This is a genomic window from Brachybacterium equifaecis (assembly GCF_023509525.1).
GTDB lineage: Bacteria > Actinomycetota > Actinomycetes > Actinomycetales > Dermabacteraceae > Brachybacterium > Brachybacterium equifaecis.
Genome location: NZ_JAKNCJ010000001.1, coordinates 226,258 through 340,497 on the forward strand (window position 1 = coordinate 226,258; position 114,240 = coordinate 340,497).

At 71.8% G+C, this 114,240-nt stretch carries 95 protein-coding genes (2 of these 95 cut by a window edge); 24 read left to right on the top strand and 71 right to left on the bottom strand.

Annotated elements, in window-relative coordinates; translation table 11 throughout:
- Window positions 1–109, top strand: partial view of a phosphotransferase gene (locus tag Bequi_RS01060; RefSeq protein ID WP_249736151.1) — the final stretch only. Its footprint begins 956 nt before the window's first position; only the last 109 of its 1,065 coding nucleotides appear in the window; its start codon lies beyond the left edge, outside the window; the stop codon is at window positions 107–109.
- 10 nt (window positions 110–119) lie between these two features.
- Here Bequi_RS01060 and Bequi_RS01065 read toward each other — a convergent pair whose 3' ends face one another.
- Both Bequi_RS01065 and Bequi_RS01070 read right to left on the bottom strand, forming a co-directional pair.
- Window positions 120–3,524, bottom strand: a complete 3,405-nt coding sequence (locus Bequi_RS01065; protein ID WP_249736152.1) for an ATP-dependent helicase — start codon at window positions 3,522–3,524, stop codon at window positions 120–122.
- Window positions 3,521–6,958, bottom strand: a complete 3,438-nt coding sequence (locus tag Bequi_RS01070; protein WP_249736153.1) for a UrvD/REP family ATP-dependent DNA helicase — start codon at window positions 6,956–6,958, stop codon at window positions 3,521–3,523. The genes Bequi_RS01065 and Bequi_RS01070 overlap by 4 nt, the downstream gene beginning before the upstream one ends.
- A gap of 165 nt (window positions 6,959–7,123) precedes the next feature.
- Between Bequi_RS01070 and Bequi_RS01075 the strand changes: the two genes are divergently transcribed.
- The 4 genes from Bequi_RS01075 to Bequi_RS01090 all read left to right on the top strand — a co-directional run bounded on the left by Bequi_RS01075 (window position 7,124) and on the right by Bequi_RS01090 (window position 11,869).
- Window positions 7,124–7,969: a TetR/AcrR family transcriptional regulator gene (locus tag Bequi_RS01075; protein ID WP_249736154.1), complete on the top strand. Its 846-nt coding sequence runs from the start codon at window positions 7,124–7,126 to the stop codon at window positions 7,967–7,969.
- A 77-nt stretch (window positions 7,970–8,046) separates the two neighbouring features.
- Window positions 8,047–8,268, top strand: a complete 222-nt coding sequence (locus Bequi_RS01080; protein ID WP_249736155.1) for a DUF3107 domain-containing protein — start codon at window positions 8,047–8,049, stop codon at window positions 8,266–8,268.
- Window positions 8,269–8,291: 23 nt separating this feature from the next.
- A complete protein-coding gene (locus Bequi_RS01085) occupies window positions 8,292–9,893 on the top strand; it encodes a metallophosphoesterase family protein (protein ID WP_249736156.1) in 1,602 nt (533 codons plus the stop codon).
- Window positions 9,894–10,021: 128 nt separating this feature from the next.
- The gene (locus Bequi_RS01090) at window positions 10,022–11,869 is read left to right on the top strand and encodes a DEAD/DEAH box helicase (RefSeq protein WP_430623081.1); all 1,848 of its coding nucleotides are present in this window, start codon (window positions 10,022–10,024) and stop codon (window positions 11,867–11,869) included.
- A gap of 136 nt (window positions 11,870–12,005) precedes the next feature.
- On the opposite strand, the gene Bequi_RS01095 is transcribed toward Bequi_RS01090, so the two are convergent.
- Both Bequi_RS01095 and Bequi_RS01100 read right to left on the bottom strand, forming a co-directional pair.
- Complete coding sequence (locus Bequi_RS01095; RefSeq protein ID WP_249736157.1) at window positions 12,006–12,635, bottom strand: MarC family protein; 630 nt, start codon at window positions 12,633–12,635, stop codon at window positions 12,006–12,008.
- On the bottom strand, window positions 12,632–13,519 hold the full coding sequence (locus Bequi_RS01100; RefSeq protein ID WP_249736158.1) for a PHP domain-containing protein: 888 nt from the start codon (window positions 13,517–13,519) through the stop codon (window positions 12,632–12,634). The genes Bequi_RS01095 and Bequi_RS01100 overlap by 4 nt, the downstream gene beginning before the upstream one ends.
- Window positions 13,520–13,644: 125 nt before the next feature.
- Between Bequi_RS01100 and Bequi_RS01105 the strand changes: the two genes are divergently transcribed.
- The 4 genes from Bequi_RS01105 (at window position 13,645) to Bequi_RS01120 (ending at window position 18,342) form a co-directional block, all read left to right on the top strand.
- Window positions 13,645–15,195: an aminopeptidase P family protein gene (locus Bequi_RS01105; RefSeq protein WP_249736159.1), complete on the top strand. Its 1,551-nt coding sequence runs from the start codon at window positions 13,645–13,647 to the stop codon at window positions 15,193–15,195.
- A gap of 32 nt (window positions 15,196–15,227) precedes the next feature.
- Complete coding sequence (locus Bequi_RS01110; protein WP_249736160.1) at window positions 15,228–16,550, top strand: magnesium transporter MgtE N-terminal domain-containing protein; 1,323 nt, start codon at window positions 15,228–15,230, stop codon at window positions 16,548–16,550.
- Complete coding sequence (locus tag Bequi_RS01115; protein WP_249736161.1) at window positions 16,550–17,203, top strand: DUF1003 domain-containing protein; 654 nt, start codon at window positions 16,550–16,552, stop codon at window positions 17,201–17,203. The genes Bequi_RS01110 and Bequi_RS01115 overlap by 1 nt, the downstream gene beginning before the upstream one ends.
- 65 nt (window positions 17,204–17,268) lie before the next feature.
- Window positions 17,269–18,342 (top strand): Mrp/NBP35 family ATP-binding protein, encoded by a 1,074-nt coding sequence (locus Bequi_RS01120; RefSeq protein WP_430623088.1) that lies wholly within the window; start codon window positions 17,269–17,271, stop codon window positions 18,340–18,342.
- A gap of 44 nt (window positions 18,343–18,386) precedes the next feature.
- On the opposite strand, the gene Bequi_RS01125 is transcribed toward Bequi_RS01120, so the two are convergent.
- Window positions 18,387–18,812, bottom strand: a complete 426-nt coding sequence (locus Bequi_RS01125) for a twin-arginine translocase TatA/TatE family subunit (protein ID WP_249736163.1) — start codon at window positions 18,810–18,812, stop codon at window positions 18,387–18,389.
- A gap of 192 nt (window positions 18,813–19,004) precedes the next feature.
- Here Bequi_RS01125 and Bequi_RS01130 point away from each other — a divergent pair, with 192 nt between their 5' ends.
- Window positions 19,005–19,658, top strand: a complete 654-nt coding sequence (locus Bequi_RS01130; protein WP_249736164.1) for an O-methyltransferase — start codon at window positions 19,005–19,007, stop codon at window positions 19,656–19,658.
- 128 nt (window positions 19,659–19,786) lie between these two features.
- Here Bequi_RS01130 and Bequi_RS01135 read toward each other — a convergent pair whose 3' ends face one another.
- The 4 genes from Bequi_RS01135 to dapE all read right to left on the bottom strand — a co-directional run bounded on the left by Bequi_RS01135 (window position 19,787) and on the right by dapE (window position 22,273).
- Window positions 19,787–19,957 (bottom strand): DUF3117 domain-containing protein, encoded by a 171-nt coding sequence (locus tag Bequi_RS01135; RefSeq protein WP_249736165.1) that lies wholly within the window; start codon window positions 19,955–19,957, stop codon window positions 19,787–19,789.
- A 72-nt stretch (window positions 19,958–20,029) separates the two neighbouring features.
- Complete coding sequence (locus Bequi_RS01140; protein WP_249736166.1) at window positions 20,030–20,275, bottom strand: hypothetical protein; 246 nt, start codon at window positions 20,273–20,275, stop codon at window positions 20,030–20,032.
- Window positions 20,272–21,120, bottom strand: coding sequence for an LOG family protein (locus tag Bequi_RS01145; protein ID WP_249736167.1), 849 nt, complete (start codon window positions 21,118–21,120; stop codon window positions 20,272–20,274). Before Bequi_RS01145 ends, Bequi_RS01140 begins: the two co-directional genes overlap by 4 nt.
- Before the next feature lie 46 nt (window positions 21,121–21,166).
- A complete protein-coding gene (gene dapE / locus Bequi_RS01150) occupies window positions 21,167–22,273 on the bottom strand; it encodes a succinyl-diaminopimelate desuccinylase (protein WP_249736168.1) in 1,107 nt (368 codons plus the stop codon).
- A 108-nt stretch (window positions 22,274–22,381) separates the two neighbouring features.
- On the opposite strand from dapE, the gene Bequi_RS01155 reads away from it, so the two are divergent.
- On the top strand, window positions 22,382–22,783 hold the full coding sequence (locus Bequi_RS01155) for a GntR family transcriptional regulator (RefSeq protein WP_249736169.1): 402 nt from the start codon (window positions 22,382–22,384) through the stop codon (window positions 22,781–22,783).
- Window positions 22,783–23,910 carry a DUF5808 domain-containing protein gene (locus Bequi_RS01160; RefSeq protein ID WP_249736170.1) on the top strand — a complete coding sequence of 376 codons (1,128 nt, stop codon included), beginning with the start codon at window positions 22,783–22,785 and terminating at the stop codon, window positions 23,908–23,910. The genes Bequi_RS01155 and Bequi_RS01160 overlap by 1 nt, the downstream gene beginning before the upstream one ends.
- Window positions 23,911–25,189: 1,279 nt before the next feature.
- On the opposite strand, the gene Bequi_RS01165 is transcribed toward Bequi_RS01160, so the two are convergent.
- From Bequi_RS01165 to Bequi_RS01180, 4 genes are all read right to left on the bottom strand, one after another.
- The gene (locus Bequi_RS01165) at window positions 25,190–25,672 is read right to left on the bottom strand and encodes an HXXEE domain-containing protein (protein WP_249736171.1); all 483 of its coding nucleotides are present in this window, start codon (window positions 25,670–25,672) and stop codon (window positions 25,190–25,192) included.
- 6 nt (window positions 25,673–25,678) lie between these two features.
- Entirely contained in the window at window positions 25,679–27,433 is a 1,755-nt protein-coding gene (locus tag Bequi_RS01170) for an FAD/NAD(P)-binding protein (RefSeq protein ID WP_249736172.1), read from the bottom strand.
- Window positions 27,430–28,842, bottom strand: a complete 1,413-nt coding sequence (locus Bequi_RS01175) for an APC family permease (RefSeq protein ID WP_249736173.1) — start codon at window positions 28,840–28,842, stop codon at window positions 27,430–27,432. The genes Bequi_RS01170 and Bequi_RS01175 overlap by 4 nt, the downstream gene beginning before the upstream one ends.
- 129 nt (window positions 28,843–28,971) lie before the next feature.
- Window positions 28,972–30,249 (bottom strand): MFS transporter, encoded by a 1,278-nt coding sequence (locus Bequi_RS01180; protein WP_249736174.1) that lies wholly within the window; start codon window positions 30,247–30,249, stop codon window positions 28,972–28,974.
- 121 nt (window positions 30,250–30,370) lie between these two features.
- Here Bequi_RS01180 and Bequi_RS01185 point away from each other — a divergent pair, with 121 nt between their 5' ends.
- From Bequi_RS01185 to Bequi_RS01195, 3 genes are read left to right on the top strand one after another with little or no spacing between them, the layout of a single operon-like run.
- Entirely contained in the window at window positions 30,371–31,120 is a 750-nt protein-coding gene (locus Bequi_RS01185) for an ArsR/SmtB family transcription factor (protein ID WP_249736175.1), read from the top strand.
- A gap of 10 nt (window positions 31,121–31,130) precedes the next feature.
- Complete coding sequence (gene dapD / locus Bequi_RS01190; protein ID WP_249736176.1) at window positions 31,131–32,123, top strand: 2,3,4,5-tetrahydropyridine-2,6-dicarboxylate N-succinyltransferase; 993 nt, start codon at window positions 31,131–31,133, stop codon at window positions 32,121–32,123.
- Between the two features lie 17 nt (window positions 32,124–32,140).
- A complete protein-coding gene (locus tag Bequi_RS01195) occupies window positions 32,141–33,070 on the top strand; it encodes a hypothetical protein (protein ID WP_249736177.1) in 930 nt (309 codons plus the stop codon).
- Between the two features lie 40 nt (window positions 33,071–33,110).
- Here Bequi_RS01195 and pflA read toward each other — a convergent pair whose 3' ends face one another.
- The 7 genes from pflA to Bequi_RS01230 all read right to left on the bottom strand — a co-directional run bounded on the left by pflA (window position 33,111) and on the right by Bequi_RS01230 (window position 41,116).
- Window positions 33,111–33,974, bottom strand: a complete 864-nt coding sequence (gene pflA / locus Bequi_RS01200) for a pyruvate formate-lyase-activating protein (RefSeq protein WP_249736178.1) — start codon at window positions 33,972–33,974, stop codon at window positions 33,111–33,113.
- A gap of 143 nt (window positions 33,975–34,117) precedes the next feature.
- On the bottom strand, window positions 34,118–34,369 hold the full coding sequence (grcA2, locus tag Bequi_RS01205; protein WP_249736179.1) for an autonomous glycyl radical cofactor GrcA2: 252 nt from the start codon (window positions 34,367–34,369) through the stop codon (window positions 34,118–34,120).
- Window positions 34,370–34,449: 80 nt separating this feature from the next.
- The gene (locus Bequi_RS01210) at window positions 34,450–36,582 is read right to left on the bottom strand and encodes a pyruvate formate lyase family protein (RefSeq protein ID WP_249736180.1); all 2,133 of its coding nucleotides are present in this window, start codon (window positions 36,580–36,582) and stop codon (window positions 34,450–34,452) included.
- Window positions 36,583–36,782: 200 nt separating this feature from the next.
- Window positions 36,783–38,180, bottom strand: coding sequence for a citrate synthase (locus Bequi_RS01215; protein ID WP_249736181.1), 1,398 nt, complete (start codon window positions 38,178–38,180; stop codon window positions 36,783–36,785).
- 81 nt (window positions 38,181–38,261) lie between these two features.
- A complete protein-coding gene (dapC, locus tag Bequi_RS01220; RefSeq protein WP_249736182.1) occupies window positions 38,262–39,458 on the bottom strand; it encodes a succinyldiaminopimelate transaminase in 1,197 nt (398 codons plus the stop codon).
- 3 nt (window positions 39,459–39,461) lie between these two features.
- Window positions 39,462–39,791 carry a ferredoxin gene (gene fdxA, locus Bequi_RS01225; protein ID WP_249736183.1) on the bottom strand — a complete coding sequence of 110 codons (330 nt, stop codon included), beginning with the start codon at window positions 39,789–39,791 and terminating at the stop codon, window positions 39,462–39,464.
- A 395-nt stretch (window positions 39,792–40,186) separates the two neighbouring features.
- Window positions 40,187–41,116, bottom strand: coding sequence for a hypothetical protein (locus tag Bequi_RS01230; RefSeq protein ID WP_249736184.1), 930 nt, complete (start codon window positions 41,114–41,116; stop codon window positions 40,187–40,189).
- Between the two features lie 366 nt (window positions 41,117–41,482).
- Between Bequi_RS01230 and Bequi_RS01235 the strand changes: the two genes are divergently transcribed.
- A complete protein-coding gene (locus Bequi_RS01235) occupies window positions 41,483–41,746 on the top strand; it encodes a putative acetyltransferase (protein ID WP_249736185.1) in 264 nt (87 codons plus the stop codon).
- A gap of 97 nt (window positions 41,747–41,843) precedes the next feature.
- On the opposite strand, the gene Bequi_RS01240 is transcribed toward Bequi_RS01235, so the two are convergent.
- From Bequi_RS01240 to Bequi_RS01270, 7 genes are all read right to left on the bottom strand, one after another.
- Window positions 41,844–42,221 (bottom strand): hypothetical protein, encoded by a 378-nt coding sequence (locus Bequi_RS01240; RefSeq protein ID WP_249736186.1) that lies wholly within the window; start codon window positions 42,219–42,221, stop codon window positions 41,844–41,846.
- Between the two features lie 239 nt (window positions 42,222–42,460).
- The gene (gene typA / locus Bequi_RS01245) at window positions 42,461–44,377 is read right to left on the bottom strand and encodes a translational GTPase TypA (protein WP_249736187.1); all 1,917 of its coding nucleotides are present in this window, start codon (window positions 44,375–44,377) and stop codon (window positions 42,461–42,463) included.
- A 145-nt stretch (window positions 44,378–44,522) separates the two neighbouring features.
- Window positions 44,523–46,502 carry a dipeptide ABC transporter ATP-binding protein gene (locus tag Bequi_RS01250; protein WP_249736188.1) on the bottom strand — a complete coding sequence of 660 codons (1,980 nt, stop codon included), beginning with the start codon at window positions 46,500–46,502 and terminating at the stop codon, window positions 44,523–44,525.
- Entirely contained in the window at window positions 46,499–47,461 is a 963-nt protein-coding gene (locus tag Bequi_RS01255) for an ABC transporter permease (RefSeq protein ID WP_249736189.1), read from the bottom strand. The genes Bequi_RS01250 and Bequi_RS01255 overlap by 4 nt, the downstream gene beginning before the upstream one ends.
- Window positions 47,451–48,380, bottom strand: a complete 930-nt coding sequence (locus tag Bequi_RS01260) for an ABC transporter permease (protein ID WP_249736747.1) — start codon at window positions 48,378–48,380, stop codon at window positions 47,451–47,453. Before Bequi_RS01260 ends, Bequi_RS01255 begins: the two co-directional genes overlap by 11 nt.
- A 184-nt stretch (window positions 48,381–48,564) precedes the next feature.
- Window positions 48,565–50,220 carry a peptide ABC transporter substrate-binding protein gene (locus Bequi_RS01265; protein ID WP_249736190.1) on the bottom strand — a complete coding sequence of 552 codons (1,656 nt, stop codon included), beginning with the start codon at window positions 50,218–50,220 and terminating at the stop codon, window positions 48,565–48,567.
- A 64-nt stretch (window positions 50,221–50,284) separates the two neighbouring features.
- Window positions 50,285–51,928, bottom strand: coding sequence for a peptide ABC transporter substrate-binding protein (locus Bequi_RS01270; protein WP_249736191.1), 1,644 nt, complete (start codon window positions 51,926–51,928; stop codon window positions 50,285–50,287).
- A gap of 187 nt (window positions 51,929–52,115) precedes the next feature.
- On the opposite strand from Bequi_RS01270, the gene pgi reads away from it, so the two are divergent.
- Entirely contained in the window at window positions 52,116–53,810 is a 1,695-nt protein-coding gene (pgi, locus tag Bequi_RS01275) for a glucose-6-phosphate isomerase (RefSeq protein ID WP_249736192.1), read from the top strand.
- A 244-nt stretch (window positions 53,811–54,054) separates the two neighbouring features.
- On the opposite strand, the gene Bequi_RS01280 is transcribed toward pgi, so the two are convergent.
- Window positions 54,055–55,611, bottom strand: coding sequence for an amino acid permease (locus tag Bequi_RS01280; RefSeq protein WP_249736193.1), 1,557 nt, complete (start codon window positions 55,609–55,611; stop codon window positions 54,055–54,057).
- 234 nt (window positions 55,612–55,845) lie between these two features.
- The gene (locus tag Bequi_RS01285) at window positions 55,846–57,402 is read right to left on the bottom strand and encodes an amino acid permease (RefSeq protein ID WP_249736194.1); all 1,557 of its coding nucleotides are present in this window, start codon (window positions 57,400–57,402) and stop codon (window positions 55,846–55,848) included.
- 607 nt (window positions 57,403–58,009) lie between these two features.
- Between Bequi_RS01285 and Bequi_RS01290 the strand changes: the two genes are divergently transcribed.
- The gene (locus Bequi_RS01290) at window positions 58,010–59,605 is read left to right on the top strand and encodes a flotillin family protein (RefSeq protein WP_249736195.1); all 1,596 of its coding nucleotides are present in this window, start codon (window positions 58,010–58,012) and stop codon (window positions 59,603–59,605) included.
- A gap of 130 nt (window positions 59,606–59,735) precedes the next feature.
- On the top strand, window positions 59,736–60,764 hold the full coding sequence (locus tag Bequi_RS01295; protein WP_249736196.1) for a 6-phosphofructokinase: 1,029 nt from the start codon (window positions 59,736–59,738) through the stop codon (window positions 60,762–60,764).
- 63 nt (window positions 60,765–60,827) lie between these two features.
- Here the strand turns inward: Bequi_RS01295 and dnaE are convergent, their stop codons facing one another.
- The 24 genes from dnaE to Bequi_RS01415 form a co-directional block, all read right to left on the bottom strand.
- A complete protein-coding gene (dnaE, locus tag Bequi_RS01300) occupies window positions 60,828–64,391 on the bottom strand; it encodes a DNA polymerase III subunit alpha (RefSeq protein WP_249736197.1) in 3,564 nt (1,187 codons plus the stop codon).
- Between the two features lie 95 nt (window positions 64,392–64,486).
- Window positions 64,487–65,209, bottom strand: a complete 723-nt coding sequence (locus Bequi_RS01305; protein ID WP_249736198.1) for a hypothetical protein — start codon at window positions 65,207–65,209, stop codon at window positions 64,487–64,489.
- Window positions 65,209–66,135 (bottom strand): RluA family pseudouridine synthase, encoded by a 927-nt coding sequence (locus tag Bequi_RS01310; protein ID WP_249736199.1) that lies wholly within the window; start codon window positions 66,133–66,135, stop codon window positions 65,209–65,211. The genes Bequi_RS01305 and Bequi_RS01310 overlap by 1 nt, the downstream gene beginning before the upstream one ends.
- On the bottom strand, window positions 66,132–66,656 hold the full coding sequence (gene lspA / locus Bequi_RS01315) for a signal peptidase II (RefSeq protein ID WP_249736200.1): 525 nt from the start codon (window positions 66,654–66,656) through the stop codon (window positions 66,132–66,134). The genes Bequi_RS01310 and lspA overlap by 4 nt, the downstream gene beginning before the upstream one ends.
- A 74-nt stretch (window positions 66,657–66,730) precedes the next feature.
- On the bottom strand, window positions 66,731–67,387 hold the full coding sequence (locus tag Bequi_RS01320; RefSeq protein ID WP_249736201.1) for a DivIVA domain-containing protein: 657 nt from the start codon (window positions 67,385–67,387) through the stop codon (window positions 66,731–66,733).
- 194 nt (window positions 67,388–67,581) lie between these two features.
- Window positions 67,582–67,872 (bottom strand): YggT family protein, encoded by a 291-nt coding sequence (locus Bequi_RS01325; RefSeq protein ID WP_249736202.1) that lies wholly within the window; start codon window positions 67,870–67,872, stop codon window positions 67,582–67,584.
- 5 nt (window positions 67,873–67,877) lie between these two features.
- Entirely contained in the window at window positions 67,878–68,366 is a 489-nt protein-coding gene (locus tag Bequi_RS01330; RefSeq protein WP_249736203.1) for a cell division protein SepF, read from the bottom strand.
- A 161-nt stretch (window positions 68,367–68,527) separates the two neighbouring features.
- The gene (pgeF, locus tag Bequi_RS01335; protein ID WP_249736204.1) at window positions 68,528–69,283 is read right to left on the bottom strand and encodes a peptidoglycan editing factor PgeF; all 756 of its coding nucleotides are present in this window, start codon (window positions 69,281–69,283) and stop codon (window positions 68,528–68,530) included.
- A 10-nt stretch (window positions 69,284–69,293) separates the two neighbouring features.
- The gene (ftsZ, locus tag Bequi_RS01340; protein WP_249736748.1) at window positions 69,294–70,643 is read right to left on the bottom strand and encodes a cell division protein FtsZ; all 1,350 of its coding nucleotides are present in this window, start codon (window positions 70,641–70,643) and stop codon (window positions 69,294–69,296) included.
- A 250-nt stretch (window positions 70,644–70,893) separates the two neighbouring features.
- Window positions 70,894–71,829 (bottom strand): cell division protein FtsQ/DivIB, encoded by a 936-nt coding sequence (locus Bequi_RS01345; RefSeq protein WP_249736205.1) that lies wholly within the window; start codon window positions 71,827–71,829, stop codon window positions 70,894–70,896.
- Entirely contained in the window at window positions 71,829–73,340 is a 1,512-nt protein-coding gene (gene murC / locus Bequi_RS01350) for a UDP-N-acetylmuramate--L-alanine ligase (protein WP_249736206.1), read from the bottom strand. Before murC ends, Bequi_RS01345 begins: the two co-directional genes overlap by 1 nt.
- Before the next feature lie 36 nt (window positions 73,341–73,376).
- Window positions 73,377–74,492 carry an undecaprenyldiphospho-muramoylpentapeptide beta-N-acetylglucosaminyltransferase gene (gene murG, locus Bequi_RS01355; protein ID WP_249736207.1) on the bottom strand — a complete coding sequence of 372 codons (1,116 nt, stop codon included), beginning with the start codon at window positions 74,490–74,492 and terminating at the stop codon, window positions 73,377–73,379.
- Window positions 74,492–75,844, bottom strand: coding sequence for an FtsW/RodA/SpoVE family cell cycle protein (locus Bequi_RS01360; RefSeq protein WP_249736208.1), 1,353 nt, complete (start codon window positions 75,842–75,844; stop codon window positions 74,492–74,494). The genes murG and Bequi_RS01360 overlap by 1 nt, the downstream gene beginning before the upstream one ends.
- Window positions 75,841–77,355, bottom strand: coding sequence for a UDP-N-acetylmuramoyl-L-alanine--D-glutamate ligase (murD, locus tag Bequi_RS01365; RefSeq protein ID WP_249736209.1), 1,515 nt, complete (start codon window positions 77,353–77,355; stop codon window positions 75,841–75,843). Before murD ends, Bequi_RS01360 begins: the two co-directional genes overlap by 4 nt.
- On the bottom strand, window positions 77,352–78,452 hold the full coding sequence (gene mraY / locus Bequi_RS01370) for a phospho-N-acetylmuramoyl-pentapeptide-transferase (protein WP_249736210.1): 1,101 nt from the start codon (window positions 78,450–78,452) through the stop codon (window positions 77,352–77,354). Before mraY ends, murD begins: the two co-directional genes overlap by 4 nt.
- Window positions 78,449–79,969 (bottom strand): UDP-N-acetylmuramoyl-tripeptide--D-alanyl-D-alanine ligase, encoded by a 1,521-nt coding sequence (locus Bequi_RS01375; protein ID WP_249736211.1) that lies wholly within the window; start codon window positions 79,967–79,969, stop codon window positions 78,449–78,451. Before Bequi_RS01375 ends, mraY begins: the two co-directional genes overlap by 4 nt.
- The gene (locus Bequi_RS01380) at window positions 79,970–81,520 is read right to left on the bottom strand and encodes a UDP-N-acetylmuramoyl-L-alanyl-D-glutamate--2,6-diaminopimelate ligase (RefSeq protein WP_249736212.1); all 1,551 of its coding nucleotides are present in this window, start codon (window positions 81,518–81,520) and stop codon (window positions 79,970–79,972) included.
- Complete coding sequence (locus Bequi_RS01385; RefSeq protein WP_249736213.1) at window positions 81,517–83,457, bottom strand: peptidoglycan D,D-transpeptidase FtsI family protein; 1,941 nt, start codon at window positions 83,455–83,457, stop codon at window positions 81,517–81,519. The genes Bequi_RS01380 and Bequi_RS01385 overlap by 4 nt, the downstream gene beginning before the upstream one ends.
- 2 nt (window positions 83,458–83,459) lie before the next feature.
- A complete protein-coding gene (gene ftsL, locus Bequi_RS01390) occupies window positions 83,460–83,957 on the bottom strand; it encodes a cell division protein FtsL (protein WP_249736214.1) in 498 nt (165 codons plus the stop codon).
- Between the two features lie 65 nt (window positions 83,958–84,022).
- Window positions 84,023–85,054 (bottom strand): 16S rRNA (cytosine(1402)-N(4))-methyltransferase RsmH, encoded by a 1,032-nt coding sequence (gene rsmH / locus Bequi_RS01395; protein WP_430623089.1) that lies wholly within the window; start codon window positions 85,052–85,054, stop codon window positions 84,023–84,025.
- Window positions 85,055–85,217: 163 nt separating this feature from the next.
- Complete coding sequence (gene mraZ, locus Bequi_RS01400; protein WP_249736215.1) at window positions 85,218–85,649, bottom strand: division/cell wall cluster transcriptional repressor MraZ; 432 nt, start codon at window positions 85,647–85,649, stop codon at window positions 85,218–85,220.
- A gap of 533 nt (window positions 85,650–86,182) precedes the next feature.
- On the bottom strand, window positions 86,183–86,593 hold the full coding sequence (locus Bequi_RS01405; RefSeq protein ID WP_249736216.1) for a DUF3040 domain-containing protein: 411 nt from the start codon (window positions 86,591–86,593) through the stop codon (window positions 86,183–86,185).
- A gap of 165 nt (window positions 86,594–86,758) precedes the next feature.
- Window positions 86,759–88,102, bottom strand: a complete 1,344-nt coding sequence (dinB, locus tag Bequi_RS01410; RefSeq protein WP_249736217.1) for a DNA polymerase IV — start codon at window positions 88,100–88,102, stop codon at window positions 86,759–86,761.
- A gap of 133 nt (window positions 88,103–88,235) precedes the next feature.
- Window positions 88,236–88,667, bottom strand: a complete 432-nt coding sequence (locus Bequi_RS01415) for a hypothetical protein (RefSeq protein ID WP_249736218.1) — start codon at window positions 88,665–88,667, stop codon at window positions 88,236–88,238.
- Window positions 88,668–88,816: 149 nt separating this feature from the next.
- Here Bequi_RS01415 and Bequi_RS01420 point away from each other — a divergent pair, with 149 nt between their 5' ends.
- Entirely contained in the window at window positions 88,817–89,659 is an 843-nt protein-coding gene (locus tag Bequi_RS01420; protein ID WP_249736219.1) for a spermidine synthase, read from the top strand.
- 116 nt (window positions 89,660–89,775) lie between these two features.
- Here the strand turns inward: Bequi_RS01420 and Bequi_RS01425 are convergent, their stop codons facing one another.
- A complete protein-coding gene (locus Bequi_RS01425; RefSeq protein WP_249736220.1) occupies window positions 89,776–89,979 on the bottom strand; it encodes a cold-shock protein in 204 nt (67 codons plus the stop codon).
- A gap of 291 nt (window positions 89,980–90,270) precedes the next feature.
- Complete coding sequence (locus tag Bequi_RS01430) at window positions 90,271–91,278, bottom strand: PAC2 family protein (RefSeq protein ID WP_249736221.1); 1,008 nt, start codon at window positions 91,276–91,278, stop codon at window positions 90,271–90,273.
- A gap of 164 nt (window positions 91,279–91,442) precedes the next feature.
- On the opposite strand from Bequi_RS01430, the gene Bequi_RS01435 reads away from it, so the two are divergent.
- The gene (locus Bequi_RS01435; RefSeq protein WP_249736750.1) at window positions 91,443–93,707 is read left to right on the top strand and encodes a HelD family protein; all 2,265 of its coding nucleotides are present in this window, start codon (window positions 91,443–91,445) and stop codon (window positions 93,705–93,707) included.
- A 213-nt stretch (window positions 93,708–93,920) separates the two neighbouring features.
- On the opposite strand, the gene nrdR is transcribed toward Bequi_RS01435, so the two are convergent.
- Complete coding sequence (gene nrdR / locus Bequi_RS01440) at window positions 93,921–94,394, bottom strand: transcriptional regulator NrdR (RefSeq protein ID WP_249736222.1); 474 nt, start codon at window positions 94,392–94,394, stop codon at window positions 93,921–93,923.
- 60 nt (window positions 94,395–94,454) lie between these two features.
- Window positions 94,455–94,820 (bottom strand): peptidoglycan-binding protein LysM, encoded by a 366-nt coding sequence (locus Bequi_RS01445; protein ID WP_249736223.1) that lies wholly within the window; start codon window positions 94,818–94,820, stop codon window positions 94,455–94,457.
- A gap of 168 nt (window positions 94,821–94,988) precedes the next feature.
- On the opposite strand from Bequi_RS01445, the gene lexA reads away from it, so the two are divergent.
- Entirely contained in the window at window positions 94,989–95,666 is a 678-nt protein-coding gene (lexA, locus tag Bequi_RS01450) for a transcriptional repressor LexA (protein WP_249736224.1), read from the top strand.
- Between the two features lie 34 nt (window positions 95,667–95,700).
- Here the strand turns inward: lexA and Bequi_RS01455 are convergent, their stop codons facing one another.
- Together Bequi_RS01455 and hflX are read right to left on the bottom strand one after the other, a co-directional pair.
- On the bottom strand, window positions 95,701–97,722 hold the full coding sequence (locus Bequi_RS01455; protein ID WP_249736225.1) for an ATP-dependent DNA helicase: 2,022 nt from the start codon (window positions 97,720–97,722) through the stop codon (window positions 95,701–95,703).
- A gap of 69 nt (window positions 97,723–97,791) precedes the next feature.
- Window positions 97,792–99,378, bottom strand: a complete 1,587-nt coding sequence (gene hflX, locus Bequi_RS01460; RefSeq protein WP_249736226.1) for a GTPase HflX — start codon at window positions 99,376–99,378, stop codon at window positions 97,792–97,794.
- A 125-nt stretch (window positions 99,379–99,503) separates the two neighbouring features.
- Between hflX and Bequi_RS01465 the strand changes: the two genes are divergently transcribed.
- Window positions 99,504–100,118 carry a class I SAM-dependent methyltransferase gene (locus Bequi_RS01465; protein ID WP_249736227.1) on the top strand — a complete coding sequence of 205 codons (615 nt, stop codon included), beginning with the start codon at window positions 99,504–99,506 and terminating at the stop codon, window positions 100,116–100,118.
- Between the two features lie 49 nt (window positions 100,119–100,167).
- On the opposite strand, the gene dapF is transcribed toward Bequi_RS01465, so the two are convergent.
- Complete coding sequence (gene dapF, locus Bequi_RS01470) at window positions 100,168–101,106, bottom strand: diaminopimelate epimerase (protein WP_249736228.1); 939 nt, start codon at window positions 101,104–101,106, stop codon at window positions 100,168–100,170.
- Window positions 101,016–102,056 (bottom strand): tRNA (adenosine(37)-N6)-dimethylallyltransferase MiaA, encoded by a 1,041-nt coding sequence (miaA, locus tag Bequi_RS01475; protein WP_249736229.1) that lies wholly within the window; start codon window positions 102,054–102,056, stop codon window positions 101,016–101,018. Before miaA ends, dapF begins: the two co-directional genes overlap by 91 nt.
- 137 nt (window positions 102,057–102,193) lie before the next feature.
- Here miaA and Bequi_RS01480 point away from each other — a divergent pair, with 137 nt between their 5' ends.
- Window positions 102,194–102,676, top strand: coding sequence for a YbjN domain-containing protein (locus Bequi_RS01480; protein WP_249736230.1), 483 nt, complete (start codon window positions 102,194–102,196; stop codon window positions 102,674–102,676).
- 32 nt (window positions 102,677–102,708) lie between these two features.
- On the opposite strand, the gene miaB is transcribed toward Bequi_RS01480, so the two are convergent.
- The 10 genes from miaB to dapA form a co-directional block, all read right to left on the bottom strand.
- Window positions 102,709–104,376 (bottom strand): tRNA (N6-isopentenyl adenosine(37)-C2)-methylthiotransferase MiaB, encoded by a 1,668-nt coding sequence (gene miaB / locus Bequi_RS01485; RefSeq protein ID WP_249736231.1) that lies wholly within the window; start codon window positions 104,374–104,376, stop codon window positions 102,709–102,711.
- A gap of 113 nt (window positions 104,377–104,489) precedes the next feature.
- A complete protein-coding gene (locus Bequi_RS01490; RefSeq protein ID WP_249736232.1) occupies window positions 104,490–105,074 on the bottom strand; it encodes a regulatory protein RecX in 585 nt (194 codons plus the stop codon).
- Between the two features lie 4 nt (window positions 105,075–105,078).
- Complete coding sequence (recA, locus tag Bequi_RS01495; protein ID WP_430623090.1) at window positions 105,079–106,116, bottom strand: recombinase RecA; 1,038 nt, start codon at window positions 106,114–106,116, stop codon at window positions 105,079–105,081.
- Window positions 106,117–106,507: 391 nt separating this feature from the next.
- A complete protein-coding gene (locus Bequi_RS01500) occupies window positions 106,508–106,732 on the bottom strand; it encodes a DUF3046 domain-containing protein (protein ID WP_249736234.1) in 225 nt (74 codons plus the stop codon).
- Window positions 106,733–106,760: 28 nt separating this feature from the next.
- On the bottom strand, window positions 106,761–107,066 hold the full coding sequence (locus Bequi_RS01505) for a helix-turn-helix domain-containing protein (protein WP_249736235.1): 306 nt from the start codon (window positions 107,064–107,066) through the stop codon (window positions 106,761–106,763).
- A gap of 305 nt (window positions 107,067–107,371) precedes the next feature.
- A complete protein-coding gene (locus Bequi_RS01510; RefSeq protein WP_249736236.1) occupies window positions 107,372–107,947 on the bottom strand; it encodes a CinA family protein in 576 nt (191 codons plus the stop codon).
- A 3-nt stretch (window positions 107,948–107,950) separates the two neighbouring features.
- On the bottom strand, window positions 107,951–108,550 hold the full coding sequence (gene pgsA, locus Bequi_RS01515; RefSeq protein ID WP_249736237.1) for a CDP-diacylglycerol--glycerol-3-phosphate 3-phosphatidyltransferase: 600 nt from the start codon (window positions 108,548–108,550) through the stop codon (window positions 107,951–107,953).
- Window positions 108,551–108,614: 64 nt separating this feature from the next.
- The gene (locus tag Bequi_RS01520; RefSeq protein ID WP_249736238.1) at window positions 108,615–111,569 is read right to left on the bottom strand and encodes an FtsK/SpoIIIE family DNA translocase; all 2,955 of its coding nucleotides are present in this window, start codon (window positions 111,567–111,569) and stop codon (window positions 108,615–108,617) included.
- Between the two features lie 110 nt (window positions 111,570–111,679).
- Entirely contained in the window at window positions 111,680–113,419 is a 1,740-nt protein-coding gene (locus tag Bequi_RS01525) for a ribonuclease J (RefSeq protein ID WP_249736239.1), read from the bottom strand.
- Between the two features lie 17 nt (window positions 113,420–113,436).
- Window positions 113,437–114,240, bottom strand: the 3' portion of a protein-coding gene (gene dapA, locus Bequi_RS01530) for a 4-hydroxy-tetrahydrodipicolinate synthase (protein ID WP_249736240.1). Its footprint extends 117 nt past the window's final position; the window shows 804 of its 921 coding nt (coding positions 118–921); the start codon falls outside the window, past its right edge — the gene reads right to left on this strand; the stop codon is at window positions 113,437–113,439.

Below are 114,240 nucleotides of genomic sequence, written 5' to 3' on the forward strand. Positions count from 1 at the left end.
CGGGGAGCCCGGAGAGCCGGCCGTCGGGCATTCCGCCGACGGCGTCGCCGAGGTCGAGGCCGACTCCGGCTCCGACTCCGACCCCGACGAGCGGCCCGCCTCCCGCTGATCCGCGCGGCTCACCCTCCGCGCAGCAGCATCCGCTCGATCTCCGCCCGCGAGGGGTGCTCGAGCACCTCGTGCTCGACGCCCGCGGCGACGTAGAAGAACACGGTGCGGATCCGGTCGAGGTCCAGCCCCGTGCGCTCGTGCCAGGCCAGGCGGTACACCGACAGCTGCAGAGCCCGCGCCCGGCGCTGCGCGCCCGTCGGCACCGCGCCCGTCTTCCAGTCGAGGATCACGACGCCCCCGGGGTTCTCGGGATCGGGGTAGACCGCATCGATCACGCCGCGCACCGCCATCGGCCCGATGCGGGTGGAGACGGGCGTCTCCACGGCGAGCGGCGTGCGCTGCGCCCAGGGCGAGGCTTCGAACGCGGCCCGCATCGCGGCGAGCGCCTCCTGGTCGGGGTCGGCGGCGGCGTCCTGCGGATCCTCGATCGCGGCGAGATCGGCCAGCTCCTCCAGATCCTCGAGATCCAGGAGCGAAGCGCCTTCGAGATGCTGCTCGAGCCAGGAGTGGAAGGTCGTGCCGCGCCGCGCGGACGCCGAGGGCCGGCGCGGCAGCGGCCGCAGCAGCGCGCGCGCCGCCTCCGCCGGATCCTGCGCACGCGCCACGATCTGTGAGGCCGACAGCCTCGCGGGCGAGTGCACGCTGAGCGCTTCCCGCTGCTCCGCGAGATCGGCGAGCACGCGGCGCGTCTGCTCGGCGAGCTCCGCCTCGGGGGACTCCTCCCCGAGCTCTCCGCGCGCGGCGGCTGCGACGAGCGCCTGCGCCTGCGCGCGCCGCTGCTCCGGCAGCCCGGGCTGGGGCGGCCAGAGCGCGGTGCTCTGCGCGGCGTCCAGCGGGTTCTCCGCGGGGATCTCCTCCTGCGCGTGCAGCGCGGGCGGGATCAGCGGCAGCGACTCGACGAGGTAGCGGGACCGGGGCCTGGGTCGCGCCATCCCCGTGCGCCAGGCGGCGGAGCTGAGCAGCAGGGAGCGGCGGGCCCGCGTCACCGCCACGTACATCAGCCGGCGGTCCTCGCGCAGCGACTCCTCGCCCTGCTCGAGGCGGAACTCCTGGATCAGGCCCTCCGCATCGACCTGGGTGTCGGCCTCGGCCCATCTCAGCTGCGGGAGGATGTCGGCGTCCCCGCGCAGCGAGCTGGGCAGGGAGGCGTCGGCGAGCTTTCCGATCCAGCCGTCGTCCGGGACCCGCACGATGCCGTCCTCGTCGGCGCTCGCGCGGCGCAGGTCGTAGGAGGGCAGCGTCCCCTCGTTCAGGCCCGCCACCGCCACCAGATCCCATTCGAGGCCCTTGGCGGAGTGCATGGTGACGATCGTGACCGCCTCCGGGTCCGCTTCGGCGTCCTGGGCGCTCAGGGAGAGCCCCGCCTCCTGGTCCTCGCTAATCTCGAGCAGCGCCAGGAACGGGCCGAGGCCCGGCTGCTGGGCGGAGCGCTCGAAGGCGGCGGCATGCTCGCGGAACGCCTGCAGCGCTGCGAGAGGCTGCGCGGGCTCATCGGCGGGCGCGGCGAGCAGCTCGAGGTCGAGGCCGAGCGCCGATGCGGCCTCGCCGATCAGGTCCTGAAGCGGCAGGGCGAGGCGGCGCCGCAGCAGGCGCAGGATCTGCTGGAGCTGCAGGAGCCGGGTGCGCGCCGTGTCGGACAGCTCGCGGCCCTCGCTGTCGGTCCACCCCGGAGCGGGGAGATCATCGAGCGCGTCGATCAGGGTGAGGGCGTCGGCCTCGTCGACCGGCGCGCCGGAGGCGGAGCGGCGGCGCCGCGAGTCCTGGTGGTCCCGCCAGCGCCCGAGCACGGCGATGTCCCGGGCGCCGAGACGGAAGCGCGGCCCGGCGAGCAGTCGCATGAGCCCGTCTCCGCGCCCCGGGTCGTGCAGGCACTCCAGGAGGGCGCGCACGTCCGCGATCTCGGGGCGGTCCAGCAGCCCTCCGAGGCCCATGACGTGCACTCGCAGTCCGGCTTCCTCGAGCCCCTGAACCAGCGGGGCGATCTGCTTGCGCGCGCGCACCAGCACCGCCGCGCTGGCGGGGGCTGCGGGGTCCTCGCCCCGCTCGGGAGCGGCAGCGCGGCGGTCCAGGATCCACCGGGCGATCGCGCGGGCCTCCGCGCGCTCGTCGGCCGTCTCGATCACGTGGACGAGCCCCTCGCCCGCGCCGGGGCGCTCGTGCAGCTCCGGGATGGTCACCGCCTGGGAGGCGGAGCGCAGCGGGCCGGCGATGCGGTTCGCGATCGCGAGCGGAGCCCGGTCGTTGCGCCAGGATGTCGACAGGGTCGCCTGGCGCACGGGGGCGCCAGGGGTCTCGAAGGCGCGGGCGAAGCCGTCCAGTGAGGCGGCCGAGGCGCCCCTCCAGCCGTAGATCGCCTGCTGGGGATCTCCCACGGCGCATGCCGCATGGCCGGGGCCGAAGAGATCCGCGAGCATCCGGAGCTGAGCGACGGAGGTGTCCTGGAACTCGTCGAGCAGCACGACCGGGTGGAGCTCCCGGGCGAGCCGGCCCGCTTCGGGCACCTCGCGCGCGATGCGCGCGGCCAGTCGCACCTGGTCGGAGAAGTCCAGCGCGGCGCGCTCCATCCGCACCTGGTCGAAGCGCTCGATCAGGGGGATCAGGGCCAGCCGTGCCTCGCACGCGGCGATCACGCGCGCCACGTCCTTGGGGACGGTGCGCCGTCGGCCCTCGGCCTGCAGCGGGATCTGGGAGAGGTGGTCGCGGATCGCGCGCAGCTCCTCGCCGAGCTCCTGAGGGCTGACGAGATGGTCGGCGAGGGAGGACGTGAGGGAGATCAGCGCAGCGGTCAGGGTGGCCGGCGAGGCGTCCGCCTCGAGGGAGTCGTCCGAGGCCTCCACCAGCTCGTGGGCGAGCTGCCACGCCGCCGAGGGGGACATCATCGTGAACTCCGAGTCCAGACCCACGCGCAGGGCGTGCTCGCTGACCAGATCCAGGGCGAACCCGTTGTAGGTCTGCACGCTGACCTGCTGGCCGAGGAGGTCCTCGCCTCCGCGCTCGAGCCCGGGAGGCAGGGGGATCCCTTCCGCGGCGAGCGCGCCCGCGAGAGCGGACAGCCGCGCCCCGATGCGCTCGGTCAGCTCGTGGGCGGCCTTGCGGGTGAACGTCAGCCCCAGCACCTGCCGGGGCTCCACGAGCCCGTTCGCGATCAGCCACACCACGCGCGAGGCCATCGTCTCGGTCTTGCCGCTGCCGGCCCCGGCGACCACCAGCAGCGGGGCCAGCGGCGCCTCGATGACCTCGGCCTGCTCCGCAGTCGGCGAGGGCAGCCCCATCAGCGCGGCGAGCCGGGCGGCGCTCAGGCGCGGGGCACTGGGGCTCGGGGCGCTGGGGCGGGGGGCGCTGGGGCTCGGTGCCCTCCGACCGGGGCCGCTCGGGCGGGGGGCGGGGGCCTGCGCCCCGGAGGGACGGTTCACAGCTGTGCTCCTTCGGGCCACAGCGCGCAGGTGCGGCGCACGGCGCACCTGTCGCAGTGCGGATTGCGGCGGGCGCGCACCTGGGAGCCGCTGACATCCGCGGCGACCTTCTGCGCGATGGTCTCGAACCAGCGGGGATCCTCGGCCGCAGGGAGCGCGGCCTGCGTGCGCACGGCGGGCTTCGCTCCCCCCGTGCCGACGTAGACGAGCTGGGCACCTGCCAGCCGCTCCCCTGCGTCGGGGCCGAGCACCTCCTCGAGGGACCCGGCGGCCACGGCGGTCTGATAGGAGGCGAGCTGCAGATCCTCGGCGGCGGCTGCAGCGGACTTCGGGGCGCGACCGGTCTTCAGATCCACCACCCGCACCTCCTTCTCGCCCTCCAGGCGATCCATGATCCCGCGCAGGTCCACCGGTCCGATGCGGACGGCGAAGGGGACCTCGGTGGCGATGGCGGGCGCGGCGTGCGCGAGGTACTGCTCGAGCAGGCGCACGGCGTCCTCCGCCTGGCGCAGCCGGCGCCTCCCCGACCAGGTCTCCTCCAGTCGCAGGGGCCGCAGGAGGCTCTGCAGCCGGAGCAGGAGATCGGGGACGCCGCCGGGGCCCGCGCCGCCCGGATTCTCCTGCGCGAGGGCGTGGATGGCGGTCCCGATGAGCTGGGGGGCCCCGGCCGACCGCGACCCTCCGGCGCGCTCGAGGAGCCAGGCCTGCGGGCAGTCGTGGGCCCGCTCGAGAGAGGAGGGGCTCAGCCGCACGGGCGTCTCGGCATCGGGGCGCAGCGGCGACTCGGAGCTGGGGAGCTGGTGGTACCAGGTGCGGGGGTCAGCGCCCTCGACGCCCTCGCCGGCCAGTCGCGCCAGCAGGATCGCCGCATCGGTGCGCGCCCGGGGATCCTCGCTCTCCAGGCGGCGGCGCAGGGCGGCGACCAGGCGCCGGGGGTCGGGCGCGGGCCCCGGATCCGCGGTGAGCAGGGCGGGATCGGGCCAGCGCGCATCCGCGTGCGGGCGCAGCAGATCCAGCAGCACCGACGGCGCGAGATCCCCGCCGTCCACGGCCGTGACCAGCACGCGCGAGCGGCCGCGAGCGAGGGCGCTCACGGCGAGCCGGAGCTCGTCGGCGATGACCTGCTCGCGCTGGAGCGCCCGCAGGGGCGCCCCCTCGAGCGGCACCTCCTGCGAGGAGCCCGGGGTGCGCCCCTGGGCCCACAGGAGCGAGAGCTCGGAGGCGCCGAAGAGGGTCGAGCGCAGGCGGGCGTTCGGCCAGGCCCCCTCCTGCACTCGCGCCAGGACCACGGTGTCGCGCTCGAACCCTGCGAGCTGGGCGGGGGTCAGCACGGCGACGTGGCCGCGCGCCTCCGCGCGAGGGGCCAGGGTGTCCTCGGCGACGGCCTGGGAGCGCACCTGGTCGATGAAGACCAGCGCATCCGCCTGGGGGCGGCGGTCCGTGAAGCGGTCCGCCGCGGCGAACAGCGCGCTGACGGCATCCAGTCGGCGCGCCATGAGGCGGGCGCGCGCATCGCCCTCGGTGATCGTGCGCTGCCGGTCGAGGCCCAGGGAGGCCTGCTGCCAGCCCTCGGCGAGCGCGGCCGCCTCCCATGCGGCCCACAGCGCGAGGGCCGCGGCCGGCGCGGGGCCGAGATCCCGGACCGCAGCGACCATGCGCCGCAGGCGATGCACGGGGGTCGCGGTGCGGTTCCCGGTCCCCGGCGCCGGCAGGCCCGGCTCCTCTGGGGAGACGATCGCCGCGGCCAGCAGCTCGGCGCTCGCGCGCGCCGCCTGATCTGCGCCTGCGGAATCGGACTGCGAGTCCGCGCCTGTGGAGTCCGAGCCCGCAGAATCGGAGCCCGCAGAATCGGACTGCGAGCCGGAGCCCGCGGCGGTCCGCTCGTGGTCCAGGAGCATCCGGCGGATGCGGCGCAGCCGCAGGGCGTCGGCATCGCCGAAGGGACCGCGCAGCAGCGCTGCGGCGTCCTCCGGGCTCAGCTGCGGGGTGCGCCCGGAAGCTGCAGCGGCGCCCAGCTCCACTATCCGCAGGAGATCCGCCACGACCGGCTCCTCCCGGAGCGCGGGGAGACGCTGCGGGGTGGTCACCGGCAGGCCCGATCGCGCGAGGAGGTCGGCGACCTGCTCGACGATCCCTCCGGATCGGCACAGCACCGCCATGTCGTCATAGGGGACCTGTTCGCGGTGATGCGTGTCGCGCAGCACGGAGGCGATCAGCCGGGCCTCTTCGAGCGGATCCGCCGCGGTCAGCACGCCGAGCGCCGTGGCGCGAGGCGAGAGCGCCTCTTCCGGCTCTGCCTGCCCTGTCGGCGCAGGCTGCTCTGTCGGCGCCGCCTGCCCTGTGGGTGCGGGCTGGGGACGGCGCAGCTCCAGCGGCTGCCCCGCGATCGGCAGGCGCGCGCGCAGCGCGGCGATGCCCGCGGCGGCCGTTCCCCGCGAGCGCCATGAGGAGGCCAGCACGATCTGCTCCAGGGGCCGGGGCGCGGCCGCGGCTATCCGGGCGGCGGCGTCAGGGAGAGCTCCGCGGAAGGAGTCGACCATCTCATCAGGGCAGCTCGTCACCAGGAGCTGCGCTCCCGCACGGGCCAGTGCGCGCACCAGGGCGATGCCGGCGGCGGTGAGATCCTGCGCGTCGTCCACCAGGACTCGCCGCGGCAGCAGCGCGGGCGGGAGGCCGCCGAGCAGGTCGGCGGCGCGGCGCACGAGTGCGCCCGAGTCCAGCCGGGGACCGGCGTCGAGCGCGGAGGCGGACTGGAGGTCGAGCACGTCGAGGTAGTCCTCGAGGAGGGCTGCCGCGTCGAACCAGGCCGCCCGTCCCCGCTGCGCCGCGAGAGCGCGCAGATCGCGCGGGAGGAGACCGAGCTCCTCCGCGCGGGTGATCACATCGCGCAGCTCCGCACGGAAGCCGGGGAGCGTGCGCGCGGCCGGCTCGACCTCCACGGCCCAGTCCGGCCGCTGGGCGATCAGATCGGCCAGCAGCGCATCCTGCTCCGCACCCGTCACGAGGGTGGGCTCGCCGGTTCCTCGCTCCCGGCTCTCGGCCCTGACCACGGAGAAGGCATAGGCGGCCGGAGTGGCCACCCGCACGCTCGCAGCAGCTCCCGCGAGGGCGACCGCGTCGCGCAGGGCATCCGCCGGGGCGCGCCGCGCCACCAGCACCAGCGTCTCCTCGGTCCCGAGCGGCGCCGGACCCGCCCCCGCCGCGCGGGCGGCGGCGAGGGCTGCTGTGAGCACGAGGCTCGTGCGGCCGCTCCCCGGCGCGCCGGGGAGAAGGAGGTCGCGGCCCTGCTCGACGACGCGCAGCGCGCGGGACTGCGCGGGATCCGGATCGCTCAGCAGCCCTGGCAGGCGCCTCACATCCGGCGGCAGCACCTGCAGGGGCCGGGGTGCGGAGAAACCCCTGATCTGGGGCTCTGTCCCTGCGCTCTGATCCATACCCCCAGTGGACCACAGGGGGCGGACAAACCGGTCCCCGGAGCCTGTATGCTCACGGTCCGGCCACGTGATACTTGCTGTCCGGCGACCCGTACTCGCAGCGCTGCGCGTCTGCCCCGGGCCCCCTGCCGCTCGGAGAGAGAGACCATGAAGCAGACTCAGCGGATGCCCCGTGCGAAGCGTCGAGCCCAGCTGCTCACGATCGCGACGATCCAGTTCGTCCGCGACGGCTACCAGGCCTCTTCGATGGACGACATCGCGGCAGCCGCCGGCGTGACCAAACCGGTCCTCTACCAGCACTTCGACTCGAAGGACGACCTCTACCTGGCTGTCCTGGAGACGATCGGCGAGGACCTCCTCGCCGCCGCGCGCCGACTGCGCCACATCGACGGCAGCACGCACGCGCGCGCGCGCTTCGGTCTCGTCGCTCTGCACGATGTCCTGCTCCCGCAGGGGGCGCTGCGCCTGCTCCTGGGGAACGAGTACGTCTCACCTGCCGCCTCCCAGATCACGGAGCGCATCCTCTCGGAGCTCGCCCGCTCCGTGGCCGCGGTTCTCGCTGACCATCGCGATCTCGGGGAGCTCGAAGCGCTCGTGCTGGGGCGCTCGCTCGTCGGCGTCCTGCAGTCCACGGTCGAGATGCTGCGGGAGGTCGAGAACGCCGCGGCCGGGGCCGCAGCGGATCCTCAGCGCCCCGCCCCGCCTGCCGAGGGCGAGGCCGCAGCAGGAGGGGATGCGCGCTCCGACGACGAGGCGACCGCTCCCGCTGCGACCGCGCCCACGATGACCGCTCCGGCGATGCCGGAGCTGGTCTCGGGTCTCGCGGCCCCCGGCGGGTCGCCCGAGGCCCTGGCCGCGCGCCGCCGGCTCCTGCTGGACGTGCTGACCGACTTCCTGATCGGAGGGCTCACGGCGTTCTCTCCGCATCCCGGCGCGGATCCGGGCACGGACTCCGTCCCCGATTCTGAGCCCTCAGTGAACGCGGACCCAGCCGTCGGCCGCACGCAGTGATGCGCCGATAGACTCGGAGCCGTGCGAGCGCGGCACAGCCGCGATCCCGCCCCCACCGCGACACGAAGGACTTCATCATGGACATCCGCATCGGCCTCCAGCACGCGCCCCGCGAGCTCACCATCGAGAGCGTCGAGACGCCCGAGGCGCTCCAGGAGACCCTCGCCTCCGCCATCGAGCAGGGCACGGTCGCCGTGCTGCGCGACTCCAAGGGCGGGACGGTCCTCGTCCCCGGCTCGAAGATCGCCTACGTCGAGTTCACGGGGCAGAAGCCGCAGCGCGTCGGCTTCCTCGGCTGACCATCCCGGCCCGCCCGCGCATCGTGAGCAGCAGCGTCCCGGAGCCCGTCGCACCCTCGGTGCGGCGGGCTCTGGACCGTTTCGTCCTCACCCCGATCCTCGCGATCGCCGGCGCCGCGATCGGCCTGGCACTGGTCCCCGCGACCACGGCGAGCGTCGGCCCCCTGGAGGTGTCGGTCGCGCTGCGCCCCTCGCTCTCCTCGGAGATGGTGCTGCTGGTGCCTCCGGTCGGGCAGATCGTGTTCGACTCCCATCAGGCTCCTGTGCGGATCGAGGGCCAGGTCGAGGGCGTGGACATCGCGCAGGCGCAGGCGCTCATCGCCGACCCCAGCGGCCTGTCCCGCCTCGAGCAGGAGGCCCCCGACGCCATCACCCGCGCCGCCGAGATCAGCGCGGCCCTGAACATCGCCTTCGCCGCGATCGGCGCGGGGCTCGGGGTGGGGCTCGCGACCCGCCGCTGGCGCCGCACGCTCATCAGCGCGGCGAGCATCGCGGCGCTCACCGGCTCCTGCGCGGGCCTCGCGGCGGCGACCTTCCGCCCCGAGTCGCTGCAGCAGCCGCGCTTCGAGGGGCTCCTCTCGCAGGCGGCGTATCTCGCCGACGTCGGCGAGAGCACCGCCGCGAACTACGCGAGCTACCGCGCGACGTTCGCCGAGTTCGTCGGGCAGGTCTCCGCCCTGTACGTCGCGGCCGACGGCCTCCCCGTCGCGCAGAACCGCGAGGACCTCATCACGGTGCTGCACGTCTCGGACCTCCACGACAATCCTCAGGCGTTCGACGTGATCCGGCAGCTCGATCGGCAGTTCGACATCGACGTCGTCGTCGACACCGGCGACATCGTCTCCTGGGGCACGGGCATCGAGCACGGGCTGCTCTCCCAGATCGGCACGATCGACTCCCCCTACGTCTACATCCAGGGCAACCACGACGGTGCGGCGACCGCCGCCGCCGCCGCCGCGAACCCCAATGCGATCGTGCTGGACAACGAGACGGCGGAGGTCGCCGGGCTCACCTTCGCCGGGATCGGGGATCCGCGCTTCGCCGCGGACGACGACTCCGATGCGGCAGGCTTCAGCGCGGGCAAGGAGGCCGTGGCGGGATCCGGCTTCCAGCTCGGCGAGACGATCACCTCCTGGGATGCCGCGCATCCGGAGGCGGCGGTGGACATCGCCCTCCAGCACGACCCCTCGCAGAAGGCCGGACTGCTGGGCCGCGCTCCGCTGGTGCTGTCGGGCCACATGCACTCCTCGAAGGTCGAGCTCGACGTGGACGGCTCGGGCACCGACTGGCTGACCGTGGGCTCCACCGGCGGTGCGCTGGCCTCCGGCGGCGTGCGTCCGGTGCTCGACGGCGGGGAGCCGCTGGACCTCACGGCCCGGCTGCTCTACTTCGACCGCACGACCCAGCGCCTGGTCGCCTACGACGACATCGTGATGGGCGGGCTGGGGCTGGTCTCGATCTCGATCCAGCGCCAGCAGCTGCCTGCCCGGCCCGAGGAGCCCGAGCTCACCATCCCCTCGGGCGCCGAGACGCCGGAGGCGAGCATCCCTCCGGAGCAGGTGGTCGAGCCGGGCGTGGGCCTGAGCGACGAGGAGCGGCTGAGCCCCGCGGGCACCTCCCAGTAGGCCGCATGCCAGCAGGCCGCATGTCCGTGCCGCAGGACCGCGCGAGCTTCCGGGCGGGCGCGCGCCAGGGGCGGCGCAGGGGGCACCGCTACGATGGCGGGGAGAATCCATGACCAGAGAGATGAACTGTGTCCGACACCAGCACCCCTGCCCCTGAGGCCGACGAGTCCGCCGCCGTGACGGCGCAGACCCCCGCCTCCCAGATCGCCGTCGAGCCCGGCTCCGGCGATGCCCCCTCCGATCCCGCCGCAGCGGCGCCGGAGGCCCCCGCTCAGACCTTCGCCGACTTCGACGTGCGACCTGACATCGTCGCGGCGCTCGCGGCCAAGGGCATCACCACGCCCTTCCCGATCCAGGCGATGACCCTGCCGGTGGCCCTGCGCGGCCGCGACATCATCGGCCAGGCGAAGACCGGCACCGGAAAGACCCTCGGCTTCGGCATCCCGATGCTGCAGAGCGTCGTCGCCCCCGGCGAGGACAACCCCTCCGGCCGCGCCATCGGCAAGCCCCAGGGCCTCGTCGTGCTGCCCACCCGCGAGCTCGCGGTCCAGGTGGCGGAGGATCTCCGCGCCGCCTCCACCCAGCGCCCCGTGCGCATCCTCACCGTCTACGGCGGCCGCGCCTACGAGCCGCAGATCGAGGCCCTCGCCGAGGGCGTCGAGATCGTGGTGGGCACCCCCGGGCGCCTCATCGACCTCATGCGCCAGAAGCACCTGGACCTCTCGCAGGTGCAGATCGCGGTGCTGGACGAGGCCGACGAGATGCTCGACCTCGGCTTCCTCGAGGACATCGAGAAGCTCCTGAGCGCCGTCCCCGCCACGCGCCAGACCATGCTCTTCTCGGCCACGATGCCCGGCCCGATCATGGCGCTCGCGCGCCGATTCATGCGCCAGCCCACCCACATCCGCGCTGCGGATCCCGGGGATCTCTCGCGCACGAAGGCCGACATCAAGCAGGTCATCTACCGCGCCCATCAGCTCGACAAGATCGAGGTGATGGCCCGCATCCTGCAGGCGCGCGAGCGCGGGCTGACGATCGTCTTCATGCGCACCAAGCGCCAGGCCGACCAGGTCGCCCATGACCTGATGGACCGCGGCTTCGCCGCCGCACCGCTGCACGGCGATCTCAGCCAGGGCGCGCGCGAGCAGGCGCTGCGCGCGTTCCGCAACGGGAAGATCGATGTACTCATCGCGACCGACGTCGCCGCCCGCGGCATCGACGTCGAGGACGTCACCCACGTCATCAACTGGAACTCCCCCGATGACGACAAGACGTACCTCCACCGCACGGGCCGCACGGGCCGCGCGGGCAAGAAGGGCACCGCGATCACGTTCGTGGACTGGGACGATCTGGCCCGCTGGGCGCTGATCGCGCGCCAGCTCGGGCTGGAGAGCACCGAGGCCGTGGAGACCTACTCGACCTCCGATCATCTCTTCTCCGATCTCGACATCCCCACCGACGCGAAGGGCACGCTGCCGAAGGCGAGCCGCACCCGCGAGGGCCTCGGCGCGGAGGTGCTCGAGGATCTGGGCGGCCCGTCGGCGCGTCGCGACAGCGGCCCGCGCACGGGCGGACGCTCCGGCGGCCGGGACGGCGGTCGCGAGGGCGGCCGTGGCCGCGACGGCGGTCGGGACGGCGGACGCGGCGGCGAGAGGGGCGGCCGTTCGCGCTCCGGCGAGCGCGGTGCGCACTCCGCTCGCGGCGCCTCCGCCGGTGATGCCGCCGAGTCCGAGGGCGTGACCGTGCAGCCCCGCGAGCGCTCCGAGCGCCCGCGCCGCGATCGCAGCCGCACGCGCCGCGTCAACGGCGAGGTCGTCGAGGGCGCAGGGTCGGGACCGGCTTCCGGCTCCGATTCCGGCGAGGGCGCTGAGGGCGGCGCACGCCGCCGCCGCTCCCGCGGGGGCCGCGGCCGAGGGCGCTCCGGCCAGAACGGCCAGAGCGCACAGGGCACGACCGGCGGGAACGACGCCGGCTGATCCTCAGAGGCCCATGCGGCCGCCGCTCCGTCAGCGAGACCGACGTCCTGTTCCAGATCGTGGAACAGGACGTCGGTCTCGCTGCATGCACGGCCGGCGGGGCGCCGGGAGCGGTGGCGACCAGGCGCCCGCGCACTCAGGCGGGGATGACGCCCCAGTCGGTGAGGAAGGAACGCACGGCGTCGAAGAGCATCTGCACGCTGATCGCGGCCAGCAGCACGCCGGCGATGCGGGTCACGAGGGTGACGCCGCCCTTCCCGAGCACGCGCGCGATCACTACGGAGAACCGCATGAACAGGTACATCATCGCGGCGATCGCCACCAGGGCCAGTGCGATCGCGGAGAAGCGCGTGATCTCGCCGTCGGCCCGCTGCACGAACAGCATCACCGCCACGATCGCCCCCGGCCCGCCCAGCAGCGGCGTGCCCAGCGGCACGAGCGCCACGTTCACGCCCTCGCTCGCGGCCATCTCGTCCTCCTGGCCCGCGAGCAGCTGCAGAGCGATCAGCAGGAGCAGGAGGCCGCCGGCGAACTGCAGCGCCGGCAGAGAGATGTGCATGTAGGCCAGGATGAACTGGCCGAACACGGCGAAGCCGACGATCACCAGCATGCCGACCCCGGTCGCGACCAGCGCCGCGCGCGAGCGCTGCTTGGCGGTCATGGTGCTGGTGAGCGCCATGAAGATGGGGATCGTGCCGGGAGGGTCCACGATCACGAAGAGGGTGACGAGCACTTCGAGGAGGAAGCGGGCGTCGACCACGTTCACGGCAGGAGGACCTCTGTTCGGCTGGCGGCGCGCTCGATCAGCGCGCTCAGGGCTGCGGGGGCGGTGAGGTTCTCCCCCAGCGCGTTCGGCTTGCCCGCGCCATGGTAGTCACTGCCTCCGGTGACGATGAGATCGCTCGCCCTCGTGAGGTCGCGCAGTCTCGCGCGCGCGACATCATCGTGCTCCCGGTGGTCGACCTCGATCCCTCCGAGGCCAGAGGCGATCATGCTCTCCAGGAGACCGTCCGGCACCTGGCCGCCGCGCATCCCGGAGGCGGGGTGGGCCGCGATCGACACACCCCCGGCATCAGCGATGGCGCGCACCGCGACGTCCGGGGCGGGCGCGTAATGGCGCACGTAGTACGGGCCCTGCGGGCTCAGCACCTCGCCGAACGCGGCGGAGCGGTCGGGCACAACCCCGCAGGCGACGAGCGCGTCGGCGATGTGCGGCCGGCCGACGGTGGTGTTCTCGCCGGCGACCTGGGCGGCGACGTCCTCCCAGGTGATGGGGTAGTCCGCGCCGAGGCGCTCGACCATCGCCCGGGCACGGCCGTCGCGGGAGGCGCGGGCGCGGGAGAGCTCCTCGGCGAGCGCGGTCCCGGCCGAGGGGTCGGGAAGGATCGCGAGCACGTGCACGCTGAAGTGGCGGTACTCGGTCGACACCTCGATCCCCGGCACGACGGCGATCCCGTGCGCGCGCGCCGCTCGCGCGGCCTCGTCCCAGCCTGCGACCGTGTCGTGATCGGTGAGGGCGATCGCGTCGAGCCCGCTCTCGGCGGCGCGGCGCACGAGCTCGGCGACAGTGGTGGTGCCGTCCGAGCAGCGCGAATGGGTGTGCAGGTCGATGCGGGCGTCGTCGCTGAGCCAGCGGGGGGTCTCGGGCATGTGCCCAGCGTAGCCATCGGTTCCCGACTGCCCAGCGCCGCTCGCGACCGCCTGCTCCGCTCCTCGGCCTGCTCCGCTCCTCCGACTGCCCTGCGCCGCTGGGCAGTGCGTGAGAGCATCGGGGGATGAGCACCCACGAGACCCCCTCCGCCGACCGCGCCGACACCGCTGCCGCAGGCCCCTCCCCCGAGGAGCTCGCCTCCCGCGGGGACTCCCGTGCGCAGCGGCCCACCAACGCGGCGTTCCGCGCGTTCATCGGCGAGGACTGGGACGAGTCGGTCCCGGAGCCTGCGCGCCGCGCAGCCGCCGACTGGACGCCCGCGCGCCGCGACACCCTGGTGCAGAGCCTTCCCGGGGCACGGATCGTGCTGCCCGCAGGCGTCTTCAAGGTGCGCGCGAACGACACCGACTACCCCTTCCGACCGGACACCGCGTTCGCCTACTACAGCGGGCTCGGCACCGATGAGGAGCCCGACAGCGTCCTCGTCGTGGAGCCGTCCGCCGAGGACCCGCAGCGCAGCGAGGCGACGTACTTCTTCCGCCCGCGCGGAGGCTTCGACTCCACCGAGTTCTATGCGGATGCGCGCTACGGAGAGCTGTGGGTGGGGCGCCGCCCCACGCTTGAGGAGGTCTCCGCGCAGATCGGCATCCCCTGCCGCCACATCGACGAGCTGCGCGATGCGCTCGGCAAGGACGTCGGCGCGCAGCTGGATCTGCTGATCAAGCCCGGCATCGACGCGGGGATCGAGGAGATGGTCGCCGAGATCCGTGCGCAGAACGGGCTGGCGGGCGGCGAGGAGCAGAGCGCCGCCTTCGACCTGCTCGCAGAGAAGGCCAGCGAGCAGCGACTGGTGAAGGACGACTTCGAGATCGCGCAGATGCGCGAGGCCGTCGCCGCGACGATCTCCGGCTTCGAAGAGGTCGTGCGGGAGCTGCCGGCAGCCGTCGGCCACCCCCGCGGGGAGCGCGTCATCGAGGGCGTCTTCGGCAAGACCGCGCGCGGGGCGGGGAACGGGGTCGGCTACGACACGATCGCCGCGGCCGGGCATCACGCCTGCACCCTGCACTGGGTGCGCAACGACGGCGCCGTGCGCGAGGGGGAGCTGGTGCTGATCGACGCCGGCGTCGAGGTCGACTCGCTCTACACCGCAGACGTCACCCGCACGCTCCCGATCTCCGGCACGTTCACCCCGGCCCAGCGGCAGGTCTACGAGGCCGTCCTCGAGGCGGCCGACGCCGCGTTCGCGATCGCCCGCCCCGGCATCCGCTTCCGCGAGCTGCACGCGGCGGCGATGGAGGTCATCGCCGCGAAGCTCGAGCAGTGGGGGCTGCTCCCGGGCACCGCGGCGGAGTCCCTCGCCGAGGACGGACAGTTCCACCGCCGCTGGATGGTGCACGGCACCAGCCACCACCTCGGACTGGACGTGCACGACTGCGCGCAGGCGCGGCGCGAGATGTATCTCGACGCGGAGCTGGAGCCGGGAATGGTCTTCACGATCGAGCCCGGGCTCTACTTCCAGGCCCACGATCAGAAGGTGCCCGCGCACCTGCGCGGGATCGGCGTGCGCATCGAGGACGACGTCCTCGTGACCGCCGACGGCGTCGAGAACCTCTCGGCCGCGCTCCCCCGCGGCGCCTCGGATATCGAGGCGTGGATGGCGTCACTCGCGCGGTAGGGCGCGCGCCGCCGGGCACTACCCTGGAGGGCGTGAGCACCTCCCCCCAGCGCTTCTTCGCAGCCCGCCTCGCCGGCACCGTCGTGTTCGACCCGATCGGCGAGCCCGTCGGGAAGATCCGCGACGTCGTCGTGCTGCCGCAGGCCCGCGGCGCGGCGCGCGCGGTCGGGTTCGTGGTCGAGGTGCCCGGCAAGCGCCGCGTGTTCCTCCCCGTCACGCGAGTCACCTCCATCACGCCCGGTCAGGTGATCTCCTCGGGGCTGCTCAACATGCGCCGCTTCGAGAAGCGCTCCGGGGAGATGCTCGTCATCGCCGATCTCCTGGACCGCACGGTGACGCTGCTCGACGGCTCGGGCCAGGCGACGGTCCAGGATGTCGCGCTCGACCAGAACCGGCACCGGGACTGGGAGCTGAGCAAGCTGCATGTGCGCCGCGCGAAGACGGGCTCCGGGCTCACCAAGCTGGTCTCCCGCGGCGAGACCCTGACCGTCGACGTCGACGCGGTCTCGGGGCTGCACGGCACGCAGGCGGAGCAGTCGGCCGCCCTGCTGCTTGCCTCCTACCAGGACCTCAAGCCCGCCGACCTCGGCGAGATCCTGCAGGAGCTCGACGCGAAGCGCCGCCTCGAACTGGCCGAGGAGCTCAGCGACGACCGCCTCGCCGACGTCCTCGAGGAGCTGCCGGAGGACACCCGCGTGGAGGTCCTCACCCGCCTGCAGGCCTCCCGCGCGGCGGACGTCCTGGACGTGATGGATCCCGATGATGCCGCGGACATCGTCCAGGAGCTCCCCCATGACCTCGCCGAGGAGCTGCTGGAGCTGATGGAGCCCGAGGAGGCGGAGGACGTCCGCCGCCTCATGGCCTACGACGAGTACACCGCCGGCGGCATGATGACCACCGAGCCGCTGATCGTCGCTCCGGAAACCCCCGTCGCCCACTGCCTGGCGATGATCAGCCGCGAGGAGCTCTCCCCCGCCCTCGCCGCCACCGTGCACGTGTGCCGCTCGCCGCTGGAGACGCCCACCGGCCGGCTCCTCGGCATCGTGCACTTCCAGCACCTGCTGCGCGAGCGCCCCGACCGGCCCGTCGGCGAGATCCTCGACGCCGACCGCCACACGGTCCCCGTGCACATGCCGCTGTCCGGCGTCACGCGCGAGATGGCCACGTACAACCTCGTCTCGATCCCCGTGGTGGACGACGAGGGCCGCCTGCTCGGCGCGATCACCGTCGACGACGTGCTCGACCATGTGCTCCCGGAGGACTGGCGCGAGCAGGATGAGCCGCCTGCGCTGACCGGTCAGATCGACCTCGCGGAGATCTCTCGCGCGGCCGGCGCCCGAGGGACGGCCCGCTGATGGCGGAGCAGCGCGTCCCGAGCCTGGACGATCCGGGCCCCCGCCGCCGCGCGCGGCTGCGCAGCCCGATGGGCGGGGACACCTTCGGCGCCGTGGCGGAGAGCTTCGCACGGCTGATGGGAACCCCCGGGTTCCTCGTCGGCATGACCCTTTTCTGCGCGGTCTGGCTCGCCTGGAACTCCCTGGCCCCGGCGGCAGCGCAGTTCGATCCGCGCGCCCTGAACTTCACCCTGCTCACCCTGATCCTCTCGCTGCAGGCCTCCTACGCCGCGCCCCTGCTGCTGCTCGCGCAGAACCGCCAGGACGATCGCGACCGCGTGCAGGCTGAGCAGGATCGCCAGTCCAACGAGCGCAATCACGCGACCACGGACTTCATCACCCGCGAGATCGCCTCGCTGCGCATCGCCCTGAACGATGTCGCGACCCGCGACTTCGTGCGCGGAGAGCTGCGCGACCTGCTCGAGGAGATCGAGGAGGGCCGCGGCGCGGCCGAAACCGGCGACGAGCAGGAGCAGCTGCGCGCGCTCGTGCGCGAGGCCGTGCGGGAGGAGCTGGCGGCCGGGACCGCCCAGGGGGTCTCCACCGGCGAGGGGCCGACGGATCGCGCGGGCGGCCCCGCTTCCGAGCGGGGCGCGCGCGAGAGCGACTCGTGAGCGGGAGCGAGAGCGGCGCCGAGGATCCGCGGATCGCCGCGATCCTCGAGGCGCTGGGCGGGGTGATGGACCCTGAGATCCAGCGCCCCCTCACCGAGCTCGACATGGTCGAGTCGGTCGAGATCGACGCCGAGGGCGCCGCGCACGTGAAGATCCTGGTGACGATCGAGGCCTGCCCGATGCGCGACCGGATCGAGCGCATGGCCGCGGAGGCCGCAGCGACGGTCCCCGGCCTCACCGCGGTGCGCGTCGAGTCGGAGGCCATGAGCGAGGCTCAGCGCACCGCGCTCACCGAGCGCCTGCGGCAGGGCCGGCGCCAGAACCCCTTCAACCGCCCCGGCTCCCTCACCCGCATCATCGCGGTCTCCTCGGGCAAGGGCGGGGTCGGCAAGAGCACCGTGACCGCGAACCTCGCGGCGGCGATGGCCGCCGAGGGCCACCGCGTGGGCGTGATCGACGCCGATATCCACGGCTTCTCCATGCCGGGCATGTTCGGCATCACCGATCGCCCGACCAAGGTCGGCGACCTGCTGATGCCGCCGGAGGGCCACGGCGTGAAGGTGATGAGCATCGGGATGTTCGTGCCCGAGCAGCAGGCCGTCATCTGGCGCGGGCCGAAGATGCACCGGGCGATCGAGCAGTTCACCGCCGACGTCTTCTGGGGGGACCTCGACGTGCTGCTGCTCGACCTCCCCCCGGGAACCGGGGACGTCGCGATCTCGGTCGCCCAGATCCTGCCGCAGGCGCAGATGCTCGTGGTCACCACGCCCCAGGTCTCCGCCGCGAGCGTCGCCGAGCGCGTCGGCTCCCTCGCCGCCGCCACGGAGCAGGACGTCATCGGGGTCGTGGAGAACATGAGCGGGCTCGTCCTGCCGGACGGCTCCGTGATGGAGGTGTTCGGATCCGGCGGCGGTCAGCGCGTCGCCGCGACCCTCGCGGGAGCCGTCGGCCATCCCGTGCCGGTCCTCGGGCAGGTGCCGCTGGATCCTGCCGTGCGCGAGGGCGCCGATGACGGGGTGCCGGTCGTGGTCTCGGATCCGGGCTCCGCGCCGGCGATCGCCCTGCGCGGCGTCGCGCAGGCGCTGCTGCATCGACCCCGCGGCCTCGCGGGGATGCGCCTGCCGCTCAGCGTGCAGTAGTCAGCGTGCAGTAGGGGGCATGCGCTGCCGCCCGGCGGGAGCGCTCAGGTGGCCTCGGGATCGAAGGGAGCGCGGCCGTCACCTGCGTCGGAGGCGTCCGCGCGGCTGACCGAGCGATCGCTGCGCGAGCTGCCCGCTGCGGAACCCGCTGCTGCGGCGCCGCCGACGGTCGCCGCAGAGACCAGCGACTTCGTGTCGGGCATGATGTCGTCGAGGCTGGTGTCGCCCCACGCGTCGCGGATGATGCGGCGAGGATCGTACTGGCGCGGATCGTACTTGCGCAGCTCGTCCATCGACATGCCCATCTCGTTCTCCACGGTGGCACGCGACTCCTCCACCCAGCGGCGGGCCCTGCGGACCCCCTGGATGACGTTGCGCGTGTACTCGGGAAGACGCTGCGGGCCGATCACGACCAGGAAGACGATGATGAGGACCAGCGGCTCCCAGCCGTTGAGACCGAAGATCTCCACGTGCTCCCCTTAGTGCTCCCGGTGGACGACGGACCGCACCAGTATGGCAGAGTGACGTCGCAGAACTCTCCTCGGGGTGCTCCGCAGGGCCGACGGGCGCGCGCCCTGTCGTACCCTGGACCGAGCCCGCCGCAGTTCCGGAGATCCGGCCGCGCGGCGCAGGCTCCACAACATCCAGGAGGAGATGCGCGCATGGCATCGGGGAAGATCGCCAGCTGGGCCCACGGCGAGGAGTTCGTCGGCGAGGATTCGCTGTTCGAGGCGGACGGTGTGCTCGAGCGCGCCCGCGAGCGCGGCAGCGAGCTCGGCATCGCCCCGGTCCTGCCCGGTGCGGGTGCGATGATCCGCGTGCTGGCAGCCGCGGTCGATGCGCGCAGCGCCGTGGAGATCGGCACCGGGGCGGGCGTCGCCTCCCTGTACCTGCTCTCGGGCATGAACCCTGCCGGGGTGCTCACCACGATCGACCCGGAGACCGAGAACCAGCGCGCCGCCCGGGCCGCGTTCACCGAGGCGGGCATCCGCCCTGCGCGCGCCCGCACGATCGCGGGCAGCCCCCGCGAGGTGATCGGCCGCCTCACCGATCACGCCTACGACCTGGTGAGCTTCTCCGCCGACGCCCCGCACGCCCAGGCTCTGCTCGAGCACGCGCGGCGCCTGCTGCGACCGGGCGGCGTGCTCGTGATCCTGAACGCGCTCTACCACGACCGCGTGGCCGACCCGGCGGCGCGCGACGCCCCCACCCAGGAGGTGCGCGCGCTGCTGCGCGCGGTAGCCGAGGCCGAGGATCTCGTGCCCGCCCTCGTGCCGAGCGGCGACGGCGTGCTCGCCGCGGTGCTGCGTCCCTGACGGCGAGTCGCTGACGGCGAGTCGCTGACGCACGGCCGTTCGCGACTGCCGGGACCCCCGTACAGCGAAGGACCCCGCCTCCCGAGATGATCCTCGGGGGTGCGGGGTCCTTCGCTGCGGTGCGGGGCTCAGGCCTTGATGACCCCGCCCAGCGCCTCGCGCAGCTCCGATGCCTCGGATGCGCTGATCTCGACGACGAGACGGCCGCCGCCCTCCAGGGGAACGCGCATGATGATGCTGCGCCCTTCCTCCACGACCTCCAGCGGACCGTCTCCGGTGCGGGGCTTCATTGCAGCCATGCGCCTGCCTCCCTCGATGATGTTCCGGCGCGGCGCCCCTGAGGGGGTGCCGTCAGCACGATGTCACCCCTATTATCTCAGGTTCTCGGAGATGGTGCTCACCGCGGGGTCCCCGAGGGCATTCTCGGCCGCCTGGGTGCCGTCTCGGGGCCGCTGTGATCGGGTCCGATGCGAGCCCGGTCGCGCCGTCGGCCGCTCCGGCCGCGCGGGCCGCTCCATGCCGATCGGCACCCTCCCCCAGGCCGCTGCGATGAAGATCGCCGCGGTCACGAGCGCGAGCCCCAGCAGGATCAGGACCCCGGGGCTGACGGCGGTCATGCCGAGCGCGCGGTGAACTCCGCCAGCACGTCGAGCGCCTCCTCGGCGGTGTCGACGACCCGCAGGATCGAGAGATCGGGCTCGGAGATCACCCCGTGGTCCAGCACCGTCGAGGTCAGCCAGTCGATGAGCCCGCTCCAGTAGGAGCGGCCCACGAGGATCAGCGGGAACATCGAGATCTTGTGGGTCTGCATGAGGCACAGCGCCTCGAACAGCTCGTCGAAGGTGCCGAAACCGCCGGGCAGCACGATGAATCCGCTCGAATACTTCACGAACACCGTCTTGCGGGCGAAGAAGTAGCGGAAGTCGACGCCGAGGTCGACATATTCGTTCATGCCCTGCTCGAACGGCAGCTCGATCCCGAGGCCGACGGACACCCCGCCCGCTTCCTTCGCGCCCTTGTTGCCGGCCTCCATGATCCCGGGGCCGCCGCCGGTGATGACGGCGTAGCCCATCTCCACGAGGCCCGCGGCGAGCTGCTCGGCCGTGCGGTAATCGGGGTGCTCGCGCGGGGTGCGGGCGGAGCCGAAGATCGAGATCGCCGGGCCCAGCTCGGCGAGCGCGCCGAAGCCCTCGACGAACTCGGACTGGATGCGCATGACGCGCCAGGGGTCGGAGTGGACCCAGTCGACGGCGCCGTCGTGCTCGAGCAGCCGCTGGTCGGTGGTCTTCTCGGGCAGCTGGGAGCCGCGCAGGGTGACGGGCCCCTTGCGGTGCTCGTCGGTCCGCTGCGCGCCGGGGGTGCTCGGCGGCTCGGACGTGCGCTGGATCTCCGGCAGGGGCTGGTCCGTCGGCGCCCCCTGGGGCTCGGGGGTCCGCGGTGCTTCGGGCGTGGCGTGAGTCATGGGGCGAGGGTAGCGCGCGGGACTGCGCGCCGCCCGCGCCGCGCGCTCAGGCCTCGAGCCCGAGCCAGCGCCGCAGCGCCGTGCGGCAGGCGGCGAGGTCGGCGACGGGGATGTGCTCGTCATCGGTGTGGGCGAGCAGCGGGTCGCCGGGGCCGAAGTTCACCGCGGGGGTGCCGAGGGCCGCGAAGCGGGCGACGTCGGTCCAGCCCTGCTTCGCATCGATGCGCACACCCTCCCCGAGCGCCTCGAGGAACGCGCGGGCCGGTGCGGTGTCCAGGCCCGGCAGGGCGCCGGCGGCGCTGTCGGTCACCTCGATGTCGACGGGGAGACCGGCGAGGACCTCGCGCACGTGGGCCTCGGCCTGCTCGGGCGAGGTGTCGGGGGCGAAGCGGTAGTTCAGCGTCGCGCTCGCGCGGTCGGGGATGACGTTCCCGGCGATGCCGCCGGAGATCGCGACCGCGTTCAGGCACTCGCGGTACTCGAGTCCGTCGATCACGGCCCGGCGCGCCTCGTAGGCGGCGAGGCGCTCGAGCACGGGCGAGAGCGCATGAATGGCGTTCTCGCCGACCCAGTCGCGCGCCGAGTGCGCGGCTTTCCCGTGCGCGGTGACCTCGAGCTTCATCGTCCCCTTGCAGCCGCCTTCGACTCCGGCCGACGTCGGCTCGCCGAGGATCGCGAAGTCCGCTTCGAGCCACTGCGGCTTCTCCCGGGCGATGCGGGTGAGGGAGTTGTCGGCGGCGGCGACCTCCTCGTGGTCGTAGAAGATCCACGTGAGGTCGACGTCCGGCTCCGCGGCCTCGACGGCGAGCTGGAGGAAGACGGCCACTCCGCCCTTCATGTCGCAGCTCCCCCGGCCGACGAGCTCTTCGACGCCGTCCCGGGTGCGCAGCGAGGAGGGGAGATTGCCCGCGACGGGGACCGTGTCGAGGTGCCCGGCGAGCAGCACGCGCTGGTCACGGCCGAGCTCGGTGCGCGCGAGGACCGTGTCGCCGTCGCGCTCGATGCGCAGGTGCGGAGCGTGGGCGCGCAGGGCCGCCTCCACGGCATCCGCGAGCGCGCGCTCGTTCCCGGAGACCGATTCGATGTCGATGATCTGCCGGGTGAGGTCCAGGATGTCGGCGCGCGGATCGAGAGCGGGGGCGGCGTGGTTCATGGAGCCATCGTGGCACGTCGCCCAGCAGCCGCGCGGAACTGTATCGGGATGACCGATACAGACTGTATGGTGGGGAGCAGTACAGTCGACTGCCGCGGGAGGCGCACCATGGACCTGCAGATCCTCATCGAGACGGATGCCGAGGCGCCCGCCTGGGCCCAGGTGCGCGATCAGCTCACCGCTGCCATCGCGAGCGGGCGCCTGCGCGAGGGCGACCGGCTGGAATCGGTGCGAGGGCTCGCCTCAGCGCTCGGCGTCAGCCCCGCGACGATCGTGCGGGCCTACGAGGCGCTGCGCGAGGACGGTCTGATCAGCACCGCTGCGACCGCGCGCGCGACGGTGGTCGTGGGCAGGTGGCCGGAGCCGGCACGCAGATCGTGGGAGGCCGCCCTCGAGCGCGTCCTCGCCGGGGCACTCGCTCACGGCCTGGATCGCGAGCAGGCCCTCGCGCTGTGCGCCGCCGGCGCGGACCGCGTGCTCGGCGCGCGGACCGCTGGGGGCGAGGCCTGATGGGCACCTCCGCAGCCCTCGCGCTGATGATCGCGGTTCCCGCGGCTCTCGTCGGGGCAGCGATGATCGCTCTGCCGGCCCTCTCGCGCTCCACCGTGCCCCTCGGGGTCGACGTCCCCTCCGATCGGGCCGGGGACCCGCGGGTGCGCTCGGCGGTGCGCGCCTACCGGTGGCGCTGCGCCGCGGTGACCGTGCTGTTCACGGCGAGCGCGGCGGCGATCCCCTTCCTCGTCGACGAGAGCAGGCCGGCGCTCCTCATGGGGCTGCTCATCGCGCTGCCGCTGCTCGAGACGGCGGCCCTGACGGCGGTCTTCGTGCGCTCCCGCCGCCCGATCCTCGCGGCGAAGCGCGCCGAGCGCTGGTTCGACGGGGCGCGCACCGCCCGCTCCGCCGTCGCGGGGCCGCTCCCCCACCGGGTGCCGGGATGGACCTGGGCCGCGCACCTCGTCGCGGTGCTCCTGGTGCTGCTGCCCCTCCCCGTCGCGGTCGCCCGGTGCGAGCACCTGCCCGATCCGTACCCCACGCACTGGGACGCCTCGGGCGCGCCCGACGCGTTCGCGCCGCTCAGCGCGGGCACGGTGCTGAGCCCGGTGTGGATCGGCCTCGGATGCGTGCTCCTGGTCGCGGGGATCGGGGCGCTGCTGCCCCGCCTGCCGATGCGCACCTTCCCCGACGGGGATGCCGACGGCGCCCCGCAGCGGGCCCGGCGCGAGCTGCGCGGGACCGCCGGACTCCTCGCCGCGGTGAACGCGGGCGTCGGACTGCTGATGTGCGCGGTCACCCTGCCCACTCTGCTCGGACTCTCCCGAGCGCAGGGCGCGGCGCTGATGTGGGGCGGGTTCGTCGCGCTGAATGTGATGGTGATCGGCGGGATCATCGCGGTGGCGGTGCGGAGGCGCCGCGAGCCGTGGGATCCCGCGAAGGGCGAGATGGAATCGGCCGACGAGGACTCGCGCTGGATCGGGGGACTGCTCTACGCGGATCGGAGCGACCCGTCGGTTCTGGTGCCGAAGCGCAATGGCATCGGGTACACGCTGAACCTCGCGAGCACGGGAGGGATGATCGCGACCGCGCTGCTGGTGCTGCTGGTCGCAGGTTCCCTGGCCCTGCCGTTCCTGGTGGCCTGAGGGACACTGGAGCGCCCTGGATTCCGTACCGATTCTCCTTGCCGAGACTCGGAACGGAACCCAGGGCGCTTCAGCGAGTCCCAGCGACCGCTCGAACCCCGGCCGACCAGGGTGTTGCCACGACGCTAAGACACCGCCACCCTCAACGTGCCCCATAACGATATGGTCACGTTCCCACGCCCCCGAGTGTGAGTCATGGCACTCTTATCCTCGAAGAAGCCCTGCACCAAAACCACCCAGGAGTGCACCCATGCGAACCACGATCACTTAGGCGGCGAGGCTGCTTTTTGCGACAGCCCTGTCGTTCACACTGCTCGCGGCCCCCTCGACTGCAACAGCGGAACAACCTCTCGCCACCCAGGCCTCGCACGAGATGATGGCAGCCTGGATACCTTACGATTACGTTAACTACACAACGAACACCAAATGCAATAATCGCCTCAGGTATCTCCGCACCCAATATCCCGACATGCACCTCGGGAACACGGAGTGCCGGGCAGTATCGGTACTGCAATGCCCGCCGAAGACCGTGTATTGGATCTACATTCTCGACAAGGCTGGGTACCGTGTTGCAGGAATTTCCAGCGAGGCCGCTCCGCACACGATTTCTCCCGACAGCCTTTCACTGGCGTGTTAATAACAGCGCGACCCTCCATGTCCGTCCAGCACCCCCATCCGCCACAAGAGTTACCTGGAAGGAGCGGCTGAACACCTTGTTGATATTCACTGGCTCAGGACACATACTTTCCGCGGCTCTCCTCGAAGATGGGCCTGACGATATGGCCGGGGTGAGATTCGACGTCGCGGGTCGAACCGACGCAGACGATCCTTCCACGCAGTTTCACGCAGTCATCGACTCGCTGGTCGACAGCGCCCGAACGAGACAGTGGAAGCGCCTGGTTGATACCAAGGCCGAGGCGGGAGAGCTCGTCTCGTGCCACTTTTCCGGATTCGCCACTATTACCAGCGGGCAGGATGATTCAGCGCCGCGGTACCACATCCGAACGTTCTTCATCGCCCCGGACATCTCTGCCATGCCAGGAAGATCGGATGCGTGAGGGCGGCATGACCTGAGACCGCCGTGTTCGCGGCGCGAGCAGGTGAGACTTCGGAAGCTGAGGATTCATGGCGGGAGTGTTCGAACAGCTGCTGAAAGCTTCAGCCCGACCGTTGCCGAATGGGGGCCTGCAGAATGCACCGTCGCCGCCCTCTCAGCGGTCGAGGGTCCGGCCTGGGGGCGAACGCCGAGCAGGCTGGTCCTAGTCCTGGGACCCGCTGATCATGGCGTTCGTGCGTAATTCGGCAGCCGTGCAAGGACGTGGCAGACGATGACGGCCGGGGCGAGGACCGCGAATCCTCGCCGCAGATCTGCGGCGCTCAGACCGCCCCCTTCACGCTCCAGATCATGGGCGGCCGCCCACGCCCCGGCTCCCATGACCGGGACAGCCGTGATCACCCCGGGGGTGTACCGATGCGCCGCCACCGATGCCAGAAGATGCGTGCCGACGTGCGCCCCGAGCCCCGCGAGAACGGCGCGATAGAGCCGGGAGCTGCCGTTCGAGGTCGCGCCCCGGAGGCAGGCGGCACCGACCAGGATTCCCATTGCCCCGACCGCCGTCCAGGACTGCCGGGCATCCATGCGGAGCCGCGACCGCCCCGTGCGCGCCGCGAGGACGTCGCAGGCATCAGGGAAGGTCAGCGCCTCTTCGACATCATGGAGCGCCCATGCCGTGAAGAGCATCAGCGGCCCGCGAGCGCGCATGGCCGCTCAGGCCCCGCCGAAGGCCGCGAGGCGGCGGGCGACGACCTCGGCGTGGTGCAGGAGCTGCGCTCCCGTGCCGGGCTCGGCGGTGATCGCGGAGCCGGGCTGGGCTGTGGAGACCGGGACGCCGACCATGAGGCGGCGGGTGAAGACGCGGCCGTCCTTCGCGATCGGGCAGTACAGGCCGTCCACGGCGATCGAGCCCGTCGGGAGGGGCCGGCCCGTGCCGCGGGAGGTCTTCGAGTCGGCGCGCACCTCGCCGCGCGAGCGCCAGGCCTGCAGCAGCGGCGCGGTGTACGCGTTCAGCTCGACCGGCGGCAGGTGCGCCTCCAGCACCCCGTCGCACAGCGCGACATCCTCCGGGCCGGAGCCCGTGGTCACGCGGTAAGCGCCAGCAGCGTCGTCCACGTCGAGCCTCATCCCGGGGCCGGTGAAGCGCAGCAGCCCCGCCTCTTCGAGCGCGAGCACCTGGCGGGCGCGCAGCACAGGCGGGCCCGAGGCCCAGGAGGCGAAGGCGTTGCGGAGGTGGCCGTCGATGTCGCGCGACAGGGATTCGCTCGTGTAGGCGCCGAGGTCCACGAGCTGGTTCACCTGGATCCGGCAGGCGGTGAGCACGCGGAAGATCAGCAGCCAGGCGGGGCTCGGGGCGGCCGCGTCGGCGAGCGCCGCGCGCAGCAGGTCGCGGGTGCGCACGTGCGCGTCCTCGATGGCCCCTCCGCGCCGGCCCAGCGGGAAGAGGATCCGCAGCACCGCCTTCTCGCTCGCGAGCTCCCGGTACCCGGCGGCACCCAGGGCGCGCACGAGCTCGGCGAGGATCAGCGGCATGACGTCGGCTTCATGGTCCAGCCCCGCTTCGCGCACGGACAGCTCCATGACGCGCTCGGAGGTGAGGATCCGGGGCACATAGGGATCGGGAAGGTACGGGCTGACGTCGGGCTTCGGGCGGTAGACCATCCCGGACCTCGAGCCCACGAGCAGCTGCGGCTCGGCGCCGACGGGCGCATACCGCAGCCCGCTCGGAGCGTTCGCGTCCTCCTCGAAGCGGCCGCCAGCGGCCTCGGTGATCATGCCGATCGCGTCGTAGAAGTTGAGCCCCATGCCCTGCACGGCGACGCGCTCGCGGCCGAGGAGACGGCGGTAGTCGACCTCGAGCGGGTTCGCGGGGGCGATGTGGACGAGTCCGTACCGCTGCGCGGCGTGCTCCATGATCTGCGAGCGGGGGCCCGGGGCGGTGCCCAGATGTCCGAGCGCGAGCGCGACGGCGTCGGCCGCGAGCACCTCGCCGGTCGACAGGCGGATCTCCTGGGGGCCGTCGGCCTCACCGGTGACGTCGACCGCTTCGGCGGCATGGCGGATGATCCGCAGGCGCGCGGGATCGGCGTCGCGCTCGGCGCGCTCGAGGACGGCGGCGAGGTACCGGCCGTGCTCGGCGCGCGGGGCGAAGTCCGCGGGGCCGAGGCCCCGCGGGGCGAGGTGCTCGGCGAGGGTCTCCCGGTGCGGGACGGGCAGCACGGGCCTGCAGGTGGGATCGGGGTACATCGTGGTCTGCGCGGTGGTGGTGTTCATCAGCAGCACGGGGCTCTGGTCGCAGCGCCAGACCGCGCCGCCGAGACCGACGGCCGGATCGATCAGGTGCACCGTCAACGTCCCCTGCCACGAATCGGCCAGCGACGCGGCCGTGAGGCGCTCGATGATCGCGGTGCCGCGCGGCCCCGCACCGATCACGGCGACCGTGCGGAGCGGGGCGGCGGGGGTGGTCATCCCTCCAGTATCGGGGATGCGGGGCGGCGGCCGACACCGCGCGCCAGCAGCACCACCGCTCCGATGACCGCCCACACGGAGCCCACGAGCAGCGCCAGGTGCGAGATGTTCACGAGCACCGCGAGCAGCACGAGCGCGCCGACCGCCGGGATCAGCACATGCACGGGCCAGGAGATCGCTCCCCCGCGGCGCCGCAGCACGAAGTAGCCGATGACCGAGAGGTGCACCAGGGTGAAGCCGACGAGCGCGCCGACGTCGACGATCGAGACCACGCGGTCGAGCCCGTCGGCGCGCGTCGCCGCCCAGATGGAGACGACCACGTTCGCGGCGGCGACGACGAGAATCCCGAGGAAGGGCGCGCCGCTGCGCGCGGAGATGCGGGACAGCGCGCGCGGGAGCGAGCCCGAGCGGCCCATGTCCATGAGCACGCGGGAGGCGGCGGACTGCCCGACGAGCGCAGCGAAGGCCGCGCCGGCCGCCTTCGCGAGCGCGAGCAGCCAGTGCAGGGCCGGGGAGATCGACTCGTCGACCATCGTGTAATAGGCGGCGCCCTGGAGCGAGGGATCTGCCTGGAGCTCGGCGGTGCTCAGCGGGCTCAGCAGCGCGCCGATGTAGGTCTGCGCCATGAACAGCAGCCCCGCGATGACGAGGCAGGCGAGCGTGGCCCGGCCGATGACGCGGGAGCTTCCGGTGGTCTCCTCGGCGAAGGTGGCGAGCGCGTCGAAGCCGAGGTAGCTGAGCACGGCGATCGCGACGGCAGAGAGGATCAGGCTCCAGTCGAGCCCCGCCGCGCCCCCGGTCAGCGGATCGAGCCAGGGCCGCACCGGTCCGCTCTGGACGAGCGTGACGACGCCCGCGATCAGCACGATCAGCAGCACGATCACCTCGATGATCACCACGGCCATCGAGACGCGCGCGGTGACGCCGACGCCCGAGAGGTTCAGGGCGGTCGTCGCGATCACCGCGATCGCCACGAACACCCACACCGGGACCGCGGGGAACAGGGAGTTCAGCGCGATGCCGGTGAAGAGGTAGGCGACGGACGGGATGAGGATGTAGTCCAGCAGCACCATCCATCCGGCCATGTGCCCGGTGCGCGGGCCGAAGGCCTCGGAGGCGTAGGCGAACACGGTGCCGGCGCGCGGCACCGCGCGGGACATGACCGCGTAGCTGGAGGCGGTGAGCGCCATCGCGAGGGTCGCCACGAGGTACACGATCGGCACGACGCCGCCCGAGCGGGCATCGAGCGCACCCCACACGCCGACGGCCGCGGCGGGCCCGATGAACACGAGGCCGTAGGCGATGAGCTGGGTGAAGGAGACGCTGCGGCGCAGCGCCGGGGCGGCGGTCGCGCCCGAATCGGCGGCTGAGGCGGGCCCCGAGGTCTCGGCAGAGGGAAGGGAGGTCATGCATCCAGCTTATGCGGCACCCGCTCTTCCTTTATGGGTCGCGTGTCCTGCTGTGACGGTATCGCCACACTTCGGTCGCCGCGAGACCCCTGGAGCCGAGGAGGCGCTGCTGCGCATCCCGTCGGCCTCTCATGACGTTGAGAGCCCCTCCGCCCGTGCGTGCGCATCCCAGAGCGGCGCAGCCGGGACGCGCCGCAGATGCGGACCGAGTGCGGCGATCGCCAGCGCCAGCACGCAGACGCCAGCGAAGACCAGGAGCGTCGTGCGGGGGCCGACGTGCGCAAGCCCCCATCCCGCCGCCATCGGCATCAAGGGCATCAGTCCGAGCGCCACCAGGCCGTTCAGAGACATCACCCTCCCCTGCATCGCCGTCGGCGTGATGTGGAGGAGGAAGCCCTGGATCGCCGCATTCGCCGGCGCGAGCCCGATGCCCATGACCGCATACAGGGCGGCATAGCCGATGAGCCCGCTCGCGAACGGGACGGCGGCAGCGGCGGCCGCCAGGAGACCGAGCGCCACCAGGACGACGGCGCCCGACGGCACCTTCTCCACGATGCGCGGTGCGATCAGAGCGCCGACGAGGATCGAGACGGCGAGCGCGGTGGCGAGCAGCCCGATGCGGGCGGGCGCCATGCCGACGATCGCGAGCTGCAGGCCGACGGTCAGCAGCACGCCGTTCAGTCCGAAATTCACCAGGGCCCCCACAGTCAGGAGCTGCAGCCGCATCTGCTGCCCGACCGCCCATCGCAGCGCTTCCCTCAGATCGGCGCGCACCGTCGTCCCCGGAGCGTCGAGCGCGCGCGGGCGATAGTCGCCGCGCAGCAGGAGCGTGGAGACCAGAGCGGAGAGCTGACCGAGCACGAGCAGGAGCGAGGGTGCGGCGAGGTGCAGCGCCAGCAGTGCTCCGCCGAGGGGCCCGGCACCGAGCTCGATCGCCGCCCCGCGCCCCTCGTTGATGGCGAACGCTCTCGGGAGCTGCGCCGGCGGCACGATCTGCTTGAGCATCGCCCCGGACGCGGATCCGAGCACTCCCGCCCGGAAGCGATCGGCGAAGGCGAGCACAGCCAGGAGCGGAACGCTCGCCGCCCCGAGCACGAGGATCGCGATCAGGAGCGCCTGCAGGAGTGCGCCGAAGCCCGCGGAGAGCAGGCGCAGACGCTTCCGGTCGACGCGGTCCGCGAGCACGCCGCCCGGGAGCATTCCGCCGAGCACTCCGAGCCCCTCGACCAGGCCCACGATCCCCACGGCCTCCGCGGATCCCGTGGCGTAGAGCGTCACGAGCGGAAAGGCGAAGGCGGCGACCCCTCCCCCGGCTTCGAGGAGGAGGTCGCCGGTCATCCAGGTCATGTATTCGCGATTGCGCCGCAGCGGAAGGGGCTCGCCGGTGTCGGAGGTGCTCGTGCTCATAGCGGGACTCTAGTTCCGCACGTCTTATTGCGCAATATTCATTGCGTACTGGCTTCGGGGTATCGAGCCGTCCGCGCGCCCCGCGAGCAGCCGGGCAGGCGCGCATCACTAGACTCGCGACATGACCATGCCTCCCGCATCGCCTGCGGGCGAGCGCGACCCCGGGCCCGCGCCCGCGGGGGATCCCTCCGACCCGCCCGCCACCCAGGAGATGCTCCGCGCCATGGCGCATCCCCTGCGGCTGCAGCTCGTGGAGCGCATCGGCCGTCGCGGGACCGCTCGCGCGGCAGATCTCGCCGCCGAGCTCGGCGTCCCGGCGAACTCGCTGAGCTACCACCTGCGGATGCTCGCGCGCGGCGGAGTGATCGTCGAGGCGCCGGAGGAGGCGCGGGACCGGCGCGACCGGGTCTGGCGCCTGCAGCAGACCTCCTTCCTCGCGGGCGCCGAGGGCTCCGGGGCCGAGCCCAGCGGGACCACGGATGACTTCGCCGCAGCCTCCGCCGCCGCCAGCCTCGCAGCGCTCGAATGGGTGCGCTCGGCCTGGATCTCCGAGACCACCCAGGCTCGCGACGCCGACCACTCCGGGACGCCTCGCGAGGGCCTCGGGACGATGCACTCCACCTCCCTCCTGCTGACGATGGCGCAGGCCGAGGAGCTCGGCTCGCGCGCTGACGCCCTCCTGCGGGAGTTCGCCGCGCTGAACCGCGATGAGCAGGGCCGAGACCTCCCGACCGCCCCTTCGTCCGAGGAGCGACTGGTCGAGTTCCGTGCCCTGTTCGCGCTCGTCGGCGGGAGGGCGCCAGCCACGTCCGACGTGAGGTCGGGCTCACCGGGCGGACCCTCCCAGACCGCTGGGGAGGACCCTTCGTAGAATCGGATGCATGACGACGCCTGCGACCGATCCCGCCGCCACCGAGCAGTCCCCCGCCCCCACGCATGCCTGGGGTGCGGGTCTCGCGACCCTTTCCGCCGATGGCGCGACGCTCGACGTCTGGTACCCCTCCCCCCAGCTCGACGAGGCGCCCACCGCTCCGGAGGACCACCCCCTGCACGCGCAGCTGAGCGCCGCCGCCCGGGCCGACGAGGTCCGCGGGACGCGCCAGGAGGTCGTCGTGCGCGCGATCGAGCTGGCCGCTCCCCCGGCCGATGCGGCCGACGCCTACCTGCGCCTGCACCTGCTCTCCCACCGCCTCGTCGAGCCCAATGCGCAGAACCTCGACGGTCTCTTCGGCCAGCTCACGAACGTGGTGTGGACCTCCGAGGGCCCCTGCGCCGTGACGGGCTTCGAGGAGACGCGCCTGCGCCTCATCGCTGCCGGCCGCACCCCGACCGTCTTCAGCGTCGACAAGTTCCCGCGCATGGTCGACTACGTGATGCCGACGGGCGTGCGCATCGGCGATGCGGACCGCGTGCGGCTCGGCGCGCACCTCGCCGAGGGCACCACCGTCATGCACGAGGGCTTCGTGAACTTCAACGCCGGCACGCTCGGCACCTCGATGATCGAGGGCCGCATCTCGCAGGGCGTCATCGTCGAGGACGGCTCCGACATCGGCGGGGGTGCCTCCACCATGGGCACCCTCTCCGGCGGCGGCACCCAGCGCGTGCGCATCGGCAAGCGCTCCCTCGTCGGCGCCGAGGCCGGGGTCGGCATCTCGCTCGGAGACGACTGCGTGGTCGAGGCGGGGCTGTACGTCACGGCCGGCACGAAGGTCACGGTCGTCGGCACCGAGGATGCGGGCCGCGTCGTCAAGGCGCGCGACCTCTCGGGCGTCAGCAACCTGCTGTTCCGCCGCAACTCCGTCACCGGCGCCGTCGAGGTCGTCGCCCGCGAGGGCCAGACGGTCGCGCTGAACGACGCCCTGCACGCGAACTGACGCGCACCGGGATCCCGATGGCGAACGCTCCCCGCAGCCGCTGGCGGCACCTGCTGGTGCCGCTCGTGCTGCTCGCGGCGATCCTGTTCGTCGCGGGCGGCACCTACGTCGCCCTCACGGGATTCGACGCGGCGCGCCGCACCGGCGAGTGCACCGCCGCCGGCCTCGGCACCACGCACTCCTACACGACCGAGCGCACGGCGAACGCCGCGCTGATCTCGGCCGTCGCGGTGGACCGCGGCCTCCCGCCGCGGGCGGCATCGATCGCGCTCGCGACCGCGTACCAGGAGTCGAAGCTGCAGAACATCGACTACGGGGACCGCGACTCGGTGGGTCTGTTCCAGCAGCGTCCCTCGCAGGACTGGGGCACGGCGGAGCAGATCATGGACCCGGTCTACGCGAGCAATGCGTTCTACGACGTGCTGGTCACCCTGGACTACGAGTCCATGGAGGTCAACGACGCCGCCCAGAAGGTGCAGCGCTCCGGCTACCCCGAGGCGTACGCCGACCATGAGACCGAGGGGCGCATCTTCGCCTCCGCGCTCACCGGGCAGTCCGGCGGGAACCTGGTGTGCGACCTGGAGCCTGCGAGCGGTCCCGTGAACCCGCAGGATCTGCAGGCAGTGCTCGAGCGCCAGTTCTCCCGGAGCATCGGGGCGGGCACGATCACCAGCTCCCTCAGCGGCACCGGCGCGGCGCTCGGCGACGGCACTGCGCCAGAGGGAGCCGGAGCGACCGCGCTGGTGATCGACCCCCACGGCGACACCGCGCGCGGCTGGGCGCTCGCGAACTGGGCGGCCGCCCAGGCCGGCGATGGGGGCGTCGTGCAGGTGCGCTACCAGGGGCAGGCGTGGACCCGCTCCGACTCCGAGCAGACCGCGGGCGCCTGGCCCGAGGCGCCGGGCGGGGATCCGGGCGTGATCGTCGTGGTCGTCGCGGGCGGCTGAGCCTGCTCGCGCGACGCACCGCACCGCACCGCACCGCGCGTCAGTAGACGGTGAGCCCCCGGGCCCGGAACTGTTCGCGCACGCGCTCGACCGTCGCGGAATCCGGCGGCGCCACGTCTCGCAGGCGATACTCCATGCCGAGGGTGTCCCACTTGTCCTGGCCCATGTTGTGGAACGGGAGCACCTCCACACGCTCCACGACCTCGCTCCAGCGCTCCACGATGTCGGCCACTGCCTCGACGTTCTCCACGCTGTCGGTCCAGCCGGGCACCACCACGAAGCGGATCCACACCGGCGTGCCGCGGTCCCGCAGGCGGTCGCCGAAGGCGATCGTCGGCCGCAGCGGACGGCCGGTGAGGTTTTTGTAGACGTCCTCGAGTCCCGCTTTCACGTCGAGCAGCACGAGGTCCACGGAGTCCAGCAGCGTGTCGGTCGCCGCGGCGCCGAGGAAGCCCGAGGTATCGATCGCGGTGTGCACGCCCATCTCCTTCGCCGCCTCGAGCACGTTCTGGGCGTAGGCGCTCTGCTGGAGGACCTCGCCTCCCGAGAGGGTGATGCCGCCGCCGGAGGCCTGGAACACCTTGCGGTACCGGCGGATCCGGCTGACGATCTGGGCGAGCGGGACGTCCTGACCGTTGCGCATGGCCATGGTGTCGGGGTTGTGGCAGTACACGCAGCGCAGCGGGCAGCCCGCGAAGAAGACCGTCAGGCGGGTGCCGGGGCCGTCGACCGCCGTCACCAACTCCCAGGAGTGGATCGAGGCGAGGGTGCCCGCGCGCATCGCGTCGAGCCGCTCCCCCCGCTCGACCTCCGCCTCGATGAGCCCGTCGATGCCGCCGCCGAGGCGGCGGTTCGCGACGGGGACGCCGAGCTGGAGAGGGATCGGCTGGGCGATCGGGGCCATGGTTCGCTCCTCACGATGGTGCAGGGCCGACGGCGGGCGAGCCGATGGCGCCGCTGGCCCGTCGGCCCTGCGGATCAGCGCTCCCACGCCCCCGTGGTGGTCGCTGATCGGGGAGGCGCCCTCACGGGCGCCGGTCTGGGGTGTCAGGCGCCCTGGTGGAAGGTGCGCTCGAGGATGTCCTGCTGCTGCTCACGGGTGAGCTTCACGAAGTTCACCGCGTAGCCGGAGACGCGCACCGTGAGGTTCGGGTAGTTCTCCGGGTTCTCCATCGCGTCCACCAGGGTGTCCTTGTTCAGGACGTTGATGTTCGCGTGGTACAGACCGGACTCCATGTTGTTCGCGGCGCGCTGGGACTTCATCTGCGCGAGGCGCTGGTCGAAGGTCTTCGTGGTCATGGCGGTTCTCCTTGGGCAGTGCGGGAATCGGGTGATCGGGAAGGCGGGATGCGAGAAGGCGGGGCGCGGGAGCGCGCAGGTCAGTCCTGCGCGTCCGCCTCGTCCATCACGAAGCCGGAGTCGAGGATGCCGACGAGGTTCTTCACCTGCTCGTCCTTCGTGCGGCCGAGCCCCTGCGGAGTGATGGTGTTGGTGAGCGAGATGCCGTCGAGGGCGTCGTTGTAGTCGAGCTTCCCGGCCGAGAGCATCGAGGCCACCATGCCGTGGCTGTCCATGCCGTTCTCGGGGTTCGCTCCCGGCGCGAAGGGCGTGCCGGCCCGGTGCCCGGAGGGGAAAGATCCGGTCGCCTTGCCGTACACGACGTTCGAGGTGATCGTGAGGACCGACTGCGTGGGGATCGCGTCGCGGTACAGCGGGATCTCCTTGATCTTCTCCATCACGGTGTGGACGATCGTCGCGGCGATGTCGTCGGCCCGGTCGTCATCGTTCCCGTAGACGGGGAAGGTGCCCTCGGTGACGTAGTCGGTGATCAGTCCGGTCGCGTCGCGCACCGGGGTGACCCTCGCGTGCTTGATCGCCGAGAGCGAGTCCGCGACGATCGAGAGCCCGGCGATGCCGCAGCCCATCGTGCGGATGATCTCCGAGTCGTGCAGGGCCATCTCGATCGACTCGTAGGCGTACTTGTCGTGGCTGTAGTGGATGATGTTCAGCGCCTCGACGTAGGTGCCGACCACCCAGTCGAGCATCTCCTCGTACTTCTGCCAGACCTCGTCGAAGTCCAGCGGCTCATCGCCCTCGATCGGGGTGAACAGCCCCGGCTCGGTGACCTGCTTGCCGCTGACCTCGTCGCGGCCGCCGTTGATGGCGTAGAGCAGGGCCTTCGCGGCGTTCACGCGCGCGCCGAAGAACTGCATCTGCTTGCCGACCTTCATCGGAGAGACACAGCAGGCGATCGCCGCATCATCGCCCCAGCGGTCGCGGATCTGCTCGTCGGACTCGTACTGCAGGGAGCTGGTCTCGATGGAGACCGCTGAGCAGAACTCCTTGTAGCCCTCCGGCAGCGCCGGGTCCCAGAAGATCGTGATGTTCGGCTCCGGGGCGGGGCCGAGGTTGCGCAGGGTCTGCAGGAGGCGGAAGGAGGTCTTGGTGACCTGGCTGCGGCCGTCCTCCGAGAAGCCCGCGTCCGACCACGTCGCCCAGTACGGATCGCCCGAGAAGATCTGGTCGTAGTCGATGGTCCGCAGGAAGCGGACGATGCGCAGCTTGATCACGAGCGCATCGATCATCTCCTGCGCGTCGGTCTCGGTGATCAGGCCCGCGCGCAGATCGCGCTCGAAGTACGAGTCGAGGAACGGCGAGAGGCGGCCGATGGACATCGCCGCACCGTCCTGGCTCTTCACCGCCGCGAGGTAGGCCATGTAGGTCCACTGCACGGCCTCCTGCGCATTCGCCGCGGGGCGGCGCAGATCCAGGCCGTAGATCTCGCCGAGGGTCACGAGCTTCTTGAGCGCGGTGATCTGCTCGGCGTGCTCCTCGCGGTAGCGCGCCCAGTGCTCCGAGAAGGGCTGGCCGACGACGGCATCCTTCGCGCGCATCTTGTCGGCGATCAGGCGGTCCGCGCCGTAGAGCGCGAGGCGGCGGTAGTCGCCGATGATGCGCCCGCGGCCGTAGGAGTCGGGCAGACCGGTGATGATGTGCGAGGAGCGCGCGGCGCGGATCCGCGGGGTGTAGATGTCGAAGACGCCCTGGTTGTGGGTCTTGCGATGCTTCGTGAAGATCTCCTTCACGCGCTCGCTCGGCTCCTTGCCGGCCTCGCGGATCGCGGTCTCCACCATCCGCCAGCCGCCCGCGGGCATCATCGCGCGCTTCAGCGGGACGTCGGTCTGCAGGCCGACGATCACGTCGTCGTCCTCGCTGATGTACCCGGCGGGGAACGCGTCGATGTCGGCGGGAGTCTCGGTGTCGACGTCGAAGACGCGGCGCTGGCGCTCGACGGAGAGGTAGTCCTGCTGGAGCGTGCTCCACACGCGAAGCGTCTTCTCGGTGGCGCCCGCGAGGAAGGAGGCGTCGCCGTCGTACGGGGTGTAGTTGTGCTGCACGAAGTCGCGCACGTCGATCCGGTCCTGCCAGGGGCCCGCGGTGAACCCCTCCCACGGATCGCGCGCCATGCCCTGCGCGGCTGCGGTGTCTGCGGTGTCAGCGGTGGTGGTCATGCCTCCACGCTAGGCGCGCCGCGAGGCCCGGAAACGGCCGAAGGTCCCGGGCGAAGGGCGGAGCGGGCGTCAGGCGAGACCGGGCGCCGCAGGCGTCCTCGCGGTTCGGACGCACAGCGGGCGCAGCACCGGTGACGCGCTGCGCCCGCTGTTCGTCAGGACCTGAAGGGACGGCTCAGTGCCGCGGCAGCGGCTGAGGCTCAGTGGTCGAGCCCGCGCTCCTTCGCACGACGCTCCTGGTGCGCGCGGTGCTCCTGCTCCATCGCGGCCTGCAGCTCCTCCAGGCGCAGCTCGGTGGTGCCGGTGCGCTCCTCCATGGAGACGTAGTCGCGCGCGTGCTCGCCCGTGTAGATCTGGCGGGGACGGCCGATCTTCGTCTCGGGATCGTGGATCATCTCGTTCCACTGGGCGATCCACCCGGGCATGCGCCCGATGGCGAAGAGCACGGTGAACATGTTCGTCGGGAAGCCCATCGCCTTGTAGATGATGCCCGTGTAGAAGTCCACGTTCGGGTACAGGCGGCGCTCGATGAAGTAGTCGTCGTTCAGCGCGATCTCCTCGAGCTTCATGGCGAGCTCGAGGCGCTCGTCCTTCACGCCGAGGCGCTCGAGGACGTCATCCGCGATGGACTTCACGAACTTCGCGCGCGGGTCGTAGTTCTTGTAGACCCGGTGCCCGAAGCCCATGAGGCGGACGCCGTCCTCCTTGTTCTTCACCTTGTCCATGAAGCGGCGAGGATCGGTGCCGGAATCGCGGATCTCGTTGAGCATCGCCATCACCGCGGCGTTCGCGCCGCCGTGCGCAGGGCCGGAGAGCGCGCCGATGCCGGCGGAGATCGAGGTGAAAAGGTTCGCCTGGCTCGAGCCGACCAGTCGCACGGCGGAGGCCGAGCAGTTCTGCTCGTGATCGGCGTGGAGGATCAGCAGCTTCTCCATCGCGCTGACGACCACGGGATCCGCGATGTACTCCTCGGCCGGGTAGCCGAAGGTCAGGCGCAGGAAGTTCTCGATCAGGGAGAGGCTGTTGTGGGGGTACAGCAGCGCGTGGCCGGCGCTGACGCGCTGGGCGTACGCGGCCATCGTCGGCACCTTCGCGAGCAGGCGGTAGGTCGACAGCCGCACCTGCTCCTCGTTGAAGGGGTCGAGGGAGTCCTGGTAGAAGGTCGACAGCGCCGAGACGCCCGCCTGCATGACCGCCATCGGATGCGCGTCGCGCGGGAAGGAGTCGAACATGCGCTTGAAGCGCTCGTCCAGCAGCGTGCGCCGCTCCACGGAGCTCTCGAAGTTCTCCAGCTGGCCCTTCGTCGGCAGCTCGCCGTTGATGAGCAGGTACGAGACCTCGAGGTAGCTCGACTTCTCCGCGAGCTGCTCGATCGGGTAGCCGCGGTAGCGCAGGATCCCCTCGTCGCCGTCGATGTACGTGATCGAGGACTTCGTGTTGGCGGTGTTCATGAAGCCGGGGTCATAGGTGACCGCGCCGGTCTCCTTGCGCAGGGGCGCGACGGAGATGCCGTCGTTGCCCTCCACGGCCGGGACGTGGGGCAGCTCGAGGTCCTGTCCCTTGAAGCTGAGGCGGGCGGTCGTCGACGCGTTTTCCATGTGCTCTCCGTTGTGCAGGCAATCGCGGGGCGATCGGCGGGGGTGTCGTCGTGAAGGTCGTGCAGGTCGGTATGGGGTCGATCAGAAGGACGGTGCGGGCCGCGAATCCTGCGCGGCGCGGGTCAGGCGGCGGGCAGCGGCATCGATGCGCTCATCGCTCGCCGTCAGCGCGATGCGGACGAACTGTGCTCCCGCCTCACCATAGAACATCCCCGGGGCGCACAGGATCCCGAGGTCCGCGAGGCCGTCCACGGTGGACAGGCAGTCGTCCCCGAAGGTGGTCCAGAGGTACAGGCCCGCCTGGGAGCCGTGGATCTCGCCGCCGAGGGCCTCGAGCGCAGGCCGCAGGGTCTCGCGGCGCGCACGGTAGACCTCGTGCTGGGCCCGGACCGCGTCGTCATCGCCGAGCGCGGTCGCCATCGCGGACTGGATGGGACCGGGGAGCATCATGCCCGCCTGCTTGCGGATGGCGGTGAGCTCGCCGATCAGCTGCGGATCGCCGGCGACGAACGCTGTCCGGTATCCCGCCAGGTTCGACTGCTTCGAGAGCGAATACACGCACAGCAGCCCCGTGAGATCGCCCCCGCTCACGCGCGGATCGAGGATCGAGGGGACCTCCTCGACCTCCCAGGGCAGCAGCGCGTAGCACTCGTCGGACGCCACGATGATCCCGCGCTCCCGGGCCCAGCGCACGACGGCGGCCATCGACTCGGCGCTCATCACGGCGCCCGAGGGGTTCGACGGGGAGTTCAGCCACAGCAGGCCGATGCGATCTCGGACCGCCTCGGGGACGGCGGCGTCACCGCGGGCGGCGAGATCCTCCATGTCCAGCGGCACCGGGGTCGCGCCGACGAAGATCGCGCCCATCTCGTAGGTCGGGTAGGCGACGCTCGGGAACGCGACCGCGCCGCCCTTGCCGATGCCTAGCTCGAACGGCAGGTGCGCGACGAGCTCCTTCGAGCCGACGGTCGGCAGCACGTGCTCGTGGCCGAGGGACTCGGGAGCGCCGCGATGGCGGATCAGGAACGCCACGAGCGCATCGCGCAGCTCCGCGGTGCCGACGGTCGTCGGGTAGCCGTGGGAGTCGGCCGCCGCGGCGAGCGCCTGCTGGATGGTCTCGGGCGTCGTGTCCACGGGTGTGCCGACCGAGAGGTCGACGATGCCGTCCGGGTGGGCGGCGGCGCGCGCCTTCGCCTCCTCCAGCGTGTCCCAGGGGAAGGCGGGCAGACGCGAGGCGAGGGGGGCGCGGCGGGGGGCGGAGGGCTGGGAGTCGGCCATGGCTCAGCCGAGGTCGTTCGGGTTCGGGGGCAGGGCCGAGATGATCGGGTGGTCCTTGTCGATCACGCCCATCTTGGCGGCGCCGCCCGGAGCACCCAGGTCATCGAAGAACTCGACGTTCGCCTTGTAGTAGTCGGCCCACTGGTCGGGCAGGTCGTCCTCGTAGTAGATCGCCTCGACCGGGCACACCGGCTCGCAGGCGCCGCAGTCCACGCACTCGTCGGGCTGGATGTAGAGGGAGCGCGTGCCCTCGTAGATGCAGTCCACGGGGCATTCGTCCACGCACGCGCGATCCTTCACATCGACGCAGGGCAGGGCGATGACGTACGTCATGGAGCAGTCCTTCCGGGGCGAGAGCGCGCCCGCTCGCGCGGGCACGGCACTCCATCCTCCCACTTCTCGCTCCGAGCGGCCCGGCAGGGCGCCCGCCCCCGGCGTTGATCATCGTCACGTGCGCGGGCAGCTCCGCCCCGGCGCCATCCATTGGCCCCTGCAGACCGGTCCTTCGCCTGCACTGCTTTCGAACGCCCTTCCGCTCTGTCACCAGGTCGAGATGTTCCTGACCGTCGGAGTACGCCGCTCCGCTCGATCGAGGTGTTCCGGGCCGTCGGAATGCGCCGCGATAGCGACGGCCAGCAACATCTCGAAGCGGAAGCCACCCCTTTGTCGCTCGTACCTGCGTGCCGCACCGAAGCAACGCGCGGAGGGGCGGGCCGGGGCGGGGCGGGTCACTCTCGCTCACGCAATGCTTTCGCGATCCGCGCCACGGGAGCCGACCACCCATGTCGAGCCTCCTCGTGCACCACCCTGATCTCGACCATCCCCTGCTCCCGTCGGCGCATCTCCCGCCTGATATCCCGCCATCGCTGCTCGGGGCTCAGGTGCGTCCGTCCGTCGTACTCCACGCAGACCCCATGGCTCCGCCACAGCAGGTCGGGCGTGCCGAGATCCTCGCCGCCCGCGATCCACGGCGAGTTCAGCTCGGGCATGGGGAGCCCCGCTTCCGCGCATGCGAGCCGCAGCAGCGTCTCCTGCGGCGAATCGCTCCCGACGCGTACCCGTTCAGCGGCGCCGCGCAGGCCCACGATCCCGCGGCCCGTGGCCGCGCGGGCGGCTCGGACCAGCTCCTCCACCGCCGCATAGGGTGCGTCGCGGCCCTCCGCCCATGCGCGCGGCTTGCGCACGAGGTGGTCCCCGATCACGACCAGCCATGACGGGGAAAGATCATGACGCAGATCGATCCACGTCTGCACCATGGACGTCGCACGGCACTCATTCCCGTGGACAATCCGGGTTCTGTCGAGATCCCGGTGCTGCCAGTGCACAATGGCGCGATCGTGCCGGTGGAGAGCACGCGGGCTGAGAAGCGTCACGGGTGTGCCCAGGCTCCAAGAACCGACCGAGAGCGGCAGCGGCATCCCCCACAGCCGGGCTGCCGTGAGCCCGGCGGCTGCAGCCCCCGGATACTTTCTGCAGAGAGCACCGACCACCTCTCGCTCCGTGAGCGAATGCCCTTCCGGTGCGTAGACCCCCTTGACGAGCGGGCGAAGATCTCGTCGGCGCAGACGCTCCGAGCTCACGCCGCAGCTGAATGCCTCTTCGGTCGTGAACACTCGACCCGCGAGCTCGGCAGGCAGGGGCGATGGGTTCCTCGACATGAGGAGAGCATCCACCGTCTGGTGACGAGACTCACTAGCCGATGCACAACGCCCAGGTCATCGCCCCTTATCAGCAATCCTCCCCACTGGCCGGGGCCAGGCGAGACGGGCGCTTCAGCGGTCCACCGGCAGTCACTGAGTGGCCAGCTGATTTGGCCCGGGCAGGAGGAGCCCAGCGCTTGAGGTCGCATTCGAGGTGCACGTAACCGTCGGAATGCGAGGAGCACCGAGATCGAGGTGCACGGAACCGTCGGAAACGGCCCCTCGATTCCGACGGTCACATACACCTCGCTACGGAGCACGGCGACACGAAGGGAGCGGAGGCGGAGAGCAGGAGAGATACCGCCGCCCCGCTAGGCTCGATGCATGAGCGAGCCGGGATCTGCCGCGCGCACCCGGCCGGGGTGGGCGCCGTTCCTCACCCCCGGCACGCGCGTGGTGCTGCGCTACCGGATCGACCGTGCGGCCTCCCCGCACGGGGAGGGGCTGACCGACGCGCTCGGCACGATCAGCGCCGCGGATCCAACGCACGTGCACGTGATGACGAAGCGGGGCGAGAGCGCGGTGCCGCGGGAGCTGGTGATCGCCGCGAAACAGGTTCCGCCCCCGCCGCAGCGCAAGGACACGTGAGGGCGCGGGCACTGCCGCAGAGGAATCGCGGGGCCCCGTGGGAGATCACGACGGACCGGCGCCATCCCGACGGCGGGGCCGCGATCAGGGTCCCGATTCAGCTGGCGCGCTGCACCCGGCGCAGGCGCTGCACGGTGACGACCGCGCAGACGATGAAGGGGATGAAGACGCCCAGCGCCTGCACGATCCACCCCGAGTACTGCATCTGATCGCCGAGAATGGCGGGCATCAGCACTCCCCCGCCGGGACCGGTCCCGGCCAGCGGCATCACCAGCAGACCCCACGCGCAGGCCAGCAGCACCACGGGCAGTCGCGAGCCGGTCGACGCCCACAGGAACACCGAGGCGACGGTCTGGAACAGCGCCCCGAAGAGCAGGCCGACCGGCAGCGCGAGCCCGCCGAGGTCGATGCTGAGGCGGTGCGTCGGCACCATCACGATCACCGAGACGACCGCGACGACGAGCGCCGATATCACCTGGCTGATCCGGGCGCTGCGGGAGGTGGTGTCGAACGGGGGGTGCGGCGCGGCGCTCTCGCCCCCGGCCGTCGGGTGCGAGGCCGAGGACGGCTCAGCTGCCGCTCCCCCGCCCGCCGACGAACGCGGCCGCGCCGCCCCGCCGTCGGCTGACGGTGAGGCGGCGCGGCCGGTGGCGGGAGCCGCGGCGGCAGGGGCTGCCTGCCGCCGCGGTCCCCGCCGAGCTCGGGGAGCTCGGCTCATGCGTTCTTCGCGCGCGAGCGAGCGCGCTGGCGATCGCCCGGATCGAGGATGACCTTGCGGATGCGCACGATCTCGGGGGTGACCTCGACGCACTCGTCGTCGTTCGCGAACTCGAGGGACTCCTCGAGCGTGAACTTGCGCGGCGGCACGAGGTTCTCGAAGGAGTCGGAGGAGGCTGCGCGCATGTTCGTCAGCTTCTTCTCCTTCGTGATGTTGACGTCCATCTCCTCGTTGCGCGAGTTCTCGCCGACGACCTGGCCCTGGTAGACCTCGGAGGTGGGCTCGACGATGAAGGAGCCGCGCTCCTGCAGGTTGATCATCGCGTACGGGGTGACGACGCCGGCGCGGTCCGCGACCAGCGAGCCCGAGGCGCGGAACTCGATCGGGCCCATCCACGGCTCGAAGCCGTCGGCGTAGGAGGAGGCGATGCCGGTGCCGCGGGTCTCCGTGAGGAAGCGCGTGCGGAAGCCGATGAGGCCGCGGGCGGGGACCACGAACTCCATGCGCACCCAGCCGGAGCCGTGGTTGCTCATGGTCTCCATGCGGCCCTTGCGGGACGCCATCAGCTGCGTGATGGTGCCGAGGTACTCCTCGGGCACGTCGATGGTCATGCGCTCGACGGGCTCGTGGACCTTGCCGTCGATCTCGCGGGTCAGCACCTGCGGCTTGCCGACGGTGAGTTCGAAGCCCTCGCGGCGCATCTGCTCGACGAGGATCGCGAGCGCCAGCTCGCCGCGGCCCTGGACCTCCCAGGCGTCGGGGCGCTCGGTGGGCAGAACCCGCAGCGAGACGTTGCCGATCAGCTCGGACTCGAGGCGGTCCTTGACCTGCCGGGCGGTCAGCTTGTGGCCGCGCACCTTGCCCGCGAGCGGCGAGGTGTTGATGCCGATGGTCATGGAGATCGCGGGATCGTCCACCGTGATGAGCGGCAGCGGGCGCGGGTCGTTCACGTCGGCGAGGGTCTCGCCGATCATGATCTCGGGGATGCCGGCGACGGCGACGATGTCGCCGGGGCGCGCCGGGCGGGTCATCTGCTCGCGCGAGAGGCCCTTCGTCTCGAGCAGCTCCGTGATCTTCACGGTCTTCGTCTCGCCGTGCTGCGTGCACCACGCGACCTGCTGGCCCTTGACCAGCTCGCCGTTGACGATGCGCAGCAGCGCGAGGCGGCCGAGGAACGGGGAGGCGTCGAGGTTCGTGACGTGCGCCTGCAGCGGCATCTCGTCGTCGTACGCCGGGGCCGGGATCGTCTCGAGGATCGTCTTGAACAGCGGCTCCACGGTCTCGGAGTCGGGCAGCTCGCCGTCGGCGGGCTTGTTCAGCGACGCGCGGCCGGCCTTGCCGGAGGCGTAGACGACGGGGACGTCGAGCACGGCGTCGAGGTCGAGGTCGTCGACCTCGTCCGCGAGATCCGAGGCGAGGCCGAGGAGCAGGTCCGTGGACTCGGAGACGACGGCGTCGATGCGGGCATCGGCGCGGTCGGTCTTGTTGACCACGAGGATCACGGGGAGCTTCGCAGCGAGCGCCTTGCGCAGCACGAAGCGGGTCTGCGGGAGGGGGCCCTCGGAGGCGTCCACGAGCAGCACGACGCCGTCGACCATGGACAGACCGCGCTCGACCTCGCCGCCGAAGTCGGCGTGGCCGGGGGTGTCGATGACGTTGATGATGATGCCGTCGTCCAGGCCCATCGCCGCGGCCGACGGGCCGGTGTACCGGATCGCCGTGTTCTTCGCGAGGATGGTGATGCCCTTCTCGCGCTCGAGCTCCCCGGAGTCCATCGCACGCTCTTCGTGCTTGTCGCGATCGCCGAAGGCGCCGCCCTGGGTGAGCATGGCATCGACGAGAGTGGTCTTGCCGTGGTCGACGTGGGCGACGATGGCGACGTTGCGCAGATCGGTGCGGTGCTGAAGGGTCATGCGGGGGCTTCTCGATTCCTCATCGGGGATGGGCGCGCCGGCGTCGACGGCCCCGGACATCCTATGTCGCAGGATGGCCGGGGCCGAGGGGCTGGGAGAGTGATGTGAGCCGGATTCCTGGAGTTCCAGGCCCGCCCGTGAGGAATCAGACGTGCCCGGCGGCCGTGAAGGGGTCCTCCGGCTCGGCGCCGAGGGGGCTGCGGGCGCCGTCCTGCTCGGCCTTCAGCAGCTTCTCCTCGTCCACCACGGGAGCCTCGACGTCGATGGTCTCGGATCCGGCCAGCGGGATCGAGCCGCCCGGGATCGCTGCCAGCAGACGCTTCGTGTACTCCTCGCGCGGGGCGTGGAAGACGTCATCGGTCAGGCCCTGCTCGACGACGCGCCCCTTCTCCATCACGATCGTCTCGTCGGCGATCTGGCGCACGACGGCGAGGTCGTGCGTGATGAAGAGGTAGGAGAGCCCGAGCTCGGACTGCAGGTCGTTGAGCAGGTTGAGCACCTGGTCCTGGACCAGCACGTCGAGCGCGGAGACCGCCTCGTCGCACACCACGATCTCGGGGTCGAGCGCCAGGGCGCGCGCGATCGCGATGCGCTGGCGCTGCCCGCCGGAGAGCTCATTGGGGTAGCGGCGCATCATGGCGGCCGGGAGCGCGACCTTGTCGAGCAGGTCGCGCACCTTCGCCTCGCGGCTCTTCGCGTCTCCGATGCCGTGCAGGCGCAGGGGCTCCTCGATCGTGCGGTAGATCGAGTACATCGGATCGAGCGTGCCGTAGGGGTTCTGGAAGATGGGCTGCACGCGGCGGCGCAGGTCCATCAGCTCCTTGCCCGCGATGTCCTTGATGTCCCTGCCGTCGATGACGACGCTGCCCGAGGTGGGCTCCAGCAGCTTGAGGACCATCTGGGCGACCGTCGACTTGCCGGAGCCCGACTCCCCCACGATCGCCATCGTGGTCCCGCGGCGCAGGTCGAAGGAGACGTCGTCCACCGCGGTGAACGGGGTCCGCTGCCACGGCGTGGTGCCGCGGATCATGAACTGCTTGGTGAGGTTGCGGACGCTGATGATCGCGTCCGACGGGGCATCTGCTGCGGGGCTCCCGGCTGCGTGGGCGCCCGCTGCGCGAGCGCCTGCACCGTGCGCCCCGGGAGTGTGGGTCGCGGGAGCGTGCGTCGCGGGAGCGGCCGACGGCTCCCCTGCGGACACGGCCGCGGCCGTACCGCCGTTCGCACGCTCCTTCGCGGAGACCAGGCGCCGCGAGGCCAGCGAGGGCGCCGCCGCGATGAGCCGCTGCGTGTAGGGGTGGCGCGGGTTCTGGAGGATCTCGATCGCAGGACCGGACTCGACGACCTGGCCCTTGTACATCACCACGAGGTGCTGGGCGCGCTCGGCGGCGAGGCCCAGATCGTGGGTGATGAGCAGCACCGAGGTGCCGAGCTCGGTGGTCAGCGAGTCCAGGTGGTCCAGGATCTGCTGCTGCACCGTGACGTCGAGCGCCGAGGTCGGCTCGTCGGCGATCAGCAGCGAGGGACGCGCCGCGAGACCCATGGCGATGAGCGCGCGCTGGCGCATGCCGCCGGAGTACTCGTGCGGGAACTGGTGGGAGCGGCGCTCCGCATCCGGGAGCCCGGCCTCCTCGAGCAGCTGGACGGCGCGCTTGTGGTTGCCGCCCTCGGTCTTCACGTGGTTCGCGGCGAGCGTCTCGGAGAGCTGCGCGCCGACGCGCCACAGGGGATTGAGGTTGCTCATCGGATCCTGCGGGACCAGGCCGATCTCGCTGCCGCGCAGCGCACGGATCTCGCCGAGGGGCACCTCGGTGATGTCCTTGCCGGCGAAGCGGATCGAACCGCCGGTGACCTTGCCGTTCCCCGGCAGGAGGCGGGCGATGCTCATCGCGGTGGTGGACTTCCCGGATCCCGATTCGCCGACGATCGCGACGGTCTCACCGGGGTAGACCTCGAGGCTCGCGCCGCGCACGGCGTGGACCGGCCCGTTGGAGGTCGAGAAGGTGATGTCGAGATCGCGGATCTCCAGCAGCGGGGCCGCTCCGGATCCGCTCTGCGCGGTGCCGCCAGGGCCCGCCGGGTGCTGCGGGGCGGCTGCGTTCTGCGGGGTGGCTGCCGAGCTCATCGCTTCCTCGCCTTCGGGTCCAGGGCGTCGCGCACGGCGTCGCCGAGCATGATGAAGCTCAGCACGCACAGGGCGAGCGCCGCCGACGGGTAGAACAGCATCATCGGGTTGGTGCGCAGGGCGTCGCGGGCGTCGGAGATGTCCCCGCCCCAGGAGACCCCGCCGGTGCCGAGGCCGAGGAACGACAGGGTCGCCTCGGCCACGATGAACACGCCGAGGTTCACGGTCGCAGTCACGATCACCGGGGCGATCGCGTTCGGCAGCACGTGCCGCACGAGGTTCACGAAGCGGCCTGCGCCGAGCGCGGTGGAGGCGGTGATGAAGTCCTGGCTCTTCACCGCGATCACGGAGCCGCGGGTGATGCGGGCGATGTTCGTCCAGCCGAAGATCGCGAGGATCAGGGCGACGGTGACGATCCCCGGGCGCTGGAGAGCGTTGAACGCGACGATCGCGCCGAGCACGAGCGGGAGGGCGAAGAAGATCTCCGTGATGCGGGAGAGGACCTCGTCCACCCAGCCGCCGAGGTATCCGGCGAGCGCGCCGAGGACCACGCCGATGGCCGTGGAGACGATCATCGCGATGAAGCCGACGCTCAGCGAGGTGCGGGTGCCGTAGACGATGCGCGCCCACACGTCGTAGCCCTGGCGCGTGGTGCCCAGCAGATGGCCTTCGCCGGGCCGCTGGTTGCTGATCGCGAGATTGCCCTTGGTGGGGTCCAGGCTGGTGAACAGTCCCGGCACCGCCGCGACGATCAGCAGCAGGATGATCAGGGCTGCGGAGATCAGGAAGATCGGGTTGCGCACCAGGTTGTGCCAGGCTTCGCCCCACATCGAGCGGGGTGCGGCGGTGGTGTCCACGGCGTCGACGGCGCGCAGAGGGGTCTCCTCCAGCGGTGCCACGAAGTGGTCCTGGTTCGCGCGCAGTCGGCGCGGGGCGGGAGCGGCGGCGTCACTTCGCATAGCGGATCCTCGGGTCGAGTGCGGCGTAGAGGAGGTCGACGACCAGGTTCGCGACCAGGAAGATCATCACCATGATCGTCACGATCGCGACGATCATGGGGCTCTCCGACTTCTGGATCGCGTCGTAGAGCAGCGAGCCGATGCCCCGGATGTTGAAGATGTTCTCCGTCACGATGGCGCCCCCCATGAGGGCGCCGAGGTCGGCGCCGATGTACGTGACGACGGGGATCAGGGAGTTGCGCAGGATGTGCTTCATCGTGACCCCGCCGCGGGAGAGTCCCTTGGCGGTCGCGGTGCGCACGTGGTCGGCAGTGGCGACCTCGGCGACGGACGTGCGCGTCAGGCGCAGCACGTAGGCGAAGGACACGATGCCGAGCACGAATCCGGGCAGCAGCAGGTTGAACCAGGAGGGGTCGCGACCCACGTTCACGGGGAAGATCTGGAACTTCACGCCGAGGAAGAACTGGGCGACGAAGCCGATCACGAACGTCGGCACCGCGATCACGATCAGCGAGACCAGCAGCAGCCCGGTGTCGTAGATCGAGCCCTTCTTGAGCCCCGCGAGCACGCCGGCGGTGATGCCGAGGACCGTCTCGACGATGACCGCGATGATCGCGAGCTTGATGGTCACGGGGAACGCGGCGAGGATCTGGTCCACGATGGGGCGGCCGTTGAAGCCGACGCCGAGGTTTCCGGTGACCACGTTGCCGATGAAGATCAGCCATTGGACCAGGACGGGCTTGTCCAGGTTGTACTGCGCGCGCAGCTGCTCCTGCACCGCTGGCGAGAGCGGCTTGTCTCCCATGATGGCCTGGATCGGGTCTCCGCCCGCGTAGAAGGCCAGCAGGTAGATGAGGAGAGTCGCGCCGAGGAAGACGGGGATCATCTGCAGCAGGCGCCGCCCGATGTACCAGATCACTTCGGACACCTCAGGTTCTTCGGTGGATGGGGGTGGACGTCATCGTCCGCTGTGCGGTCGCGTCGGAGGACGACCCTACACGGGGAGGACCGCGAGACGGCGGCCGGCTGCCGCCGGCCGCCGTCCGCGCTGGCGCGCGGGAGCTGGGATCAGGCCAGGCCTGTCAGCTCTCGCGCACCGGTGATCACTTGGTGATCGCGTAGTACAGCGGGACGGTGTCCCAGCCGAACTCGACGTCGGACACCAGATCCGAGTAGCCGCCGATGGAGTTCTGGTACCACAGCGGGATCGCGGGAAGGTCGGCCATGAGGACCGCCTCGGCCGCCTTGTACTTCTCGATGGCAGCATCCTGATCCGGAGCCGACTGGCCCTCGGCGAGCAGCGCGTCGAACTCGGGGTTCTTGTAGTCGCCGTCGTTGGAGCCGTTGCCGTCGGCCGCGGCCGTGGAGTACAGCGGTGCCAGGAAGTTGTAGGCCGAGGGGTAGTCGGCCTGCCAGCCCGAACGGAACGCGCCCTTCAGCTGCCGACCCGTGATCTGCTCGCGGAACGCGCCGAACGCCGGGAAGGGCTGCGGGGTCGCAGTGATCCCGAGGACGTTCGCCAGGCTGTTGCAGACCGCCTCGACCCAGTCCTTGTGGGGGCCATCAGCGTTGTAGCTGAGGGTGAACTCGCCGGAGAACGGGGCGATCGCCTCGGCCTGCGCCCACAGCTCCTTGGCCTTCGCCTCGTCGAACTGGAGCACCTCCCCGCCGGGGATGTCGGTGGCGCCGCCGCCGGGGATCACGGGAGCGACGAAGTCGGTCGCAGGCGTGCGGGTGCCGAAGAAGAGCTGATCGCAGATCTCCTTGCGGTTGATCGCGCGGGAGAGCGCCTGGCGACGCAGCTTGCCGGCCTCGCCCGAGAAGTTCGGATCGCTCTGGGGGATCGTGAACGACTGGAAGACGGCGCCGGGAGCGTTGACCGCGCGCTCGCCCAGCTCGTCCTCGAAGGTCTGCAGCGAGGAGCCGGGGATCGCGTCGATGACGTCGACGCTGCCCGAGAGCAGGTCGTTGTACATCGTGTCGTTGTCCGCGTAGATCGTGAACGTCAGGCCGGAGTTCTTCGCGGCGCGGGGGCCCGCGTACTCCTCGTTGGGCACGAGGACGATCTCGGAGTCGTGGGTCCAGCTCTCGAGCGTGTAGGGGCCGTTGCCCACGGGCGACTCGCCGAAGGTCTCGATATCGCCGATCGCGGACTCGGGCAGCGGCGAGTAGGCCGAGTAGCCCAGGCGCTGCGGGAAGTCGGACTGCGCGGAGACGAGCTTCACGGTGAAGGTGGAGTCGTCCACGACCGTCAGGCCCGAGAGGGTCTGGTCGGCCGTGGCGGTCTTGGCCGAGACCACGTCGAAGCCCTCGATGGGCTCGAAGAAGCTCTGGCCCTTCTGGGCGTTGGCGGTGTTGGCGCCGAAGTTCCACGCGTCCACGAAGGACTTCGCGGTCACCGGGGTGCCGTCGGAGAACTTCTGGTCAGCCTTGAGCTTCACGGTCCAGGTCTGCTTGTCCTCGGACTCGATGGACTCGGCGACGTCGTTCTCGACCTTGCCGTCGGCCGTGTAGTACACCAGGCCCGCGAAGATCGCGTTGATGATGCGGCCGCCGCCCACCTCGGAGGTGTGGGTCGGGATGAGCGGGTTCTCCGGCTCGGTCGTGTTGGCGAAGACCGCCTCGCCGCTGCCGCCGGCGGAGCCGCCGCCGTCGGAGGAGCCGCCGGAGCCGGAGTCCGTGCCGCAGGCGGCGAGCGCCACGGCGCTGGTGCCCGCGAGAGCGGTGGTGAACATGAGGGAACGGCGCGAGATGGCCATGGATTCTCCTACTGGTTGGGTTGCGGGAATGCATGCGGACCGGAGCCCGCGGGGAGAGGGCTGGTCAGCCCTTCACGATATCGGGGAACAGCAGGCCGCCGTTCCAGGAGAACTTCACGTCGGAGACGGCCTCGCTGTGGCCGCCCATCGTGTTCTGGTACCACAGCGGCACCGACGGCAGGTTCTCCATCAGCACGGCCTGGGCGTCCTTCCACTTCGCGAGCGCCTCGGCCGGATCGGTGGCCTGCTGCCCCTCCGCGAGCAGTCGGTCGAACTCCTCGTTCTTGAACTGGCCGTCGTTGCTTCCGTTGCCGTCGGCCGACGCGCTCGCGTACAGCGGGAAGAGGAAGTTGAACACCGAGGGGTAGTCCGCGACCCACGAGGAGCGGAACGGGCCGGTGATCTCCCGCGCCGCGATCTGCTCCTTGTACGCTCCGAACGCCGGGTACGGGGTGGGAACTGCCGTGACCCCGATGGAGTTCGTGACGGAGTTGCAGACCGCCTCGACCCAATCCTTGTTCGGGCCGTCGGCGTTGTAGCTGAGGGTGAGCTCGCCCTGGAAGGGGCTGATCGCCTCGGCCTGTTCCCAGAGGCTCTTCGCCTCGGCGGCGTCGAACTGCAGCACCTCGCTGCCGGGGATGTCGGTCGCTCCGCCGCCCTCGATGGAGGTGGAGGTGAAGTCCGTGGCCGGCACGCGCGTTCCGAAGAAGATGGCCTCGCAGATCTGCGCGCGATCGATCGCGCGGGAGAAGGCCTTGCGGCGCAGCGCGCCCGCCTCCCCCTGGAAGTTCGGGTCGTACTGGGGGATCGTGATGAACTGCAGGATCGCGGCGGGCTGGTTGATCGCGCGCTCCCCCAGCTCGTCCTCGAAGGTCGACAGCGCCGACGACGGGATCCCGCCGATGACGTCGAGCGAGCCGGAGGCGAGATCGTTGTAGGCGGTCTCCTCGTCGGCGTAGACGACGAAGGTGATGCCGGCGTTCTTCGCGGGGCGCGGGCCGGTGTACTCGGGGTTCGGCACGCAGACGATCTCGGAGTCGTGGGTCCAGCTCTCCACCTTGTAGGGACCGTTGGAGACGGGAAGCTCGCCGAAGGCCTCGATGTCCTCGAATGCGCTCTCGGGCAGAGGCGCGAAGGCCCAGTAGCCCAGCCGCGAGGGGAAGTCGGACTGCGGGGAGTTCAGGCGCACGGTGAAGGTGTGATCGTCCACGACTGCGAGGCCCGACATCGTCTCGGCGGTCGGCTCCTTGGCCGAGACATCGGCGAAGCCCTCGATCGGCTCGAAGAAGGACTGCGCGCGCTGCGCGTTCGTGGTGAGGGCGCCGAAGTTCCACGCATCCACGAAGGACTTGGCGGTCACGGGGGTGCCGTCGGAGAACTTCCAGCCCTCCTCGAGCGTGATCGTCCAGTTCTGGGCGTCCTCTGACTCGATCGACTTCGCGACCTCGTTCTCGCTCGAGCCGTCGGCCGCATAGGCCAGCAGGCAGGAGAAGCAGGCGTTGAGGACGTCGCCGCCGCCGAGCTCCGAGGTGTTCGTCGGGATGAGCGGGTTCTCGGGCTCGGTGTTGTTGACGAACACGACCGCATCGCCGGAGCTGCTCGCTCCCCCGCCGGAGCCGGAGCCTCCGCTCCCGCAGGCGGCCAGGGCGAGGGCCGAGGCGCCGGCTGCGCCGGATCCGAGGATGAGTGAACGGCGGCGGATCTGCATGGTCGCTCCAATGCGTGGGGGGGGGCAGGGTGCACCCATAGTGCCCTAGAGCGACCTGGATCACGTCGAGGCGGGCGACCTTGTGACCATTCTGTGACCCCGCCTTGACAGGCGGGGCCGACTCCTGAAGCAGGCAACTTCCGGAGCAGTCCTGTCGATCGTCAGCCGCACGCGCCACAATGGCCCTATGAGCAACGACACCGCAGCAGCAGACCCGATCGACCCCACCACGACCGACGCCTGGGAGCGCCTCATGGAGCATGACGAGGCCCTCGAGGGCTCCCTCCGCGAGTGGTTCGCCACGGATCCGGAGCGCGCGGCCCGCTTCACGCACGACGCGGCCGATCTCCACGTGGACCTGTCCAAGAACCTCATCACCCAGCCCACCGTCGATCTGCTCCTGGAGCTCGCCGCGCAGACGAACGTCCTCGAGCGCCGCGATGCGATGTTCGCGGGCGCCCACATCAACACCACCGAGGACCGCGCCGTCCTGCACACCGCGCTGCGCCGCCCGGCCGGGGCCTCCCCCGCCCTCGTGGTCGACGGGCAGAACGTCGATGAGGACGTCCACGAGGTGCTGGGGCGGGTCTACGCCTTCGCCGACGCGGTGCGCTCGGGCGAGTGGACGGGCGTCACGGGCAAGAAGATCGAGACGGTCGTGAACATCGGGATCGGCGGCAGCGACCTCGGCCCCGTCATGGTCTACGAGGCGCTGAAGCCCCTGGCCGATGCCGGCATCGAGGCGCGCTTCATCTCCAACATCGATCCGACCGACGCCTACGAGACCACCGCCGATCTCGATCCTGAGACCACCCTGGTCATCGTGGCCTCCAAGACCTTCACCACGCTGGAGACCATCACCAACGCGCGCCTCGTGCGCGAGTGGCTGCTGAGCGCGCTGCGCGAGAGCGCGGGCCTCACCTCCGAGCAGGAGAAGGAGGCCGTGGCCAAGCACTTCGTCGCCGTCTCGACCGCTCTGGACAAGGTCGAGGAGTTCGGCATCGATCCCCAGAACGCCTTCGGCTTCTGGAACTGGGTGGGCGGCCGCTACTCCGTGGACTCCGCGATCGGCACCGTGCTCGCGGTGGCGCTGGGGCCCTCTGTCTTCGAGGAGCTGCTGGCCGGCTTCAACGCGATGGACGAGCACTTCCGCACGGCTCCGGCCGAGGAGAACGTGCCGCTGCTGATGGGCCTGATCAACGTCTGGAACGTGAACTTCCTGGAGGCGGAGACCCACGCGGTGCTCCCCTACTCGCAGTATCTGCACCGCTTCCCCGCCTACCTCCAGCAGCTCACCATGGAGTCGAACGGCAAGTCGGTGCGCTGGGACGGATCGACCGTGGTCTCCGAGACCGGGGAGATCTTCTGGGGCGAGCCGGGCACGAACGGCCAGCACGCGTTCTACCAGCTGATCCACCAGGGCACCCGCATCATCCCCGCCGACTTCATCGCGTTCGCGACGCCCGAGCGCCCCCTGAAGGACGGCGAGCAGGACGTCCACGAGCTGTTCCTCGCGAACTTCTTCGCGCAGTCCAAGGCGCTGGCCTTCGGCAAGACCGAGGAGGAGGTGCGCGCCGAGGGCACCGAGGGCGAGCTCGTCGCGGCGCGCATGTTCTCGGGCGACCGCCCCTCCACCTCGATCATGGCGCCCGCGCTCACGCCGAGCGTGCTGGGCCAGCTGATCGCTCTGTACGAGCACATCACCTTCGTCCAGGGCGCGGTGTGGGGCATCAACTCCTTCGACCAGTGGGGCGTGGAGCTCGGCAAGCAGCTCGCGAACCAGCTCGCTCCCGCGGTCGCGGGCGACGAGAGCGCGATCGAGGCGCAGGACTCCTCGACGGCGGGCCTGATCCGCTACTACCGGGAGCACCGCCAGGGCTGAGCGCCGGCAGCACGCAGCAGCGCGCCGTCCCTCCTGCTGGAGGGGCGGCGCGCTGCCGTGGTGCGGGGCGAGGCGGGGCGGCGCGCCGCTGCGGGGCGGGCGCGGAGCGGGGGCGAGCTGGACTCCACCGCGCTTCGCCGAGATCCACGTGAGGACCCGAGACGCGGCCGTCTCGGGTCCTCAGGTGACTCTCGGCGCAGGATCGCGGGATCGCGGGATCGACGGCGCGGGCGCCAGCGCGCTCTCAGTCCTCCGCCTGCACCGCCTCGCGGATCGCGCGGTCCTCGCGCTCCGCCTCCTCGCGGTAGAGCTCATCGCGCTGCAGCTCCGGGTGGGTGCGCTTCACCAGGAACCAGCCGATGACCAGCAGGATCGCGAAGACCGGGATCGAGCCCAGCGTGGCGAGGCCCATCGGGAAGGTCGATCCGTCCTCCAGGGTGAGGGAGTTGAAGCCGATGAGCACGAGGATCCCGGCGAGCGCCGCGATGCAGATCCAGCTCGCGACCGCCCCGCCGGGCATCGGCAGCTCGGAGGCGCCCTTCCCGTGGCGCCGGCGCAGGCCGATCTGCGCGAGGAAGATCGCGGCCCAGGTGCCGATCACGCCGATCGCCGCGGTCTCGAGCGCGAGATCGAAGGCGAGCGACCCCTTGCCCTGACCGCCCGTGGCGAGGAGGGCGACCACCAGGCCCACGGCGTAGAAGACCGCGATCGCGAAGATCGAGGCGTAGGGGACGTGGCGCGCGTTCATCTTCGTCAGCCAGGCGGGGGCATGGCCGTGCGAGGCCATCGTGCGGAAGATGCGGCCGATGGAGTACAGGCCGGAGTTCGTGGAGGAGATCGCGGCGGTGGTGACCACGAGGGTCATCGCGGTGCTCACCCAGCCCAGCCCCATCTTCTCGAAGACGGTGACGAACGGGGACACGCCCGCGACGTACTGGTCCGAGGGCAGCAGGAGCGCCAGCAGGGTCACGGAGCCGATGTAGAACACGACGATGCGGAAGACGACCGTGCGGATCGCCTTGGGGACCTCGGTGCGCGCGTCCTTCATCTCGCCCGCGGTGATGCCGACGATCTCGATCGCGTTGAACGCGAACACCACACCGGAGAGCACGAGGATCATCGGAGCGATGCCGTGCGGGAAGAACGAGCCGTTCACCGCGGTCAGGTTGTGCACTCCTGCGGTGCCGGCGTCGCCGATCTGTGCGCCGATGACCACGAGCACGGTGCCGACCAGCAGGAACAGCACGATCGCGGCGACCTTGATGACCGAGGCCCAGAATTCGAGCTCGCCGAACATCTTCACGGAGATCAGGTTCGCGCCGACGAGCAGCACGAGCGCGATCATCGCGGAGATGAACCAGTGCACTCCGGGCAGCAGGTTCTGGATGTAGAGGCCGATCGCGATCAGCTCCGCCACGCCCGTGAGGCCCCAGTTGATGAGGTAGGCCCAGCCTGCGATGAACGCGCCCTTGGCTCCGTAGAACTCTCCCGCGTAGGAGACGAAGGAGCCGGAGGTGCGGCGGTACATGATGAGCTCGCCGATGGCGCGCATGAGGAAGAACGCGAGCAGTCCGGCGATCGCGTACGAGCCGATGAGCGCCGGGCCTGTCGTGACGAGCCGGCTGCCGGTGCCCATGAACAGGCCCACGCCGATGGCGCCGCCGATCGCGATCATCGTGACGTGGCGGTGGGTGAGGGTGCGGGCGTATCCCTCGGAGGAGATCTCGACCCCGTCGGCCCCCGTCCCGCCTGATGGCTCTGCGGATGAGGTGGGTCCGGTGGTGCTGTGCGCAGTGGACATGGCGGCGTTCTCCTTCGAGTCGGCTGATCCTGGAATCTCGGCGACCGTGGAATGCGCACGTTCGAGCACTGGTCTTCGTGCCGAGCCGCCTGGAACCTTACTCCCGCCCGCCGCCGCGCCCCCGACGAGGGAGCCTCGAGGCCGTCTGGAATACCGGAAGGGCCCGGACCGCTGCTGCGGTCCGAGCCCTTCTGGGATGATTCTCCGCCGCGGCGCGCAGCCGGGCGGGAGAGGTCACTGCGCGGCGGAGTCCGCCGCGGCGCGCACAGCGGCGTCCTCGACGCGCGCGGCGCGCAGGTAGTGCTCGCGCTCCTGAAGCTCGGGGTGGGTGCGCTTCACGAAGATCCAGCCGATCACCATGAGGATGGCGAACACCGGGATGGAGGAGAGGATCCACAGACCGAACGGGACGGTCTCTCCGGCAGCGTTCGTCGCCGTGGAGAAGCCGATCAGCACCACGATGCCGATCGTCGCGAGGATGCACAGCCAGGCAGCGACGGTGCCGCCCGGCATGGGCAGCTCGGAAGCGTCCTTGCCCTTCGTGCGACGCAGCACGATGACGCAGCCGAAGATGATCACCCACGAGCTCAGCACGCCCACAGCGGCCGTCTCCATCGCGAGGTCGAAGGCGAGGGAGCCCTTGCCGTGGCCGCCCGTGGCGAGGAACGCCACGATCAGGCCCACCAGGTAGAACGTCGACACCGCCAGCAGCGATGCGTACGGCACGTGGCGGGCGTTCATGCGGGTGAGCCACTGAGGGGCGTGGCCGTTCTCGGCCATCGTGCGGAAGATGCGGCCGATCGAGTAGAGGCCGGAGTTCGTGGAGGAGAACGCGGCGGTCGCGACGACGATCGTCATCGCGGTGCCCATCCAGCCGATGCCGAGCTTCTCGAACACGGTCACGAACGGCGAGACGCCGTTCTCATAGGCATCCGAGGGCAGCAGCAGGGCGAGCAGCAGGACCGAGCCGACATAGAACACGACGATGCGGACCACGACGGTGCGGATCGCCTTGGGGACCTCGGTGCGGGCGTCCTTCATCTCACCGGCGGTGATGCCGATGATCTCGATGCCGTTGTACGCGAAGACCACGCCCGAGAGGACGAAGATCATCGGCGCGACGCCGTGCGGGAAGAACGAGTCGTTCACCGCGGTGAAGTTGTGGAATCCGGCCTCGTAGATGCCGATCTTCGCGCTGAACAGGACCAGCAGGGTGCCGATCACGAGGAACGCGACGATGGCCGTGACCTTGATGATCGAGGCCCAGAACTCGAGCTCGCCGAACACGCGCACGGAGATGAGGTTCGCGGCGACCAGCAGCACGAGCGCGATGAGCGCGGAGATGAACCAGCTGAGGTTCGGCAGCAGGTTCTGGATGTAGAGGCCGATGGCGATCAGCTCGGCGATGCCGGTGAGGCCCCAGTTGATGAAGTACGACCAGCCGGCGATGAACGCGCCCTTGGCGCCGAACAGCTCGCCGGCGTAGGAGACGAACGAGCCGGAGGAGCGGCGGTACATGATCAGCTCGCCGATGGCGCGCATGAGGAAGAAGGCGAGGATGCCGCCGATGATGTAGGAGAGGATCAGGGCCGGGCCGACGGTGACGAGTCGGCCGCCCGCGCCCATGAACAGGCCCACGCCGATCGCGCCGCCGATGGCGATCATCGTGACCTGGCGGTGGCCGAGGGACTTGGCGTAGCCCTCGTGGGAGATCTCGTGGCCGTCTGCTCCGACGGTGACGGTGCGCTCTGCGGCGGGCTGATGCCCTGCAGGCGGAGGAGTGCTGCTCATCGTGTCCCCTTCAGCGGGGTCGTGAAGCTCCAGAGGCGGGCTGGGCCGGCCTGGGGTCCTGGTGCGCTTCGAACGGGTAGGGATGTGCACCGCCCGGAGGCGGCGCGGCGTTCTGCATCCCGGCTCCGGGCGGCTCCCTGCTGCTGCGGGGTGCCCTCCGTCACCGATCGACGCTGGAAATTACCCCGTGTTCACCAGCCCGTCATGCCGCGCCCGGGATCGCGGATCAGGCGCGTCCGCGCACGCAGAGAACGCCGAGACGCGTACACCCGTGACACAAAAAGGGTCTACCCGCAGAACTGCCGCTTTCGTGAATGATTGTTCAACAATCCTTCCCGTGCGTCCCGTATGCGGGACGCCGCGCGTGAGGAGCGCCACCGCGTCTTCAGTTTTCAGGGCGGATTCCGGCGCGTCCCGGATGTGATCCGCACCGCGCCCTCGCCTCACAGCCCGGATCGCAGGGCGCTCCTTCCCCCCTGCCGGGCGGCGCCCCGCTCTGCCCCGCCGGCCCGTCCCCTTCTCCACAATCCCCCGCGCAGCACCGGGAGTCGTGAGAGGCTGAGAGCCACCTCACCGCCGGCTGAAGCCACGAACCGGAAGGGCCCTGATGGACCCCGCACTCCTCATACCGCTGATCATCGTCGGCGCGATCCTCGTGCTGGTCGCGATCGTGCTGTTCGTGATCGTCCGCAGCTATCGCATCGCCGCGCCGAACGAGGCGCTCATCATCACCGGGCGCAACGCCGCCCGCTCAGCCGCCGACGTCGACCTCGAGTCCGGCGGTGCGCGCGTGGTCATCGGCTCGCGCGCGATCGTGCGCCCGTTCTTCGACCGCGCCTTCGTGCTGAGCCTCAGCTCCCGCCAGATCCAGGTCGAGATCGACGGCTACTCCAAGAACGGCATCCAGCTGCGCCTGCGCGGCGTCGCGCAGGTGAAGGTCGGCGGCACCGTCGAGGACGTCCGCCGCGCCTCCCAGCGCTTCCTGGACCAGCAGAAGAACATCGACCACTACAGCCAGGAGATCCTCTCGGGAACCCTGCGCGCGGTGGTCGGCACGCTGACGGTCGAGCAGATCATCCAGGATCGCGCCTCCTTCGCCGCTCAGGTGCAGGAGGAGGCCGCGCACTCGATGAACAACCAGGGCCTGGTCATCGACACCTTCCAGATCAGCGCCGTCGAGGACGACGGCTCCTACCTGCGCGACTGGGGACGCCCGGAGGCAGCTCTGGTCGCCAAGCGCGCGGCGATCGCCGAGTCCGATGCGAACCGCGAGGCCACCCAGGCCCGCAACATCAACCTCCAGCGCGAGGCCGAGTCCAAGCAGGAGCTCGATCTGCGCCAGGCCGAGATCAAGGAGCAGACCGACGCCCGCCAGGCCGTCGCGGACGCCGCCGGGCCGCTCTCGCGCGCGAACCAGCAGCAGAGGGTGATCGAGGCCGAGGAGGCCATCGCGATCCGCAACAACGATCTGCGCGAGAAGCAGCTGATCGCCGAGGTGCACAAGCCCGCCGAGGCCAAGCGCTACGCCGAGCAGCAGGATGCGGATTCGAAGAAGTACGCGCGCATCGCCGAGTCCGAGGCGCAGCTGACCGACGAGCGCAACCGCGCCGAGGCCCGTAAGGTCTCCTCCGAGGCGGAGGCGTTCTCCATCGAGGCCCGCGGCCGCGCCGAGGCCGAGGTCGAGCTGCAGCGCCGCTCGAAGGACGCCGAGGCCGTGCGCCTGGAGGGTCAGGCGCAGGCCGACTCGCAGCGTGCCCGCGGCGAGGCCGAGGGCGCGTCTATCCGCGCCAAGGGTGACGCCGAGGCGGAGACCACGCGCGCGAAGGCCGAGGCGTACAAGCAGTTCAACGAGGCCGCTGTGCTCTCCCAGGTCCTCGAGGTGCTCCCGAAGGTGGCCGGAGAGCTCGCCTCCCCGTACTCGAACATCGAGAGCCTCTCCGTCATCTCCTCCGACGGCGAAGCGAAGATCGGGCAGAACATCTCCGTGGGCCTCGCGCAGGTGCTCGAGATGGTGCGCTCCACCACGGGCATCGACTTCCAGGAGACGCTGCAGGCGGCCGCCGCGGGCGGGCGCCGCGTGAGCGCCGAGGCCGGTGCCGCGCAGTCGGCGCCCGGCTCGGTCGCAGCGCCCGCCGCGAGCACGAGCACCCCTGCCGAGCAGGGCGGCGCTGCAGGCTCAGGGCAGGACGAGTCGCGCGCATGACCGGCAGATGAGCATCGGGTGAGCAGACGGCGAGGGGCCGGGCAGGCGCGACGAAAGTCCCCACCCGGCCCCTCGCTCTCTGCCTAAGGTGAGGATCAGCCCCTGACCGACGACGAGAGCGCGTGACCTCATGAAGATCGGCATTCTGACCTCCGGCGGCGACTGCCCGGGCCTCAACGCGGTGATCCGCGGGGCCGTGCTCACCGGCGACCGGCACTTCGAGGACGAGTTCGTGGGCTACCGCGACGGCTGGCGAGGCGTGATCGAGAACGATCTGGTGCCGATCCCCCGTCGCCGTGTGCGCGGCATCGGCCGCCAGGGCGGGACGATCCTCGGCACCTCCCGTGCGAACCCCTTCCACGACGGGCAGGACGGCGCCGCGATCGTGCGCCGCGCCATGGAGGCCGAAGAGGTCGACGCGCTCATCGCCATCGGCGGCGATGGCACCCTCTACACGGCGAACCGGCTGTTCGAGGCGGGGATCCCGGTGGTCGGCGTGCCCAAGACCGTCGACAACGACCTGGATGCCACCGACTACACCTTCGGCTTCCACACGGCCGTGGAGATCGCGACGGAGTCCCTGGACCGGCTGCGCATGACCGGTGACTCGCACCACCGGTGCATGGTGGCCGAGGTGATGGGTCGGTCGGTCGGCTGGATCGCGCTGCACTCGGGCATGGCCGCCGGTGCGCACGTCATCTGCATCCCCGAGTTCCCGCTCTCCCTGGACGAGATCTGCGCGCACGTGCAGAGCGCCTGGGACCGGCGCCGGGCGCCGCTCGTGGTGGTCGCCGAGGGCTTCCAGCCCCGCGACGCCCCCGCCGGCCTCATGGACTACGAGCTGGACGAGTTCGGCCGGCCGCGCTTCGGCGGGATCGCGCAGGCTCTCGCCCCGCTCATCGAGCAGCGCCTCGGCATCGAGTCGCGCGCGACGGTGCTCGGCCACATCCAGCGCGGCGGCGAGCCCACCGCGTACGACCGGGTGCTCGCCACGCGCTTCGGCATGGCGGTGATGGACCTCGTCCACAGCCGCCGCTACGGACGCATGGTCTCGCTGCGCGGCACCGACATCGTGGACGTCCCGCTCACCGAGGCGATCGACAACCCCAAGGCAGTTCCGGCCAGCCGCTGGGACGAGGCGCGCGCCCTGTTCGGCTGATCCGCTCGCGGCGGCCGGGCGGCCCCCCTCCCCCGTGCCGCCCCGCTATCGACCCGCCCCGCCTCACTGCAGGCAGGACGGGCCCAGCAGCGCCTTCAGCGAGGCGTAGAGGGCGGCCGACGGGGTGACTGCGAGGCGCGCGTCGAGCTGCATGAGCGTGGTGCGGCCAGGCTCCTGCAGGCGCAGGCGCACCTCGCTGGGGCCGCGGTTGTCCTCCAGCACGCCGCGCAGATCCTCGGCGACCCGCTGGGAGAACCGCACGGCCGGCACGGAGATGACGACCGGTCCGTCGGAGCCGCCGGAGGTGACGTCCGGCAGGCTCACCTCCATCACGCGCAGCTCGGGCATCCCCTTGGAGGTGTCCAGCCGTCCCTTCATCGAGACCACGATGTCCTCGGCGAGCTCAGTGGAGACCGTCTGGTAGGTCGTGGGGAACAGCAGGCAGTCGATGGATCCCTCGAGATCCTCGACCGTCGCGATCGCCCACATGTCGCCCTTCTTCGTGGTCTTGCGCTGGAGGGAGGTGATGAGACCGGCGATCTTCACCATCGCGCCGTCCTCGACGGCGCCCTCGTCGGCCAGGGAGGAGATGGGGCGGTCCGAGTGGTTGCCGATGACGTGCTCGAGCCCGCGCAGCGGGTGGTCCGAGACGTACAGGCCGAGCATCGTGCGCTCGAAGCCGAGCTTCTCCTTGCGGTCCCACTCTGGCAGGTCCGGGATCGTGATCGTCGCCGAGGAGCCCGAGGCGACGTCGCCGTCCTCTCCCCCGCCGAAGAGGTCGGAGCCGAACAGGTCGTACTGGCCCTGGGCCTCCTTGCGCTTGACGTCCACGACGGCGTCGACCGCATCCTCGTGGACCAGCATGAGCGAGCGGCGGTTGGCGCCGATCGAGTCGAACGCCCCGCCCTTGATGAGCGACTCGATCGTGCGCTTGTTGCACACCGCGAGCGGCACCTTGTCCAGGAAGTCCGTGAAGGAGGTGAACGCGCCCTTCTCCTCGCGCGCCTCGAGGATCGCCTCGACCACGTTCGCGCCGACGTTGCGGATCGCCGAGAGCCCGAAGCGGATGTCCTCGCCGACGGCGGAGAAGTACATGCCGGACTCGTTCACATCCGGCGGGAGCACGGTGATGCCGCGATGGCGGCAGTCGCCGAGGTAGAGGCCCAGGCGGTCGCGATTCTCCTGGGTGGAGGTGAGCAGCGCCGCCATGTACTCGGTGGGGAAGTTCGCCTTGAGGTACCCGGTCCAGTAGGAGACCACGCCGTAGGCCGCGGAGTGCGACTTGTTGAAGGCGTAGTCGGCGAACGGCAGCAGGGTGTCCCACAGCGCCTTCACCGCAGCGTCGGAGAACCCGCGCTCCTTCATGCCTCCGGAGAAGGACTGGTACTGCTTGTCCAGCTCCGCCTTCTTCTTCTTGCCCATCGCGCGGCGCAGGATGTCGGCCTCGCCGAGGCTGTAGCCGGCGACCTTCTGCGCGATCTGCATGACCTGCTCCTGATACACGATCAGGCCGTAGGTCTCGCCGAGGATCTCGGCGAGGGGCTCCTCGAGCTCCGGGTGGATGGGGGTGATGGGCTGGAGGTCGTTCTTGCGCAACGCGTAGTTCGTATGCGAGTTCATGCCCATGGGACCGGGGCGGTACAGCGCCGAGACTGCCGAGATGTCGCCGAACTTGTCGGGCTTCATCTGGCGCAGCAGCGTGCGCATGCCGGAGCCGTCCAGCTGGAACACGCCGAGGGTGTCGCCGCGGCCTAGCAGCTCGTAGGTCGCCGGATCCTCGAACCCCATGGTCTCGAGGTCCGGGGCCTCCTTGCCGTTGGTCTCGATGTTCGCGAGCGCATCGGAGATCACGGTGAGGTTGCGCAGACCCAGGAAGTCCATCTTCAGCAGGCCCAGGGTCTCGCAGGTCGGGTAGTCGAGCTGCGTGATGATCTGCCCGTCCGCGGGGCGGCGCATCATCGGGATGATGTCCACCAGCGGCGCGCTGGACATGATGACCGCGCAGGCGTGCACGCCCCAGCCGCGGGTGAGGCCCTCGACTCCGGAGGCGATCTCGTAGACCTTCTGCACGTCGGGGTTCTCGTCGTGCAGGCGACGGAACTCCCCCGCCTCCGCATAGCGCTTGTCGGTCGGGTCGAAGATGCCCGTCAGCGAGATGTCCTTGCCCATCACGGCCGGCGGCAGCGCCTTAGTGAGGGTGTCGCCCATCGCGTAGGGGTAGCCGAGCACGCGGGCGGCGTCCTTGAGCGAGTTCTTCGTCTTCATCACGCCGTAGGTGATGACCTGGGCGACGCGGTCGTCGCCGTACTTCCGGGTGACGTACTCGAGCACCTCTCCGCGGCGGCGATCATCGAAGTCGACGTCGAAGTCGGGCATCGAGACGCGATCGGGGTTCAGGAAGCGCTCGAACAGCAGTCCGTGCTCGAGGGGGTCGAGGTCGGTGATCCGCATGGCGTAGGCGACCATCGAGCCGGCGCCCGAGCCTCGGCCGGGGCCCACGCGGATGCCCTGCTCCTTGGCCCACTTGATGAAGTCGGAGACGACGAGGAAGTAGCCGGGGAACCCCATCTGGGTGATGATCCCGACCTCGAAGTCCGCGCGGGCGCGCACATCGTCGGGAATTCCCGCCGGGTAGCGGTACTCGAGGCCACGCTCGACCTCCTTGATGAACCAGGAGTTCTCGTCCTCCCCGGGCGGGGTGGGGAAGACGGGCATGAAGTTCGCGCCCTCGTCGGTGGTCGTGAACGCGACATCGCACATCTCCGCGACCAGCACCGTGTTGTCGCACGCCTCGGGCAGCTCGCGGAACAGCTCGCGCATCTGCCGGGCCGACTTCAGGTAGTAGCCCGAGCCGTCGAACTTGAAGCGGCCGGGGGTGTCGAAGGTCGATCCGGAGTTGATGCACAGCAGCGCATCCTGGATCTTCGCGTCCTCCTCGGTGACGTAGTGGAGGTCGTTCGTGGCCAGCAGCGGGGCGCCGATGGTCTTCGAGAGCTTGATGAGGTCGCTGGTCACCCGGGTCTCGAGGTCCAGTCCGTGGTCCATCAGCTCGACGAAGTAGTTCTCCTTGCCGAAGAGATCCTGGTACTCCCCCGCCGCGCGCACCGCCTCGTCCCACTGGCCGAGCCGGATGCGGGTCTGGATCTCCCCCGAGGGGCAGCCGGTCGAGGCGATCAGGCCCTTCGAGTAGCTCTGCAGGATCTCGCGGTCCATGCGGGGCCACTTGCCCATCTGGCCGTCGAGCGACGCGGCAGAGCCCAGTCGGAAGAGGTTGTGCATGCCCTCCGTGGTGCGGGAGAGCAGGGTGAGGTGGGTGTAGGCGCCGCGCGCGGAGACGTCGTCGCCCGCGTCCTGCTGCGCCTTCGTGCCCCACTGCACGCGGGTGCGGTCGTGGCGGCTGGTCCCCGGGGTCACGTAGGCCTCGATGCCGATGATCGGCTTCACCCCGGCGGCCTTCGCCGTGCGGTAGAACTCGTAGGCCCCGAACAGGTACCCGTGGTCGGTGATCGCGATGGCCTTCTGCTCCTGGCGGACCACCTCGTCCACCAGCTTCGAGATCTTCGCGGCGCCGTCCAGCAGGGAGTAATCGGTGTGGACGTGGAGGTGCACGAAGTCATCGGATGCCATGGATCAAGGGTAGTCGGGCCCTGTGACGAGCGGGCCTCTCAGACTCGCCCCGGCGCCGTCGCGAGGGTCACCGCGGAGACGGGAATGCGGACGCTCTAGCCGCGTGCCGAGCCCGGGTCCTCTTCTGCCTCGTGCTCCCGGAGGGTCTCGGTGAGCAGGGAGTCGACATACTCCCCCGCCTGCTCGAAGCTGAGGGCGCGGCCGTCGGCGCGCGGAGGCATGCCCTCGACGAAGGCCCCGCCGTGCCAGGCCATCGACTCATCCGGCAGGCGCGGATCCGCATCGCGCCACAGGTCCACGGGTACGCCGTGCGCGGCGAGATCCCGCGCGAGGGCGTCGGCATCAGCGGCGCTCCCGGCGCGGGAGAGGATCGCGACCAGCAGAGACTGGGCCGACCACGCCTCCGCATCGTCCCGCCCGGGCTGCGCGTGCTCGGCGACGAGCGCCGCGAAGCTCGCCGCGAGGGAGAGGTCGCCGTCCTCGAAGTGGTCCTTCGCCACGCGGAGTGCGAGCTGCGGGATCAGCTCGGGGGCCTCCCACAGCACGCTCGCGCCGATCAGGCTCATGCCGACGCCGGTGGGGAAATCCGGGTGCGCCGCCACCGGGCTCGAGGGCGCGCGGCCGGCGCGGCGATCATCGTCGGCCGCGATGTAGGCGCGCGCCGCGGCGAGGACCGCATCGCGCGCGGACACGTCATCGCGCAGTGCGACAGCGGCCTCCGCGGGGGCGAGGCCGAGCAGCCCCGACACCCGCTCCCAGGGGAATGCGGCGCGCTGGAGCGCCCGCTCCCGGGCCGCGCCGCTGTTCTCCTTCGACATCAGCCCTCGCGCAGGATCTCGAGCGCGCGCTGGAGATCGGCCGGGTACTGCGAGGTGAACGTGACCTGCTCGCCGCTGACCGGGTGCACGAAGGACAGCTCGACGGCGTGCAGCCACTGGCGCACGAGTCCCAGTCGCTTCGCGAACGTCGGATCCGAGCCGTAGAGCGGATCGCCCACCAGCGGGTGGCGCATGGCGGAGAAGTGCACGCGGATCTGGTGGGTGCGGCCGGTCTCCAGGTGCACCTCGTTCAGCGAGGCGCCCGGCAGCTCCTCGATCACCTCGTAGTGGGTGACCGATGCCTTCCCCGAGCTCAGCACCGCGAACTTGTAGTCGTGCTTCGGGGAACGGCCGATGGGCGCGTCGATCGTGCCCTGCGGCGGGACGGGCACCCCCTGGCAGAGCGCATGGTAGGTCTTCGAGACGGTGCGGGCGCGGAACGCGTCCTTCAGCACCGTGTACGCGCGCTCGGTGCGCGCCACGACCATCAGCCCGCTGGTGCCGACGTCGAGACGCTGCACGATGCCGCGGCGCTCCGGATCCCCGGAGGTCATGATGCTGACGCCCGCGCCGGCGAGGTGCCCGAGGACCGTCGGCCCGGACCAGCCGGCCGCCGGATGGGCGGCGACGCCGACGGGCTTCTCGATCACGACGATGTCGTCGTCCTGGAAGACGAGGTGCATGCCCTCGACGATGCTGGGGCGCACCTGCACGGGCGGCTTCTCCTCGGGGATCTGCACGCGCAGCAGCGAACCGGGCTCGAGCCGCGCGGAGCGCGCCGGCTCCGCGCCGTCGACATGCACGGCGCCGCTGCTGACGAGCTCCGCGGCGCGGGTGCGGGAGAAGCCCAGCAGTCGCGCGAGACCGACGTCCACCCGCTCACCGGCGAGGCCCTCGGGCACCGGGAGGATGCGCTCGGTGCTCATCGGCGCTCCCCCGCGGGAGTCTCCCGTGCGGGCTCGTCGGGCGCGGGCGCCGTCGGCAGTCCGAGGATGCTCAGCAGCACCAGCAGGATCGCGCCGGAGACCACGCCCATATCGGCCACGTTGAACACGGGCCAGTGGGGCAGCACGAGGAAGTCCACCACCCAGCCGCGGAACGGACCGGGGGCGCGCAGCAGGCGGTCGTGGATGTTGCCGAGCGCGCCGCCGAGGATGAGCCCCAGGGTCACCGCGTACCACGGGGAGCGCACAGCGCGGATCGCGAATACGACCACTCCCGCGGCGATCGCCAGCTGCAGGATCGTGACCACCGGGGTGATGCCGGAGCCCATGCCCCAGGCCGCCCCCGAGTTGTACAGCAGGCGCAGCTGCAGCAGCTCGCCGAGCAGCGGCCGAGCGGAGTCGGTCTCGAGGTTCGCCTCTGCCCAGTGCTTGGTGACCTGGTCGAGCACGAACAGCACGGCGGCGATCGCGACCACCAGCACCAGCGCGGCGGAACGGGTCATCGCGCGGGGGGCCGACGAACGGCGACCGCCCGGCGCGGTGCGCCCGGCGGTCGCCGTCGTGGTGGAGCTGTGACTCACAGGCCGAAGGAGGTCTGCTTGTCCTGCGTGTCGGTGGTGTCCAGATCGCGCAGCTGGTTCTCCAGGTAGTTGCGCAGACGGTTGCGGTAGTCGCGCTCGAAGGTGCGCAGACCCTCGATCGTCTTCTCCAGCTCGCTCTTCTTGACCTCGAGGGCCTCGAGGGTCGTGCGGGACTTCTCCTCGGCCTCGCCGACGATGCGACGGTGCTCGGAGTTGGCGTCCGCGATGAGGCGGTCGCGCTCGTCCTCGCCGTTCTTGACGTACTCGTCGTGCAGACGATTCGCCAGGGCGATGATGCCGGCGGCCGACTGGTCGGCGCTCTCGGCGGTGGGAGCCGCGGCGGCCGGGGCGGCGACGACGCCGTGGACCTGCGTGGCCTCCTCGACGTCCTGCGCGGGCTCGGTCTCCTCGTAGGCGGCAGCGGCGTCCTCACGCACGGGCTGCACCTCGCGGGGAGTGGACTCCAGCTCCGCGATGCGGTTGTGGGCCTCGTCCAGCTCGCGGGTCAGGCGGGCGTTCTCGTCGAGGAGCTCCTGCAGGCGCGGCAGGACCTCGAGGTCGAGGAAGTTGTCCACCTCGTCCATGTCGTAGCCCTCGGAGAACCGCACCGGGGTGAACCGCTTGTTATCCAGGTCTTCCGGCATCAGAGCCATGGGTCACCTTCTCGTCAATCTCGTAGTCCGTCGCGCCGGAGTGGGCGCATCTGCTGACAGGGTAGCGGATGCACCTGCGCCGCGCCCCCGGAGGGCCCGCGAGCGGGCCCCGCAGGGCCGCGCCGCGTCTCGCAGATCACATCCCCGCCGCAGTCCGCGGGACCGCTCCCACCCGGAGCGGAGCGTGGGGGCGTTCAGATCGCGAAGCGCGCCAGCACGGAGAGCACGAGGGAGCACGCCAGCAGCAGCACCATCAGCGAGAGATCCAGTGCCACCGCTCCCAGCCGGACCGGGGGGATGAGGCGGCGCAGCAGCTTCACCGGCGGGTCGGTCAGCGTGAACACGGTCTCGAACAGCACGAGCACGGCGCCGCGGGGCCGGTAGTCGCGGGCGTAGCCGCGGATCCAGTCGATGACCAGCCGTGCCAGCAGCAGGAGCGAGTAGAGCAGCAGTCCGAGGTAGAGGACGGACGCCAGGATCTCCACGCCGCTCAGCTCTGGTTGTAGAAGGTGCCCTCGTCAGTGGAGGCGTCGCCGTCCACCTGCACGAACTCGGGCGAGAGCAGGAAGACCTTCGAGGTGATCCGCTCGATGGAGCCGCGAAGGCCGAACACCAGGCCAGCGGAGAAGTCGACCATGCGCTTCGCGTCGCCGTCCTGCATGTCGGACAGGTTCATGATCACGGGGACCCCGTCGCGGAACGACTCGCCGATGGCCTTGGCGTCGTTGTACGAGCGCGGGTGGATCGTGGTGATGCGCTGCATGGAGTCCTCCGCGGAATGCTGCTGGACCGACAGCACGTGACCGCGCTGGCGGATCGGGGTGACCTGGGCCTCGCGCTCGGCGGGGCTCTCGACGACGCGGTCGGCGCGACGGGCGACGGGCGCCTCCTCGCGGCGCGGGGCCTCGTCCTCGTAGTAGTCCTCGTCGACCTCGTTCGCCAGGCCGAGAGCGACCATCGCGTTGTGCCAGGCTCCCATGGATGCTCTCCCGATGCTCAGATGTGGTGGCTGTGATGCGTGCAGGGCGGGCGCTCCGACGGCACGGCTGTGCGCAGGGGCCCTGAGGCGAAACTACCCGAGGCGCGAAGCCCGCGCAGGGAGGCCGCCGGTGTGTCGGCGCGTCGTCGGCGCGCCCTGCGTCACGTCCCGGCGCGACGGATCGCGCCGACGAAGCGGCCGGTGCGGGCAGAGCGCCGGTAGGAGAACCAGCGCTCGTCCTCCAGCGTGCACGGGGCTCCCGCGTCGATCCGCTCCGGGGCGAGGCCCGCGCGCACCAGCGCCGCGGCCGCCCCGGCGGGCAGGTCGAGAGCGGGAGTCCCGGATCGCGTGGTCGAGCGCGCAGCCGGGAGAGCCGCGACGGCCTCCTCCTGCATGGCCTCCGGCACCTCGTAGCAGCGGCCGCAGACGGCAGGGCCGATCGCGGCCTCGGTGCGCGCGGGATCGGCGCCGAGCGCAGCCATCGCCGCCGCCGTCGCCTCCAGGACGCCCCCGAGGAGCCCGCGGCGACCCGCGTGGGCCGCTCCGATCACTCCGGCGACCGGATCGCTCAGCAGCACGGGCACGCAGTCGGCGACCATGATTGCGAGGGCGATGTCCGTGCGGTCGGTGACCAGGGCGTCGGCCGTCGCGATCGACGACTCCTCGCCGCGCGCGCCGCCGGAGCGCAGCACGAGGACGTCCGCCGAGTGCACCTGCTCCACGAACACCAGCGGCAGGCCGATCTCGCGCGCGAGCAGCGCGCGATTGGCCTCGACCGCCTCCGGGTCGTCCCCGACGTGGCGGGCGAGGTTCAGGGAGTCGAAGGGAGCGGCGGAGACCCCGCCCGCGCGCCCCGTGAACAGGGCACGGGCCCCGCGCAGCCGCGGGGCCCGTGCCGAGATCGGTGACTGCGTCACAGCTGCGCCATCACTTCAGGAACGAGGGCAGATCCAGATCGTCGTCATCGGCGGGCGGCTCCTCGATGCGCGGCGGGCGCACCGGCTCGGCCTCCTGGCGGGGCACCGCCACGGGGCGGTACTGCGCGGCCGACTCGCCCGAGTCCTCGACGTCGGCGGGATCCATGACCTCCGTCCCCGGCTCCGCGCCCTGACCGGTCGAGGGCTCGAAGGTCTGCTGGGGAACGCCCCAGCCGCCCGCAGCGGGGGTCCGGTCGGAGACGGCCGAGGGGCGCGCCGCGGCCTCCGGACGGGCGGGACGGAACGCGCGCGAAGCGGACTCGGTGCGGCCGCCTACCTCCGAGCGGGGGGCGCTCTCGACGCGCGCCGCAGGACGCGCGGCGACCTTCGGCGCCTCCTGGCGCGGCGTGGGGCCGCCGCCCTCGAAGCCCGCGGCGATGACGGTCACGCGCACCTCGTCGCCGAGCGCGTCGTCGATGATGGCGCCGAAGATGAGGTTCGCATCGGGGTGCGCGGCCTCCTGGACCAGTCGGGCCGCCTCGGAGACCTCGTACAGGCCCAGGTCGCTGCCGCCCTGGATCGAGAGCAGCACGCCGAAGGCGCCGTCGATCGAGGCCTCGAGCAGCGGGCTGGAGACGGCGAGCTCCGCCGCCTGCAGCGCGCGGTCGTCCCCGCGGGAGGAGCCGATGCCCATGAGCGCGGAGCCCGCGCCCTGCATCACGGACTTCACGTCGGCGAAGTCGAGGTTGATCAGGCCCGGGGTGGTGATGAGGTCAGTGATGCCCTGGACGCCCGAGAGCAGCACCTGGTCGGCGCTCTTGAAGGCGTCGAGCATGGAGACCTGCTTGTCGGCGATCGAGAGCAGGCGATCGTTGGGGATCACGATGAGGGTGTCGACCTCGGACTGCAGCGCCTCGATGCCGGAGTCGGCCTGGCCGGAGCGGCGGCGTCCCTCGAAGGTGAACGGGCGGGTGACCACACCGATGGTCAGCGCGCCGAGGCTGCGGGCGATCTTCGCGACGACGGGAGCGCCGCCGGTGCCGGTGCCGCCGCCCTCGCCCGCGGTCACGAAGACCATGTCGGCGCCCCGCAGGACCTCCTCGATCTCCTCGGCGTGATCCTCGGCGGCCTTCCGGCCCACCTCGGGATCGGCGCCGGCGCCGAGGCCGCGGGTGAGCTCCTTGCCGACGTCGAGCTTGACGTCGGCGTCCGACATCAGGAGCGCCTGGGCATCGGTGTTGATCGCGATGAACTCGACGCCCTTGAGCCCGGATTCGATCATGCGGTTCACGGCGTTCACGCCGCCGCCGCCGACGCCGACGACCTTGATCACTGCGAGGTAGTTCTGGGATCCGGCCACGTTGAGGTCCTTGCTCTTGTTGTCTTCGTCCTGGTGAGAGAGGGGATGCGCCCGCAGGCCCCAACCCTCGACCTCAAGTCGAAGGTTGGACTTCATGGTCCTCGTCCCTTCCTTCGACGCTAGGGAAGCGGGACCGCGGGTGCAACGACCTCGAGGGCGTGTCGCGCGCGTGTCGCGGGCGCGCCGGGGCGCGTCCTCGCCCGGCGGCGCGCAGCCGAGCTCGGCGGGCTCCCCCGGGCCCGTGCAGCCCTCAGCGGGTGACCGGAGCGATCGGGGAGGTGACGTCGATGGTGGTGCCGGGCTGGCCCAGCAGCGCCCGCGCGACGTTCGCCTTCAGCTCGCTGTCGCTCGCGTCCCCCCACACCACGGTCCGTGTGCCCTGATCGGTCTGGACGGTGAGCGTGACGTCGGTGCGGGAGCTCGCGGCGATCTGGCCGACCGAGGAGCGGAAGTCCTCGGGCAGCGCCGCGAGGACCTCGAGCATGGAGCTCGTCGCGGCGGCGGGATCGGCGGCGCCGTCGGCGATGGTGAGCGCCGTCAGGTGCCGCGGGGAGCCGTCCGGCGCCTGCGTGGCGCTCGAGGGCAGGACGGTCCCGGTGGCGTCCAGGATGCTGACCGCGCCCGAGGCGTCGGTGAGCTGCGCGAGCGGGGTGCGCTCGGTGACCGCGATCCGGGCTCCGTCCGGCCACTGCCGGGTGACCTCGGCCGAGGCGACCCCGGGGACGCCCTCGACCTCGCGGGCGATGCGCCCGGCGGGCAGCAGCAGCACGCTGGAGCCGGTCTCGCCGGCGGCGGCCTCGCGCACCTCGTCGGCGGAGACGTAGGTGGTGCCCACCACGTCGACGCGCTGCACCTGGAGCTGCGGCAGGCTCACCGCAGTGATGAGCAGCGCGACCAGGAGCAGGACGGTGCCGGCCCCCCAGGCGATGATTCGGCGGCGGTGGCGCCTCCAGGGCCGGGGGCGCAGCAGCGCGCGGAAGCGATCCGCCGCGTGGACGACGCGGCCGCCCTCTTCTTCGGTCCGGCCCTCCCGCTCCGCCGGGGCCGACGCTGCACGCGCCGAGGCCGCCGTGGACGCGCGCCGGACAGGCGCTCCTGCCGCGGGGGTGCGCGGCCGCGCCGCCGGCCGTGCGGGCGGGACGGGGGCCGAGGCGGCGGGCTTCGGCGGGGCGGGTCGGCGCGCCATCAGCCGCGGGCCGCGTCCTGGAGCGCAGCGAGCACCGAGGGGGTCGTCTCCACGATGTCCCCTGCACCCAGCATCAGCACCACGTCTCCGGGGCGCGCAGCGTCCGCGACGGCCGAGGCGCCGCTCTCGCCCTCGGCGAGCGCGCGCACTCCCTCGGGGGCGAGGGCGGTGATGGTCCGCGCGGTGACGTCGGGGTCGTGGTCCTCGCGCGCGGCGTAGACGGGCATCACCCAGGCGGCGTCGGCTCCGGCGAGCGCGCCGGCGAACTCCGCGGCGAAGGCGCGGGTGCGGGAGAACAGATGGGGCTGGAACACCACGAGCACGCGCCCGCCCGTGCTGCGGACGATGCCGCGCGCCGCCGCGACAGCCGCCTCGACCTCGCGGGGATGGTGGGCGTAGTCGTCGTAGACGGCGATCCCGTTCTCGCTGCCGGCCAGGTCGAAGCGTCGCGAGGCGCCGGTGAAGGGTTCGAGTCCCGCCGCGAGCGCGGGCAGGGCCGCCTCGGGTGCGGCGGCGCGGGCCGCCGCGAGAGCCCCCAGCGCGTTCAGGACGTTGTGGTGGCCGACCACGGAGAGCGAGGTCCGCAGCTCCCCGTGCGGGGTGGCGAGCACGAGCGAGGTGCCGGTGGTGCCCGCGTCCTCCTCGAGCACGCGCCAGTCGGCATCCGGGCCTGTGCCGTAGCGCTGGACTGCGACGCCGCTGCGCTCGGCCATCTCCCCCAGCGCCCGGGCGCCCTTGTCATCGCTGCAGACGATGAGCGTGCCGCCCGCGGGGATCCGGGCGGTGAGCGCCTCGAAGGCGGCGGTCACGTTCTCGGCGGTGCCGTGGAAGTCGAGGTGGTCGGCCTCGAGGTTCGTCACCACCAGGACCTCCGGAGCGAAGGCGAGGAAGGACCCGTCGGACTCGTCGGCCTCCACGACTCCGTATCCGTCCCCTTCCGGTCCGGCCTCGGGTCGGCCCTCGGCGCCGAATCCCGCGTTGCGGCCGAGGTCGGGGACGGCGGCGCCGAGCGCCCAGGCGGGGTCCTCGCCCGCGCCGCGCAGCGCGAGGGTCGCCATGGCCGTGGTGGAGGTCTTCCCGTGGGTGCCCGCGATGGCGATGACCTGGCGCGCGCCCAGCAGCCCGGAGAGGGCGGCGGCGCGGTGGATCACGGGGATGCCGCGCTCGCGGGCGGCGACGACCTCGGGATTGTCGGCGCGCACCGCGGTGGAGACGACCACGAGATCGGTGCCGGGAGCGAGGAGGTCGGCGCTGAAGCCGATGCCGATGCGAGCGCCCTGGGCGCGCAGCGGGCCGATGAACTGGCCGTCCTGCGAGTCCGATCCCGTCACGCTCATCCCCGCCTCGAGCGCGAGCTGCGCCACCGCGGACATCCCGGCGCCGCCGATGCGCACCACGTGGAGGGAGCGGACGAGCCCCTCGGGCCAATCCCGGGAGCTGATCACGGGGCCCGGGTCGAGGATCGTGCGGACCTCGGGCGTGGAAGCGGCGGGGGCGGCGGGCGTGCTCATGCAGGACACGGTAGTCGGCGGCAGGGCCGCTCCCGTTCAGCTCCGCTGCGCGGCGTCGATCACGATCTGCGCGAGCTGCGCCGCGGCATCGGGCACGCCGAAGGCGCGGGAGGCCGTGCTCATCGCGCCGAGGTGCTCCGCGTCCAGCAGGAGGGGCAGCACCGTGCCGGTCATCACGGCGGGCGTGAGCGCGGCATCGTCCACCATCAGCGCTCCCCCGGCGGCCACGACCTCCTCGCCGTTCAGCGCCTGCTCCCCGTTCCCGATGGGCAGGGGCACGAACACGGCGGGCAGCCCGATCGCGGTGAGCTCGCTGACGGTTCCGGCCCCGGACCGGGTGAGCGCGAGGTCGGCGGCCGCGTAGACGTCCTCCATGGCGCCGGCGTACTCGAGCAGGCGGTAGCCGTCCTGGTCGGCGAGGGCGGCGCCGACGGCCGTCTTCCCCTTGCCGGTGATGTGCACGATCTGCGCCCCGGCGGCGAGCATCGCGGGGGCGGCCTCCACCAGCACCTCGTTGAGGTGCTGCGCTCCGAGCGAGCCCCCGGTCGCCAGCAGCACGGGCCGGGCGGGATCGAGTCCGAGCGACGCCACGGCCGCGTCGCGGCGCTCTGCGCGATCGAGACGGGCGATGCCCTCGCGCATGGGCATGCCGATGCGGCGCGCCCCGGGCAGGGGCGTCCCCTCGAACGCCGTGAGCACGGCGTGCGCACCGCGCGCGCCGAGGCGGTTCGCCATCCCGGGCCGCCGGTTCGCCTCGTGCAGCACCCGGGGGATCCGCAGCGAGGCGGCGGCGAGGTAGGCGGGCGGGCAGACGTATCCGCCGAACCCGCACACCGCCTGGATCTCCCGCTCCTTCAGGAGCCGGCGCACCTGGGCGATGGTGGAGGCGAAGCGGCCCGGGAAGCGCACCGCGGCGGCGTTCGGGGAGCGCGGGAAGGGGACCTTCGCGATGGTCACGAGCTCGAAGCCCGCGGCGGGCACGAGATCCGCCTCCAGACCGTCGGCCGTGCCCAGCACCGTGATCTCGGCGCGCGGGTCGAGGGCGCGGATCTGCGCGGCGGTCGCGAGCAGCGGGGAGACGTGCCCGGCGGTGCCTCCTCCGGCGAGGAGGATGCGCGGGGCGATGCGGGAGCGGGCGGCGGCGGTCGTCATCAGCGGGTGCGTCCTCGGGTGGCGGTGCGGGAGCGGCGGGCGGAGCGGGAGCGGCGGCTAGGGCGGTCAGCGGGGCGCGTGCGCTCGTCCCTGCTGGCGGGGACCACGGCCGAGGATCGGCGCACCGCGCCGATGCGGGCGGAGATCGCGTCCTTCGCACCCGGCTCGTGCCGCGCGAAGGAGAGCAGCATGCCCAGCGCCAGCATCGAGGCGACGAGGGAGGAGCCGCCGGCGGAGATGAACGGCAGGGGCACGCCGAGCACGGGCAGGAGCCCGGTCACCACGCTCATGTTCACGAAGGCCTGGCCGAGGAGCCACGCGCCGACGCCGCCGATGGTGATCTGGATGAAGGGGCTCTGGGCGCGCGCGATCATGCGCAGCAGGATGAAGGCGAGCGTCGCGAACAGAGCGACCACGATGAGGGTGCCCAGCAGTCCGAGCTCCTCGCCGATGATCGCGAAGATGTAGTCGTCCTGCGCCGCGGGGAGGCGCCCCCACTTCTGCGCGGACTTGCCGAGCCCGACGCCCCACCAGCCGCCCTCCGCGAGCCCCATCAGGCCCTGATCGGACTGCAGGCACGAATCGCCCTCGCAGGTCCCGGTGAGCCAGTTGTGGATTCGGGCCATGCGGTTCGCGCTCGTCAGCACCATTCCCGCGACGCCCACCAGGCCGAGGGCGCCCGCGAGGGCGAACCAGCGCCGGGGCACCCCGGCGATCCACAGCGATCCGGCCACCAGCATCGCCATCACCATCGCGGTGCCGAGATCGTGGCCCAGCAGCACCAGTCCGAGCGAGACCCCCACCAGCGCCAGCGGCAGGATCAGCGCACGGGGGCGGTGGAGGTTCGGGCGGAGCCGGGTCAGGAGCGCGCCGAGCGCCACGGCGAGCGCGAGCTTCAGCAGCTCGGAGGGCTGCAGCGTCATCCCGGAGATCTTGATCCAGTTGCGGTTGCCGCCGCTGTCGTAGCCGAGAGGCGTGTGCACGAGCACCTGGAGCGCAAGGCCGAGCGCGATGAGCACGGGCGCCGCGCGCTCGTAGAACCGCGGCGGCAGGCTCGCGGCGGCCAGGAGGCCCACCAGCCCGAGCAGTGCGAAGGTGCCCTGGCTCAGGAACCCGCTGAAGGCGGACTGGCCGCGGGCGAGCTCGGTGACCGAGCTGCTGGAGAGCACCATCACCAGGCCGAAGCCGATGAGCAGGGTGCCGACCGCGATCAGCGCGTAGAAGTCCAGCACGGGCGAGCGCATCCAGGTGCCGAGCCCGTCCCCCACCCGCGAGCGGAGGTCGCCCAGCGGGCGCTCCTCGTCGGGTCGCACGACGGCGGGGGCGCGGCGCGGAGTGTCCTGCAGCGTCATCCCTGCTCCTCTTGCGCGGCGGAGGCGAGCGCGCGAGCGGAGGATGCGAACAGCTCGCCGCGCTGGCCGTAGTCGGTGAACTGGTCCATGGAGGCCGCGGCGGGAGCGAGGAGCACGGCGTCCCCGGGGTGCGCGAGCGAGGCGGCCGCGCGGACCGCCGCGTCCATGAGCCGGGCACGGGAGAGGTCGTCGGACGCGTCCTCCGGGGCGATGCGGTGCACCGGGACATCCGGCGCTCCGCGGCGCAGCGCCTCCTGGAAGGGGGCGTCGTCGGCGCCGATGAGGACCACGGCGCGGAGCCGGCCAGCGGCGGCGACGACGAGGGGGTCGAGGTCGGCCCCCTTGGTGAGGCCCCCGGCGATCCAGACGGCGCTGCTCACTCCGGCCAGGGCCGCGCGCGCGGCGTCGGGATTGGTGGCCTTGGAGTCGTCGATGAAGGCGATGCCCCCGTGCTCGGCCACGAGCTCGGAGCGATGGCTGCCCGCACGGTATCCGCGCAGCCCCTCGCGCACGGCGGCGGCGCTCACGCCGTGGGCGCGGGCGAGCGCTGCGGCGGCGAGGGCGTTGAAGACCATGTGGGGCGGGGCGCCGTGAGCCCCGAGGTGGGCGAGGTCCGAGAGCTCGCCGAGCTCGGCGGCCTGGCGGCGCCGGTCCTCGACGAACGCGCGGTCCACGAGCATCCCGTCGACCACGCCGAGCTCGGAGAGTCCCGGGACCCCGAGCGTGATGCCGATGGCGCGCGCGCCCTCGGCGACGTCCGCGTCCTCCACGAGATGCCTGGTGGTCTCGTCGGAGGTCGAGTAGACGCAGGCGATCTGCACGCCCTCGTAGATGCGGCCCTTCGCGCGCGCGTACTCCTCGAGCGAGCCGTGCCAGTCGAGATGGTCCTCGCTGATGTTCAGCACGGCGGCTGATTCGCACAGCAGGTGCTCGGTCCAGTGGAGCTGGAAGCTGGAGAGCTCGACGGCGAGCACGTCGAAGCCCTCGGGGTCCAGGGCCGCCTCGATGACGGGCAGCCCCACGTTCCCGCAGGCGACGGCGCGCAGTCCCTCCGCGCGCAGGATCGACTCGAGCATGGTGACGGCCGTGGTCTTGCCGTTGGTGCCGGTGATGCCGAGCCAGGCGGGGCCGTCGGCGCTCTGCATGCGGCGCGCGAGCTCGATCTCGCTCCACACGGGGATGCCCGCCGCGGCCGCCTGCACGAGGAGGGGCTGGTCCGGCCGCCACCCCGGGGACGTGACGACGAGGTCGACGGGGCGATCCTCGGGCAGCGCCGCCACGTGCTCGGGGCCGAGCCGGACCTCGACGTCGAACACCTCGAGCACGCGCGCGCGGTCGCGGTTGCGCGGCGAATCGGCTCCGTCCAGGACCAGCACGTGCGCGCCGCGCTGCATGGTCTGGTCGGCGACCGCATAGCCGGAGACGCCGAAGCCGAGCACGAGGATCCGCACCCCGGCGACGTCCAGGCCCGGCCAGGGCCGCTCGTGGACCGGCACCGGCGCGCTCGTCATGAGCCGAGCCTCGGCAGGGCGTCGAGGTAGAACAGGCCCAGGCCCGCGGCGCCCAGGATCCCGGCGACGATCCAGAACCGCACCACGATCGTCACCTCGTTCCATCCCTTGAGCTCGAAGTGGTGCTGCAGCGGGGCCATGCGGAACACGCGCTTGCGGGTGAGCTTGAAGCTCGTGACCTGGATGATGACCGACAGGGCGATGATCACGAAGAGGCCGCCGATGATCGCGCCCAGCAGCTGCGTGCGCGAGACGATCGTCAGCCCGGCGAGCGCGCCTCCGAGGGCGAGCGAGCCGGTGTCCCCCATGAAGATCTTCGCGGGCGAGGTGTTCCACCACAGGAAGCCGACGCAGGCGCCGACGAGCGCTGCGGCGATGATCGCGGTGTCCAGCGGATCGCGCGCGGAGTAGCAGTGGGCGGCGTCGAAGTCGGCGCGGCCGCCGGTGCAGGTCTGGCGCCACTGCCAGAAGGAGATCACGAGGTAGGCGCCGCCGAAGATGAGCGTGGCGCCGCTGGCGAGACCGTCGAGGCCGTCGGTGAGGTTGACGCCGTTGGACCATGCGGCGACCAGGAAGTTCGCCCACACGGCGAACAGCACCACGCCCAGCGCGCTGCCGGCGACGGCGAGGTTCAGCCAGGGGATGTCGCGCACGAAGGAGAGGTGCGTGGAGGCGGGGGTGAGGCCCTCGGCGCTGGGGAAGCGCAGCGCGAGCACCGCGAAGATCGTCGCGACGGCGAACTGCCCGAGCAGCTTCTGGTACGGCTTCAGGCCGAGGCTGCGCTGACGGGTGATCTTGATGAAGTCGTCGAGGAAGCCCACGACCCCGAGGCCGGTCATGAGGAACAGCACCAGCAGCCCTGAGGCGCTCGGCAGCTCGCCCATCACGAGGTGGGCGAAGAAGTAGCCGATGAGGATCGCACCGATGATCGCGACGCCGCCCATCGTGGGGGTCCCGCGCTTGGTGGAGTGCGTGGTGGGGCCGTCGTCGCGCACGAACTGGCCGTAGTTCCGCTTGACGAGGAGCCTGATGTACAGCGGCGTCCCCGCCATGGCGAGGACCAGAGCGGTCGCTCCCGCGATGATGATCGCGATCATGCAGGGTCTCCTGTCGGCGAGGCAGCGGGGCGCTGCCCGCTCTCCGAGTGTGCCATGGACGGCGCGCCCTGCCCGTCATCGGCGCGGCCGAGGAGGGCCGCGGCGAGCGGCTCGGCGAGCGTGCGCAGTCCCGCATCGCGCGAGGACTTCAGCAGCACCGCATCGCCGGGCTCGATGAGCTCGAGGAGCCGGGGCAGGGCGTCCTCGAGGGAGGGGACGTGCTCGGACTCCTCCCCGAAGCTGCCCTCGAGGCAGGCGCCGCGGTGCATCGCGAGCGCCCCGGGGCCGACGGCCACCAGGTGCGAGATGTTCAGGCGCACGGCCAGGCGGCCCGTCTCGTCATGCAGGCGCAGCGAATCGGGGCCCAACTCGAGCATCTCGCCGAGCACCGCGATGGTGCGGCGCGTCTCGCCCAGGTGGGCGAGGGTCTTCAGCGCCTGGCGCATCGAATCGGGGTTCGCGTTGTAGGCGTCGTTGATGATGAGGACGTCCTCGCCCGCATGGATCGTCTCCATGCGCTGCGTGGAGGCGAGGCGCACGCCCGGGAGGATGCGCGCGAGGGCGTCGAGGTCCAGGCCCAGGGCCAGGGCCGCCGTGGCGGCGGCGACCGCGTTGAGCGCCTGGTGCTCTCCGAGGAGGTCCAGCGGGATCTCCCGCTCCCCCGGCTCGACGATGCTCCCGTCGAGGCGCTCGAGGGGGCGGTCGAGAGCGAGGGTGAGGACGGCGCGCGCGTCGCCGTCCAGGCGCACGTCCGCCACGCGCACGTCGGCCTCGCCATGCCCCCAGGTGAGGACCGGGGCGCTCGTGCGCTCGGCCATGCGGGCCACGCGCGCGTCGTCGCCGTTCAGCACAGCGCGGCCTCCGGGCGCGAGGGCCTCGACGATCTCGCCCTTCGCCTGCGCGATCGCCTCGATGCCGCCGAACTCGCCGAGGTGGGCGCTGCCCACGTTGAGCACGAGGGCGACGTCGGGGCGCGCGATGGCGGTGAGGTGCGCGATGTGGCCGATGCCGCGCGCGCCCATCTCGAGCACCAGGAAGCGGGTCGACTCCGTCAAGCCCAGCACGGTCAGCGGCACGCCCAGCTCGTTGTTCAGGCTGCCTGCGGGAGCGATCGTCTCTCCGAGATCCGACAGCAGCGCCCCGAGGAGGTCCTTGGTGCCGGTCTTGCCGGCGCTGCCGGTGATCGCGATGACCTGCAGCCCGGTGCCTGCGCTGCGGGCCTGCTCGAGCTGCGCGGTCGCCAGGGCGCTCAGCGCCGCCTCGACGTCGGGCACCAGGACCGCGGGCTGCTCGACCTCGCGGCTGACGAGGCTGAGCACGGCGCCGGCCGCGTGCGCGCCGGGGACGTGGAGGTGCCCGTCGGTGCTCTCGCCCGTGAAAGCGGCGAACAGGTCTCCGGTGCCGACGAGCCGGGAGTCGATCCGGGCCGCTCCGGTGACCTGCTCCTCGCCGGTGGCGCCGCCGACGAGCCGGCCCCCGGTGATGCGGGCGATCTGGTGGGCTGTGGTGGCGAGCATTCAGCGTCCTTCAGCAGGGTGGGGCGGGAGGGTCGAGTCCGCAGGGGGCGCGACGGCCAGGCGGCGGCGCAGCTCCTCGCGATCGTCGAACGGGAGGACTGTACCGCCGACGTCCTGACCGGTCTCCGCCCCCTTGCCGGCGACGAGGATCGTGTCCGACTCATCCGCGAGGGCGCAGGCGAGCGCGATGGCATCGGACCGGCCGGGGACCTCATGGATCTCCGCTGCGGCGGCCGCGGCATGCGCGCCCTGGAGCACTTCGGCGCGGATCGATGCGGGATCCTCGCTGCGCGGATTGTCATCGGTGACGATGACGACATCCGCGAGCTCGGCCGCGGCACGGCCCATCGCGGGGCGCTTGCTGCGGTCGCGGTCCCCGCCCGCGCCCATCACCACGATGAGCCTGCGCGTGCTGGGGACGGCGCGCAGCGTGGCGAGCGCCTTGCGCAGGGCATCCTCGGTGTGCGAGAAGTCGACGACCCCGAGCACGGGCTCCTGGCTGATCAGCTCCATGCGACCGGGGACGCTGCCCGCGCGGGCGATCGCCGCGCGCGCGGCGGCGCCCTCGTGCCCGATCTGCTCGAGCAGGAGCATCACGGCGACGGCGTTGGCGGCGTAGTGCGTGCCCGGAAGGGGCGCGCGCAGGGAGATCTCCTCGCCGCCGGTGCGGCGCACGCGCAGGTCGGCGCCGAAGCCGTCCGGTGCGATGCGGGTGATGACCGCGTCGGCCTCGCGCGCGGGATCCGTGGTGAAGGTGCGCACGGGGATGCGCGCGCTCTGCGCGAGGCGGCGGCCCCACTCGTCGTCCACGCAGACCACGCCGGCGCGCGCGTGCTCGGGGGCGAACAGGGACGCCTTGGCGGCGAAGTAGTCCTCCATCGTGGGGTGGAAGTCCAGGTGGTCCTGCGAGAGGTTCGTGAAGCACACGGCGTCGAACACGATCGCGTCGGCGCGGTGCAGCACCATCGCGTGGCTCGAGACCTCCATCGCGGCCACTGCAGTGCCCGCGCGGGCCATCTGCGCGAGGATCGCCTGGACGTCAGGGGACTCGGGAGTGGTGCGCACGGTCGCGATCTCGTGGTCGGTGCCGTCAGCGCCGCGGAACACCGTGCCGCTGGTGCCCATCACTCCGGTCGGCACGCCGAGATCCAGCAGCGCGCTGCGCAGCATCGTGGTCACGGACGTCTTTCCGTTCGTCCCCGTGACGCCCACCGTCCGCAGGCGCTCGGCGGGGCGATGGTGGATCAGTGCGGCGGCCTCGGCGCTCGCGCGCCGAGGATCCTCGTGCAGCAGCACGGGCAGCCCGGTATCGGTGCACAGGGACGCCCCGGCGGCGTCCGTGAGAGCGGCTGCCGCGCCGGCCTGCGCGGCCTGCTGCGCGAAGGCCGCGCCGTGGACGCGAGAGCCCGGGAGCGCGCAGTACAGGTCCCCGGGGCCGACGGAGCGCGAGTCGAGGCTCGCTCCCGTCAGCAGCGCGCCGGCGGCGTCTGCGCCGAGGAGCTGCGCGCCGATGCGCGCGGCGAGGTCGGCAGCCTCGATGCCCGCGCTCACCACTCGTTCTCCAGGGTGCGGCCGGGCACGCCGGTGGGGGCGATGCCCTGGGTCTGGAGGGCGTAGCCCATGATCTGCGCGAACGCGGGAGAGGCTGCGGTGTTGCCGGAGACGAACGAGGTCAGCCCGTAGACGAACACGCCCACGATGATCTCCGGGTCGTCCATCGGCGCCATGCCGATGAACGAGGCCGTGTACGTGCCGCCCGCGACCTGTGCGGTGCCGGTCTTCCCGCCGACCGCGTAGCCGGGGATGCCGGCGTTCGCGGTGCCGTCGTCGGGGATGTCGTTGTCCATGAGCGTCATCACCTGAGCGGCGGTCTCCGGATCGGTCGCGCGCACGCCCTCGGCGATCGGAGCCGGGGTGAACACTCCTGCCCCGTCGCGGGTCCCCGCGACGAGCGTGGGGTGCATCCGCACTCCGCCGTTGCCGAAGGCGCCGAGAGCGGAGACCATCTGGAGGGGGGTGACCGCGTAGCCCTGGCCGAAGGAGGTCGTGTAGTTCATGCGGCCGTGCCAGTCCGAGACGGGGTGCAGGATGCCGGCCGACTCGCCCGCGAGCCCCACGCCCGTCGGCTCCCCCAGCCCGAAGGCGCGCAGCGTGTCGTAGCGCTGCTGCGGGGTGACGGTCTGGGCGATCTGCACGGTGCCGGTGTTCGAGCTGTCCTTGAGGATGCCCGCGACCGTGTAGCGCTTGGTCTCGTGCTCGTGGGAGTCGCGGTACGTCTCGCCGTCCACCTCGAGGGTGTACGGGGCGGTGAACTGCGAGGTCGGCGTGATGGTGCCCTGCTCGAGAGCCGTGGTGACCGTGAGGAGCTTGCCGGTCGAGCCGGGCTCGAACACGTTGGAGAGCGACTGGTTGCCCCGGTACTTCTCGTCCGTGGCGCCGGGGTCGTTGGGGTCATAGGTGGGCGTCTCGGCGAGCGCGAGCACCTCGCCGGTCCGGATGTTCAGCGCGACCGCGCTGCCGCCGCTGGCACCGAACTTCCCGACCGTGTCGGCGAGCACCTGCTGCGCCTTCCACTGGAGGTCCGAGTCGAGCGTCAGCACGAGGTCCTGGCCGTCGACGGCGGGCACGATCTGCGTGCGTCCGTTGGGGAGGATCTGGCCGCCGCTGCCGCGCTCGTAGGTGGTCGAGCCGCTGGTACCGCGCAGGCGGTCGTCGAAGCTGAGCTCGGCGCCGCCGAGGGCGGCCCCGTCGGCGCCGACGAATCCGATGACGTTGCCGCCCACCTGGCCGGCCGGGTAGATGCGATCGGCGACCCGATCGGAGCCGATGCCGGGGATCTTCAGCGCGACCACCGCGTCGCGCACCGCGGGCTCGACGTTCTTCAGCAGGTACTGGAAGCCGCTCTCTCCCGTCAGGAGCGCCTGGGTCTCCTCGACCGACTTCCCCAGCAGCGGGGCGAGCGCCTTCGCCGCCGCGGGCGCCCCGGTCTCGGGCGCGTCCTTCTTGCGCTCGAGGTACTCGCCGACCTGGAGCTGGTTGACCCAGAGGTCGTAGCGCTCCACGGAGCGGGCCATGACCGCGCCGTCGCGGTCCACGATGTCTCCCCGCAGCGGCGAGATCGTGCGTTCGACAGTGCGCTGCTTGACGGCCTCCTCGGCGCGGGCGCTCGCATCGAGCCCCTGCACCCACATCAGCCGCCCTCCCAGCACCACGACCGCGAAGATCACGAGCACCGCGAGCAGGCGGAAGCGCACCACCGGGCTGCCGACGCGCGCCGCGGGCACGAGCCCTCCGCGCGCACGAGGCCCTCCTCCCGCGGGGCGCGCGCCGCTGCGGGTGCGAGGGGCGGCGCCCGCCGGGCGCGCTCCGCCGCGGGAGCGGGAGGAGCGGGGCGCGGCGGAGGCGCGCGCCGTGCTGCGGGCGCGGGGAGCGGCGCCGTCGCGCTGTGCGGAGCGGCGCTGCCCGGTGCGGCGAGGCGTCTCGGCCATGCTCAGTCCCTCTCGTTGCCCATGCCGTGGTACTGCTGGTCCTGCTGGTAGATCTGCGCCTGCGGGATCGCTGCCGGAGCGGCCGCGGGCAGCGGAGCCGCCGCGGACGCCTCCCCCAGCACCGTCCCCGTGGACAGATCGATGTAGATCGGCGCGCCCGTCGGCACCATACCGAGCGCCTGCGCGCGCGCCTCGAGCTCCTGCGGGGTGGAGAGCTGGTCCTCGCGCTCCTGGAGCGCCTGCTGCGCCTCGCGCAGATCCTGCGACTGCCCCTGGAGGCGGGTGATCTGGAAGCTCATGTCGGACATCCGGATGTTCAGGAAGAGCACCGAGGCCAGAGTCAGGACCACGATCGCGGTGCACAGCAGGGCGAACGGCATGATGCTGCTGCGCGGGGCCGGCCGGGCGACGACGGCGAGCCGCGGACGCGCAGCTGGTCGCGCGCCCGGTCGGGGGGCGCGGACCGGTGCGGTGCGGGCGGCTGCGGAGCTGATGGCCATGATGTCTTCCAGAGGCGGAGGGGCGGGCGGGGAGGGAGGGGCGCCGGGTCGGCGGAGCCGCGAGGTCAGGCGGTGTCGCGTGCGCGCTCGAGGGCGCGCAGCCGCACCGATGCGGAGCGGGGATTCTGGTCGCGCTCGGCCTCGCCGGCCTTCTCCGCGCCTCGGGTGAGAGCGGTGAAGGTGGGGCGGTGCTCTTCGAGCTCGACCGGGAGGCCGGGCGGGGCGGTCGAGCGCGTGCGACGCCCGAAGGCGGTCTTCACGAGCCGGTCCTCGCCCGAGTGGTAGGACTCCACGACGATCCTGCCGCCCACGCGCACGCAGTCGAGCGCGGAGTCGATCGCATCGGAGAGGATGCTGAGCTCGTCGTTGACGGCGATGCGCAGCGCCTGGAAGCTGCGCTTGGCGGGATGGCCGCCGCTGGCCTTCGAGGCGGCGGGGATCGCGCGATCCAGCAGCTCCACGAGCTCGCCGGAGCGCTCCAGCGGTGCGCTCGCACGCTGCTCCACGATGAGGCGAGCGATGCGACCTGCGAAGCGCTCATCGCCGTAGTGGCGCAGCATGTCCGCGATCTCGTCCTGGGAGAGGTCGCGCAGGAGGTCCGCAGCGGTCGGCCCGCCGGAATCCGGATCCATCCGCATGTCCAGCGGCGCATCCCACGCGTAGGAGAAGCCGCGATCCGGGGTGTCGATCTGGAAGCTCGAGAGGCCCAGATCCATCATGATCGCGTCGGCGCGATCAAGGCCGAGGCCTGCGAGGGCCTCGGGGATGCGGTCGTAGGTCGTGTGCACGAGGTCGATCCGATCGCCGAAGCCCGCCTGCTCCAGGCGGGTGCGGGCGAGCGCGAGGGCCGCCGCGTCGCGGTCGATGCCGACGAGCCTCGCGTGGGGCGCCGCCTCCAGGACGGCGCAGGCGTGGCCGGCCATGCCGAGGGTCGCATCGACGTAGATCGCGCCGGGTCGCTCGAGGGCCGGGCGCAGCAGCTCCACGCACTCGCGGAGCATCACGGGCACGTGACGATCGGCAGCCGGCATCGCGGACGCAGTCCCGGCCGGTGCGGCGGGCGCCTGCGCCGACGGCGCGGGCACCGTGGTGTCCATCCCCATGCTGTCCTGCTTCCTGTGCTGTGCTCGGATGCGCGGGCGGGCTGCGCCGGACGCTGCTCGTGGTGCCATCCCACGGGATACCTCGTCGCTCCCGACCCGCCACCGGGGAAGATGCATCGGGGCGGGGGCGACGAGAGGTCTCGCGGGAGGGAATCCCTCAGAACAGGCCCGGGACCACCGACTCGGCGGTCTGGGCGAAGCCCTCCTCCTTCTGCTCGAGGTAGGCCTCCCACGCGGGGAGGGACCAGACCTCGAGTCGATCGAGTGCGCCGATCACGGCACATTCCCGGTCCAGGCCCGCGTACGAGCGCAGGTGGCCGGGAATGGTGATGCGGCCCTGCTTGTCCGGGATGACGTCCTCCGCACCGGAGAGCAGCACGCGCAGATAGTCGCGAGTGCGCTGATCGGTGGTCGGCGCCCGACGGGCCTCCTCCAGCTTGTGGCGGAACTCAGCGAGCGGATACACCGCGATGCAGTGCTCCTGCCCTCTTGTCATCACCAGGCCGGAGGCGAGGTCGTCCCGGAACTTCGCAGGAAAGATCAGTCGGCCCTTGTCGTCGAGCTTGGGCGTGAAGGTTCCGAGGAACATCCGCACCCCCTCGTCTCGACGGGAGACCCATCTCCCTCCTGCGCCCTCCACTTTACCCCACAAGCCCCCACCGTCGTCGAGCCCTCGGGGCCGATTCCCGCCATCTCAGTACATCACCGCAGGTCACAGGAGTGGGGCGCGGTGGAGGGGAAATGCGCGCCACATCCGTGTCGGTCACCCGCTGCACTGCGCTCCCCCGGCCCGACGCCGCTGCTCGGGCGGCACCGCACCCCTCTGACCTGCGCATTCGCACTGCGGCGGGCGCTGATCGCCGTTGCCGCACGCCCGGTGGAGCGCAGTGGAGGGGACGCGGTGGAGGGCGGTGGAGGGGCCGAGGAGGGCGATCTTCCCAGGGGGGTCACAGCATGCGGCTCGCACGTGCAGAGGGGGTGGAGTCTGAGGGCTGGGGGTGCCCCGCCCAGCGCTTCGCACTCGGGGCGCATGCAGAACGACCCGAGCCGTGCGGCTCGGGTCGTCCAGAGTTCAGGTGCCCGCGGGGCGGGCGCGCAGAGAGCGCGCAGTGCGCGGCGGGTTCAGCCGCGCCCCTCGTCGGAGCGTCGGTCCCAGCGCTCCTCCATGCGTCGCAGCAGGTCGCTCTGAGGCGCACCCGCGCCACTGCTCGTCGCGGCGCGCGCCCGGCGCGCGGGACCTGCGGAAGAGGACGCGGCGACATCGGGCCCGATCGCCGGAGCCGTGATCGCGAAGATCGCGCCGGCGAGCATGATGAGGAATGCCAGGACCCCCAGCCAGATCGCCGGCAGGGCGACGGCGAGGACCAGGAGCCCGAGCCCGAGTGCGACACCCAGCAGCCCGAGTCCGATGCGGCGGCGGTCGTGCCGCGGGCGGTCGTCGGCGCGGAACGCGCGCGCGAGCTTCGGATCGTCAGCGAAGAGCTGGCGCTCCATCTCGTCGAGCATCCTCTGCTCGTGCTCGGAAAGCGGCATCGTTCCGTCTCCTTGTCCGTGCCGAGCTGCATGCAGCATGGGCGATCCCCGGCGACTGCCCCGGTGATCCCTGCAGGATAGTCGGCGCGCCTGGGGAATGGAACAGGCTCCCGCGCGGGGTCCCGCGACCGCCGGACGCGAGCCCTCCCCCAAGGCGGCGGGCCCTCAGAAGAGCGTCGAGCCCGGCGGATCCTGCGGAGAGTCCGCTTCGCGCGGATCCTGCGGAGAGTCCGCTTCTCGCGGAGCCTGCGCGCTCCGCGTCTGCGTGCGACCGGTCGCTCGGACGGCGTCCGCGCCCGATCCCGAGCCTGTGCGCACGGGGAGAGTGGAGCCGCGAGAGAGGCTTGCGGTGCCGAACCGTGCGAGCGCCGCGTCCATCGCCGGCTCCAGCCCCTGCCAGCCGGTCGTGCCCGACGCGAGCTCGACGGCCGCGGCGGCGTCCTCCGCTCGCGCCAGACGCTCGGCGCGCACCCCTGCGAGCCGGAGCCGCGGCATGGCGCCGCTCTCCCTCTCCCAGAGGCGCACCACCTGCTCCCGCAGCCGCTCCCCGCTCGCGGTGGGCTGGCTCATCGTGGCCGAGCGCGTGATCGTGGTGCCGTCCGGAGCGCGCAGCTTCACGCTCACCGCTCGCGCGACGAAGCCGTCCCGGCGCAGTCCGCGCGCCACATCGTCGGCCATGACGGTCAGGCGCCGACGGACATCCTCCGGATCGGTGAGGTCCTCCTCGTAGGTGCGCTCGACCCCGGCGCTGCGATCGCGGACCCGCGTGCCGAGGCCGGTGCGGTCCTCCCCGGCCGCCAGGCGCTGGATCTGCTCGGCCCCGGGGCCGACGGCGCGCCGCAGCGCGGCGAGCGGGATGTCGCGCAGCTGACCGATCGTGCGCACGCCCAGGCGCTCGAGCGCCTGGGAGGCGCGGGGCCCCACCCCCGAGATCGCGCTCACCGGCAGCGGAGCGAGGAACTCGGCGGTGCCGGCCGCGGGCACGATGAGGAGGCCGTCGGGCTTCGCGCGCGCCGAGGCGATCTTCGCGACCGCCCGCGAGACGGACCCGCCCACGCTCGCGGGCAGGTCCAGCTCCCCTCGGATCCGCTCTCGCAGCAGGGCGCCGATCTGAGCGGGGGTCCCGAACAGGCGCCGCGCCCCGCGCACGTCCAGGAACGCCTCATCCACGCTGATCTGCTCGATCTGCGGCGTCACCCCGCGCAGGATCTCCATCACCTGGGCCGACACCTCCCGGTAGACGGCCATCCTCCCGGGGACGATCACCAGATCGGGAGCGAGTCGCCGCGCCGCGGCCATCGGCATCGCCGAGCGGATCCCCCGCGTGCGCGCCGGATAGCTCGCTGCCGCGACGACGCTGCGCGATCCTGTCCCGCCCACCACGACGGGGAGACCTCGCAGATCGGGGTTGTCGCGCACCTCGACCGAGGCGAAGAAGGCGTCCATATCCAGGTGGAGGATCGTGCTGTCAGCATCACCGAGTTCGGCGTCTGAGGGATCGGTCGTCACCGCGTCGCCTCCTTCCGATTCCGCCGAGAATGATCGCGTCGGCGCCGCGCGACGGGCCGCCCCGCCATGCTAGAGCCGTGCTCGCAGAGGTGCGGGTCGCCCGCAGGGGACGCGCCCGCCCGTGCGCTCCTGCTCACCCCGCCAGCGCCACCGCCGAGGAGGAGGTGAGCTCCGAGAGCAGCTGGGCCCGCACGCTCGCGATGCGGTGCGCCGTGCCCTCGAGATGCGCCTGCAGCAGCTGCGGATCGGGGACTGCATGCTGGTCACGATCCAGGCGATCGCGCTCGGCGACGAAAGCGCTCGCCTCGAGCGCCCAGGGGCGCGTGCTCGCACCCATGCGATCCAGCGCCTTCCAGACGTTCAGCGGAAGACTGCGGCGCCGCGTGCGGTTCGCGCGCGCCACGAGCACCCCGGCAGTGCGCAGAGCCGAGCGATGGATGAGCTCGAAGGCGGCGCGGGGATCGTCCCGGCGCACCGAGCGCGCCTGGTGGAGGAGCTGCTGCGCGCGCTCGAGCGCGGCGAGATCCTGATCCAGGCGGATGAGCTCCAGTCGAGAACTGTTCATGCCCGCCACGCTAGGAGCGCCCACCGACATTCGAGAGCCGACGAGCGAGGATGTGGAGGACGCCGCTCCCGCCGCGGGCTCCGTCACTGGGGACAGCCGCCCCAGAGCGCGACCGCATCGCCTCTCCTGATCCCCTCTAGAGTGGAGCGATGACCTCACGCGGCCGCGGGCGACAGCGCACCGCTCCCTTCCCCCGGCTCGGACCGGTGGGCGAGCCGATCCCCATCTCCACGGGCACCGCGCAGCTGGAGGTGGAGAGCGACGGATCCGTCCTCCTGCTGGTGAACGGCGTGCCGTCCTCGCACCTGGACCCGGATCCGGCGCACCTCGTGTTCGAGTACATGCGCTGGATGCAGCTGAGCATCCGGCTGTGGCTCCAGGAGCAGCCGGAGCGCGCGCAGGCCCTGCAGGTCGCCCACCTGGGAGGCGCGGGCTGCTCGCTGCCCCGGGCCGTCGCCGCCGAGTGGCCCCGCTCCCGCCAGATCGTCATCGAGCTGGACGGCATCCTCGCCGAGAGCGTGCGCGAGTGGTTCGATCTCCCCCGCTCCCCGCAGCTGCGGGTGCGCACGGGCGACGCGGCCGAGGCTCTCGCCCAGTGGCGCGAGGGCCGCTTCGATGTGCTCGTGCGGGACGTCTTCGCCGGCAGCGTCACCCCGCCCTCGCTCACCGGCGCCGAGGCTGCGCGGCATGCCGCGCGCGTACTCGCCCCTGGCGGGCTCTACCTCGCCAACAGCGCCGCGCCTCCGGGAACGCGGATCCTCGCCGATGAGATCGCGACGCTGAGCGAGAGCTTCGCGCACGTCGAGGCGATCGCCGAGCCTGCGCACCTCAGCGGGAAGCGTCGGGGGAACTGCGTGATCCTGGCCTCGCAGAGCCCGCTGCCCGCGCAGCTGGATCGCGCACTGCGGTCGGACCCGGTCTCCGTGCGGCTCGCGGGCGGGGACAGAATCCGCGCCCTGCGCGCAGCCGGCCGCATCGCGAGCGACTCCTGAGCCCAGCGCCCTGCGGCGCGCGCCCACAGGGGCCCTGGAGACGGGCTCCGGACGCGGAAGAGCGGGCAGGGCACCGAAGTGCCCTGCCCGCTCTCACCAAGTAGTGGAGAGTCCGCTCAGAGAGCGCGGACGTTCTCAGCCTGGGGACCCTTGTCGCCCTGCGTGATGTCGAGCTCGACGCGCTGACCCTCGTCGAGAGCGCGGTAGCCGTCCATGTCGATCTTGGAGTGGTGGACGAAGACGTCAGCGCCGCCGCCATCGATCTCGATGAAGCCGTAGCCCTTCTCCGAGTTGAACCACTTCACAGTTCCCTGCGCCATTTTCTTCACCTTCTGTGTCGTCAGTCGCCGGACACTTCGCCCGGCGTGCCGCGTGACGTACTTCCCCGCGGGGACGGGACTTCCGACAGGTCCGGTTCTGCGCCTCGCGGCGCGGAGCGGGTGCCGGGCGAACCCGCATCACTGCAACACATCCAATATCTCATGGAAACCCGCGGCCCGGGGGTACTCGAGGGGTCCAGGTGACAGCATTGCGTGACGAAGTTCACATGCAAAGGTGGTGAAGTCGCATCGGCGGCCCGCAGACCCGCCGCCCAGCACGTGCGGGGGCGCTCAGTCCGTTTCGCCGCGGGGTCGCGCGTCCCCCGGGCCGCCCGTCTGCGGACCATCGCCGCTCGGCGAGCCCGGGCCCTCGTCGGAGCTCGGGTGCCCGTGCTCCTCGCCGCCCTCGCCCGCCAGGAACCGCTCGAAGTGGTCGGCGATCTCATCACCCGTCGGCAGATCCATGGTCGTCGGGAAGACGCCTTGTCCCTCGGCCTGCTGCGCGTCGCGCTGCTCCTCGAGGGCAGTGACGATGCTCTGCACATCGCCGTTGTCGGCCAGGGTGCTCTCCAGCGCCGCACCAGCGGCCTCGGCGAGGTCGCCCAGATCCACGAGCGGCAGCTCGAGTCCTGAGGCATCGCTGACGCGCCGCAGCAGCGCGAGCGCGCCCGCCGGGAATTCCGTGCGGGTGAGGTAGTGCGGGATCTGAGCCGCGAATCCGCGGGCGGGGTGCCCCGCCCGGCCCAGCTCATGCTCCAGCAGCGCACCGAATGACGCGGGCACGATGATCTCGCCGGGGCTCTCCCCCACCGGCGGGACGTCCGCGGCGGGATTCGCATGGGCGATCAGCTCGATGGCGCGCGTGTGCGGCACGGCCATCGGGATCGCGCTCATGCCGATCACCTGCTCCACCTCGAAGAACTCGACGAGATCGATCAGCGCCTGCGCGAGGCGGCGCCACTGCAGATCCGGCTCCAACCCATCCAGGTAGAGGAAGGGGCGGTCGGCATCGTCGTACATGAGGTAGAGCGCCATGTCCGGCATGTCCACCGAGGTGTAGGCGCCGCCGTCGAAGACCGCCTGCGGCCGCGAGCCGCGGTAGTCGAGGAGCTCGTCCGCATCGAACGTCACCAGGCGCACGTGACGCAGGGAGTCGCGCAGATAGGTCGAGGCGATACGGCAGGCGCTGCCCGCATCCACGAGCCCGGGAAGTCCGTGCACCAGCACCAGCGAGCGGCGCGGGACCGAGGCGATCACATCCGCCGATTCGAACGCGTACAGATCGCGAGGATCTCGCACTGCTCCTCCTCGGTCCGTGGGCGAGCGCCCGGAGCAGGGCGTTTTCCCGTGCTCGTGCCCGTCCACCATAATGGATCGCCATGTCACCGCGCCCCGGCGGTCAGGAGCATCCCCGACGCCTCCCGATCCCGTGCGCACCCGAGGAGGGCATCAGGTTGGAACCGATGGAAGCCCGGCCGACGAGGCCCGAGGAGATCCTCCTGGAGCGGGAGCTCGAGCGCGAGCAGAGCTACGCCGACCTCCTCTACCGCCGGGTCGATGAGCTGATCGCGCAGATCGAGAAGAGCCTCGACCAGGTGCAGGCATCCCAGCATGCCGCCACGCACCAGAACCGGTCCGAGCGCGATGCGTTCATGGCGATGTACGAGGACCGTCTCGCTCTGCTGCGATCGGTGAGCCAGGCGGTCGTGTTCGGCCGCCTCGACACGGACGCCGCCGAGCGCCACTACATCGGCCGGATCGGGCTGTTCACCGCTCAGCGCGAGCAGCTCCTGGTGGACTGGCGCGCCCCCGCGGCCGCCGCCTACTACCAGGCCACCAGCGTCAATCGGAAGGGCGTGCGGCTGCGTCGCCACCTGATCGGCCGGGGCCGGGAAATCGTCGCCCTCGAGGACGATGTCCTGGACCCCACCCTCCTCGCGGACGGCGCGGAGGCCGACGTCGTGCTCCAGGGCGAGGGTGCGCTCCTCGCAGCGGTCAGCTCGCAGCGCACCGGCCGCATGGGCGACATCGTGGCGACCATCCAGGCCGAGCAGGACCGCATCATCCGCTCCGATCACCGCGGGGTCATGGTCGTCCAGGGCGGACCGGGCACCGGCAAGACGGCGGTCGCCCTGCATCGCGCCGCGTACCTCCTGTACACGCACCGTCAGCGCCTTGAGCACTCGGGCGTCCTCATCGTCGCCCCCACGATCGGGTTCCTGCGCTACATCGAGAGAGTCCTGCCGAGCCTCGGCGAGTCCGGGGTGGTCATGCTGACCCCCGGGGACCTCTACCCCGGCATCTCGGCGCAGCGCCATGACACCCCGCCCGTGGCCCGCCTCAAGGGGGACGCCCGGATGGCCGAGCTGCTCGCGCGCGCCGTGAAGCAGCGCCAGATCGTGCCCGACGAGGATCAGCGCCTGCTCATCGACGGCACGCCCGTCACCCTCTCCCGCTCCCTGCTGGCCGGCGCCCGCAAGGAGGCGCGCGCCTCGCACAAGCCGCACAACCTCGCGCGGGCCGTGTTCGTACGCGCCGCGCTCGCAGGGCTGGTGCTGCAGTACGAGCAGGCCCTGCGCAGCGAGGGCGTGACCGTCGTCCCCGAGGACCGCGCCGGGTATCTCGAGGACCTTCGCTCCGACCCCGGCGTGCGCCGGGCCCTGAACCTCGCATGGATGCCGTACACGCCCGACTCGTTCCTGCGGATCCTCCTCAGCAGGCCCGAGCGCCTGCAGCGCGCCGCGCCCCGATCCCTCTCGCGCACCGAGCTCCACCGGCTCGTGCGGGAGAAGGACGCCCCCTGGACCATCGAGGACATCCCGCTGCTGGACGAGGTCGCCGAGCTCCTGGGCGAGGACGACGCCGTCCAGCGCGCCGAGGCGGAGCGCCAGGGTCGTCGTCGCGAGAGCGATATCGCCTATGCGCGAGAGGTCATCGAGAGCTTCGACGAATCGGGGATGGTGCGCGCCGAGGACCTCGCCGACCAGATGGGCCGGCTGCGCGACGGGCGCAGCCTCGCCGACCGCGCCGTCACCGATCGCACCTGGACCTACGGGCACGTCGTGGTCGATGAGGCCCAGGAGCACTCGGCGATGATGTGGCGCTGCCTGATGCGGCGCTGCCCGACCAAGTCCTTCACCGTCGTGGGAGATGTCGCGCAGACGTCGTCCGCTGCAGGCGCGTCCTCCTGGCACGAGATGCTCGAGCCGCACGTCGAGGACCGCCTCCTGGTCGAGCACCTCAGCGTCAACTACCGCACGCCGCGCCGCATCATGGAGCGGGCTCAGGCGGTCGCCGAGGCGATGGCGCTACCGGTCACTGAGGTCACCTCGGTGCGCGAAGGCGACTGGGACGTGCGGATCGCTGCCGGCGCGGAGAGCACACTCGTCCCCCGCGCCGTCGATGCGGTCCGCGAGCTCGACGAGCTGGCGCTCGGCCGCCTCGCCGTCATCGCGCCCGGGGCGCTCCTCGAGGAGCTCGCGGCCGCGCTGGGCGCGGTGGAGGCGCTCGGACGCATCGGCGTGGGCAGCTCCGGCATCGACGAGCGCGTCGCCGTGATGACCGCCCAGGACGCCAAGGGGCTCGAGTTCGACGGCGTGGTGCTCGTGGAACCGGCCGCCATCGCGGATGGAGGGGACCGAAGCGCGGGCGACCTCTACGTCGCCATGACCCGGTCCACGCAGCGACTGGACGTGGTCAGCGCGCGGGATCTGCCCCCCGGGTTCTGACACGCGGGCCCGCCCACGAGCCTGGGGATGCGGCTGCGCCATGAGAGGGGCCGGCGGCCATGCGAGGCGCCGCAGGCATGAGAGGCGCAGCCGGGCATGAGAAGAGCCGGCGGTCGTGGCTTCCCCTCCACGACCACCGGCTCGCGTGCGGTCCGAAGACCGCAACGGGACCATTCTAGGGGCACGATCAGGGTGCTGCGCACCGCGCAGGAATCAGGAGGAGCGCTCCGCGTCGGAGCCCGCCGACTGCGCCCGCAGCTCCTCGATGGCGGCATCGAAATCCTCGAGGGATTCGAACGAGCGGTACACGCTCGCGAAGCGCAGGTACGCCACCAGATCCAGCTCCTTCAGCGGCTGCAGGATCGCGAGGCCGACGTCATGCGCGTCGATCTCGGCCTGGCCGCTCAGCCGCACCGCCTCCTCGACCTTCTGGGCGAGCAGGGCCAGCTCGTCATCGCTCACGGGGCGCCCCTGGCATGCCTTGCGCACACCGGAGATCACCTTCGAGCGGCTGAACGGCTCGCTGGCGCCGGAGCGCTTGACCACCGCGAGCGCTGCGGACTCCATCGTGGAGAAGCGGCGCGAGCACTGCGGGCACTGCCGACGGCGCCTGATCGAGGCACCGTCATCAGCGGTGCGGGAGTCGACCACGCGGGAATCGGGGTTGCGGCAGAAAGGACAGTGCACCGCCCCATCGTACTGGCCGCGCTCCTCGACGCCCCCTCGCGCCCGCCTGAGGGAGGGAGGTCAGGAATCGAGGGCGGAGCCGGCGGGAAGGAGGATCTCCTGGCCGTCGGTGATGCGCGCGGTGCTCAGATCGTTGATCCGCACGGTCTCGCGGATGAAGTACTGCGGATCGGAGCCCTCAGGCGCGAACCGCTCGGCATAGGACCAGAGCGTGTCGCCGGATCGGACCGTGACGCTCTCGAGCTCGCCGCTCCCCGCGAAGGCACTGGGGATGTCGAGGACCAGCAGGGCGAGCAGCGCGACCACGACGCCGGCGATGAAGACCAGCGCCATCGCCGCGGCACGGCCGCGCTGGGTCAGCTGCAGTCGAACACCCTTGCGGGCGGGCGCCTCGGATGCCGTGGGAAGGGGAAGGATGGTGCTCATGTCCGAACTCCTGTTCGATCGAATACGTGTACGACTGTACGACCTGGAACCGCGACACGCAACAGATTCTTCGAACAGATGTTTGGCTGCGGCTCCTGCGCCGCCTACTGTGGGCGACAGGAGCACTCCATCGCAGGGGTGGGACATTCGAGAGGGAAGAGGGCCGAGATGACCCCCAGCAGCACGCCCGAGCACACGGACGATGCGCACGCCGACGGGCTCACCCCGCGCCAGCAGCGCATCCTCGAGACGATCACCGCGGCCATCGCTCGCCACGGCTACCCGCCCACCATGCGCGAGATCGGCGATGCCGTCGGCCTCACCTCCCCCTCCTCGGTCTCCCATCAGCTCCAAGCGCTCGAGCGCAAGGGCTTCCTGCGGCGCGACCCCAACCGGCCTCGCGCGATGGAGGTCGTCCTGCCCGATGAGGCGGGCGATCCGGGCGCGCAGGAGGATCTGCAGGCGCCGGCGGCCTCGGTGAACGTGCCCCTGGTGGGCAGGATCGCCGCAGGCGTGCCCATCACCGCCCAGGAGCAGGTCGAGGACGTCTTCACCCTCCCCCAGCAGCTCGTCGGCGACGGGGAGCTGTTCCTGCTGCAGGTCGTCGGCGACTCCATGGTCGACGCCGCCATCTGCGACGGGGACTGGGTGGTCGTGCGCAGCCAGCCCGTGGCGCAGAAGGGCGAGATCGTCGCCGCCATGATCGAGGGCGAAGCCACCGTGAAGACGTTCGCCCAGCGCGACGGCCATGTGTGGCTCATGCCGCACAACCCCGCCTTCGCTCCGATCCTCGGCGACCACGCCGAGATCCTCGGCAAGGTCGTGGCAGTGCTGCGGGCCGTCTGAGCCTGCCCGCCCGCGCCGATCGGGCCCGCGCCGGTCAGGCGGGCCGGGAGAGCCGCTTCAGCGCGCCGAGGGCGACGGCGGGGTCGTTCGTCGGCCACAGCGGCGGCATCGCGCTGAGCAGCACCTGGCCGTAGCGCTTGGTGCGCAGGCGCGGGTCCAGGATCGCCACCATGCCCCGGTCGCCATGGGAGCGGATGAGGCGCCCGGCGCCCTGCGCGAGCAGCAGGCTCGCGTGCTGCACCGAGACGGACATGAACCCGCTCCCCCCGCGCGCGTCCACGCGCTCCGAGCGGGCCGCGACCAGCGGATCGTCGGGCCGGGGGAACGGCAGGCGGTCGATGGTGACCAGGCGGCAGGTCCGTCCCTGCACGTCCACGCCCTGCCACAGCCCGATCGTCCCGAACAGGCTCGCCCGATCGTCGGCGCGGAACTGCTCGACCAGTCGCGGCAGGGAGTCCTCGCCCTGGAGGCCAAGGGGAAGGTCGGTGCGCGCGCGCACGTGCTCAGCGGCCAGCTCCGCGCCCCGGCGCGAGGAGAACAGGCACAGCGCGCCGCCGTCGGACGCCTCCAGCAGCTCCGTGAGGTGGTCGAGCATCGCGAGGGCGGGGCCCTCGCGGCCCGGCTGCGGCAGGTGCTGGGCGACGTAGAGGATGCCCTGGCGGCGGTAGTCGAAGGGGCTGCCGACGTCGAGACCCGCCCACGCGTCGCGGTTCTCGAGTGGCGGCACCTCGTCCACGTCCATCCGGTTGCGAGCGGCGAGGCCGATGGAGCCGGCGGGCTGCTCGAAGCGGCCGCCGAGCGCGAGCGTGGCGGAGGTGAGGATGGCTGTGCGGTCCTCCAGGATCTTGCCGCGCATGGCGCCGGCGACGCTCAGCGGCGCGACCTGGAGGTGGGAGCGGCCCGTCTGCTGCGAGTGGGACACCGAGACGACGTCGTCCTCGTCGGGCTCGCGCAGGCGCTCGCAGACGTCGATGATCGCCTGGAGGTCCGCGCGCGCGGTCTTGCGGGCCCCTGCCATGCCGGGGGCGTCCCCGCCTGCGTCCTTCGCCTCGCTGTGGGCCTCTCGCGCCTGCGTGTGCAGGACCTGCAGCGCGTCGGACATCGCCCCCGGGAGGGCTCCGAGCACGCGGCCGTCGGGCATCTCGGCGAGCGCGGTCCCGAGGGACTCCCCGGCGTCGTCGAGGGCGGTCGCGCCCATGCCCATCCCCCGCAGCTCGCGCACCACGGAGCGGACCATGGTCGGGGAGAGGACCTCGGTCACCGCTCCCGTCACGCGAGCGGTGAGCTCGTGGGCCTCATCGAAGATGACGGCGTCGTGCTCGGGGATGATGCCGTGCCCGTCGAACGTGTCGATCGCGAGCAGCGCGTGGTTCGTGACCACGACGTCCACCTCGCGAGCGGCGGCGCGGCTGCGCTCGGCGAAGCACTGCTCGACCAGCGGGCAGGAGGAGCCGATGCAGTGCGAGCCCGAGACCGAGACCTGGCGCCAGGCCCGATCGGAGACGGGCTCGTCGAGGTCGTCGCGGTCGCCGGTGTCGGTGTGCTCGGCCCATTCGCGCAGGCGCACCACCTGCTCCCCCAGCCGCTCCGTCTCGCTGCGCGAAGGATCGACGCTGACCTGGGAGAACAGCGCACCGGGATCGAGATCGAGGGGGTAACCGCCGTCGAGCTTGTGCAGGCACGCGTAGTTCCCGCGGCCCTTCAGCAGGGCGAAGGACGGGGTGCGCGGCAGATGCGGGGCGACCGCCTCCACGATCCGCGGCAGGTCCTTGCGCACGATCTGGGACTGCAGGGCGATCGTGGCGGTGGAGATGACCACGGGCCGGCCGCTGCGCATGGCCTGGCGCAGCGCCGGGACCAGGTAGGCGAGGGACTTGCCGGTGCCGGTCCCCGCCTGCACGAGCAGATGGCGTCGGCCCTCGAGGGCGAGATCCACAGCGCTGGCCATCTGGTCCTGGCCCTCGCGCGGCGCCCCGCCGACGGCGCCCACGGCGGCGGCCAACATGACATCGAGATCGGCGATCCGGGAGGAGCCGGAAGGGGTCGCGGTGGGCATCGGATCACTGTAATGAGCACGGCCCGCCGCGCCTCGAAGGCGCGGCGGGCACACGGGGTGATCCCGGGCTCAGGCCGCTCGAACGGCCTCGGAGATCTCCGAGGCGAGCGCCTCGTCGACGCGAGCGTGCAGGCGCGTCCCCTCCGCGAGATGCTCCTCCGAGAGGACCTCGCCGGTGGTGTGCGCGCGGGAGATGAGATCCCCTCGGGTGTACGGCACCAGCACGTCGATCTCCACGGCCGGCTGCGGGAGGCGCTGGGAGATCAGCTCGCGCAGCTCCTCGATCCCCTCGCCCGTGTGCGCGGAGACGACCGCGCTGTCCCCGACCTGGCTGCGCAGCCGGGCGATGGTCTCCGGAGCGGCGAGATCGGCCTTGTTGAGCACGACGATCTCGGGCACGTCGAAGCCCTCGATGTCCGCGAGGACCGCGCGCACGGCGCGGATCTGGCCCTCGGGATCCGGGTGCGAGGCGTCGACCACGTGCAGCAGGAGATCGGCGTCGGCCACCTCCTCGAGCGTCGAGCGGAACGCCTCGACCAGCTCCGTGGGCAGAGAGCGCACGAAGCCGACGGTGTCGGCGAAGGTGAAGTCGCGGCCGTCGGGGGTCTGCGCGCGGCGCACCGTCGGATCCAGCGTCGCGAACAGCGCGTTCTCCACCAGCACGCCGGCGCCCGTGAGGCGGTTCAGGAGAGAGGACTTGCCGGCGTTGGTGTAGCCGGCGATCGCCACGGCGGGCACTTCGCGGCGCTTGCGGTCGGCGCGCTTGGCCTCGCGGCTCGGCGCCATCTCCTTGATCTCGCGGCGCAGCTTCGCCATGCGCGTACGGATGCGCCGACGGTCCAGCTCGATCTTCGTCTCGCCGGGGCCGCGCGAGCCCATGCCCTGGCCTCCGGCGGCCTGGCCGCCCGCCTGCCGCGACATCGACTCGCCCCAGCCGCGGAGCCTGGGAAGCAGGTACTCGAGCTGCGCGAGCTCGACCTGCGCCTTGCCCTCGCGGGACTGGGCGTGCTGGGCGAAGATGTCGAGGATCAGCGCGGTGCGGTCCACGACCTTCACCTTGACGATGTCCTCGAGCGCGCGGCGCTGGGAGGGGGCGAGCTCGCCGTCGGCGATCACCGTATCGGCACCGGTCTCAGCGACCAGCGCAGCGAGCTCCTGGGCCTTTCCCTTCCCGAGGAAGGTGGCGGGATCGGGGTGCGCACGGCGCTGCATGACGCCGTCGAGCACCTCGGAGCCGGCGGTCTCCGCGAGGGCCGCGAGCTCGCGCATGCTGTTCTCGGCATCCTCCACGTTGCCGGTGGTGAACAGACCGGCGAGGACCACGCGCTCCAGGCGGAGCTGGCGGTACTCGACCTCGGTGACGTCCTCGATGTCGGTGCGCAGTCCAGCCACTCGGCGCAGCGCATGGCGATCCGCGAGGTCCATCTGCTCGCCGTCGGCGTCCGAGGTGTACGTGATCGCGGAGACGGAGGCGTCCCCGCGAGCGAGGATGCGCCGGGTCAGGGCGTCGGCGGAGCTCTCCGGGGCGGAGCCCGAGGGCGCCGCAGCGTCAGGCGCAGCGCCTGCCTGCGTCGCGTCCTGGCCGGATCCGGGGGCGTCCTGGGGGTCGACGGCGTCGTCGGCGGAGCTGGAGTCCGGATGGAAAGCGATCGGCACGGGCGGGGCCTCTTCCTGTGGTGGTTGCGGGGCGTGCTCCAGGATCCCACGCGGGCGGCCAGCGGTCGAGGCCTTTACGCACTGGGCGTAGCGGACCCCGGCGCGACCCTGCGTAGTCTTGCGGGGTGTCTGAGCACTACTTCTCCCCCACCACCGCCACCGAGGACTCCCGGCGGCCGCTGACGGTGCAGCTCGCTGGCGCTGCGCGGAGCCTGGTCACCTCGCGCTCCGTGTTCAGCGGCGACCGCCTCGACAAGGCGACCGCGGTGCTGCTCGCGCGCTTCGACGAGCTCACGGAGCTCCCCCCGCGCCCGCGCATCCTCGACCTCGGGTGCGGCTGGGGCCCGATCGCCCTGACCGCCGCGCTCGAGCACCCGGACGCCGAGGTCTGGGCGGTGGACGTCTCCGAGCGCGCCCGAGCGCTCACGCGCGAGAACGCGGAGCTGCTGGGGGTGGAGGTGCACGTGGCGACCCCGGAGGAGGTCCCCGAGGATCTGCGCTTCGACGCCATCTGGTCCAACCCCCCGATCCGCATCGGCAAGGAGGCGCTGCATGCGCTCCTGCTGCACTGGTGCGCCCGACTGACGGACGAGGGGACCGCGGCGCTCGTGGTCGGGAAGAACCTCGGCGCCGACCCGCTCGGGGCGTGGCTCGACGGCCAGCTCCCGGACCGCAGCGTGCGCAAGGCCGCGAGCGCGAAGGGCTTCCGGATCCTCGAGGTCGGCCCGACCGGCTCCTGAGCCGCGGTCCGACGCCCGGCGGCAGCCGCAGGGCCGACGGGAGCAGGGCTCAGATCGCCAGCGAGCCGTCCGCGACGATGACGGCGGGGCCGGCGAGAGTCATCTCGCTCTCGCGGAATCCGATCACGAGGCTGCCGCCGGGGACGTCCACGCGCCACTCCTGGCCGCTGTCGTCACCGGCCCAGTGCGCGGCGGCGAGGCCGACGGCGGCCGCCCCGGTGCCGCAGGACTGCGTCTCCCCCACTCCGCGCTCGAACACCCGCATGGCGACGTGGCGCTCGCCTCGGCGGGCGACGAGCTCGATGTTCGCCCCGCCCTCGGGCATCGGATCCAGGGCCGGCTGGACGGTGAGATCGAGGTCCTCCAGCTCCAGGTCGTCCGGCAGGAGCGCGACGGCATGGGGGTTGCCCATGTCGACGTCCCAGGCGGGCAGCGTGCGGCCGGTGATCGTCACGGTGCGCTCGGGCTCGGTGAGCCGGCCGGGGCCCATGCCGACCCTGACCTGCCAGGCATCCCCGGCCGCGGCGGGCCGCTCGAGGATCTCCACGCGGCGGGCGCCGGCGCGCGTGGCGATGACGAAGTCGCCGGAGCCGGCGAGCCCAGCGCGATCGAGGCAGGCCGCGAAGACGCGCACCCCGTTGCCGCACATCTCGGCGATCGAGCCGTCGGCGTTGCGGTAGTCCATGAGCCACTCCGGCTGCGCGGCGCCCTCAGGGTCGGCACCCTCGACGCCCTCGGCACCCGGGCTCTCGGCGCCGTCGGTGCCCGGCACCTCGACGCCGGAGACCGCGGTGCGGACGATGCGGATGACGCCGTCGGCGCCGATTCCGCCGCGGCGGTCGCTGATCGCGGCGACGGCATCGGCATCGAGGGCGAGACGGCCCTCAGGATCCGGGATCAGCACGAAGTCGTTGCGGGTCCCGTGCCCCTTGGTGAAGCGCTGGGGGGCTGCGTCGCCCTCGGACTGCTCGCGGCGATGGTTCGACATCGCTCCAGCCTAGGGGCGCCCTCCCCCGCGCTGTGCTCCAGCGCTCCCAGAGCGGCCGCGAGAGTGAGCGAGGGATCATCCTCGGCGCGGATCCAGCGCACGCGCGCGTCCCGACGGAACCAGGTGTCCTGCTTGCGCACGAGCCGGCGGGTGCCGACCACGGTCGCCTCCCGGGCCTGCTCGCAGGTCATCTCGCCGTCGAGCACTGCGAGCGCCTGCTCGTATCCGATCGCGCGCCGCGCAGTGGCCCCGCGATCCAGTCCCTCGGCCCGCAGGGCGCGCACCTCGTCGATGAGGCCCGCCTCGACCATCCGGGCCACGCGCTGCGGGATCCGGGCGTGCAGCTCCTCGCGGGGGCGCTCGAGCCCCAGCTGCACGGTGCCGGCCACGCGATAGCGGGGCTGCGGGAGGAAGGCCCGGAACGAGCGCCCGGTGATCTCCCCCACCTCGAGCGCTCGCACGATCCGGCGCTCGTCGGCCTCGCTGATCTGCGCGGCGGCTTCCGGGTCCCTCTCCTGCAGCTCGCGGTGCAGGGCGCGTGGGCCGATCGCGCGGGCGCGCGCCTCGAGGCGGGAGCGCACCGCGGGATCGGTCGGCGGGAACGCGATGTCGTCCAGGAGCGCGCGCACGTACAGACCGGACCCGCCCACGACGATGGGCAGGCGCCCGCGGGCGCGGATGTCGGCGATCGCGGCGCGCGCCTGGTCCTGGTACGCCGAGACGCTCGCCTCCTGCGTGACCTCCAGGACGTCCAGGAGGTGATGCGGCACGCGCTCGCGCTCCGCGCGGGTCACCTTGGCGGTGCCGATGTCCATCCCCCGGTAGAGCTGGAGCGCATCGGCGTTGATGATCTCGCCGCCCAAGCGCTCGGCGAGATCGATGCCGAGATCGGACTTCCCTGTCGCCGTGGCGCCGACGACGGCGAGGAGCTCGAGGGGGTGCGCGGGCATGGCGCTACGGTACCGCCCCGCTCGGTGCGCAGTGAGTCCGGGACGTTCGAGGCAAGGGCGATAGGGTGAAACGATCCGCGCCGGGAAGATCCCGCGCGCGGGCGCCCCTTCTCTCTACAGCGACGCCGAGGTTCGACGTGACACAGCCCCAGGCCTCCTCCGCCCTCCCGGCGGCGGACGGCGTGACCCCCATCAGCATCGAGCGGATCGAGAGCGCGCTCTCCCAGCACGGCTACGCCTTCGTGGAGGACGCCGAGCATCCCGAGGTGCTGCGCGCCCGCTTCGACGACTACCGCTTCCAGTTCATGCTGGCCAGCGTCAACCGCCCCGTGCTGCAGATCCGCGGGCGGTGGAACCACTCGGTGGACGTCTCGCGCAAGCACGAGATGCTCCGCCTGTGCAACGACTGGAACATGGGCCGCGTGTGGCCGAAGGTCTACGTGCGCCGCGAGAACGAGGGGATGCTGGGCCTGTACGGCGAGGTCACACATGACTTCTACGGCGGGGGCACGGATCAGCAGATCGACCGCGCTATCGAGTGCGGGCTGCGGACCGTGATCGCCTTCTTCCACGAGCTGGAGGACCAGCTCGGGCCCGAGATCGAGGATCTCGACGCCTGAGGCCCCCTATGCGACCGCGGGGACCGGCCTGCTCAGCGCCGACGGATCTCCGGCAGGCCCAGCACGACGGGTCCCGCAGGCGCAGGGCCGGCCGTGCCGCAGGCGCCGCCCGTCCCGCACGCTCCCGCGGACTCCCCTGCAGCGCCCGGCTCGACCACCCCGCGGCCTGCCTCCCACGCATCCCCTGACGCGGTCCGGCGCACGGCGAAGACCTCGGGGCCCAGCGCATCCCAGGGCACCCCTGCGGCAGCCGGGGCGAGCGCCGCATCGGCGATCAGATAGAAGGGCGCGGCGCGCGTGATCGTGGTGGCGACGATGTCACCGGGGCGAGGGCGCTGCGCGACCGGCAGTCCCGGCTGCAGGGAGAGGTGCACGAGACGGTTGTCGGCGCTGCGGCCCGAGATGCGGTGGGTGAGCGCGTCGCGCGTGCCCTCCCCCTCGGCGATGAGCACTTCGACCTCGCGGCCGACGCGCGCCGCGTTCCCCTCGAAGGTGATCCGGTCCTGCAGGGCGGTGAGCCGCTCGTACCGCTCCTGCACGACCTCCTTGGGGAGCTGATCCTCCATGGTCGCGGCCGGCGTGCCCGGGCGGATGGAGTACTGGAAGGTGAAGGCGCTCGCGAAGCGGGAGGCCTCGACGACCTCGAGGGTGCGCTGGAAGTCCTCCTCCGTCTCGCCCGGGAACCCGACGATGATGTCGGTGGAGATCGCGGCGTCGGGGATCTGCGCGCGCACGCGGTCGAGGATCCCGAGGAACTTCGCGGAGCGGTAGGAGCGTCGCATGCGCCGCAGCACGGCGTCGGAGCCGGACTGCAGCGGCATGTGGAGGGTGGGCATGACGTTGGGGGTCTGCGCCATCGCGTCGATCACGTCATCGGTGAACATCGCGGGGTGCGGGGAGGTGAAGCGCACCCGCTCGAGACCCTCGATCTCCCCGCAGGCCCGCAGGAGCTTCGCGAACGCGCCGCGATCGCCGAACTCGACGCCGTAGGAGTTCACGTTCTGGCCCAGGAGCGTCACCTCGATCGCCCCGGCCTCGACGACGCCGCGGATCTCGGCGAGGACGTCGCCGGGGCGGCGGTCCTTCTCGACGCCGCGCAGGGAGGGGACGATGCAGAAGGTGCAGGTGTTGTTGCACCCGACGCTGATCGAGACCCAGGCCGCGTACACCGACTCGCGACGCGTGGGGAGCGTGGAGGGGAAGACCTCGAGGCTCTCGAGGATCTCGACCTGCGCCTCGGCGTTGTGCCGGGAGCGCTCCAGCAGCACAGGGAGGGATCCGATGTTGTGCGTGCCGAAGACGACATCGACCCAGGGGGCGCGATCCACGATCGCGGAGCGGTCCTTCTGCGCGAGGCAGCCGCCCACGGCGATCTGCATCCCGGGGTTCGCGCTCTTCCCGGCGCGCAGGGATCCGAGGGTGCCGTAGAGCTTCTTGTCGGCGTTCTCCCGCACAGCGCAGGTGTTGAAGACGACCACGTCCACCTCGCCTCGGCGCGGGTCTGCCTCGGCGGGCGCCGGGGCGTACCCGGCGTCCTCGAGCATCCCGGTGAGACGCTCGGAGTCGTGCACGTTCATCTGGCAGCCGAACGTGCGCACCTGGTAGGTGCCCCGCTCCTGCGCGCTGGACTCTGGTGCAGGCGGGGGTGCAGCTGCGGCGGAGCTGGGGCCGGGCGCGGGGGCGTGTGCGGAGATCGTCATGGCGCCCTCATCCTATGGTCCCGGTCCTCCGGTGCTTGTGCTCCCGGCCCTCTGGTTTTGGTGGTTCTGCCGGCGCCTCCGGCGGGCGGAGCCGCCTGTCGCGCAGCGCCGGATCAGCGGCCGGTCGCCGCCCGCATCTCCGAGGCCACCACCCGGCGCACGAGCCCGCCGTCATGCCCGCGCCGCCGCAGGAACCCCTCCGTGCGACGCGAGATGCGGATCCGGGCCGGACCGTCGGCGTGCTCCAGGGCAGCGCCCTCCCGCCGCAGGCGCTCGCGCGCCAGCTCCCGGCAGAGCTCCTCCTCGTCGGAGCCGTGCTCCCCGATCGCCGCGGCGATGGTCTCCGCGTCCACTCCCCTCGTGCGCAGCTCGAGCCGGAGCGCTTCGTGGGAGAGGCCGCGCAGCGACTGCCGCTGCGCGACCCATTCGGCGGCGAAGGCCGCATCGTCGATGAGGCCCGCCCGGCCGATGCGCGCCATCACCTCGTGCGCGACCTCCGCGGGGACCTCGCGCTCGCGCAGGCGCTCGCGCATCTCGCCCTCGCTGCGGCGCCTGGTCGACAGCAGACGCATGAGGTAGCGGCACTCGCTCACCACGGCACGGTCCCTCGCGACCTCCTGCGCGCTGATGGTGCGCGCAGGAGCCGCGAGGATCCGCTCCATCCTCTGCTCGAGATCCTCCCGGACGGCCTCGTGCATGGCGTCAGATCGTCGCCGGGACGCCCTCATCGAGGAAGTCGTCCGCTTCGAGGCCCTCTGCGGAGTCCTCCGCCGACGCCTCCTCGACGTTCGCGAACGCCCCGACCCCGAGGGTCTGGAGGATCTTGGTCTCGATCTCGGCGGCGAGGTCGGTGTTGTCCTTGAGGAACTGCCGCGAGTTCTCCTTGCCCTGGCCGAGCTGGTCGCCCTCGTAGGTGAACCAGGCGCCGGACTTGCGCACGATCCCGTGCTCGACGCCCATGTCGATCAGGCCGCCCTCACGGGAGATTCCCTCGCCGTAGAGGATGTCGAACTCGGCCTGCTTGAAGGGCGGGGCCATCTTGTTCTTGACGACCTTCACGCGGGTGCGGTTGCCCACTGCGTCCTGGCCGGTCTTGAGGGTCTCGATGCGACGGATGTCCATGCGCACGGAGGCGTAGAACTTCAGCGCCTTGCCGCCCGTGGTGGTCTCCGGGGAGCCGAAGAACACGCCGATCTTCTCGCGCAGCTGGTTGATGAAGATCGCGGTGGTGCCGGTGCTCGCCAGTGCGCCGGTGAGCTTGCGCAGCGCCTGGGACATGAGGCGCGCCTGCAGACCCACGTGCGAGTCGCCCATCTCGCCCTCGATCTCGGCCTTGGGCACGAGGGCGGCGACGGAGTCGATGACGATGATGTCGAGGGCGCCGGAGCGCACGAGCATGTCGGTGATCTCCAGGGCCTGCTCGCCCGTATCCGGCTGCGAGACGAGGAGCGCGTCGGTGTCGACGCCGAGCTTCTTCGCGTACTCGGGGTCCAGGGCGTGCTCGGCGTCGATGAAGGCGGCGATGCCGCCGTTGCGCTGCGCGTTGGCGACCGCGTGCAGGGCGACGGTCGTCTTGCCCGAGGACTCGGGGCCGTAGATCTCCACGATGCGGCCTCGCGGCAGCCCGCCGATCCCGAGCGCGGCATCCAGCGCCACCGAGCCGGTGGGGATGACCTCGATGGGCGGGCGGGTGTCATCGCCCAGGCGCATGATCGAGCCCTTGCCGAACTGGCGGTCGATCTGGGCGAGGGCGTTGTCGAGGGAGGAAGCGCGATCCGTGGACGGGGCGCTGGACTTCGCGGGGGACGCGGTCCTAGAGGACTTCGCTGCGGGCATGGCTTTCGTTCCTTCCGGAGAGCCGGTTTCACCGGCGTGTGCTGACCTGCGGCCACACTAGATCGGGGGTCGGACGTTCGAGACGGCGGGGACCCGGGCGGTGGAGAACTCCCCGCGGGGAGGACTCATCCGGGTCCGAGCGATCGATCGCTGCCGACCGACAGCCACACCCTACCCGAACAGATGTTCGAATGCACGGTGCGGGCGCGATCCGGCGCGTCGGTGCAGATCGGGGTCGTCGCATCGGAGCCGATCGGGGCCGGCGCGCCGGAGCTGACCGCGGGCGACGCGGCGATCAGTCGCGCCGGGCCCCGGCCGGGATCTCCCAGCGGCTGCTCTCGGGCACGTCCATCGCCTCGCACAGCGCGGTCCACGCCTCTCGGGCGCCGATCCCCGCGGCGAGCGCCTCGTCGACGGTGCGGCCGCCGAGGGCCTCCAGCACGAGCTCGCGGCGATACGCGAGGGAGAGGGCCGGCCCGAACACGTGATCGGCCAGCGCGGTGAGCTCGCTGCGCTTCATCGGCGGAGCCTCGGCTTCCCGGCCGGGCTCAGCCGGCGCAGACGAGCGCGTCGGCCCCTTCGGCCATCCCCTCGGGGATGGTGTCGGGGATGCTCACGCCCTCGGCCACGGCGATGCGGTCCGAGACCTCGCGCAGCACGAACGACAGCGGCATGCCCAGCGCATCGGTCACGGAGACGAGGAGCTCGCTGGAAGCCTCCTTCTGGCCGCGCTCGATCTCGCTGAGATAGCCGAGGGAGACGCGGGCGTCGGCGGAGACCTGGCGGAGCGTGCGGCCCTGGGTGCGGCGCGCATCGCGCAGCACCTCGCCGAGCTCCTGGCGGAAGAGGATCATCTGGCGGCCTCCGTTCGTCGGCGCTGCGGGCCGCGCCGCGGGCGCTGTCCCCGTGCGGGCGCGGGGTGCGGCGGGAGCGGAGCGGAGCGACCCTGCCGGTCGCGGGGCGAGGGATCGCGGTGCGCCGGGGCGTGTGGATGCGCGGCCGGTGGTATTCATGCCGGGGGCGCGCATATGGGTGGGGGTCATCGTGCTCTTCACGTCGGGTGCAACGCACCGGGCGGTGCGCGTGTTCCCCGATCGTAGGGAGGCGGCGTGGGAGATCGCTGGGCCCTCCACCGGCGATGCCTCCCCAGCGGCCGGCTTCAGGACTCCTCGCGCTCCCCTGCGGGCAGCGACGGCTCGCTGGCCTGCGGCGATGCGGCCGAATCCCGGAGCCGGTCCCGCAGCAGAGCGAGCGCTGCACGCACCGCCTCCCCGCGCACCTGGGCCCGGTCGCCGCTGAGACGCAGTTCACGCACGAGGGCAGGGCCGCTGCGCGATGCGAGCGCGATCCACACGGTCCCGGCCGGGACGCCGCGGTCGTCGGGGCCCGGTCCCGCGACGCCCGTCGTCGCCAGAGCCAGATCTGCGCGGTACAGCCGCGCGGCGCCGCGGGCCATCTGCCGGGCGACCTCCGCGGTGACCGCGCCCTCGCGGCGCAGCAGCTGCGCGTCCACCCCCAGCACGTCGGTCTTGGCGTCGAGCGCGTAGCAGACGGCTCCCCCGGCGACGCAGGCGCTCGCACCGGGCACGTCGATGAGCCGGGCTGCGAGCAGCCCGCCGGTGAGGGATTCGGCCGCGGCCAGGCGCAGACCGCGCGCTGCGGCGCGCTGGACGACCTCCTGCGCGATGGCTGCGCTCTCCTCCTCGAGGCGATCGGGGCCCTGGCGCTCTCCCACGGCTCAGGCCGAGGGCGACCCGGCGAGAGCCTCGCGGCGCAGGCGCAGCCCGTCCTTGAGGTTCACCAGCCCCGACCAGATCGTGAGGATGAAGGCGATGGTCACGAGCGCCAGGCCGATCCACTTCGCCGGGCCCCACCACAGCTCGAACGGGATCAGGCAGAACGTGATCGCGATGGACTGCATCATCGTCTTCGCCTTGCCCGCGAAGGTCGCGGGCAGCGCCCCGTGCTTGAGGATCGTGAAGCGCATGATCGTGATGCCGAACTCGCGCACCAGGATCAGGATCGTCATCCACCACGGCACGTAGTCCCAGATGGACAGCACGATGAAGGCGGCGCCCGTGATCGCCTTGTCGGCGATGGGATCGACGATCTTCCCGAAGTCGGTGATGAGGTTCCGGGAGCGGGCGAGGTAGCCGTCGAGGAAGTCGGTGACCATCGCGACCACGAAGATCGCGGCCGCCCCGAGCCGCCAGGCCACGAGATCCGGGTGCATCACCGCGACCACCACGAACACCGGCACCATCACGCACCGCAGCATCGTCAGGATGTTGGCGATGTTCCACAGCGGCACGGGCTGCGGGGACTGCGTCTGGCTCATGGATCCTCCAAGGAAGGGGCGGCAGCCGGCCGGCTGCGGGGGTCACGTGCGGGGGCTCAGCATCTCACCGGCCGGTGAGCTGCCAGGCGTCCTCCCCGTCGGGGTCGTCATCGTCGTAGCCGTCGTAGTACTCGGCGGCGACGTCGTCTCCCGAGCGGTCCAGGGGATCGGTGGCGTACCGGCCTCCCTGCTCCGCGAGGGGGATCTCCTCCGCGTCCTCGAGGGAGACCTCGGCCCCGCTCTCGAAGGGCTCCTCCCCCGCCGGGGCATGGGAGGCGCCGACGGGCTCCTCGTCCTCGCCGCGGATGCGCGCGAGCGCGCCTGCGAGGTCGTCGGGGCCGACGAGCACGTCGCGGGCCTTCGAGCCCTCCGAGGGGCCGACGATCTCGCGCGACTCGAGCAGGTCCATCAGGCGCCCGGCCTTCGCGAAGCCGACGCGCAGCTTGCGCTGCAGCATGGAGGTCGAGCCGAACTGCGTGGTCACCACGAGCTCGGTGGCCTGCAGCAGCACGTCGAGATCGCCGCCGATGTCGTCGTCGACCTGCTTCTTCACCGCAGCGACGGCGACGTCCTCGCGGTAGGCCGGCTTCATCTGCTTCTTGACGTGCTCGACGACCTTGTGGATCTCGGACTCGTTGACCCACGCGCCCTGGACGCGCATGGGCTTGGCCTTGCCCATGGGGTGGAACAGGGCGTCGCCCTGGCCGATGAGCTTCTCGGCGCCGGGGGTGTCGAGGATGACGCGCGAGTCCTGCAGGGAGGACGTCGCGAAGGCGAGGCGGCTGGGCACGTTCGCCTTGATGATGCCGGTGACGACGTCCACGCTGGGGCGCTGGGTGGCGAGGATCAGGTGGATGCCGGCCGCGCGGGCGAGCTGCGTGATGCGCTGGATCGAGGCCTCGACGTCGCGCGGGGCGACCATCATCAGGTCGGCGAGCTCGTCCACGACCACCAGGAGGTACGGGTACGGCGCGATGCGGCGCTCGCTGCCCGGGGGCATGACCACTTCTCCCGCGCGCACGGCCTTGTTGAAGTCGTCGATGTGCTTGAACCCGAACGCGGCGAGATCGTCGTAGCGCGCGTCCATCTCCTTGACCACCCACTCGAGGGCCTCGGCGGCCTTCTTGGGGCTGGTGATGATGGGGGTGATGAGATGCGGGATGCCCTCGTAGATCGTGAGCTCGACGCGCTTGGGATCCACGAGCACCATGCGCACCTCCTCGGGGGTGGCGCGCATGAGGATCGAGGTGATCATCGAGTTCACGAAGCTGGACTTGCCGGCGCCCGTGGCGCCCGCGACCAGGAGGTGGGGCATCTTCGCGAGGTTCGCGACGACGTAGCCGCCCTCGACGTCCTTGCCCACGCCCATCACCATCGGGTGCTCGTTGCGGGTGGCCACCGAGCTGCGCAGCACGTCGCCGAGGGCGACGGTCTCGCGGTCGGCGTTGGGGATCTCGATGCCGATGGCCTTCTTGCCGGGGATCGGCGAGAGGATGCGGACGTCGGCGCTCGCGACGGCGTAGGAGATGTTCTTGTCGAGCGCCGTGACCTTCTCGACCTTGGTGCCGGGGGCGAGCTCGACCTCGTAGCGCGTGACCGTCGGGCCGCGGGAGAACCCGACGACCTCGGCGTTCACGCTGAACTGCTCAAAGACCTCCTCGAGCGCCTCGACGACGCGGTCGTTGGCCTCGGAGCGGGTCTTGTGCGGGGGGCCCTCGAGGAGGTAGTCCGAGGCGGGGAGGGTGTAGACGATGTCGCCGGCCAGCTCGAGCTGCTCCCCCGAGCGGGGGAGGTCGCCGCGGGGCGCGGGGATGACCAGCGGCTCCTCGGTCTCCTCTGCCTGCGCGGACTCGCTGCGCGCGGGCTTCGCGGCCGCAGGGGCGGGAGCCGGGCGCGCGGCGGAGGAGCCCGCGCGCGGGGACGCGGAGCCGGATCCCTTCGCGGGAGCGGCGGGGGCGAGGGCCTCCGTCGGCCCGACGGGGAACGCCTTGGTGCGGGAGTTCTCGTCGGCGACGACGTCGAACACCTCGGTGGCGTCCTTCGGCGCGGCGCGGCCGGCGCGGGCCGCGCGCGCTGCCCCTGCGGCTGCGGCGGCGGGCTCGGTGCGGGCGGCCGCGGTGAAGGGCTCGTCGCCCTCGTAGCCGAACTCCTCGTGGTCGCGAGCGGCCTGCTCCTCCTTCTCACGGCGGGAGCGGCGGCGCGGGCGGGCAGGAGCGGATTCCTCGTCGGAGCCGTCCAGCGCTCCGCGCTCGCGCGCGGTGACGCGGCGGGGGTGGAGCCCGAACGTCTCGCGCTCCGCCTCCTCCTCGGCGCTGCGGCCGACGAGCCCCTCGTAGACCCCGCGCAGGCGGGCGGGGAGCGCCTCGACGGGAGTCGCGGTCAGCACGAGCACGCCGAACAGGATCACGAGCACGTAGACGACCACCACGGCCCACCCGGGGAGCAGCGCCATCAGCGGCGCGGCCGCGAGGTACCCGAGCACGCCGCCTCCGCGGGAGAGGGCGTCAGCGCCGTCGGCGGGGGCGGGCATCTGCGCGTGCACCGAGGCGATCGCGGAGAACGAGGTCAGCAGCAGGGCGATGCCGAGGCCCACGCGCGCGTTGGCCCGCACGAGATCGGGGCGGCGGAACATGCGCAGCGACCAGCCGAGAGCGAGCAGCGGCACGGCGACCGAGGCGACCCCGAAGGTGCCGCCGACGACTGCGTGCACCGCGTCGAACAACGCGCCGGGCGCCTGGAACCATTCGCGGGTCGCGACGAGCGCCGCGATCAGCAGGAGGAAGAGGGCGAAGCCGTCCCGTCGCTGCTCGAACGCCACCTCCCAGCGCTGCACGCCGATCGCGCGGACGAAGCCGCCGGCGGCACGAGCGATGCCGAGGTAGCCGGAGCGCACTGCGCGCACCGGGAGCGGGAGCGTCGAGGGGTCGTGGGAGGCACCGCCTGCGCCGCGCGAGGCTGCGGAGGAGGTGCGGGATACGCCTTTCGACGCACGTGCGGGGGAAGACGTACGTGTCGCCATGGCGCCAATCTACCCCGTCGGCCCTCCCCCGCCCCGGCTCGCCGACACGGAACGGGCCCGGATCACGCAGCGGCGGCTGCGCGATCCGGGCCCGTGCGAGGCGCTGCGGCTCAGACCTCTACGACCACCGGGATGATCATCGGGCGGCGGCGCAGGCGCTGGCCGACGTAGCGGCCGACGACGCGGCGCATCGCCTGCTGCAGCTGGTAGGGATCGTGGCGCTTGCCCGCCTGGTCGGCGAGCGCCTTCTCCAGCGCCTTGACGATCTCGGGGCGGAGCTTCTCGAGCACGGCGTCATCCTCCGCGACGCCGCGCGAGTGGATCTCGGGCCCGGCGATGATCGCGCCGCTGGCGGAGTTCACCACGGCGAACAGGGAGATGAAGCCCTCATCGGCGAGCACGCGCCGGTCCTTGAGATCGGCCTCGGAGATCTCGCCGACGCTCGAGCCGTCGACGTACACGTAGCCGTTGGGGATCTCGCCGACGACCTTCGCGACGCCGCCCTTGAGATCGACGACGCTGCCGTCGTGGGCCAGCACCACGTTCTTCTCCGGGACGCCGGAGGACTCGGCGATCTTCCCGTTGGCGATGAGGTGGCGCACCTCGCCGTGCACGGGCATCACGTTCTTGGGCTTGACGATGTTGTAGCAGTACAGCAGCTCGCCCTCGCTCGCGTGGCCGGAGACGTGCACCTTGGAGCTGCCCTGGTGGACGACCTCGGCGCCGAGCGCCATGAGCTTGTTGATCATGCGGAACACGTCGTTCTCGTTGCCGGGGATCAGCGAGGAGGCGAAGATGACGACGTCGCCGGGGCCGACGGAGACGCGGTGGTCCTGGTTGGCGATGCGGTTCAGGGCCGCCATCGCGTCGCCCTGGCTGCCGGTGCACATGAGCACGACCTGCTCGTCGCGCAGGCTGTCGATCTGCTTGACGTCCACGAGGGTGTTCTTCGGGACGTGCAGGTAGCCGAGGTCCACGGCGATGCCCATGTTGCGCACCATGGAGCGCCCGACGAAGGCGACCTTGCGGTTGTTCTTCGCCGCGGCGTCGAGCACCTGCTGGACGCGGTGCACATGGCTGGAGAAGGAGGCGACGACGATCTTCTGCTTCGAGCGCGCGAACAGCGAGTCGAGCACGGGGCCGATCGTGCGCTCCTGGGTGGTGAAGCCCGGGACCTCGGCGTTGGTGGAGTCGGTCATGAACAGGTCCACGCCCTTCTCGCCGAGCCGCGCGAAGGCGCGCAGGTCGGTGAGGCGGCCGTCGAGCGGCAGCTGGTCCATCTTGAAGTCGCCCGTGTGCAGCACGGAGCCTGCGGGGGTGGACACGTAGACGGCGAGCGCGTCGGGGATCGAGTGGTTCACGGCCACGAACTCGCAGTCGAAGGGGCCGAAGCTCTCCTGCTGGTTCTCGTGCACGGCGAAGGTGTAGGGGCGGATGCGGTGCTCGCGCAGCTTCGCCTCCACCAGCGCCAGGGTGAGCTGGCTGCCGACGAGCGGGATGTCGGGCTTCAGGCGCAGCAGGTAGGGGACGGCGCCGATGTGGTCCTCGTGGCCGTGCGTGAGCACGATCGCGGCGATGTCGTCGAGGCGGCCGCGCAGGTAGTCGAAGTCCGGCAGGATCAGGTCGACGCCGGGCTGGGTCTCCTCGGGGAAGAGGACGCCGCAGTCGATGATCAGCAGGCGGCCGTCGTACTCGAGCACGGCCATGTTGCGGCCGACGTCGCCGAGCCCGCCCAGCGGGATGACGCGCAGGGTGTCGCGGCGCAGCTTCGGCGGCAGGTTCAGCTGCTCGGTGAACGGCGTGGCGGCGACGGGGGTCGCGGCCTCGGGGGTCTTCGCGGTCGTGGACATGGTTCCTTCCGGAGGGATCAGTGCAGCGGCGCGATGCCGGGGACGGCATCGAGCGCCTGAGCGAGCGCGCGGGACTGCGCCTCGCTCGCGGGAGAGTGGGGGCCGCGCACGGCGGCGTGGGGCAGGACGCCCTGGAGGTGCAGGGCGGTCTTCGCGGCGACGACCCCGGGCATCAGCCCGAAGATCGCCTCGGTGACGGCGGCGAGGCGTCCGTGCAGCTCCTGGGCGCGCGGGATGTCACCGGCGTCGACGGCCTCGACCAGCTCGGCGAGCAGGTCGCCGGCGACGTGCCCGATCACGGAGACCAGGCCGCTCGCGCCGATCGCGAGCCAGGGGAGGTTCAGGGCGTCCTCGCCGGAGTAGTAGGCGAGGTCGCTCTGCGCCATGATCAGCGCGCTCTCGAGAAGATCGCCCTTGGCGTCCTTGAGCGCGAGCACCGAGGGGTTCTCGGCGAGATGCAGGATCGTCTCGCGCGAGAGCGGCACGCCGGTGCGCCCGGGGATGTCGTAGAGCATCACGGGCAGGTCGCTCGCAGCGGCGATCGCCTCGACGTGCGCGATGATCCCCTCCTGCGAGGGCTTGGAGTAGTAGGGGGTGACGACGAGCAGCCCGTCGATGCCGAGCGCGGCATGATCGCGCACCACGCGCACGCTCTTGCGGGTGTCGTTGCTGCCGACGCCTGCGATCAGCGTCATGTCGGGGCCGACGGCCTCGCGCACGGCGCGCACGAGGGCGAGCTTCTCCTCGCCCGAGGTGGTGGGCGACTCGCCCGTGGTGCCGTTGAGCACGAGCAGATCGTGTCCGTGATCGCGCAGGTGCAC

Excerpts from the sequence above, each read along its gene's own strand:
- Bequi_RS01425 (WP_249736220.1), bottom strand. The coding sequence starts at position 89,979 with ATGGCGCAGGGAACTGTGAAGTGGTTCAACTCGGAGAAGGGCTACGGC.
- dapF (WP_249736228.1), bottom strand. The coding sequence starts at position 101,106 with ATGTCGAACCATCGCCGCGAGCAGTCCGAGGGCGACGCAGCCCCCCAG.
- Bequi_RS01455 (WP_249736225.1), bottom strand. The coding sequence starts at position 97,722 with ATGCCCACCGCGACCCCTTCCGGCTCCTCCCGGATCGCCGATCTCGAT.
- Bequi_RS01290 (WP_249736195.1), top strand. The coding sequence starts at position 58,010 with ATGGACCCCGCACTCCTCATACCGCTGATCATCGTCGGCGCGATCCTC.
- Bequi_RS01160 (WP_249736170.1), top strand. The coding sequence starts at position 22,783 with ATGGGCACCTCCGCAGCCCTCGCGCTGATGATCGCGGTTCCCGCGGCT.
- Bequi_RS01525 (WP_249736239.1), bottom strand. The coding sequence starts at position 113,419 with ATGTCCACGACCGCGAAGACCCCCGAGGCCGCGACCCCCGTCGCCGCC.
- dnaE (WP_249736197.1), bottom strand. The coding sequence starts at position 64,391 with ATGGCATCCGATGACTTCGTGCACCTCCACGTCCACACCGATTACTCC.
- Bequi_RS01210 (WP_249736180.1), bottom strand. The coding sequence starts at position 36,582 with ATGACCACCACCGCTGACACCGCAGACACCGCAGCCGCGCAGGGCATG.
- Bequi_RS01115 (WP_249736161.1), top strand. The coding sequence starts at position 16,550 with ATGGCGGAGCAGCGCGTCCCGAGCCTGGACGATCCGGGCCCCCGCCGC.
- Bequi_RS01385 (WP_249736213.1), bottom strand. The coding sequence starts at position 83,457 with ATGGCCGAGACGCCTCGCCGCACCGGGCAGCGCCGCTCCGCACAGCGC.
- Bequi_RS01490 (WP_249736232.1), bottom strand. The coding sequence starts at position 105,074 with ATGCACGAGGCCGTCCGGGAGGATCTCGAGCAGAGGATGGAGCGGATC.
- Bequi_RS01175 (WP_249736173.1), bottom strand. The coding sequence starts at position 28,842 with ATGACCTCCCTTCCCTCTGCCGAGACCTCGGGGCCCGCCTCAGCCGCC.
- Bequi_RS01505 (WP_249736235.1), bottom strand. The coding sequence starts at position 107,066 with ATGATCCTCTTCCGCCAGGAGCTCGGCGAGGTGCTGCGCGATGCGCGC.
- Bequi_RS01255 (WP_249736189.1), bottom strand. The coding sequence starts at position 47,461 with ATGCGAAGTGACGCCGCCGCTCCCGCCCCGCGCCGACTGCGCGCGAAC.
- Bequi_RS01285 (WP_249736194.1), bottom strand. The coding sequence starts at position 57,402 with ATGAGCAGCACTCCTCCGCCTGCAGGGCATCAGCCCGCCGCAGAGCGC.
- Bequi_RS01445 (WP_249736223.1), bottom strand. The coding sequence starts at position 94,820 with ATGAGCACCATCCTTCCCCTTCCCACGGCATCCGAGGCGCCCGCCCGC.
- Bequi_RS01230 (WP_249736184.1), bottom strand. The coding sequence starts at position 41,116 with ATGTCGAGGAACCCATCGCCCCTGCCTGCCGAGCTCGCGGGTCGAGTG.
- Bequi_RS01165 (WP_249736171.1), bottom strand. The coding sequence starts at position 25,672 with ATGCGCGCTCGCGGGCCGCTGATGCTCTTCACGGCATGGGCGCTCCAT.
- Bequi_RS01295 (WP_249736196.1), top strand. The coding sequence starts at position 59,736 with ATGAAGATCGGCATTCTGACCTCCGGCGGCGACTGCCCGGGCCTCAAC.
- Bequi_RS01405 (WP_249736216.1), bottom strand. The coding sequence starts at position 86,593 with ATGCCGCTTTCCGAGCACGAGCAGAGGATGCTCGACGAGATGGAGCGC.
- grcA2 (WP_249736179.1), bottom strand. The coding sequence starts at position 34,369 with ATGACCACGAAGACCTTCGACCAGCGCCTCGCGCAGATGAAGTCCCAG.
- Bequi_RS01070 (WP_249736153.1), bottom strand. The coding sequence starts at position 6,958 with ATGGATCAGAGCGCAGGGACAGAGCCCCAGATCAGGGGTTTCTCCGCA.
- Bequi_RS01310 (WP_249736199.1), bottom strand. The coding sequence starts at position 66,135 with ATGAGCACCGAGCGCATCCTCCCGGTGCCCGAGGGCCTCGCCGGTGAG.
- mraY (WP_249736210.1), bottom strand. The coding sequence starts at position 78,452 with ATGATCGCGATCATCATCGCGGGAGCGACCGCTCTGGTCCTCGCCATG.
- miaB (WP_249736231.1), bottom strand. The coding sequence starts at position 104,376 with ATGACGATCTCCGCACACGCCCCCGCGCCCGGCCCCAGCTCCGCCGCA.
- Bequi_RS01420 (WP_249736219.1), top strand. The coding sequence starts at position 88,817 with ATGACCTCACGCGGCCGCGGGCGACAGCGCACCGCTCCCTTCCCCCGG.
- pflA (WP_249736178.1), bottom strand. The coding sequence starts at position 33,974 with ATGGCCCCGATCGCCCAGCCGATCCCTCTCCAGCTCGGCGTCCCCGTC.
- Bequi_RS01215 (WP_249736181.1), bottom strand. The coding sequence starts at position 38,180 with ATGGAAAACGCGTCGACGACCGCCCGCCTCAGCTTCAAGGGACAGGAC.
- Bequi_RS01360 (WP_249736208.1), bottom strand. The coding sequence starts at position 75,844 with ATGACGCTGCAGGACACTCCGCGCCGCGCCCCCGCCGTCGTGCGACCC.
- murD (WP_249736209.1), bottom strand. The coding sequence starts at position 77,355 with ATGACGAGCGCGCCGGTGCCGGTCCACGAGCGGCCCTGGCCGGGCCTG.
- Bequi_RS01120 (WP_430623088.1), top strand. The coding sequence starts at position 17,269 with ATGGACCCTGAGATCCAGCGCCCCCTCACCGAGCTCGACATGGTCGAG.
- miaA (WP_249736229.1), bottom strand. The coding sequence starts at position 102,056 with ATGCCCGCGCACCCCCTCGAGCTCCTCGCCGTCGTCGGCGCCACGGCG.
- Bequi_RS01435 (WP_249736750.1), top strand. The coding sequence starts at position 91,443 with ATGGAAGCCCGGCCGACGAGGCCCGAGGAGATCCTCCTGGAGCGGGAG.
- Bequi_RS01280 (WP_249736193.1), bottom strand. The coding sequence starts at position 55,611 with ATGTCCACTGCGCACAGCACCACCGGACCCACCTCATCCGCAGAGCCA.
- Bequi_RS01105 (WP_249736159.1), top strand. The coding sequence starts at position 13,645 with ATGAGCACCCACGAGACCCCCTCCGCCGACCGCGCCGACACCGCTGCC.
- Bequi_RS01145 (WP_249736167.1), bottom strand. The coding sequence starts at position 21,120 with ATGACTCACGCCACGCCCGAAGCACCGCGGACCCCCGAGCCCCAGGGG.
- Bequi_RS01080 (WP_249736155.1), top strand. The coding sequence starts at position 8,047 with ATGGACATCCGCATCGGCCTCCAGCACGCGCCCCGCGAGCTCACCATC.
- Bequi_RS01195 (WP_249736177.1), top strand. The coding sequence starts at position 32,141 with ATGGCGAACGCTCCCCGCAGCCGCTGGCGGCACCTGCTGGTGCCGCTC.
- Bequi_RS01170 (WP_249736172.1), bottom strand. The coding sequence starts at position 27,433 with ATGACCACCCCCGCCGCCCCGCTCCGCACGGTCGCCGTGATCGGTGCG.
- Bequi_RS01375 (WP_249736211.1), bottom strand. The coding sequence starts at position 79,969 with ATGCTCGCCACCACAGCCCACCAGATCGCCCGCATCACCGGGGGCCGG.
- dapD (WP_249736176.1), top strand. The coding sequence starts at position 31,131 with ATGACGACGCCTGCGACCGATCCCGCCGCCACCGAGCAGTCCCCCGCC.
- Bequi_RS01075 (WP_249736154.1), top strand. The coding sequence starts at position 7,124 with ATGCCCCGTGCGAAGCGTCGAGCCCAGCTGCTCACGATCGCGACGATC.
- dapE (WP_249736168.1), bottom strand. The coding sequence starts at position 22,273 with ATGAACCACGCCGCCCCCGCTCTCGATCCGCGCGCCGACATCCTGGAC.
- Bequi_RS01235 (WP_249736185.1), top strand. The coding sequence starts at position 41,483 with ATGAGCGAGCCGGGATCTGCCGCGCGCACCCGGCCGGGGTGGGCGCCG.
- lexA (WP_249736224.1), top strand. The coding sequence starts at position 94,989 with ATGACCCCCAGCAGCACGCCCGAGCACACGGACGATGCGCACGCCGAC.
- typA (WP_249736187.1), bottom strand. The coding sequence starts at position 44,377 with ATGACCCTTCAGCACCGCACCGATCTGCGCAACGTCGCCATCGTCGCC.
- Bequi_RS01140 (WP_249736166.1), bottom strand. The coding sequence starts at position 20,275 with ATGACCGCCGTCAGCCCCGGGGTCCTGATCCTGCTGGGGCTCGCGCTC.
- murC (WP_249736206.1), bottom strand. The coding sequence starts at position 73,340 with ATGAGCACGCCCGCCGCCCCCGCCGCTTCCACGCCCGAGGTCCGCACG.
- ftsL (WP_249736214.1), bottom strand. The coding sequence starts at position 83,957 with ATGGCCATCAGCTCCGCAGCCGCCCGCACCGCACCGGTCCGCGCCCCC.
- rsmH (WP_430623089.1), bottom strand. The coding sequence starts at position 85,054 with ATGGACACCACGGTGCCCGCGCCGTCGGCGCAGGCGCCCGCCGCACCG.
- Bequi_RS01320 (WP_249736201.1), bottom strand. The coding sequence starts at position 67,387 with ATGGCTCTGATGCCGGAAGACCTGGATAACAAGCGGTTCACCCCGGTG.
- Bequi_RS01415 (WP_249736218.1), bottom strand. The coding sequence starts at position 88,667 with ATGAACAGTTCTCGACTGGAGCTCATCCGCCTGGATCAGGATCTCGCC.
- Bequi_RS01180 (WP_249736174.1), bottom strand. The coding sequence starts at position 30,249 with ATGAGCACGAGCACCTCCGACACCGGCGAGCCCCTTCCGCTGCGGCGC.
- lspA (WP_249736200.1), bottom strand. The coding sequence starts at position 66,656 with ATGACCCGTTCCGCCGCGCTGGTGCTGGTGGTCGCGATCGCCGCCGTG.
- Bequi_RS01520 (WP_249736238.1), bottom strand. The coding sequence starts at position 111,569 with ATGGCGACACGTACGTCTTCCCCCGCACGTGCGTCGAAAGGCGTATCC.
- pgsA (WP_249736237.1), bottom strand. The coding sequence starts at position 108,550 with ATGAGCCAGACGCAGTCCCCGCAGCCCGTGCCGCTGTGGAACATCGCC.
- fdxA (WP_249736183.1), bottom strand. The coding sequence starts at position 39,791 with ATGACGTACGTCATCGCCCTGCCCTGCGTCGATGTGAAGGATCGCGCG.
- Bequi_RS01270 (WP_249736191.1), bottom strand. The coding sequence starts at position 51,928 with ATGCAGATCCGCCGCCGTTCACTCATCCTCGGATCCGGCGCAGCCGGC.
- Bequi_RS01265 (WP_249736190.1), bottom strand. The coding sequence starts at position 50,220 with ATGGCCATCTCGCGCCGTTCCCTCATGTTCACCACCGCTCTCGCGGGC.
- mraZ (WP_249736215.1), bottom strand. The coding sequence starts at position 85,649 with ATGTTCCTCGGAACCTTCACGCCCAAGCTCGACGACAAGGGCCGACTG.
- Bequi_RS01500 (WP_249736234.1), bottom strand. The coding sequence starts at position 106,732 with ATGAAGCGCAGCGAGCTCACCGCGCTGGCCGATCACGTGTTCGGGCCG.
- Bequi_RS01305 (WP_249736198.1), bottom strand. The coding sequence starts at position 65,209 with ATGTCGAAGGAGAACAGCGGCGCGGCCCGGGAGCGGGCGCTCCAGCGC.
- Bequi_RS01185 (WP_249736175.1), top strand. The coding sequence starts at position 30,371 with ATGACCATGCCTCCCGCATCGCCTGCGGGCGAGCGCGACCCCGGGCCC.
- murG (WP_249736207.1), bottom strand. The coding sequence starts at position 74,492 with ATGACGACCGCCGCCGCCCGCTCCCGCATCGCCCCGCGCATCCTCCTC.
- Bequi_RS01330 (WP_249736203.1), bottom strand. The coding sequence starts at position 68,366 with ATGGGAGCCTGGCACAACGCGATGGTCGCTCTCGGCCTGGCGAACGAG.
- pgi (WP_249736192.1), top strand. The coding sequence starts at position 52,116 with ATGAGCAACGACACCGCAGCAGCAGACCCGATCGACCCCACCACGACC.
- Bequi_RS01155 (WP_249736169.1), top strand. The coding sequence starts at position 22,382 with ATGGACCTGCAGATCCTCATCGAGACGGATGCCGAGGCGCCCGCCTGG.
- Bequi_RS01250 (WP_249736188.1), bottom strand. The coding sequence starts at position 46,502 with ATGAGCTCGGCAGCCACCCCGCAGAACGCAGCCGCCCCGCAGCACCCG.
- Bequi_RS01345 (WP_249736205.1), bottom strand. The coding sequence starts at position 71,829 with ATGGCGCGCCGACCCGCCCCGCCGAAGCCCGCCGCCTCGGCCCCCGTC.
- dapC (WP_249736182.1), bottom strand. The coding sequence starts at position 39,458 with ATGGCCGACTCCCAGCCCTCCGCCCCCCGCCGCGCCCCCCTCGCCTCG.
- Bequi_RS01100 (WP_249736158.1), bottom strand. The coding sequence starts at position 13,519 with ATGCCCGAGACCCCCCGCTGGCTCAGCGACGACGCCCGCATCGACCTG.
- Bequi_RS01130 (WP_249736164.1), top strand. The coding sequence starts at position 19,005 with ATGGCATCGGGGAAGATCGCCAGCTGGGCCCACGGCGAGGAGTTCGTC.
- Bequi_RS01135 (WP_249736165.1), bottom strand. The coding sequence starts at position 19,957 with ATGGCTGCAATGAAGCCCCGCACCGGAGACGGTCCGCTGGAGGTCGTG.